We start from the raw sequence: 113,027 nt of genomic DNA on the forward strand, positions 1-113,027 counted from the left end.
CCCGGTCACGTTCGTACATGGAATCGAGTGGCCAGCAACGCTAACGAGGCTTTGGAAAGAGTGTGTGCACTCTGTGTGAGGCTCCTGCGGGAATTCTCCGGGGGCAGGCAGTGGAGACTCGTCGACCACCTGCCCCCGCGGACCGGTCCGGCAGAGCAGGTGCCTGGCCGGACAGCGCTCACTGGGGGCCGGACTCCGGCTGCACCTAACTCGACGCGCTGCTCGCGAACCACCCCCGCGCACTGGGCATCGCCGAGCCCTCAGCCTCGACCACTTCACCCCGGAGCCGGCGTCGGCCGTTCAGCCGGCGGGCGCGGTGCTCAGGTGGTCAGTTCGGCGAGGTCGGCGGCGTCGAGGCGCAGCCCGGCCGCGGCTGTGTTCTCGGCGAGGTGTGCGGGAGAGCCGGTGCCGGGGATGGGCAGTATGTTCGGTGAGGTGGCGAGCAGCCAGGCTAGGGCGACCTGCGCGGTCGTCGCGTCGTGCCTCTTGGCGACCTGCTCGAGGCGGGCATGCCCGATCGGTTCGAGGCCGCCGCCGAGCGGAAAGAACGGCACGTAGGCGATGCCGTGTTCCACACAGCGGGCGAGTACGGCGGCGTCATCGTTGCGGTGCACGTGGAACTGGTTCTGCACCGCGGCGACCGGCGCGATGCCCAGCGCCTCGTCGAGTTGCGCCACATCGACGTTGCTGACGCCGAGGTGACGGATCAGGCCCTCCTCGCGCAGTGCGGCCAGTGCCGCGAACCGATCGGCCAAGCTCTCGCTGCCCGGCCCGGTCATTCCGCCGACCCGCAGGTAGACGAGGTCGAGCCGGTCGAGTCCGAGGGCGCGCAGATCCTCGGTTACGAGCCCGCGCAGTTGCTCGGGGCCGGCCTGGTCACGGGGTATTCCGTCCGGCCCGCGCAGCGGGCCGACCTTGGTCGCGATCAGCAGCTCGTTCGGATAGGGCGCGAGGGCCGTGCGGATCAGGTCGTTGGCACGTACCTCACCGCGAGCGTAGAAGCCGGCCGTGTCGATGTGGTCGACACCCGCCGCGATTGCCTGCCGCAGCACCGCGATACCGGTCTCCGGATCGCGTGCCGGCCCGCCGAGAGTGCCTGTCGGCAGCCGCATCGCGCCGAAGCCGAGCCGGTTGACGCGGCGGTCGCCGCCGAGCATGAACTGGCCGCTCGCTGCGGCCGTGTTGTCTGTCGTCATGTCTTCATCCTCGGCCGCGAGCACCGGCCGGCCCGCCGAATGGCAACCTGTTGCCACGATCGTCAGGGACACTGCGAGGGTGACCAACGAGACTACGCTGACGGTGCACGGTGAGAGGGAGCTGGCCGCGCGGACCGCCCATCTGTTCGGTGAGACGACGCGGGAGTTCTTCTGCGCCGCCACCGACCTGAACACCTGGGACAGGCCCGAGGCCAGAAGTGCGATCGGGCGCCGCCTGCGGACCAGGCTCGACGGCGGGTTGGTCGTCCGCAAGCTCCTCACGCCGGCCGTATTGGCCGACGAGGAACAGCGGCTGCACCTGTTGGGCGTCGCGGACGCCGGCGGGCAGGTCCGCATCCGCGCCGCGACCCTGCCGCACGAGACGATCATCCTCGACCGCAGAGTGATGATCCTGGCCGGCCGCCGTGACGCGCGCGGCCGCGAGTTCACGATCACCACCGCACCGGCCCTCGTCGAGGGCGTCCACGCGCTGATGCGGGCCACGTGGGACGCCGGCGTCCCCCTCTCCGACTACCTGTGCCCCGAGACCGACGGTCTGGACGCCGACTCGCTCGCCGTGCTGCGAGCGCTCGCGAACGGACTCACCGACGCCGTCGGCGCACGCCGCGTCGGCATGTCCGTGCGGACCTACCGCAGGCGGGTGGCCGAGTTGATGTCCGCGCTGGAGGCCGACTCACGGTTCCAGGCCGGCGTCAACGCGAGTCGGCTCGGTCTCACCGGCAGCTCAGGCGACGTCTAGTAGGGCGCGCAGATTGGTTGGCGCCGCAGGTGCAGAAGCAATGGCAGGCACTGAGCCTCAAGATCACTCGGGTACTACTCCCTGTGATCGAAACGAGGATGTCCGTGCCCGCGCTGCCACGCTGCGTCTGGTGGGACGTCAGCGAACCGCACGGGGCTCGCCCCGGAGGCCGGAAACAGTAACCCCATCTCGGTGTCTGATGCCTGAATCGCGGGCCTTGGACCGGTGGGACACATGGACTCGGGATCCGCAATATCCCCCCAGAGGAGTTGGCCCATGGCGACTGCCGTCGACCGTGAGCCCGCCGACGGCGAGTGGGAGTCCGACCTCGCCCTTGGCGAGACCGGCACCCCGGTCGGCAAGCTGGCCGCGCAGGTCGCGCGGCGGATCGAGGCGAGGGTGATCCGCCAGGGCTGGCCCGTCGGTGAGTCGCTGGGCTCCGAGGCGGACCTGCGTGAGCGCCTGGGAGTGAGCCGTGCGGTGCTGCGCGAGGCGGTACGGCTGGTCGAGCATCACCAGGTCGCCAGGATGCGGCGTGGTCCGAACGGCGGTCTGATCGTCTGCGCGCCCGACGCGGGCCCGGCGACCCGGGCCATGGTGATCTATCTCGAATACGGGGGCACCAGCGTCACGGACCTGCTCCAGGCCCGCCTTCTGCTGGAGCCGATCGCCGCGGGACTGGCCGCGGAGCGGATCTCCGATGAGACCCCTGTCGTCGGCCTCAGTATCCGGAGAACACCTTCCACCTCATCCGCGGCGCATTTCCAGCACGACCTTGCCCCACGGGTGACCGGACTCGACTTCGCGCAGCGCGGCAGCGGCCTCCTCGAAGGGGAAGACTCCGCGGACGTGGGGATCCAGGCGGCCATCCTCGACGCGACGGGCCAGCTCGGTGAGCGTCTTCGTCGAGTTCTGCCGGGAGAGTGACCGGGCGCCGAACCGCGCCGCCGTCTCGGGGGCGGCCACCGTGAGCATGCGGCACTCGGGAGAGATCAGTGCCGAGACACCGTCCAGCGCGTCCGCGCCCACGAGGTCGAGAACCGCGTCGACTCCGGTCGGGAGGACCTTCTCGAGCTGTTCGTCGAAGTCGTCCCTGTCGTACGCGATCGCCGTCGCGCCCAGCGACTCGACGAACTCGCGCTTGGCCGCGCTGGCCGTGCCGATGACCGACACCCCGGCCTCGCGCGCGATCTGCGCCGCCGCGACCCCGACCCCGCCGCCGATGCCCAGGATCAGCAGGGTCTCGTCGGCGAGCAGGCCGAGTTGGCCCACGGCGTCGTACGCCGTCCCGACCGCCACCGGCAGCGCCGCCGCGTCGGTGAACGACAGCGCGGCGGGCTTCAACGCGGTCTGACGAGCCGTCAGGAGAGCGAAGCGCGCATAGCCACCGCAGCCTCTGGCGCTGCTGCCGAACACCGGGTCCCCGACCTCGAACTCCCCGACGCCCTCGCCCAGTTGCTCGACCACGCCCGCGACCTCCCGGCCGAGGACGGCCGGCAGGTCGAGGTGAAGGAAGGCGCGGTGCATACCGGCACGGACCTTCCAGTCCACCGGATTGACGCCCGCCGCGTACACCTCGACGAGCAGTTCACCCGGCCCTGGGACGGGCTTGGGCAGCGCGAGGAACCGCTGCGTCTCCGGTCCGCCGTATCCGGTGAATCCGTATGCTTCGGGCACCGTTCGTCTCCTGGTTTCCTAGGGCCTGTGTGGGGTTGTGATCTGGATCAGGGAGCGGGGCGCGGTGCGTGCGATCGCAAGGCGCCGGAAGGCCCTCGTAGGGGAGCTACCAGGGCGTTTCGGCAACGCGGCGAGCGTGCGTGCCACGCCCCGCGAGCCCAGATCACAACCCCGCACAGGCCCTGGTGCTCCCTGGCGCTTCTTATCGCGCCGCGAGGCTTCGTCGCTGCTCCCGGCGTTCTCGCTGGCGGTCCGGATCGGGGACGGGAGCCGCGAGCATGAGCCGTTGCGTGTAGAGGTTCCGCGGCCGCGCTGTCACGGCGGCGGCGTCACCGGACTCGACGATCTCGCCGCGGTACATCACCGCCACCCGGTGGCTGACGCACCGTACGACCGACAGGTCATGCGTGATGAACAGATACGCGACCCCCGTACGCTCCTGGATCTCGATGAACAGGTCCAGCACCCGGGACTGGGTGGACAGGTCCAGGGCGCTGACCGGCTCGTCGCAGACGATCAGCCTGGGATCGCGGCACAGCGCCCGCGCGATCGCGATCCGCTGGCGCTGCCCGCCGGAGAACTCGCGCGGCAGCCGGCCGGCGGCGTCGGCGGGCAGGTGGACCTGGTCCAGCAGAGCACGGATACGCGCGTCCGCCGCTTCCCGGGCCACACCGGCGACCAGCAAGGGCTCGGTGAGGATGTCGCCCACGGTCATCGCGGGATTCAGGGAGGTGTACGGGTCCTGGAAGACCACCTGGATCTCGTCGCTGAGCGCGCGCCGCTCCCGACCGCTCAGCGTCGAGATCACCCGGCCCGCGTAGTGGATCTCGCCCTGGGACACCGGGGCCAGGCCGAGCACGGCGCGTCCGAGTGTCGTCTTTCCGGACCCGGACTCGCCGACCAGGCCGACGGTTTCGCCTGCCCTGATGTCCAGGGAGACACCGTGCAGCGCCCGGAAGGGCGGCTTGCGCCAGCCCTTGGCCGCGTACTCCACGACCACACTGTCGACTTCCAGGATGTTCCCGCTCGGCTCCCTCGTCTTCGAGGCAGCGGGTGTCACGGTCGGGGTCATACCTTCTCCTGGAGGGGTGCGGGGGCCGGCGCGGCGTCCTGGAGGGGCGTGCGGGGCGCCGCGTCCTCCAGCGTCGACGCCAGGAGCATCCGGGTGTACGGGTGCCGCGGCTCGGCGAACAGCCGCCGCACCGTGGCCGATTCGACGACTCGGCCGGTCTGCATGACCACGACGCGGTCGCAGATGTCGGCGACCACACCGAAGTTGTGGGTCACGAGGACGAGGCCCATCTGCCGCTCCCGCTGCAACTCGCGCAACAGGTCGAGCACTTCCGCCTGGACGGTGACGTCCAGCGCGGTGGTCGGCTCGTCCGCGATGATCAGGTCGGGGTCGCAGGACACCGCACCGGCGATCAGCACCCGCTGTGCCATGCCGCCCGAGATCTGATGGGGATACGAGTCGTACACCCGCTCCGGCCGGTCGATGCCGACGCGCTCCAACAGGGCGATGGCCCGCTTGCGCGCCTCCTTGGCCGAGATCTTGAGGTGCAGGCGCATGGGGTCGGCGAGTTGGGTGCCGATCCGGAAGGACGGGTCGAGGTTCGACATGGGTTCCTGAGGCACGTACGCGATCCGACAGCCCCGCAGGGAGTTCATGCCCTTGCGGCCGAGGCGCTGGAGGTCCTGTCCGTCGAAGGTGATCCGGTCGGCCTCGCACCCGGCCTCCGGGGGAAGCAGGCCGAGGACGGAGAAGGCCGTCTGGCTCTTGCCCGAACCGGACTCGCCGACCAGACCGACGACCTCGCCGCGCCGCACGCTCAGCGACACGCCGTCGACGACGGTGGATTCGCCGTCGCGGGTCGGGTACGTGACCCGCAGGTTCCGCACGGTCAGAAGGTCGTCGTCGGTCACCTCGCCGGTGTCCTCGGGCACTTCACCGGTGTTCGCGCGCGCTGTCGCACTCGCACTCGCTGTCGCTGTCCGCCCGGCCCGTCGTCCGGACACCGGGGCCCCGGTGTCCAGCAGTGAGTCGCGCAGGGCGTTGGCGAGCAGGCCGAGCGCGGCCACGGTGATCACGATGGCCAAGCCCGGCGCCACCAGGAGCGTGGGCTTGGTGTAGAGGTTGGTGAACGCGTCGTTGAGCATCGCGCCCCAGCTGGCCTGGCCCGCCGAGCCCAGGCCGAGGAACTCGATGCCCGCCTGGATGACGACAGCGACACCGAACATCTGCGCCGACTGGATGATCGTGGGCGCCTGCACCACTGGCAGGATGTGGCGACGCATGATGCGCGGATCGCCGAGACCGGAGACCCGGGCGGCATCGACGTACAACTCCTCGCGCACCGACGTCACCGAGGCGCGGACGAGGCGGAAGACGCCCGGCGCGAGGATGACGCCGAGCACCGCCATCGTCGCGTTGGTGTTGGGGCCGATGGCAGCGATCGCGACCAGGAGCACCATGATCGCCGGAGCGGCCATGAGGAGGCTCGCGACCCAGCTGACGACGGCGTCCAGCCGGCCGCGGTAGTAGCCGGCGAGCAGACCGGCCGGGATGCCGATGAACAGTGCGACGGTGACCGCGATGAACCCGCCGAGCAGGCTGACGCGTCCGCCGTACAGGAGCCGGGCCAGGACATCCCGTCCGACGCTGTCGGCGCCGAGCGGATGGCTCCCGCCGATCGAGGCGAACGCGTCGTTCAGGGACGACCGGGTCGGGCTGTTCGACGTGAGCAGCGGGGCGAAGGCACTCGACAGGACGATGAGCGCCAGGACCACCAGACACACGACCGCCACGGGGTTGCGCAGCAGACGGCGGACGAGACGGCCGCGGCGGGGGACCGGAGCGGCACCGCCGGGATTGCCTTCCGCGGCGGAATCCTGGGCGGATGCTTGGGCGGAATCTGCGGGAGGAACAGTCATCGCACTCGCACCTTCGGGTTGAGCCAGCCGTAGGCGACGTCCACCAGGAGGTTGACCGCCACGACGATGAACACCAGATAGACGACGATCCCCATGACCAGCGGGGTGTCGCCGTTGACGGTCGCCTCCACCGCCGCCGAACCGACGCCGGGGAGCCCGAACACCTTCTCGATGACGACGGCACCGCCGACCAGGGCGATGAACTGCAGTGACAGCACGGTGAGGGCGGGCGGTGCCGCGTTGCGCAGCACATGCCGGAACAGCACGCGGCGCTCGCTCAGCCCTCGGCTGCGCAGCGTCCGTACGAAGTCCTGGCGCAGGACGTCGATCACCGAGCCGCGAACCTGCTGGGCCGTCGCCGCGATCGCACCGATGGCCAGCGAGATGGCCGGCAGGGTGATCGACCGGATCCAGCCGTCGGCGGAGGTCGTGAGCGGTACGTATCCGGTCGCGGGCAGCCAGTTCAGTTCCACCGCGAGGGTGGCCGAGAGCATCAGCGCCATCAGAAAGCTGGGCACCGCGTAGCCGGCGATCGCCGTCAGCTGGACCAGCCGGTCGAGCCAGCCACGCCGGACAGCGGCGGCGACGCCGAGTACGACGCTGAGGACGGTGGCCAGGAGCAACCCCGTGACCACGATCGACAGCGACACCGGCACCTTCACCTGCAGGCTCGATGCGACCGAGTCACCGCTGAACCAGGAGGTGCCGAAGTCACCGCGTACGGCATGGCTGAGCCAGTCTCCGTACTGCGACAGCCAGGAGCGGTCCAGGCCCAGCTCGTGGGTCTTGGCCGTCACCTGGTCCTGGGTGGCCATGGTGCCGGCGATGTTGCGCGCGGCATCGGTCCCGGTGAGGCTCATCATCGCGAACGCCGCCGTCGCGAGTACGTAAAGGAGCACCAGACCGGCCAGGACGCGGCGGACGAGAAATGTCAGCATCGCGGTTTCCCTTCTGCCTCACATGGCGATGAGGGCCTCAGGACGCGGGCGCCATGTTGTAGATCGGCACGGCCGACACATAGGGCTGTGTCGTCACCTTGATCTTCTTCGAATTGCCCTGTACGGCGTCCAGGACGTCCCAGGGGGCGTTGAACGCGTTCGTCTGCAGATACGCGTTGATCTCGCGGAACGCGGTGGTCTGCGCGCTGCCCTTCGCCTGCTGGGCCTCGCTGATCATCGAGTTGAGCTTCGGATCGAAGTCCTTGGCGGGGTTCCAGGCGGCGTCTTTGGTGAGTTCGCTCTGGATGAAGTCCCACGGCTGTCCTGAGGCGAGCTTGAACCAGGACATCGCATACTTCCCGGACTGCAGGGCGGAGAACAGCTCGGTGAACGGAATCTTGTCGACCTTGACCTTGATGCCGATGTCCTCCAACGACTGGGTCATGACGGCCTGTTGGCTGGGTGCGACCGAGGAGACGTCGGGCATGGTCACGGTGAAGCCGTTCGGATATCCCGCCTCGGCGAGCAACTGCTTCGCTTTCGCCGGGTCGTACGGGTAGTTCTTCTCGAGCGACTTGTCGTACCAGCGGCTGCCGGCCGTGGCCATCTGCGAAGTCGGGCTTGCGTAACCGAGGTTGACCTTCTTGACGATGGATTCCCGGTCGAACGCGTAGTTGAGCGCCTGGCGGACCTTCACCTCGCCGAGGGCCGGCACGATCTTTCCGGCGCGGTCCCAGATGTAGAGGCCCTCGACGCTGTCCGCGTGCGCCTTCACCTCAAGGTCCCTGCCCTTGACCTGACTTGCGGCCTGGGGGGTGACGCGCGCCCAGTCCACCTGCCCCGCCAGCAGTGCGTTGAGGCGCGCGCTGGGGTCGCTGATGTTCTTGATGACGATCTTGTCGAAGGGGAACGCCTTCTTGTTCCAGTAGTCGGCGTTGCGGGTGAAGGTGTAGCTGCTGCCGTTGGTCGTGGCGGACTTGTCCAGTACATACGGTCCGGAGCCGACCGGGCCGCCCTTCGCCGTCAGGTTCTTCGGGCTGGCGATCATCCCTGACGGGTCGCCGAGACTGGTGACCAGTTGGGGGTCGGGTGCCGAGAGGCGGATGGCGACCGTGGCGGCGTCCACGGCGTCGACCGAGGTGATCGCCCGCAGCTTGCCCGCGGCCTCGTTCGAACCCTCCTTGTTGTGCAGGAGGTTGGCCTTGACCGCTTCGGCGTCCAGGGCGGTGCCGTCGGTGAACCTGACGCCGCTGCGGAGCTTCATCGTCAACGTGGTGCGGGCGCTGTCGTACGACCACGAGGTGGCCAGGTTGGGTGTCGGGTTGCCCTTCTTGTCCAGGCGGACCAAGGAGTCGAAGACAGGTTCGTAGTACTGGATGTTGTCGCCCAGGACCGCTGTCGCCAGGTCCCAGGGGGTGGCCGCGTTGCCGATCGCCAGGGTGAGCGTGCCGGATCCGGTGGCGGGGGAACTGTCGGAGCCGCCACTGCACGCGGTCACGGACACAAGGGTCAGGGCAGCCCCTGTGAGTGCGATTCTTCGCATGTCGTACCTCTCGTACTTCTCAATGGGTTGCTGTTGTTCGTGTGCGGTCCGGAGCTCCGGCCGGAGGGGGCTCCCTGTGCTCCTCGCCGGTGCCGGACGGTCAGTGCGACTGCTGGGCCCACTCGCCGCAGAGCCGGATGCTTTCCTCGGGGGTCGCCTGTGCGCCCTTGTCCACCTCGATGACGAGCCAGCCGTCGAAGCTGTCGGGCAGCGCGGCCAGCGTTCCCGGGATGTCGACCGAGGCGTGGCCGGGCTCGGCCCACAGACCGGCGAGGACCGTCTGCTGGTAGCTCCACCCCTCGGCCTTGCCGCGCTCGGCCACCTCGGCGTGGAAGTCCTTGACGTGCATGGCGGCCACCCGGTCGCCGTAGTCGCGGATCAGGCCGATGACGTCGGCGCCGGCCCAGCCGAGGTGGCCGATGTCCGGGCCGAAGGAGAGGACGTCCGCCGGGACGGTGTCGAGGACGTACCGGGTCTCCTCCTCGGTCTCCGCCCACGTCCCGATGTGCGGGTGGAAAGCGGCGTCGACACCGTTGGCCCTCGTGGTCTCGCCCATCCGCGCGAACACGTCGCGCACCCGCTCCAGCCGTTCGGGGGTGGAGTCGGCGCCGACCGCCGGCCGGTGCACCCGCGGTGCTTCCTTGGACATGCCCGTGGCCACGAAGACGGTGGGCAGGCCCAGTTCGGCCATCTGCGAGCTGATCCGGTCCGTCTTGTCGAGCAGCTCTCGCAGGCTCGCGTCGTCCAGGGGAAGCGGGCCCGAGATGTACCCCGGGGCGGGCAACAGGCCGTGGTCGGAGAGGAGTTGTCCGTACGCGGCCGTGGTCATGTCGGCGGGGACCTCGGCGTGCACCGAGCGGATGCCCGATTCCTGGATGACCTTGAACCGCTGCGTGAGGGATGGTGCCAGCGCGGGGTCGATCCAGCCGTCCTCGGTGGCGATCCACTGCAGAGGGTTGATCGCGATCTTTTCGGCGCTGATGGTCATGTGAGTCCTTCCCATGATCTTCCGGAGAGGCAGGCAGGGGTTGAGTCGGAGGAGAAGGGGAGCGGGGATGGGGATGGGGATGGGGAGGGGTATGGGGGATAGGAGATCCGGCGGGTCAGGCGGAGAATCGGGGCTGAGGGCGGTCGCAGGTGCTGGCCAGCTCCACGACGTGGCCCTGCCGGGAGGCCTCGTCCACCGCGCACAGTGCTTCGAGTACGTGGAAGGCGAAGGAGGAGTTCGCGCGGTGCGGCCCGCCCTCGACCGCGTTCGCGAGGTCGCGCACGCCGAGGCCGCGGCGGGCCTGCTCGCGGGTGCCCACAGCACCGAACAGCTCGACGACCGGCTCCAGCACCGTCCACTCGGTGTCGCCGTGCCGCCTGAGCCGCACGTCGCCGTCGAAGTGGTTGGGGTTCGCCAGGGACAGCGTGCCCTCGGTGCCGTAGATCTCCATGAACGGCAGTGCCGTGTCCCACACGTCGAAGCTCATCTGCATGGTCCCGATGACGCCCGAGGCGAAGGTGAGCACCGCGGCCGCGTGGGTGGGGACGGTGACCTCGATGGCGTCGACGGCCCGGTTCGGCGCGGTCACCGTCCTGACCGGGGCGCCGATCCGGCTCGCTGCGGTGACGGTCTGGATCGGGCCGAGGCAGTTCACGAGGATCGCGAAGTAGTACGGACCCATGTCCATCACCGGGCCGCCGCCGGGCCGGAACAGGAAGCGCGGGTCCGGGTGCCAGGCCTCGGCCTTGCTGTGGCTGATGAAGGCCGAGACGCCGATCGGTGTGCCGATCAGGCCGGCGTCGATGGCCTTCCGGGCCGTCTGGCTCGCGCTGCCGAGGAACGTGTCCGGTGCCGAGCCGAGGACGCGCCCGCTCCTGGCGGCCGCATCAAGGACGTACCGGCCCTCCTCGACCGTTGTGGCCAGGGGCTTTTCGACGTAGACGTGCTTGCCGGCCTCCAGCGCGGTGGTGATCGTGCGGGCGTGGTGCACCGGCGGTGTGAGGTTGACGATGATGTCCACCGACTCGTCGGCGTACAACTCCGTGTCGTCGCCCCAGGCCGGAATGTTGTGATCGGTGGCGGCCTGCTTGGCCCGGGCCACGTCGATGTCGCCCACCCGCACGATCTCCAGCTCCGGACAGTGGGCGGCCAGGCCGGTGACGTACCGGCCGAAGATGTTGCCGCTGCCCAGGATGCCGATCCGGTGCGTCTGCTTGGCCATGGCCATGGTTCCTCTCCAGGTGGCGATGCGCGGTGCGGGTGTGGTCGCTGGACGAACGGGGTTCGTCAGGGCTTGGGCGATCGGCGGCCCACACGGTGTGCGGGACTGCGGGCTGCCGGTCGTCGAGGGAGGAGACCGGTCGGCCAGTTCCGAAGTCCGTGTCTCGTTCTCGCTCGGTTGCCGAGTATTTAAGGGTTGTGTCGAGGGGCGGGACGAGGAGTGCGGTCCGCTGAGCAGAACACTCGCTGCCCGGTTATCGAATCGTGATTATCTTGCCTGACGGTGTGTCAGTTCATCGGTTCGTGAGAATGGTGATTGATCCCGCGCGGGAGGCGCGCATGGTCTGTGAGCTGGGCGGTTACGAAGGCGATGACGGTCCTTGACGCCTCGTCAGGCGTATGGGAGCGGCGTGACTTCGGTGTCGATGCGGTCCCGATGTCAGGAGGCCATGCCTCCGGGAAGGATCGGTCGCCATTGACGTCAGATCATCACCGTTGATAAAATCCAGCCTTTTTCAGGCCGTGACCAGTCTGGTCCTCACCGCAACTGCCGGTAACGGGCCACTCATTGGTGCACCTCCGCCGTCATCCAACCGGCCACGGACCGAACGCCGCGTATCGCATCCATCACCCTCGTTTAGTTCGCGGCGGCAGGGCAAGATGCCATTTTTAATTTTTCCAGCGGACTAAAAGTGGTGGAACATTCGGTGTGCGGGATTCCGTCACTCAACGAGGAACCGGCTTCTGGGGGTGCGATGAGGGCATTGACGCGGCAAGGCGCCAAATTTAGGGTCGGCCAAGTGCATAAAGGCGATGGCTATCTTGCCGATCCGGCTCTGCTGCCCGCGGTCCCCGTAGGGCTGCGCAGAGTGCTGGACCTCGTGGTGTCGGGCGAGGCGACCAGCCGTGCCGAGATAGCGCGGCGCAGCGGACTGGCCCGTTCGACGGTCGGCCAGCAGGTCGACCACCTCGTGGGGCGCGGCATTCTGCAGGAGCTCGAGTCCAGCGAGTCGGTGCGGGGCCGGCCACCACGCGTGCTGACGCTCTCGCCGAGGGCAGGCACCATCGCCGTGGCGGACGTCGACCTGCTGGCGTCACAGGTCGCGATCGCCGACCTGACGGGGCGGGTACTCGCCCAAGAGCCCGTGGACGTCCGGATCGACGCCGGTCCCGAGGCCGTCCTGGAGGCGGTGACCGAGCGTCTGCTGAACCTGCTGGAGCGCTGCGGGCGCGACCCGGACCGGGTTCGCGAAGTGGTGATGGGCCTGCCCTGCCCGGTGGACTTCCAGCGTGGCAGCGCGGTGCGACCCACCGGGATGCCCGGTTGGGACGGCTATGCGGTGGCCGAGCAGCTGAGCAAGCGTTTCCGCGCCCCCGCCGTGGTGGACAACGACGCCAACCTCATGGCCCTCGGGGAGGCTCGCCAGGACCAGGTCGACACCCCGCTGCTGTGCATCAAGATCGCCACCGGGATCGGAGCCGGAATCATCACCGAGAGCGGCGAGGTGTACCGCGGCGCGGACGGAGCCGCCGGCGACGTCGGCCACATCCGGGCCGTCGGCGGCGGCGATGTCCTGTGCGCCTGCGGCAACGTCGGCTGCGTGGGAGCGCTCGCCTCCCATCGGGCCATTCTGCGCGGCCTCGGCATCCCCGAGTCGACCGACGAGGATCCGTTGTACGGCGCGCACGCGCTGGCGGAACGCATCGCCGACAACGACCCGCCCGCCGTACGTGCCCTGCGTCAGGCCGCCACCGAGATCGGCGAGGTGGTGGCCATGCTCGTCTACATGTTCAACCCGCGCACGCTGGTCCTCGGCGGCCCGCTGAGCGAGCTGCGGGACGACCTCCTCTCCGGGGTCCGCGCCGTGGTCTACCAACGGTCCCTGCCCCTGGCCACCCGCAAACTGACCATCACCACGACGCAGTTCGGTGAGAACTCCGCGATCCACGGCGGCATCGCCCTCGCTCTCCAGCACATCTTCAGTGAACAGGGCATCGCCCGGATGCTGGTCGACGAGGTGGGGGAAGGCTGACGCCCGGGTCGCCCAATGAGGGTCCCTCCCGGAGGCGTTCGTACTCGAGGAGTGCCGTCGTTGAGCGTACGGGCCCGGCGGCGGTCGCGGCCGCGAGCCGGTGCTGGACGAGTCACCCGTCGGCAGCCGCCCGTCGGCGCGTCCCGTTCAGCGCCGGAGAGCGCCCGCGGCTCAACGATCAAGGCATCAGGTGGCCGCTTGGCCGCTTGGCCGCTGTTCCGGAAGTCGACCGGACTCGGCTCCACGCTGCCACATCCCGCGAGCGGCGTGTGCGTCAACTCCCGGGTCGGACAGGGGGATACGCAGGGGGTACATCGGCGTGGCCGACCCCGCGACGCGCCGAAACGCAAGGGCAACTAGCCTCGTTCTGAAGCGACTTCACCACCTGGAGGTGCTCGCATGAAACGACGTACGTTCATCACCGCGGCCACCGTGTCGATGGCCGCCGCCCAACTCGCCGGGCGGGCGCTGGCCGCACCGGCGGATGCGGGACGAGGCAGAGGTTGCGAGATCGTCGCCCGGTTCTGGGGTGCGATGCCGACGGGTGTCACCGTCTCGCGCCGCGGCCGCGTCTTCGTCAACTTCCCCCGCTGGGGCGACGACGTCCCCTTCACCGTCGCCGAGCTCCGCGACGGAAAGCCAGTGGCCTACCCCGACGCCGAGGTGAACCGCGAGAACGCGTCCGACCTGGCCGGACACTTCCAGTCGGTGCAGAGCGTCGTCGTCGATCCCGCCGACCGGCTCTGGATCCTCGACACCGGAAGCCCGTTGTTCGCACCCAGTTCGTACGGCGGCCCCAAACTCGTGGCCGTCGACCTGCGCACCAACCGGATCGTCCAGAGAATCCTCTTTCCCCGGGAGGTCGCGCAGGCCCACAGCTACCTCAACGACGTGCGCTTCGACCTGCGACGCGGACCCAGGGGCATGGCGTTCATCACCGACTCGTCCGAACAGGGACCGAACGGCATCGTCGTCGTCGACCTCGCCACGGGCCGATCGTGGCGGCGGCTGGCCGGCCATCCCTCCGTACTCCCGGACGAGAACTTCCTCCCCGTCATCGAAGGCGAACCCTTCATGAACCGCCCCGCGAACGGCGAACCCTCCCACCAGCACGTCGGCTCCGACGGCATCGCCATCAGCGCGGACGGCAAGCGGCTCTTCTACTGCCCGCTGTCGAGCCGCCGCCTCCACAGCGTGGACGTCGACGCCCTCGCCGACCCCGCGATCCCCGACGACGAGGTGGCCCGGACAGTCGCGTACCTCGGGCCCAAGCCCATGGCCGACGGCCTGGAGAGCGACGACAAGGGGCGCGTGTACGGCGGGGACATCGAGCACAACGCCATCTGGCGGAGGAACCCGGACGGCACCATCAGCACCCTCACCCAGGGACCCGACCTGATCTGGGCCGACACCCTCTCCGTCGCGTCCGACCATCACCTGTACGCCATCGCCAACCAACTCAACCGCCAGGCCAACTACCACGAGGGCCAGGACCTGCGGCAAAAGCCCTACCTCCTGGTCCGCGTGCCCATCGACGCGGGCCCGGTACTGCTCCGGTAGTCACCGGCAGCGGCCGAGGGGAGGCGGCGGCCATGGCCTCGTCGGCGCCGGCGCGGAGTTCGACGCCCGCCGTCAGTCAGGGGTGCCGTCAGCCCTGCCACTCTCCGCTCGGGCGCCCTCCTCCTCCACGGGCGGCATGAACGCGCGCAGCCACCGCTCCGTCTGGGCGACGTGGGCCTCGGCCGCGCCGGCGGCGGCGCCCGGGTCGTGGTCGGCGATCGCGGTGGCCAGCACGCGGTGGTCCGCGTCGCTCTTGCGCCGTAGCTCCGGGCCCTCTGGGAGAGTGAACACCTGGTACTTGCGGGAGCGGGCGCGGAAGACCGCGAGCAGCGAGGCGAGGGCGGGGTTTCCGGCGGCCCGGGCGATCTCGGCGTGAAAGCGGTGGTCGAGCTCCGAGGCCTCGGTGGAGTCGTCGGTGGCCTCCATGGCCTCGATGAGTGAGAAGAGCGTCCGCACGGTCTCGGGGGTTCGGCGTGCGGCGGCCTGGGCCGCGACATGCGGCTCCAGCACCCGCCGGATCTCGTACACCTCCAACAGGCCGGACAGCGGCAGGAGTTCGAGGGTCAGCGAGAGGCTGCCGATGACGTCCTCCGGCCGGAGCTGGGAAACGTAGGTGCCCGAGCCGTGGCGTGGCTCGATCACTCCCAGGGCCGCGAGCATCCGCACGGCCTCGCGCAACGACCCACGCGAGACGCCGAGTTCCTCGCAGAGCTCGCCCTCGGGCGGGATGCGCTCGCCCGCGCCGAGACGCCCGGACGCGATCATGTGCCGTAGGCCGTGGAACGCCTTGTCGACTGCGGACATCCGACTCCTCCCCTGGCGGGCCGGAGACGTCACCGAGGCCCTCGGGCACTGTAGCGAGTCATCAGATGTCTTGTATGTATCGACCAAGATTCATCTGATGACTTCTCCTGCATGGCCCTTGCGGGCCCCAAAAAGACCGTGCCAGGATGCCGAGTCATCATACGTCTCTTGGCGACGGTCTGATGTCCTGAGGTCTCATGCGACCCAGGTCCGGCAGATGTGGAGTGATGTGAGCGAGACCGAGGTCACCACCGCCCCGCGCCCGCTGCTGCTGGCCGACGGTCGGCCCGCTGCCCGGGCATGGTCGCTGGACCCCGCCATGAGGCACCTGAACCACGGCTCGTTCGGGGCGGTTCCCACGGTGGCGCAGGAGCGGCAGAACCAGCTGCGCGCGGAGATGGACCGCTCCCCGGTGGTGTGGTTCCCGGCGCTGCCGCAGCGGGTCGCAGCCACCCGGGTCGACCTGGCCGCCTACCTGCGGGTCGACCCCGACGACCTCGCCCTGGTGCCGAACGCCAGCGCCGGCATCAGCGCCGTGTACGCCGGCCTTTCCCGCCGCCGAGGTGGCGAGATCGTCGTCACCGATCACGGCTACGGCGCCGTGACCATGGGCGCCGAACGGCTGGCCCGGCGCTGGGGCGGCCGGGTCCGTACCGCCCGGGTGCCGCTGGACGCGGACGAGGAGCAGGCGTACGAGGCCGTGGCCGCCGAGTTGAGCGAGGCCACCGACCTCATCGTCCTCGACCACATCACCTCGGCCACCGCCCGCCGGATGCCGGTGGAGCGGATCGGCGCGGAGGCCCGGCGGCGGGGCACCCCGCTGCTCGTTGACGGCGCGCACGCTCCCGGTCTGCTCGCCGCCCCCCTCGACGGCGTGACGTGCGACTTCTGGGTCGGCAACCTGCACAAGTGGGGCTGCGCACCGCGCGGTACCGCCGCGCTGATCGCCCGTGGCCCGCTCCGGGAGGACCTCTACCCGCTCATCGACTCGTGGGGAGCCGCCGATCCGTATCCCGACCGCTTCGACCAGCAGGGCACGGTGGACGTCACCGGCTATCTGGCGGCGCCGACGGCACTGGACTTCGTCGAGCGCACCTGGGGCTGGGGAACCGCCCGCCGGTACATGGACGACCTGGCCGGCTATGCCGAACGCGTCGTCGGCGCCGCCTTCACCGAGCTGACCGGCGAATCCAGCGCTGTCGACGTGGGCCTGCCGGTACCCGGCATGCGACTGGTGCGGCTGCCGACGGGCCTGGGCGCCAGCCGCGTCGAGGCCGACGCGCTGCGCGACCGAGCGGCCCGCGAGCTGGGCGTGGAGACGGCCTTCACCAGCTTCGGCGGCACCGGCTATCTGCGGCTGTCCGCACACGTCTACAACACCGCCGCCGACTACGAGTACTTCGCCGAGGCCTGCGTCCCCGTCCTCGGCGAGTGGGCCCGCGCGGCCCGCGAGCAGCACAGCGCCCCGTAACGGCGCCGCACCGCAAACCCCCGTCCCCGAAGCGCCGCCGGCGCGGCCGCAGGCAAGGAAGAGGTCGGCACGATGAGAAGAAGGACGGCAGCTCTCGCCCTCGGCACGGCCGCCATGATGGTTCTGACCGGCTGTTCCACCATGAGCGGCGGTGCCGACGGCACGGTCACCCTCAATATGGTCGAGAGCCTGACGAACCCCGCCCGCACGGTCCTGCTGAAGGACCTCATAGCGGACTTCCAGGACCAGAATCCCAAGATCAAGGTCAATCTGATCTCACCGCCCACCGAGCAGGCCGACCAGAAGATGCAGCAGATGCTCCAGTCCGGCAGCGGCGTGGACGTCCTCGAAGTACGCGACATCACCGTGGGCCCGTGGTCGAACAACGGCTGGCTCTACGACATGAAGAAGGACCTGACGGGCTGGAAGGGCTGGCAGGCCATGACGGGGAACGCCGTCAAGGCGTCCGAGAACGCCGACGGCGAGACCTACTTCGTCCCGTACGGCTTCTACGGGCTGAGCCTCTTCTACCGCACCGACCTGATCAAGGAGGCCGGCTTCAGCAAGCCGCCGGCCACCTGGGCGGAGCTGCTGAAGCAGGCCTCCGCCATCCACGACCCGGCGAAGCGTCGCTACGGGTACGCCTTCCGCGGCGGGGCCAACGCCAACGGCAACGCCACCGCCGTCATCGAGGCGTACGTCGCCGACGAGATCGACCCCGCCAACGGCTTCAAGCTGAAGGACGGCAGCACGATCTTCTCCGCGCCCGAGGCTCTCGACGCCATGGACACCTACCTCAAGCTCTTCAAGCAGGCGTCACCGAAGTCGTCCGTGTCCTGGGGCTACCCGGAGATGGTCGAGGGCTTCTCCAACGGCTCGACGGCCTTCCTGCTGCAGGACCCCGAAGTGATCGCCACCGTCTCGGAGTCCAAGGCGATCTCGAAGGACCAGTGGGACACCGCCCCGCTGGTGGCGGGACCCAGCGGCAAGACCGTCCAGCCGCTGGCCACCGCCGGGTGGGGCGTCGCGGACGGCAGCAAGAACAAGGCCGAAGCCGTCAAGCTGGTCGAGTTCCTCTCCGAGGGAGAGGCATCGACGACCTTCACCAAGAAGAACAGCCTGGTGCCGATCCTCAAGTCGGCGACCGAGGACGCGTTCTACAAGACCGGCCCCTGGTCCAGTTACGTCACCATGACGGAGAACCCGGAGAAGTACCTCAACGTCAGCCAGCCGCGTGGCGTCGCCTGGTGGACCGAGTGGCAGCAGAAGGCCGACGCCGACGTGCAGAAGCTGGTGCTCGGCAAGACGACGCCCAAGGAACTGCTGGCCGGCTGGGACGCGTACTGGACCGAGAAGTGGGAGCAGGAGAAGTAGGCATGCCGGCCGCGTCCGAAGCGACGAGCACGAGTACGGGTTCGACGGAAACGATGAAAACGGCGTCGCCGGGCCGCTCCCGGTCCTCCCGGAAGGGGGGCGCCCCGCCCGGCCACGGCGCCGAACGGGGGCGCCGCAAGCCGGAGTTCACCTCCCGGCGCGGCCTGCTCATCGCCGCCTTCATGGCCCCGGCCGCGATCTTCGTGGCGGTGTTCACGTACTACCCCATGATCGCCGGCAGCCAGATGGCCTTCCGCAACTGGAACCTGACGGACCTGAGCGACACCTCCTGGGTGGGCCTGAAGAACTTCCGCGACGTCTTCACCGACCCCACCTGGGGCACCGTCCTTGCCAACACCGCGCTCTGGGTGTTCGGATCGATCGTGCCCCAGCTGGTGATCGGCTTCGCCCTCGCCCTGTGGCTGCGCCGGAGGTTCCGCCTCCGAGGCCTCTACCAGGCGCTGATCTTCTTCCCCTGGGCGATCTCCGGGTTCCTCATCGGCATCCTGTTCCGCTGGCTGTTCAACAGCGAGTTCGGCGTCGTCAACGACCTGCTGCAGAAGGCGGGGCTGATCGACGAGCCGGTCGCCTGGCTGGCCGACCCGGACAAGGCGATGTTCGCCGTGCTGGTCGCCAACGTCTGGTACGGGGTCACCTTCTTCGCGATCATGATCCTGGCCGCGCTGCAGTCCGTCCCCGACGAGCTGTACGAGGCGGCGGCGCTCGACGGCGCCGGCAAGGTGCGCACACTGTTCCAGATCACCATTCCGTACATCCGGGTCACGCTCGCGCTGACCGTGCTGCTGAGGATCATCTGGATCTTCAACTTCCCCGACCTGATCTTCGGGATGACCGGCGGCGGACCGAACAACGAGACGCACATCGTGACCACCTGGATGATCAAGATCACGCAGCAGGGCGACTATGGCAGGGCCTCCGCGCTCGGCCTCGTGGTCGTCGCCATCCTGCTGGTGTTCGCGGTCTTCTTCCTCCTGGCCACGCGCGAGAAGCGGGACGACAAGCGAGAGGTGAAGTCTTGATCGGCAAGGAGTCCACGGCCGGCCGGGCCACCAAGTTCACCTTCCTGGGGCTGTGGCTGGTCTTCACCGTCTTCCCGCTCTACTGGATCACCATCACGTCACTCAAGGCGCCCGGCGACATCTTCGCCTTCCCCATCGCCTACTGGCCCGAGCACTTCTCGCTGGAGAACTACAGCGGGCTGTTCGGCAAGGCCGACTTCGGCGTCTACCTCACCAACAGCCTCATCGTCGCGGCCGTCGCGGGCGCGGTCGCCACGGCGATCTCGATGCTGTCGGCGTACGTACTGGCCCGCTTCGAGTTCCGTACCAAGTCCGCGCTGCTGATGGCCGCCCTGGTCACCCAGATGATCCCGACCTTCATCGCGCTGGGGCCGCTGTACCTGCTCATGACCGACCTCACCCTGGTCGACAACCGGCTCGGGCTGATCCTTGTCTACATCGCCGTCTGCATCCCGTTCTGCACGGTGATGCTCCGCGGCTTCTTCGAGAACATCCCGGACGCGCTTGAGGAGGCGGCCATGATCGACGGCCTGTCCCGGTTCGGGGCGCTGTTCCGGGTGCTGCTGCCAGTGATGCGTCCCGGGATCGTGGCCGCGTTCATCTTCAACTTCGTCAACTGCTGGAACGAGCTGTTCCTTTCCGTGACGCTGATGAACAGCGACGGCAACAAGACCGTCCCCACGGCCCTGAACGGGTTCATCTCCAGCTTCAACATCGACTGGGGCTCGATGTCCGCGGCGGCGGTCCTCACCATCCTGCCCACGATGGTGCTGTTCGCCTTCGCCAGCCGCCACATCGTGCAGGGGCTCACCTCCGGCGCGGTGAAGGGCTGAGGGAGGCGGCAAGCCGGGTCCGTGATCGACATTCCCTTCCGGGCGCCGTGCACGTGATCACCGGGGCGGACGGGGCCCGCGCCTCGCCGAGCCGACGGGGCCCTCCGGGCGCTGGTGGTGTAGAGCCACTGGACTGGCTCGACACCACCACTCCGCGTCGCCGTCGAGCGTGTCGCCGGCCCGGTGCCGGCGGGCCGGCGACAGCGACCTCGCGTACTCGTGATCGCAACCGCCCTTTCGTCGAGTCTGTGGCCTACGCGGCGCCGTGTTCGAGTACGTCCTTGAGTTTCTGCTCGTTTCTCGGCATCTCCTTGCGTGCCTGCGGGCGGACGACCAGCGGAACGAGGAGCTTGCCCCTCCCGTGGGACTCGAAGTCGAGATCGAGTGTCACCCGGGAGCGATCGCCGTCGCCGAGCGGCTCGATCGTGCCGTGGACATCGCCCCGGACGGGCCCGTCGATGCCGCGCATGTGCCAGCTGCGCGGAGGGTCGAGCTCGACCACCTCCATGGTCATCGGGAACACCCGGCGGCCCACGCGCCGCGTCACGACCATGCGCGATCCCACGCCCAGTGGGGTGTCGTCGAGCGGCACTACGGATACGGCGCTCTCCTGCCACTCGGGGAGGTGGGAGGGGTCGATCACGTAGGAGTAGACGTCCTCGGGGCGGCGCGAGATATCCACGCTCTCCTTGATGGCGGACATTTCATCTCCTTTGTCAGGTTCTTATGTAAATGATCCCACTCCAGAGGTGCTGCGGGGGCTGTACGACGCCGCGTGGCCAGGTGGCCATGGGCACGTTCCGTAATCCGCCGGCACGAGCACCCGGGCGCGTGCCGACTCAAGGTGTCCCACTTGCCTCAACCAAGCTCCACGCCGGCCAAGGCTGCGACTACGACCACTGTGGCGATGACCGCGCCCGACCTCGCCGGCATCGCCCGCACCTCATCCGTCAGCGCGGATTCGTCCAATGAGATGACACACCCGGTGCTGCTTCGCTTGGTGGGGCCTGGCATACCGGTCATGTGCGGAGCCGAGATCAATCGGGTGCCGAGACCCCATTGACAGGACAAACGAGCGACTCCCAGAATCATCGCCATGACCAGGCACTGGTTCGTCACGACGGGGCCGCTGCGTGTCCCGGATCGCACGGGGTGCGAGCGCTCCGGCCGATAGCTGGGCTTCCCCCGAGCCATGTGCTCGCTGCGCCGGAGCCCAGACAGTGCCTGTCTTCTTTCTGATGGTCCGGATGACTCCTGATGACCCGGACGACTCCCGGTACACGTCTGCTGTGCACCACTGAACTCCCTTTTCTCGGCGCCGAGGGCACACGTCTCAAAAGCCGACCGTCGTCTGCCATCGATGAACGCCAACCCAGGACCAGAAGAGGAATTCCATGACTGTCATGAACGCCGGGTCGCTGCCCACGCTGCGCGAGGCCCGGGTACCGGAGGGCGGGATGTACGAGGGCGTGCGTGTCCTGCGTCGTCTGCCCGAGGGATGGGAGGAGCGCCCGTACGAACGCCTCGAGGTCGTGCCGCAGGGGCGCACGATCGGGGCCGAGGTGCGCGGAGTCGATCTGTCGCGCCCGCTGGAGCCCGCGCTGCGCGAGGAGCTGAACCGCGCCCTGCTGGAGTGGAAAGCGCTCTTCTTCCGCAGTCAGCACCTGACCTCCGCCCAGCAGCGTGACTTCGCCCGCAACTGGGGGGAGTTGGAGACCAACCCGCTGCTCGCCACGGGATCCAGCGAGGACGTGGTCCGCTTCGACAAGGGCAGTGACGGCACGCCGACCTTCGAGAACATCTGGCACGCCGACGTCACCTTCCGGGAGCGGCCCGCGCTCGGCGCCGTGCTCCAACTGCGCGAGGTCCCGCCGTTCGGCGGGGACACCATGTGGGCGGACATGGCCGCCGCCTACGACAACCTCCCGCAGGACGTGAAGGACCGCATCGACGGCGCCACCGCCGTGCACGACTTCATCCCCGGCTTCGTCCGCTTCTATTCGCCCGAGCGGCTCGCCCCGCTCCAGGACGCCTTCCCGCCCGTGGAGCACCCGGTCGTGCGCATCCACCCGGAGACAGGGCGGCGGCTGCTCTTCGTCAACGCCTCCTTCACCACCCGGATCACCGGGATGGAACGCGCCGACAGCGACCGGCTACTGAGCTACCTGTGCCGACAGGCACATGTCCCGGAGTACCAGGTGCGCTTCCGCTGGCAGCCCGGCGATGTCGCGTTCTGGGACAACCGCGCCACCCAGCACTACGCGGTCAACGACTACGCCCCGCACCGCCGCATCGCGGAACGTGTGGCCGTCGCCGGTGACCGGCCGTACTGAGACCCCACACCCGCAGCAGTAGCCCGTAACCACGGCAGTAGCCCGTGCCCACGGCAGTCCTCCCGCACATTGGCGCCCGCACGCCGGCCTGTCCACGCACGCGACAATGAAAGAGGACTCTTGATGAGATTCGACAGACGAATACCCACCAGGTATCTGGCCGGCGCCTGGGTCATGGGAATGGTCACGCTCAGCTCTTGTGCGGCGGCCGACACCTCCAAGGCGAAGAGTGCGGACACGGTCACTCTGGCGATTCCGTCCTGGGTCGGCGCCGAAGCCAATGTGGCGGTCGCCGAATACCTGCTGGAGGAAGAGCTCGGCGTCAAGGTCACCACCCGGCAGATGGACCAGCCGGTCGCCTGGGACGCCATGGACGGCGGCGAGATCGACGCGGTGCTCGAGGACTGGCGCGGGTTCCCGGACAAGGAGAAGAAGTACATCAAGGAACGGAAGACCGTCGTCGCCGGCGGTGACCTCGGAGTCACGGGCCACATCGGCTGGTTCGTCCCGAAGTACTTCGCGGACGAGCACCCCGAGGTCACCAACTGGAAGACCCTCAACCAGTTCACGGACCAACTCCGGACCGCCGAGAGCGGGAACAAGGGGCAGCTGCTGGAGGGGTCGCCTTCCTACACCACGAACGACCCCGCGATCATCAAAAACCTCGGCATCGATCTGAAGCCGGTGTACGCCGGGAGCGAGGCCGCGCAGATCACCCAGATCAGGAGCAGCGTCGAGAAGAAGAAGCCGTTCATCAGCTATTGGTGGACCCCGCAGTGGCTGAACGCCGAGATCGATCTTGTCGAGGTCAGCCTTCCCCCGTACAAGGAGGGCTGTGCGGACGACCTCAAAAAGGTCACCTGCGCTTACCCCGACACTCCTCTCCAGAAGTACTTCAACGCCGACTTCGCCAAGAACGGCGGTGACACCGCGCAGTTCCTGAAGAACTTCAAGTGGACCACGGAGGACCAGAACGAGGTCGCCAGGATGATCACGGCGGACAAGCTCTCGCCCGAGACCGCCGCCAAGCGGTGGATCGACGGGAACAAGGACGTCTGGGAGCAGTGGATCCCGGGGGACTGACACAAGCCGGGGGCCGCCCCCTCGTCACGTGACCCGAGCGTGGTCGCCGTACCCAGCGGTGTTGGTGCCGACGGTACGGCGGCCACCGGGCGGCCAAGTGGTTACGACCGGGTCACCGCGAAGGTGGCCCGGCACCCTCGTACGACCTCACGGTCACGACCGCTTCAGCAGCACCACAACTCCGGCCGCCACCAGCCACACCGCCAGCAGCATCGGAGTCAGCCAGGCGCTGAACGGCCCCGCCAGGCACAGCACACCCACGACCAGAGCGGCCCAGGTCAGCCACGAGGGCAGCACCGCGACGACCTCGGTGCCACGGGTGGTGCGCCAAATGGCGAGAAGCAGCACGGCCGCGCCCACCATCGCTCCGATGAGTCCCCCGTACGCCACGTCCAGCAGCAGAATCGCGATCAGAGCCGTCTCGGGTACGACCTGGAAGGCGTCGGCGTGGTTCGCCGTGACTCCGTAGATGTTCCCGGAGATCGCCGAGACCATGAGGAGCACCACGAAAACGGTCCCGCCCGCGAGCGCGACGGTGGAGCGGCTGCCGGCGGCGCGTACCAGTACCGGCAGGAAGCACAGGAAGGCCAGCCCGGCCGCGAGCAGTACCAGGGCGCCGGTCTCGGACAGGGCCTGATTGCTGTCCTTGGAGTAGAAGGTCACGACCTCACGGATCGCGTCGTCGTCCTCGACGTCCGGCGTCCGCCAGGTCAGGATGTGGCCGAAGATCAGTAGTCCGCCGGCCAGGATCCCGGCGATCCCGGTCCACAAGGGACCGCTTCTCCCCGCCCGAGTACTGGTCTCTTCGCTCTGCGACGCCGTCATGGTGGCCTCCCGCCGGAGAGTCCCCCCAAGATTGTCGTCCTCATCCCATCCTGCGCCGGAAACGGACCTGGCGCCGCCCGGACGTGGCGCCGCTGACCTACCGCGGCGGCGGCTCGATCGGAGTTCCTGGGCAGTGCCAGAGGTGTTCCTGGATGGCAGTGCCTCGGGCACCACAGGACAGATGTCGGCGCCGCGCAGCCGGCTCGGCCCCGCGGTGATCGAAGTCGCGACGCCGCTCCACGGCCCGCTGCGCCACCTCACTGTTGCCGTGCACACGCAGCGGCACGGTGACGTACGGCAAACTCGACGGCCAGGAATCGAAGGCCAGGACCTCGACGACACGGCGGCGGGAGCGGCGCTGTACAGCCGTTCTGCTCACCCGATCTCTCTCGCAAGGCCGCGGTCACTGCTGACGCAGGTCCTTGACCCGGCGGAGTTTGCCCAGTGAGCGCTCCAGAGTCTCCGGGTCGACGACCGCCACGTCGACGGTTATGCCCACCCCGTCCTTGACGCTCTGCGCGATCGCCCGGGCGGCCGTCTCCCGCTGCTCGGTGCCGGTCCCGGGGCGTGCCTCGACGCGGACGGTCATGTGGTCCATCCGGCCGCGTCGGGTCAGCTGCACCTGGAAGTGCGGGGCGACGCCGGGCGTACGCAGCACGATCTCCTCGATCTGGCTGGGGAACACATTCACCCCGCGCAGGATGATCATGTCGTCGCAGCGGCCGGTGATCTTCTGGATGCGGCGGAAGGCGGGGCGGGCGGTGCCGGGCAGCAGGCGGGTCAGGTCGCGGGTGCGGTAGCGGATGACCGGCAGGGCCTCCTTGGTGAGCGAGGTGAAGACCACTTCGCCCTCCTCGCCCTCGGCCAGCACCTCGTCCGTGACCGGGTCGACCACCTCGGGATAGAAGTGGTCCTCCCAGACATGGAGCCCGTCCTTGGTCTCCACGCACTCCTGGGCCACACCCGGTCCGATCACCTCCGACAGGCCGTATATGTCGACCGCGTGAATGTCCATGCGTCCCTCGATCTCGTGGCGCATCTCCTCCGTCCACGGCTCGGCGCCGAAGATGCCCACCTTCAGGGAACTGGTCCGAGGGTCGATGCCCTGCTTCTCGAACTCGTCGAGCAGGGTGAGCATGTAGGACGGGGTGACCATGATGATCTCGGGCTTGAAGTCCTGGATGATCTGCACCTGGCGTGCCGTCATACCACCCGAGGCCGGGATCACGGTGCAGCCGGCCCGCTCGGCGCCGTAGTGGGCGCCGAGGCCGCCGGTGAACAGACCGTAGCCGTAGGAGATGTGCACCTTGTGGCCGCGACGGCCGCCGGCGGCGCGGATCGAGCGGGCGACCACGTCGGCCCACATGGAGATGTCGTTCTCCGTGTAGCCCACGACCGTGGGGCGGCCGGTGGTACCGCTGGACGCGTGGACGCGCCGGACCTCGGACATGGGGACGGCGAACATACCGTAGGGGTACGTGTCCCGCAGGTCGGCCTTCGTGGTGAAGGGGAACCGGGACAGGTCCTCCAGCGAACGGCAGTCGTCGGGCGCGACCCCGGCCTCGTCGAACTTCTTCCGGTACGGCTCCACGCTGTCGTACGCGTACCGCAACGTCGCCCGCAGACGGTCGAGCTGAAGTTCCCTCAGCTGCTCGCGGGTCAGGCGCTCGGCGTCGTCCAGCAGGTCGTGGGGGAGTGGCTCGCCCCGGCGGGGGCCCGTGCCAGCCACGGCCGTCGGTGCGCTGCTCATTGCGACTCCTTTGTCGTCGTGCCGCGAATGCGGGGGGGCGTGCGGAACTCCGCGATCGCCTCGGCACCGTGCAGAGTACTCACGTCGTAGCTGCCGCTGCGGCCGAAGCCGACGCGTTCCTCGGCGATCCCCGCGCCATGCTCCAGCAGATCGACACCGAGACTCCGTGCCCCCTCGGCCGCGGCGAACATCGCCTCCGTGGGCGTCGACTCGCTCGCTTGCGTCGGAGTCGCGTCCGTGGTCCGCGTCACCCCCCCCACCACCTTGCGACGTGCATGCGACTGTATTCCGTGAGTGCGCTTCACCGCTCGCTCGCACTGTGCCGGCAGGCACCGACCCAGGAGGGACCAGCATGATCATCTTTGGTACCAAGGGATATCAGTACCAGCTCGCGATACTGACCCTGGTGTGCGGCCTCTGCGGCAATCCTTCCGCGCACACGCTCAGGAAACGCGTCACGAAGTTCACACTGTTCTTCGTGCCGCTGTTCCCGGTCTCGACGAAGTACGCGACGCAGTGCACCTTCTGTGGTGCGGAGCAGAAAGTGACCAAGGAGCAGGCTGAGCAGCTGCAGGTGCAGGGTGCGAGCGGCCACGGCGGCCAGACGTATGGGCAACCGCAGCAGCGGTACCAGCCCTGAGGAGGTCCAGGTGCCCAGCTCAGCGGCGGACCGGCAGATCCTCGCCCACCGGCGGGGACCTGCCCGGCCTTCCGGAGTGCCCTGTCAGCTGTGAGGCATCGGGAGGGCGTACACCTTGTCGAAGTGCTGGGCGATCAGCGGCCCGTCGCTGTCGCAGGAGAGCTGCCAGTCGTTGATGCCGGTGTTCTGGCCATCGGTGAAGTTCCAGAGCAGCTCACCCTTTTGGGCGTCGATCGCGTAGAACCCGTCCTTGTTGTGCGCGGCCGTGACGAACACGGCGCTGCCGGCCGCGACGAGGGCGTTCCCCAGGTCCAGCCGAGGGGTCTCGCGGAACCAGCGCCGGGAGCCGTCGGCGGCGTCGAACGCCGCGACGCCATGCGGGTTCCTGGTGGTGCAGTACACCGTGCGGGCCGCGGCGGCGACGGAGGCGAATCCGCCCTTCTCCTCCTTCACCCGCCAGCGCAGCGAACCGGACTCCAGGTCCACGGCGATGAGCTCGCTGTCGGCGGCGAAGACGGTTCCGTCGAGCACCACCGGGGCCGACCGGGCGTCCGAGTCGGAGTCCATGGGCCGTCGCCACAGCACGCCCCCGCGCGTGGCCGTGTCACCACGGGCCGTGAGGCGGTGCAGCCCGTCCATGTAGATGAAGTGGCGGGTGTCGATGACCGGTTTCAGATCGAGGCCGATGTCCTCCGCGCTGATGGGGATGACATTGGCCCTGCGCGCCCGGAGATCCGTATCGAGGACGACGTTCGTGGAGGTGGCCGACCCCTGCGCCTCCTCCGGGTCCTGGCGGTTGAACCGCAGACCGGCGATGGTGACCCTGTTTTCGGCGGACCCGCCGAGCAGCGTGTCGAACCGGAAGTCCGCTCCGAAGTCCATCGAGAACCGCTCGGTGCCCGTGGCCGGGTCGACGCCGAGTACGGTCGCGCCGGTGCCCAGGGCGACGACGTCGCCCGAGACGAGGAGGGGTGCGGTGGGGGACTGGCTGATGCCCTGGTAGGTCCACCGGGGACGGGTGCCGTCGGCGAGGCCGAGGGAGAGTAGCGCGCCCGACTGCGTCTTCAGCAGGGCCGTACCGTTGTGGAAGGCCGCCGGTGCCTGGACGAGCGGGCCGCTCCGGTACGTCCACAGCGGCTCGGGCGCCGGACCGGCCGGCTTCGGGGCCGACCGCGGCTGCTCCTTCGACCTGCCGAGCAGCGCGGCGAGGCCGGAACCGACCGTGACGGTGCCGAGCGCTGCGGCCGTGAGGACCGTACGGCGGGAAGGGCCCGGCCGGGGCCGCCGCCGTGCTCGGCGGGTGATGACCGGCTCGGGCGACTGCTCGCGCGTAGGGATGGGCGTCGGCTCTTGGGGGAAGACCGCGTGGTCGGAGCTCGGGCGGTGGTCGGGGCTGGGGCGCTCCGTGACGAGCTGCTGAACGGCCAGGCGCGGGTCGGTACGGACGCCTCCGGCGGGTGCGAGGCCGATGGTGGCGGAGCGGGCGGCCTCCCGCTCGATGGCGTCCGCTTTCGTCTCGAGCCCGAGGTCCAGGTCCATGAGGGCGGCAGCCTGCCGGCTGACCGAGGAGGCGACGGCTTCCGGCAGCCAGCCGTCCCAGTTTAGAGTGTCGGCGCCGGCGGGCGCGCAGGCCGCCGATACCCAGTCCGGACTGGGCCGGTCTGTCGGGGACTTGTCGAGACAGCGCTCGATGATCGTGTCGAGTGGATCCGGGACGCCCGTCAGATCCGGCGTACCGTGCACCACTTGGTACAGCAGGGTGGCCGCCGACGAGCCGTCGAAGGGCGCGTTCCCAGTGGCGGCGAAGGCCAGGACCGAGCCGAGGCAGAACACGTCCCCCTCCGGGCCCATCGGGTCGCCCGTGGCGTGCTCGGGGCACATGTACCGCGGGGAGCCGAGCAGCACGCCGGAGAGAGTGAGCTCATAGCCGTCGGTGGCGCGGACGATGCCGAAGTCGATGACCCGCGGGCCCTCGGCGGAGAGCAGCACGTTGGACGGTTTGAGATCGCGGTGCACCAGCCCCGCGGAGTGCACGGCGATCAGAGCCTCGGCGAGCCCGGCGCCGAGGGCCAGCACCGCCTTAGGCGGCAGCGGCCCGTACTCCTCGACCGCGTCGGCCAGCGTCGGACCGAGTATGTGCGCGGTGGCCAGCCAGGGGACGGGGCCGTCCGGGTCGGCGTCCACGACGGTCGCCGTGTATCTGCCGCTCACCGCCCGCGCCGCGTCCACCTCGCGCCGGAAACGGATGCGGAAGTCCTTGCTCGCGGCCAGTTCCGGCCGTATGACCTTGACGGCCGCGGTCCGCTGCTGGTCGTCCCTGGCGAGAAAGACCTCTCCCATTCCTCCGGCGCCGAGCCGCGCGACAGGACGGTACGGCCCCAAGTGCTCCGGATCCGTGGGACGAAGTGGCTCCATTGCCCTCAGCTCGCCTGTTCCTCGTTCGGATGGACTTGTGGGGAGACTAGGTGCTGGAGGGACAGTTGGGGTACGCATCTGAGGAACCTATGGCCATTACTTGACGTTTCAGGTAGAGACCGTCCGGACGGTTTCTCGGGCCGTCGGGACAATCGGCGCGTCTCGTTTCGTTCCGCCGCCCGTCCCATTCGTGTGGCAGTTCGTATGGCAGGCACGGAAGACGTAGGGCACCTGCGTATCGCCGGCGTCGGGGTACGGGCGTCCTGGGCCGCCGGATCGGGGTGGACCCCCTTCACGCGACCATCGGGCGTACGGGTCCTCAGCCCGCGGACAGCCACTTTCGTGGATCACAGTCGGTGTCGGCGGCGTTCTGGGCCGGCAGACGCTGTTGCTGTTGCTGTTGAAGGCCCTCGCCGTGCGGCGGTGGCGCACTACCCGCCCTGGCTCGCTCCGCACGGCACGGACGACGTCGTAGGCCGGAGCGATTCACCCGATTGGCGGAGCCGGATGCCCGTGCTTGCGGTGGCAGTTCGCCGGGTGTGGCTGCGGCTGTTGGCGGTCGGCGTTGCCTTGCTCGCGGGGCGATCTTCGGGCTGCTCATTGAGGATGGTTCGGGGCCCGACCTCAAGAGGAGTCCGGTCGCGACGGCCCGCCTATAGCGAGGGAGTCTTTGATGACAGTGACGACGAATGCCCTCATTCCAGCGCTGGAGGACGCCCGTCAGGCCCACGCGGCGGTCATTGACCGTTTCCGGTCCGATGTGAATGTCACCCCGGCCGGCCCGCACCGGTCGGCACTGGAGGAGCACGTGTCGGCCACGCAGCACAACATCGACCGGATCGACGAACACATCCGCGCGCTGCGCCCCAGCCGCCCGCTGCAGGACACCGTCCAGTCCTTCCGGCTCCTCGCCGGCGACGCCGCCCGGCTGGTCCGGCTGCCCTGGGAGATCGGCGGGCTGATCGCCAGCGAGACCGTGCGCGGTCGGCGGTCGGCCGACGAGCGCCGCTTGCTACGGAACGCCGAGGACGAGTACGCGATCACCGCGCGGGCGGTGGCTGCCTCCAGGGCCGGTCAGAGCATTGCCGAAGAGGCCCACGACCAGGCAGCCGCCGATCTGTTCGACGCGCTGCTGCGCCAGGACGAGGAACTGCTGCGACAGTTGCAGGACAGCCTCGCCGAACACGCCGTGGCCGTCGCGGCGGAAGCCGACGGCGGTCAGCGTTCATCCGCCGAAGGCGGGCCTGGCGACGCGGCCATCCGCGTGGCGCGGCATCTCCAGGGAGCGGTCACCGGTGCCGAGAACCTGCCGATCTCAGGCTACGAGCAGCTCAGCATCACGGACATCACCGGACAGCTGCGCAGGCTGTCCCAGGCGGATCTGACGGTCATCGAGGACTACGAGCGAGCACATGCCGAACGGCCCGAGATCCTCAACGCCGTCGAGCGGCTGCGCGGCAGCGAGCCCTGGCCCGTCTATGACGACATGACGACCGAACAGATCAGAGCCCGGCTCCACAGCGCCGACCCCGCCGTGGCCGGGCAGGTGCTGGAGTACGAGCGCGGCCACCGTCGGCGTAGTGCGGTCATCACCGCCGCCGAGGGGCGCATCGCCCTGTGACGATCGGTGCTCTGTGACGCCTCAATGGCCGGCCTGTCGGGAAGCACGGTCGCGATCGCCTGGCGGCGGGACTCGGCCACCCGCTGGGCAGTGCGTTCATCTCGGCCGCCCAGTCCCTGAGCCAGTCGCGCCGGGTTCCTGCCTGACCCGTCCCGGCCCAGCAGCGATGCGGCGTTCGCCCTCGCGGAGCTCCTCAAGTCCCTCGGTGAGACAGAAGAAGCCGAGGTCTGGTGGCGCCGCGCCCTTGGGCGGTTAGAGGCGGAGCGGGTCACTGCCTTCGGCCCCGTACTGGTGATCCCGGTCGCGAACCCAACTTGGTCCAGGCGGGTCTCGTCGAACCCCCAGAACTCAAAGCAGCCGGAACAGGCCGCCGACCTGCGCCACGCGGCGTCGCCACCGGGTGCCTCGGTCCTACTCGGAATCCTCGCCTCGGACCTGGTAGGTCCTCGTCCAGTTGGCCCCGCAGCGGCAGGACGAGTGCTCCATGAGCTCACCGTTCTCGGTGACTCCGAGACCCCGACTGATGCGGACGTGCACATGCTCGGACATGGGCAGACTTCCTTCCCGCGGGCCCGCCGACCGGGCGACAGGCTGAGAACCACATCCTCTGCGCGCAGAGCAAAGCCTGCATAGGAGCCGCGTCACATTCGCAGAGCAGCGCCCGACAACACCGCAGCGGTACGAGGACGGCCGCAAGGCGGTGACCTCGCCGGGACCGGACTCCGTCGTCGAGCACATGCCGGTCGGTCCGTGCACCGTTCCGGCATCACCTGTGCCACGACGGCTCTGGACAGCCCACCGATCGTGCTCGCCTTCGGCTGCTGTCGCCCCGGCCGCTCGGCCACCCCGGCGAGCCTCAATCCGCCACGCTGCTGTCCCCGGCCCGTGACAGGCGTCCGAGGTGCGGCGGCCCGGCGCTTCCAGTGGCACAGTGGCGGTATGTGCGGTCGGTACGTCTCCACCCGCAGCCCGGAGGACCTGGTCCAGCTGTTCCGGGTCACCGACTGGCGCCCGGAAGAGACGCTGGCTCCGAACTGGAACGTCGCCCCGACCGACGATGTGTGGGCCGTCCTCGAACGCACGCCCCGCGACAAGAAGGACACCGCGTCGGTGCGGAGAGAGTTGCGGCCGCTGCGCTGGGGCCTCGTACCGTCCTGGGCGAAGGACACGAAGATCGGCTCCCGGATGATCAACGCGCGGGTCGAGACGGTGCACGACAAGCCCGCCTTCCGCCGTGCCTTCGTCAAACGTCGCTGTCTGCTGCCGGCCGACGGCTTCTACGAATGGCAGCAGGTCAAGGCCAAGGACACGGGCAAGGCCCGGAAACAGCCATACTTCATCCATCCCGCCGAGGAGCAGGTGATGGCACTGGCCGCGCTGTACGAGTACTGGCGCGACCCGGCGGTGAAGCAGGACGACGACCCCGCTGCCTGGCTGATTACCTGCACCATCCTCACCACCGAGGCCACCGACGCGGCCGGCCGCGTCCACCCCCGCATGCCACTCGTCCTCACCCCCGATCACTACGGTGCCTGGCTCGACCCCCACCGCCAGGACCCGGACGAACTGCGGGCACTGCTGACCCAACCCGCGAACGGTCACCTGCGGGCTCGGCTCGTCTCCACCGCCGTCAACAGCACCAGCAACAATGGCCCCCAGCTCCTGGACGAGATCACTGTGTAGCCATACGACAGCCGGCCGAGCCGGCGGCCGTCGGTTCCGCTCTCGTCCGCCACACGTCCCTGCTCCGAAGCGTCATGCCGCACGGTCGCCCACCTCCTTGTCCCCGTCGGGGCCCCCGAGTAGCCCGCGTAGCGCGACAAAACGACCGGCGCGGAGTCGGGATCCCCTCGGAGCCGCACAGGCCGGTCACTTACGAGGTGGAACAAGCAAGGTACGTACGTCTTGGCCGGTGAAGATCAGGCCGTCGGGATGACCGAGGTCGATGGCGAGCGCCAGCTCCTCGTCGGTGGGCCAGTTGGCTGCCAGCAGCCCGAGTTGCACCTGATGGCTGACGAGTATGTCGGGGAGCGCATGGAGCATCCGCTCCACTGACGTGAAGACGGGAACCTTACGGGGTTGCGGTGGACCCTCGATCACCGGAAGCGTCAGGCGGCCGTCCTCCGGGGCATTGTGGGCTACGAACTCCACCGGCTCCGGAACCAGAATGTCGCAGGCGACCAGTGTGTCCAGCGCCGCTTGGTCGTCGGGCGTGCGGTTGAGGTCGTGCAGTGCGTCCTGGGCGGCCGCCATCAGGAGTTCCTCGGGGATGCTGTCGTCGCGCATCGCTTCGTTCCCATCGTGCCCCCGACAGGACCGCCCGGTGCGGGATGCGCCAGGCGGGGCGTTCCTTCACGTCTCCGGTACCCGAGCCTGATCCGCCCATGCGGCGTCTTTGGGTGCAGCAACCGGCTCGTGTCGAGCGGTGGGCCGGATGCCGCGCGCGGGCGCCCCGGAAGCTGAATTGGCTGAGGTCGGAGTCCACTCGAGAGGCATCACTGACGTCTGTACGGGGAATCGGACAGACGTAACGAGAGTCGGCGAAGGAGGTGGCTTTCCGTGGCCACACAGCCGCAACGCATCGAAGAACATCCTGACCTGATGAGCCTGCGCGCCCGGTACGCGCAGGCGTCCGCCAGCCCGGTCGCCCAGGCGGTCGAGGGGTTGATCCTGCTGAGCGGGCTCTACCTCGCGATCTCCCCGTGGATCGTCGGATTCTCCGGCGCGTCCAGCATCACGGTGAACAACCTGATCCTGGGAATCGCCGTGGCCGTGCTGGCGCTGGGCTTCGGTTCCGTCTACGAGCGCACGTACGGCATGGGCTGGGTCGCGGCGGCGATCGGAGTGTGGACGATCGTCGCGCCCTGGGCCGTGACCGGCAACGTCGACACCACCAAAACCGTGACCAGCAACGTGATCGTCGGTGCGGCGGTGATGATCCTCGGGATCGCCACGTCGGCGCTGGGGCGGATGCGCCGCACCTGACGTGACGCCGTCATTCCGGGAGGCAAGGGGAACGGTGTATGGGCTGCGCCGGGTGACCGAACGTTCACCCGGCACGGTTGTGCGGCGCCGCGGCTGTGCTCCGCCACCGATACCGCATGGTGAGGGCTGGTAACCGTCGAGCGTCCGCGCCCGCTGCAGGTGAGGCCCGGGTGAACCGAGGACACCGCCGAGCCAGGGCCGCCGCCTGTTGACCGCGGCCCTGCCGGCCGGGACCTGAGAGCACTTCCTGCGTGCCGTGCCGGGCCCGCGAAACCGGCGGCACGCCGTGTCGGCGGCAGGTCGTCGGGTACCCGGTGAATGCGGCAGGACGCCGCCGACCGGCACCAGGCTCGGAGAGCACCCGGAGAGAACGAGGGCGTCCGGAAGGAGCTGGAGCGATGCCGACGCGACTGATGGACCGGCAGGACGTGTTCCGCCTCGTCGAGCAGGAGATGGCCCAGCTCGTCGAGGTGCTGCCACGCAAGCCCTACGAGCAGGTTCACTTGCCGGGCGCGTTGCACATCGGGCTGCGCGACCTGGACCAGCAGGCTCCCGAACGGCTGGACGCCGGCCGCCCCGTGATCGTCTACTGCGCCGACGAACTGTGCGACATGAGCCCGCGGGCCGCCGCCCGACTCGAACAGCTCGGCTTCCGGGAGGTGTACGACTACGTTCCCGGCAAGGCGGACTGGCTCGCGGCGGGGCTGCCGAGGGAGGGGCAGGCGGCGTCCACGCCGATGGCCGGGGACGTCGCGGACCCAAACGTGCCCACCTGCACCGTCGACCAGCAGATCGACGATGCCGTGGACATGCTCGACGAGACGGGGCGTCGGGTGGGCGTGGTGGTCGACGCCGAGCAGGTGGTCGTCGGTCTTCTCCATCACGAGGACGTGGCCGCCCGCCCCGAGGGCACCGTCGGGGATGCCATGCGGTCCGGCCCGGCGACGGTCCGCGCCGATGAGCCACCTGCGCCGCTGCTGGAGCGCATGAGGCGATCCGGGACGGGGGCCATACCGGTCACCGATCCGGAAGGGCGCCTCATCGGCCTTCTGGAACGCGAACACCTCGAACGCACCGTCACCCACGGGGACGTCACCGAAGGCCAAGGTGTGTGACACGCCGCCGCAGCACTGAGTTCTGGAGAGGAAGGAGCCCAGACCCACGCAGCTCCGAGGGCGCAGGCAGCCCGGGCAGGAACCGGCCGTGCCCCATGAATGCCGTGGATCCAACTCCGCGCAGACGCTCGGGGAGGCACAGTGATCGGCGGCGGCCACACCGGCCACGGCTCGCCTTGGGCCATGACGGGGACTCCCTGCGCTCGCTCGTGGATGACGACCGGCAGTTCGTACGGCTCGTCGACGCGCTGGTGCGGATCCGGCACGATGATGGCGGCTACCAGAAGGTGCGCGAACTGGCCGGCCAGCAGGGCTGAGTTCTACGCCTCGCAGGGGCATGGCGATCAGTAGCGCGACGCAGCGCCATCAGCACGCGGTGCTCGGCCGGCTCGGGGACGGCGCAGACGATGTTGTCGATGCGGGAGACGACCGACACGGCCACCGTCATCCCAACGAGCAGCGAGACGGCCACCATCAGGCGGCTTGCCGTCGGCGGTGTGGCGACGGCGCGGGCGAGGAGTGGGCATGCCGCGCCGGCCGGCCGGTACGACCATCGCCGCGTGGGACCCGGAGCATGTCGCGGCTGCGAACAGGAATGCGGCGATTTGTCGCCGGAGCGACCGACACCGCCGCAGCGACGATCGTGGCCGCAGCCACGGCGGCCATCATCATCCGCGCTGCCGTCACCTTTCGACCTACACAGGATCCAGGGGCAGCCCCAGCGGCATCCTCCAGGGCGCCGGTGAACGTTTGCCCACTGCCGTCACCTGACGCACCCTGGCGTCAGCCTGCCCTGTCTGCGCGCACCACACGCAGGTGTCTTCTCCACGGCCGGCAAGACGGGGGTCGGGACTCGGGGCCGGGCAGTTGCCGAGCGCTTCCATGCTCCCTCAACGACCCAACCCAGCCAGGCAGTCGATACATCACCCATTCGCAGCATTGCTCACGCACAGTGACGCATCATTCGAAGGCTGTCGCCCTCCTGGGCGATGAGGCCCACGCCTCGGCCGGGACCGAAACACGTCACCACACCGCGAATTCCCGGGTGCGCGACCCAGTCCGAGACACCGCTCGACGGCCGGTAGATGGAGATCAAGCTCAGTGCCAGGTTCTCTACCTCTTTGCCGCAGGTCAGAGCCCGGTGCGTATGCGTACTGGCACGAGCGGTCGTTCGGCGAAGCGTCCTCGGAACGCTTCGCCGAACGAGTCGGGTGACCAGAGGCTGAAGAAGGGCACTCAGCGCTGAAGTTGCGCAGGCAGTGCCACCCAGCGACGCGGTGCGCCGCGATCTGCCGCTTCCCGGCCGTCGCTGATCCGCAGGCCGGCCGCGGCGCAGGCATAGGCCAGAGTGTCGGCGCCGTAGGGGAACGTGTGCTTACGCTGCCAGAAACGGAAGCGCCAGTGGGCGGATGGCTCCGGCTCGTCTGGCGGGAGGCCGATCTCCTCGCTCTCGACGACCTCTCCGTCGCGGGCCAGGGTGCCGAACGTCCCGCCCTTGGGGTTGAAGTAGATTCCGTATGCGGTGGTGTCCGCAGTGATCGCCCGCAGCACGGCGCCGTCGCTCGGCATGTACCCGTCCTGTGTGATCACGCAGCCGCCCGGGTCGCCGGGCACGCTTGTCACGCCCACATAGCGGAGGGATTCGTCGTAGTCCGCCGGGTCGAAGGGCGCGTGCTCAGGGTCCGCTTTCGGGCACTGCGCGGGGTCGGCGCCCAGCCGTCGGATCAGCTCGTCCTCGCTCAGCTCTCGCACGAAGGCGATCCCGAGCCCATCGGTCCACAGTTCCCGCTCGCCGAAGGCCGCGATGAGCGCGTCCGCTGCCCGGAAGGAGGCGGCCTCCTCCGTGGGCAGCACCACGGCCTCCGGCAGGCCCGCGACGAGCGGCGCGAGCGACGTGGTCAGCAGGAGTCGGCCCGGCGACCAGGGCCCTGTCTGCGGCGTCCACACATCGGCCCCGGCGTCGATCAGCGCGCGGACGCTGCCCTCGTCCGCGCTGCAGGCGGCGTACCACAGCGGCGTGTGCTCGTCGTCGTCGCGTGGGTCGGTCTCCGCGTTGTGCGACAGGAGCATGACCACCGCCTCCGTCGCCCCTTGTTCCGCCGCCAGGTGCAGCGGGGTGGTGCCGTGCCATCCGACGCGGGCGTCGGGCTGCGCGCCCCCATCGAGCCGGGCCCTGATCAGCGCTGCGTCCCCCCAGTCCCGGTACCCAAGGTGCTGCCAGTCGGCCCGCGGCACGTAGCGCAGGCGCTCTTCCTCCTGACGGCGCAGCTCCTCGCGTTGGCGCCGGGACAGAGGCGGCGCCAGAAAGCCGGGCGGTCCGCTGACCTCCATGCGCGCGAAGGAACTCGGCTGCTCCGACGGATCCGGCGGCTCGATCCCCGGCCAGACCTCAAGTGCCCGCGCCGACGCGGCATGCAGTGCCGCCACGTCGATCGGGGTGTGCGTCTCGGATATGCCCTCGTCCGGCCATTCGACGACCAGCTCCGCCTCGCCGGGTGGTGGGAGTTCCGCCAGATACAGGTCGACGTCGGTCTTGAAGAGGGACCGGCGGGACTGGTGCAGCCCCGGATCCAGCGGAATCAGCCCGATGGCCTGCTGCGTCGCCGCCTCGGTCACCTGCCCCGAGGACGTCGTGAACCGCACCCCCCGCGTCACCGTGCCATCCAAAGAGGTCACCCGGCGGCCGTCGGAGAACAGCAGGCCGACGCGCAGCCCGGACTGCCGGCGTGAGTCCGCACTCTGCCAGCGGGTCTTACGGAAGACCGACAGATGCAAGGTGGCCGCACGCGGCCACAAGGACCATCCCGTCAGCAGCACCCGGGTGTCCGGACCGGCGCCGGCCACCACGAGCTGCGACAGCAGCACCGGCGCAAACCTGTCAACGGGCGGCGCGTACTGCCCGTCGTCCTCTCTCGGCGGTCCCAGCTGGACCAACGCGGTCCGCTCAGCGGCCGGCTCCTCCGGTAGTACTAGATCATCGAAGAATCCCATGCGCCGATCCTGGCAGAGCGGTCTGACACTGCCTCAGCCTCCGCAGCGGAGTTCACGGCAGAGCGTGCAGGCCTCTCGACCGCGTCGGGCGCGCTGCCGTTGTACGTCAGTCACATACCGCATCCCGTTGCAGGCACCGCTGGTCACCTACAGGCCGCGGCCCCGGCGTCCGATCGGCCAGGGTGCCGACAACGGCCGGTCAGCACCCACAACTGGTCTTCCACGATCCACGGCCGAGTCGTCGTACCCCATGGACGGCTGAGTCATCCCGCCGGTCACCGCCCACCAGGAAGGATTCGCAAGATCGTGTTGCGAGTTCTATCTATCTATCTATGGCTTGACCGCGATGCGGCCTTCATCCATGCGGAGGAGGAGGAGTCGGGCGCCCGTCTTCTCCAGGAACTCGTCCACCGCAGACCTCGACCCCTGCCACCAGCCATAGTCGTCGATGAGTAGGACGCCACCGCTGACCAGCCGCGGGTAAAGCTGCTCCAGTTCGTGGCGCGTTGAGGCGTACCAGTCGGTGTCCAGCCGCAGAATCGAAATCTGCTCGGGGGCCTCGGCGGGAATGGTGTCCTCCACCAGTCCCGGGACGAAATGGACGCGATCCGCGGGGTACGGAACCCGTTGAAAGCCATCTTTGACGTCGTCCAACGTCGCGACGGCCCAGATAGGGCGGCTCCTGTCCTGTCTGGCGAGCAGATCCGCGGCGGATTCGCCGTCCCGGCGAAGGTCCTTGTCGGTGGGCGCAGGCATGCCTTCGAACGTATCGAAGAGGTACAGGTGCCGCTCGGTGTCGTGCAGGCTGAGCAGGGTGCGGGCGGCCGCCTGCATACTGCCGCCTCGCCACACCCCGCATTCGACGATGTCACCGGCGATGTTGTGCCGACTGACGTAGCGGGTGGCCAGGATCAGGGCATTGAGTCGTTCGGGTGAGGTCATCGTGTAGGGAGACACAGCCCGAATGACTTCCGTGGCCGTGTCGTCGTAGTCAGCGGGGAATTTTGGGGCAGCAACCGGCTCCGACCGTTGTGGAGACCTCTGCGGGACCCTCTGCGGGGACACCGCGGGTTGCGAGCGACGGAGTTCGTGGCCGGTGAGCCGCCTCAAGGTCGCATTGACATTCTTACGCCATGCCATGGAAGCAACGTACCGAACCGGGAGCCGGCGAGCGCGGCAGCCGGGCCCGTCCGGGAAGCATGAGCGCTTTCAGCGTGGCCACTGATCGGCTGACGGCGATGGTGTCCTGCACTGACCAGCGGCCGCGCGGACCGTCCGGGAGGTGGGCGGGATCCCGAAACCGGTGACCCGCGATGCGGCTGAGCTTGCGTCCATCCACGGCGAACTCGACAAGCTGGGGGCGTCCCAGCACGGCGTGAGGTGTCGAGGCCGGGACAGGCCCGGGCCTCCATCAGAGCCGGAACGGCTCCCCAGCGGAGCCTCCTTGCTTCTAGGATCGGGCCATGAGCAGGACCGACCGCGCCAGCCGGGTGATCGCGGCACCACCGGCGACCGTCTACGGCGCCCTCCTCGACCGGGAGTCGCTCGAGGCCTGGCTGCCGCCGGACGGCATGCGCGGACGGGTCGAGCGGTGGGATCCCTGGCCTGGTGGCGGGTTCCGGATGGTGCTCACCTACCTCGACCCCACCGACAGCCCCGGCAAGACCTCAGATGCGACGGACGTCGTCGACGTCGGGTTCGCCGACCTGGTGCCACCGGAGCGCGTGGTGCAACGGGCGGTGTTCGAGGCCGACGACCAATCGTACGCGGGCACCATGACAATGACCTGGCACCTCGCAGCCGACGGTGACGGGACCGAGGTGACCGTCACCGCCACGGACGTGCCACCCGGCATCGACCAAGCCGTCCACGAGGCCGGAATCGCCTCCTCGCTGGCCAACCTGGCGTCGTACGTCGAGGCGGCAGGCTGACTCAAGTCGGCTGAGCCCGGGCCCGGCCACGATCACCCCGGCGAAGAGTATGGCCTCCAGGTCGTGCGCCGGCGCCGCGGCCTGGCGACCACAAAGCTCGCCACCGAACACGTCTACCTGATCACCAGCCTGAGCGTCTTCCGCCAGGACGGTGAGACCAACATCGCTGCCGCCCTCCGCCGCACCGGCCGTGACCACCCGCCGCCCGCGACTGGCCCTGGGCCGGGCATGACGAACCCGGACGCATCGCGGTCAGCGGTGCCCCCGGGGGGAACGACAGGCGGCAACAGCCGTTTGTCCTGGTCCGCGCTGATAGGCGCTCGCCGCGCGGAAGAACGCCTACCAAGAGCGACTTCGCCCCGGACTCACCGATCCGTCAGTGGACGGAATTCCCGGCCATGGCCGCATGAGAAGCCACTGGACCATGACGAGCCACTGGACTAGGACCGCGCCTCGGACTCCAGCGGCCGTGGCTCGGGCAGCGCGGGTGCGTCCGGGCCGTTGCCGGTGAGGCGCATCGCCGCGTAGGCGCCCAGGTACAGCGCGGCGACGATCAGCAGCAGTGTCTGATAACCGGTCAGCAGGGCGAGGTACTCCAGGGTGCCGCCGGTGAGGGCGCCGAGCAGGTTGGCGCCGAAGGCGGCCGTGGGGTCTGGGGCGGAGGCCAGCCGGTCGGAGAAGACCAGGTTGGCGCAGAAGATCGGCGCGAAGGCGAGGGCGATCGCCGCGGCGAGCCGTCCGGCGAAGGGCAGCGACAGGACGGACTCGGCGGGGACCAGCCAGGCGACGGCCAGGGTGGCGAGCAGGACGAGCGTCATCACTGGTTGGTTGAGCCGCCGCATCCGGCGGCGCACTTCGACGCCCGCCAGCACGGCGAGCAGTACGCCGATGAAGACGAGCGCGTTGACCAGCCAGGTGGTGCCGAAGTACAGAGCGAAGCCGATGACGCTCTTGGTCTCCAACAGCATGAACGCGGCGCCGAGCAGGAACATGTCGGCATAGCGGACGGTGCGTCGGACGCGGACTCCGGCGAGGCGCACGGACAGGACGGTGACCAGCAGGATGGCCCCGAGTGCGCCCAGGTAGAGGCTGGGGACGGTGCGGTGCAGCAGATAGGGGAAGGGGTGGTCGTCGGTCGCGGGCTCCGGGACGGGGCCGCTGGCGTGCCAGATCTTCCCGCAGGTCTGGTCGGCTGTGGTCCGGCCGGCCACGAAGACGGCTTTTCTGCCGCCGTATTCGGTCATGCAGGGGGCGTGTCCGAACACGGTGGTGAGATCACCGGCGAATCGGTCGATCAGCCAGTCCTGGCGATAGTAGTTGTACATCGTGAACGCGCCGTGCGGGGACAGGTGTTCGTGCGCAGCCTCGAATGCCTCCCGGGTGAACAGGTAGCTCTCCAGACGGAGATTGCTCGCGCCGGACACGAGCGTCAGTGAGTCCGGCAGCGCGAGGACGATTAGGTCGTAGCGGGCGTTGGTCCGTTCGAGGAATGCGCGGCCGTCATCGATATGGGTGTGCACCCTGGGGTCGTCGTACGGCTTTTCGGGATGCAGCCGCGCGCCGATCTCCCGCAGCTTCGGGTCGATTTCGACGGCGTCCACGTGCTTGGCCCCGTGGGCCAGCGCGACGGCCACGTCGTTGCCGTTGCCGGCGCCGATGATGAGGACCCTGCGGTAGGGATTTCCGGGGGTCTCGCGGTAGGGCTGTTCGTACGGCGAGCCGGCCTTCATCAGGACACTGAGCGGCGCGATGCTCTGGTGCGGGACGCCGTTGGCGGAGATCTTGTAGTCGCGGGTGCTGCTGCCGGCCGGGGGCCGCTTGACCTCGATCTTGTAGTACGGCGACCAGGAGACGCCCTGCGCCGCCGACTCGAAGGCCAGGACCGCCACCATCGCGGTGAGTGGTACGGCGTAGCGCACGCTGTTGCCCCGTCCGCCGAGCACGAGCATGGCCAGTCCGGCGATGACTCCCCAGGCGACCGAGGGGGCGCTCAGCCAGGACAGCAGGGCGAACGCCACGGACCCGGTGAGGGCACCAAGGAGGTCGTACTGGTACGCCTCCAGGGACGGCAGCTGCCGGAACAGGTCCGCGGTGATCTTGCCGATGGCTGCCATGACCACTGCGGCCAGCAGGAACACGACCGGGAGAGTGACCCATTCCGGAAGTCCCGTGGTTTTCACGGCGGTGAAGTAGATGACCTCATCGCTGGTCTGCTGCACCTGGACCGGGAATTCCCGTACAAGGACCACGAGGACGGCCAGCGGTACGGGCGCCCAGCGTTTCAGCCACTGCCCGCGGCGGGCCGGAATGAGGAATCCAAGACCGATACCGAGGAACGATCCGAGGAGAATGAAGTTCGAGAAGTAACTCAGATGGACGATGTTGGCGCCCGTCCAGCGGATAAGCGCCAATTCGACGAACAGCATGGTCGCGCTGGCCAACAGTAGTCTTCCGCGGATTTCCCAGGCACCAGTGCGACATTCCATGTCCCGAAAGGTGCCACTTTCGCCGCGACGAGTCGAGCACCCGCGCGTCCGGCCCGGTGGCCTTCCTCCATGCTGACCGGCCGGACGAACACACTCGGTCCACGCCCCAGGACCACCTCGAGATCAGTTCCTGGAGGCGGTCTGCCGACCACCAGTCGGCCCGTCGATGACCCGGCCACCGATGCGAGCCGCCCCACGGGCTCGCCTGGTGGCCGGACCTCAGGGCGCGAACCGGGCGTGTTACGCCACGGCATCGAGGATGCTGTGCGCGTTTTCTCCTGAGGCGACGCCCGGCAGCTTCAAGTCCGCCCGGTGTGGCAGTTGTTCGCACCCGCTTGCCGTGCGCTGCCGGGCGCCGTGGCGCATCACGGGCATGTCGAGGTCGATCAGAGGGGGCAGGACCGGGTTGATTGGGCGTGTCGGGGACGAGGGCCTCGCACAGCAGGACACGGCCGCCATCGTTCGTCGCGGCTGGGCAGCCGGCCGGGATCCCGACAGCCTGCTCGTCGCCCCAGCCACGAAAGTTGGCGAAGCCCTCCCCCAGCAGTACGCGGCACTGTTCGCCCTTGCGGTACGGGCCCCCGACCTCGGCCCCTTCCCACGGTCGTGGACATGGCGGCGGACAGGGCGCCTTGCTCACAGCACTCTGTCCGGGCATCCCACGGGCCGTGGAGTTCTCGTCCGGCAGAGCGTGACGGAACTGCTTGTTGCCGGCAACCCCGTCCGGTTCGAACCCGCGCACACGGCTCCGGAGCACCCTCGGTAGTCGCCTGCCGCCGGCCCCGCGGACGGGCACGCCGGGGAGGACTGCGCCTGAGTAGGCGTACTCAGGTTGATTGTGTCGCTCGGCTCTGTCGCGGTCGGTCCGCGTTCCCCACGATGGGATGGCTCCACCCCGTCGAAAGAAGGTGCTTATGGCCGGTGTCCTGCAGCTGCGCGCTGCCACTCCGGAGGATCTCGAGTGGATCCACGAATTACGTCACCGGGTGTACGCACAGGAGCTGGGCCAGCATGCGCCGGATCCGTCCGGGCGGCTTCGCGACGGGCTGGACGGCGACAACGTCTACCTGGTCGCGGCGCGAGGCGCGGCCCGAATCGGCTTCATCAGCCTGACTCCGCCCTGGTTGGGACGGTATGCGCTGGACAAGTATCTGACCCGCGATGAGCTGCCGCTGCTGACCGAGGACGATCCGTTCGAGGTACGCATCCTCACCGTTGAGCCGCGCTGGCGGGCCACCGCGGCGGCACCGCTGCTGATGTACGCGGCGCTGCGCTGGATCGCCGCCCGGGGCGGTCGTCGGGTGGTGGCGATGGGGCGCGCCGAGCTGCTCGACATGTATTTGGCCGCCGGACTGCGCCCGGTCGGCCGTACCGTCCACAGCGGTGCGCTGACGTTCGAGGTGCTGACCGGCAGCGTGACCGAACTGATGAAGGGCGCGATGGACCGTCACCGCTCCACGCTGGAGCGTCTGGGGTCCGAAGTGGACTGGCGACTGGACGTGGCGTTCGCACCCCGGCCGGACGGCTGCGAGCACGGCGGCGCCTCGTTCACCGCCATCGGTACGGACTTCCGCAGCCTGCACCGGCGCCATCAGGTGGTCGCGGCCGACGTGCTGGACGCCTGGTTCCCGCCGGCCCCCGGGGTGCGGGCGGCGCTCGCGGAGGATCCGGCCTGGGCCGCCCGGACCTCGCCGCCGGCCGGTGCCGAGGGCCTGCTGGCGGAAATCGCCAAGGCCCGGGCGCTTTCGGCGGAGACGCTCGCGGTCGGCGCCGGTTCATCCGATTTGATCTTCAGGGCGTTCGGCCGGTGGCTGACCCCGGAGAGCCGGGTGCTTCTCACAGACCCGGGCTACGGCGAGTATGCCCACGTCACGGAGAGGGGGATCGGATGCCGGGTCGACCGGTTCAGGTTGCGTCGCGAAGACGGCTGGCGGATCGATCCGGCCCGGCTGTCCGCTGCCGTTGGATCCGGTCGCTACGACCTCGTGGTGGTGGTCAACCCGAACAACCCCACCGGACGCCACGCGCCGGCCGCCGAGCTCCGCTCCGTAATCGCCGCCGCGCCGGCCCGAACCCGCTGGTGGATCGACGAGGCGTACCTGGGATATGTCGACCAGACCGAGTCGCTCGTCGGCCTCGCCGCGACGGACCCGCGGGTAGTGGTCTGCAGCTCACTGTCCAAGATGTACGCCCTGTCCGGTATGCGGGCCGCGTACCTGGTGGCCGAGCCGACCACCGCGGCGCGACTACGCCGATGGACGCCGCCCTGGCCGGTCAGCCTCCCGGCGCAGCTTGCCGCGGTGGCAGCCCTGCGCGACCCGGCCTACTACAGCGACTGCTGGCTTCGCACCCACGCGCTGCGCGGGCAGCTGGCCGCCGACCTGGCCGGGCTGGATGAGGCCCTGGTGGTTGAGGAGGCCGTGGCGAATTTCCTGACCGTGACCCTGCCATCCGGCGGGCCGAGTGCCGCACAACTGGTGAACGAGTGCCGTCGCCGCGACGTCTACCTGCGCGACCTGTCGCCATTGTCGTCGGAATACCAGGGGCGCGCCGTGCGCATCGCGGTCAAGGACAGTGCCGAGAATGCGCTCATTGTGGCCGCCTGTCAGGCCGCCCTGGACGTGCTGCGACCGGGTTCGGCCTCGCTCGTTTCGATGCCTGAGGGCGTTCCCGCCGCTGGATCCGCTCGGTGATGACCGTGGCTTCTCTGGCGCCCTACCTCGGTGGGGCGCTGGCGCTCGGCGGCATCGCGGTTGCGGTGTCCCGGCGCCGTGAGTTGCTGATCCGGTGGTGCGCCTGGGCGGTCGGAGTGCCACTGGTCACCGGTGCGTTCTGGCTGGGCCGCCCGGGTGCCGCGGCCATCGCCATCGTGGTCGGGGTGATTGCGGTGATGGAGTTCGGCGGGCTGATGCTGCTGGGCTGGGTGGACCGGGCCGTGCTGGCCGCGGCAGTGGCAGGCGTGGTGCTCGCTGCCTGGCTGGCGCCCGGACAGGAGCTTCGCGCGGTCGCGATCGGGGCGCTCGCGGTGGCCGCGGTGCCGCTCTTCGCCGGCGACGCCGACCACGGCCTGCGCCGGCTCGGCGCCGGCCTGCTCGGGCTGGCCTGGCTGAGTGTGCTGGCCGCGCTGGTCGTGCTCGGGGCGAACGCACTCGCGCTGTTCGTGGCGGTCTCGGTCGCCGACATCGTGGCGTACTTCGCCGGTCAACGGCTGGGCGGGCCGCGGCTGTCGCCACTGTCGCCGGCCAAGCGGTGGAGCGGGACCCTGGCCGGGGCCGCCGCAGGCCTCGGCGTGCTCGCCGTGCTGTCCGCGCTGAGCTGGCCGATGGCGGTTGCGGTGGCGGTCGGCGGCCCGGTCGGCGACCTTCTCGAATCCATGATCAAAAGAGGTGTGCAGACGAAAGACGCCGGCCGCTGGCTACCCGGCTCCGGCGGCCTGCTGGACCGGATCGACTCGCTGCTCATCGCGCTGGCTGTCCTGCTTGTCCTGCGCTGACCCTCATCCGTCCTCGGCCGGGCAGCGGACAGTGTGACGAAGGACCGAGGCCGATGCGTGAACCTCTCCAATGAAGGCGGCGCTCACACCCAGGTGGCGCATCCGTTCGCAGCAGCGGCTGATCAGCCGGGAGACGCGCATCTGGGAGATGCCGAGTTGTTCGGTGATGCGCCTTGGGGGCGTGTCGTCGTCGAAGAATCGCATGCGGAGGATGTTCCTTTCGCGTTCGGGCAGTTGGCGCAGGCGAGGGCCTGACGGCCTCGCGGCTGATGACCACGTCGAGCGCGGGGGCGGGGGAGTCGAGCGCGTCGCGCGGCGAGTATCCGTCTTCGCTGCACGGGAGTTCAGCGTCGAGCGAGAGCGCCGTGAAACTCTCCAGTGCCTTCAGCGACTTCAGTGCCTCCAGCCCGACCAGCACGTCGCGGGCTCACGTGGTCGTGCCCGGCGATCTCGTCAACTTCCCGTGCCTGAACGGAGTGGGCAGGCATCGGCGGCGGGCGTCTGAGGGCGGCGTAGGGCCTGCCTGGGGCGGGCAGGGGGACCGCACCGTGCGCGCAGCGTCCGGACGACGCGCGCACGGCATGGGTCGTCGCGCGCCGGGGCCGTACGACTTGACTGGGGATCCGCTGCTTCGGCACGGCGAGCGGCCGGTCTGTCCGCATTCGAAGCGGTTCTTCGTGGCACTTGCAGTGTTATGGCGCGAGGAAGGTGTGCGGTGGACGCGGTGCGCGGTGAGGTCCTGTCGGTGGGGCGAGCGGTGCGGCGTGCCTGGCTGCGGCCCGGACGTGAGCGGGACCTGGCGGTGCAGTCGCTCAAGGCGGCGCTGGCCGCCCTCGTGGCGTGGATGATCGCGGGTCGGTTGCTGCACGCGCCGCTTTCTTTCATCGCCCCCTGGGTGGCAGTCGTCCTGGTGCGCTCCACGGTCTATCAATCGGTTGCGCAGGGTCTGCAGCAGCTGGGCGCAATCGCCCTGGGGACGGTGCTGGCCACGGCCGGTGGAATGACGCTGGGCAACCCGACACTGGCGCTGGCTCTGGTGCTGCCCGCCATTCTGTTGTTGGGCAACTGGCCAAAGCTGGGTGATCAGGGCCTCAACGGTGCAACCGCGGTTCTGTTCACGCTCACCTTCGGCCATCCGAGTGTGGACACAGCGGTCGCGCGGCTGCTGGAGTCGCTGCTCGGAGCCGCGGTGGGAGTGGGGGTGAACATGTTGATCCTGCCCCCGGTGTTTCTGCGCAGCACCCACAAGGCCGTGGGTGCGGTGACCGACGAGGCGGCGCGGACGCTGACCGCCATCGCGGACGGCCTGTCCGACTCATGGGGTCACCCCCAGGCCCGTGACTGGGACGGGCGGGCCCGTCGGCTCTTCGGCCTCATCGGGCACGCGCGATCGGCTCTGGAACGCGGCAAGGAGAGCGTCCGGCTCAATCCGGACCGACGGCGCCGCGCGGAGCTGGGGCGTCTGCAGGACTCCTTCGAGCACACCATTCATGTGCTCGAGGAACTCGCCGATTACCTCAGTGACCTGACCCGCACGCTGAAAGAGGCGTCGGACCACCGCTCTGACAGGCCGCGCCCCGACGGAGGGGTAATTGCCCTGTACGCACAGTTCCTGCGCCACGTGGCCACCGCAGTGGACGCGTACGGCTGCGTTGTCACCGACGACAGCCGGGCGGCCCGGAGGCGTGTGCGCCGGGCCGTTGATGAGATCCGCGCCTGTCAGCAGGACCTGCGTGACGTCGTGTCCCGGAAGGGCCCCACCGATCTGGAGGGGATGGCCCTGTACGGGTCCCTCCTGGTCGACGCCGGCAGGGTCACCGATCACCTGCTCACACAACCTCCCCACCTGAACCATGACTCTGACCCGTCCCAGTGACCGTCTGCCGCCGAACCGATGACGGAACCAGGTCGGCCCCTCCCGCTCCCGCCAGCCCGACTTCAGCCGCTTCCCTGTTCCCAGCAGGACGGATGCGCCCGCCCGGCGGTCGCCCTTTGACCGGGTGGGCGGGGGTGGTCATCGCTGTCACTTCAGCCGGATCTCCCGGGGTTTGTGAAGGACGGTGGTGGGACTGGTCCCGGCGTCAGCTCTGAGACGGCGAGGTGCTGACTTCGTGCAGGATTTCGATGACCTCGTCGTCGCTGACCTGGTCGAAGTCGTCGTACCACTGGCCGACCGCCCAGAAGTCCGGTGGTTGGTGAAGGCAGACGAGGTCGTCGGCCTCAGAGCGCATCGCGGCGGCAGAGTCGGGAGCGCAGACGGGCACGGCGAGGATCAGGCGGGCGGGGCCCCGGCGGCGCAGGTACCGGAGAGCGGCGCGTGCGGTGGCCCCGGTGGCGAGCCCGTCGTCAATGACGATCACGGCCCGGTCCTTGACGTCGGGCGCGGGGCGGTCGCCCCGGTACAGCAGTTCTCGGCGGTGCAGTTCGTTCCGCTCGCGGGCCACGTCCGGGCTGAGGCGCTCCTCGGTCAGGTCGAGCATCTCCAAGGCGCGCCGGTCGAAGAGCGGAGGATCGTCACCGACGATCGCGCCGACTCCGGTCTCGGGGTGGCCAGGGACACCGATTTTCCGTGCGACCAGCACATCCAAGGGTGCCTTGAGGGCTCGGGCCACCTCGGCTGCCACCGGGGCGCCTCCTCGGGGCAGCGCCAGCACGACGGGGTTGACGAGATCTCCGTCGGCCGCCCACTCCATCAGCCGGACGGCGAGTTCCTGGCCGGCGTGGCGACGGTCGTGAAATCGCATGATGCCTGCCTTCCTCTTGCGAGGGGATGTGTGTGATCCGGTCGGTGAGCTGTGTATGCCGGATGTCCAGTGGTCACCGCGCCGCGGGGCCGGCTGAGAGGGTGCCGGATGCGGGGGACCGGGACGCGTCCACAAATGCCGCTAGGACTTGGTGTCGGGCTCGTTCCGGCGTGTCTCGTACTCCTTGTGGCCGTTGGGGCAGGAAGGGATTTTGTCGCCCTGCTTGACGTGGACCTTCTCGCTGCAACTGGCGCAGTAGAAGTCCCCCGTCTTCTGCGCCTTCTCACCGGCCTTCGCTGTCATCGCTCGCTCATCTCCAGGTTCGTCGCTTCTTCAGACCTGGCGCGACCGCCCCCTCGTCCGAGCCTCCGAGGACGACCTTTGTCCAGCCCGCTTCCCGCCGGTCGAAGCGGCGGTTCGCCTCGACCGGCTCGGGCACCTCTTCCAGGCGTACGTTCCCGACCCCGTGCCACACGACAGCCTTCATGCGGATGCTCCTTCATCGATTTCCGGCGAAGAGTCCCGTCCCGGCAGTCAGCCACCCAGTGCCACCGAGCCGCTCCTCGTCCGGGCTCAGGCCCGCGACGTCACCTGTCCCTGTTCGGGGTTTCCTGCCCGGCTGCACCCAAACTGGGACAGGCTGCGACAGTCTTCGGCGGCCATCCGGCAGGACGGCGACCACGGGTATCGCGTTTCCCGGTCAGTCCCGTCCCCGGTCGCCATGGTGGACGTACCCCGCGGAGAGGTGCCACACGGCCCGGGCGCGTTCTGCATCCGGACTCTCCCGTGGGCGCAGCCGGGTGCCCGAGACACCACCGGTGTACCGTCCGCCGCGCCCGCACTCAAGGGCAGATGCGAAGGGGAGAGGGCCGGTCGGACTGCTCCCGCCGGCACAAGGAATCCGCCACGCGACGACCAGGACATCCGACGACCGGGACACCCGACGACCAGGACACCTGAGGGTGCGGTATGAGGCTTTGGCGTCCGTCTTGGCGGCGCTCGGACGCCAAGCCTCACACCGCACTCTCAAGATGAGTCTCCATAGCGGGTGGCAATCGCGGCGGCGCGGTTGCGTAGGGAGGTGCGCAGCGACTGCGGGGTCAGGGCTTCCGCGTCCGTGCTGAGCTGCCACAGCGCCCATTCGGCGTGTCGGGAATCTTGGAAGGTCACCTTCAGCCTCAGCCAGCCGTCTGCGTCGGGTTCTTCTGCGCGGACTGCCAGCGCGGTGTCCAGCAAATCCTCCCGTCGCGCCGGGTTCACTCGTACCAACACGGTGATGTGGTCGCCGCCGGAGAGAAACTGTGCGGAGCGTTCCCGCCAGATCCGGTCCAGATCGACCCGGTTTTGCCGCTGTGCCGTTTCGGGGAGTTCCTCGGCGGCCAACACGCGCGACAGCCGGTAGGTGCGCTCCGCGCCAGATCTCGTGGCCAGCAAGTAGCCCCGGTCGCGTACGGTGACCAGGCCGATCGGGTCCACCGTGCGCCACTGTGGTGTCTGGCCTGTGGCCGCGTAGCGGATGCGCAGCTTGTGTCCGGCGAGCACCGCGCGCCTGACCTCGATCATTGTCGTGTCTGGTACCTCCTCAGTGACCAGCCGGCGTGAGAGCAGGTCGGTTTCCGGGTCGACGAGAAATCGCTGGGCCGCGTCGCTCGCGGTGGCCCGGTGGCTTTCGGGCAGCGCGTCGACCACCTTCCGCATGGCCGAGGCGAGCGCCGAGCCGAGGCTGAATACCTGCCCGCCGCGCCCCGATCCGGCGGTGAGCAAGGCGAGGGCCTCGTCGTGGTTCAGACCGGTGAGCTCGGTCCGGAAACCGGGCAGCAAGGTGAAACCGCCGTGCCGGCCGCGTTCGGCGTAGACCGGGACGCCGGCCGCGGACAGTGCCTCGATGTCGCGCAGCACGGTGCGGGTGGATACCTCCAGCTCCCGGGCCAGCGTGTCCGCAGTCAGCCGACCGCGCTGACGCAGCAGCAGCACCAGCGAGACCAACCGGTCAGCACGCATACGAGAACGCTAGCGGAATACATGACTGGGGGTGTCGTGATTTGTTGCGAGGCTCGTCAACACGGCGTCGAAGCCGGCGCAACCGAGCCGATGGACGTACGTACTCCCGATGAATCGAATGGAGCTGTGGCAGTGGAAAGAACGGCGGTCAACCCGGTGACGTGGTCGGCGGAGATGGGATTCAACCAGGGTGAGGTTGTATCGGGGCACACCCGGACCTTGTACATCTCGGGGCAGACCGCGATGAGCGGCGACGGCAAGCCCCTGCATGACGGTGACATGGCGGCGCAGTTGGCGCTGAGCATCGACAACCTGGAGGCTGTGCTAGCCAAGGCCGGCATGTCTCTCGTGAACCTCGTCCGGCTCAACGTCTACACGACCGACGTCGATCTGCTTTTCCCGCACTACGGCGTGCTGGCGGCGCGGTTGGGTGCCGCCGGGGTGGCGCCGACCACCACGATGCTCGGGGTGGCGCGACTGGCGATCCCCGGCCAGCTGGTCGAGCTCGAGGGGACCGCCGTCGCGTGATGCGACCTCGCCGCCCCTGCTGCGCGTGCCGGTTCAACCGGCACGCGCAGCAGGCAGATGGGTGATCGTCTGTGCCCACAGGGTGGTGTGAGGCCTCGTGTCCGTTACGGCGGCTGACCAGACGCTTGAGCTGAGGGCGGATGCCCTCGGTGTTCTTCGGTACGACGGGCCGCTCCGGGCCCGGAGCGGCCCGTCCTCGTTGGTGAAGACGGTCATGATCTGCTGGGAGCCGGCGTGTTCGGGCGCAGCTCGTATGTCAGGTCCTCCCGCAGATCGGGTGGAACCTCCTCGCGAAGTCGTGGATGGACGATCGTCTCCGCCTGGTCGTTGTGGCGGCGCACCTGATGATCAACCGCCGGAGCAGAGGGTCGAAATTCACCTTGTCGACCTTGGTGAATTCCAGGTCCTTCATGGTCTCCTCGGCGCGCACGAGATTCATGACCCCGGCGGGCAGTCGGCCGCTGCCTGGAACCAGCCCACGCGCGATCCCGTACAGGAGCCACACGGCCGTGGGATGACACACCAGACCGACGGCGGCCCTCTTCAGACCAACTCCGGCGCCGAGGATCTCCGGTGGGCCGAAGGCGCCCTGCGGCCCGGTCGGCCGACCGGTTGACGTCGCTTGTCGGTGGGGTACCCGGGCCAATGTGAAGCGGCAGCGGCGTGGGCATCTTCGTCGCCGACGGAGTGCTGTACGTGCCGTATATGCCGTACGTGTCGTACGAACCCGGACGCGATGTCCCGACATCCGCGGCGGCAAGCCGAACTACCGAACCTTGGCAACACGATGAAGCTCTCGTTTCTCGACCCCCTCTTCACCGAACCCGGTCCCTGGGCCAGCGTGTACCTCGACACATCCCGGGACATCGACGATCCCGACAGGGCGATCGACCTGCGCTGGCGGCATCAGCGCGATGCCCTGCTCGCCCAGGGAGCGGACCGTGCAACCGTCTCCGCACTTGCCGAGGCCGTGGGCACGGACCGTTCGTTGCCTGGACCGCACGGACAGGCACTGTTCGCGGCGCACGGACACCTGGCCCTGGTGGAGGAACTGCCCGAGCCGCCGGTGCGTGACAGGGGCCGGCTGGACGTACTGCCCGACGCCGCGCCGCTGGCCGTGCAGCGCGCGCCGGACATCCCGTACCTGGCCGTCGCCCTCACACGCGGCGGCCAGTGGCCGGCGGACGAGGGAGCGGCGGACGAGGGGGTGGACGAGGGGATCGACGACCGTGGCCCGGGCGACCACGTAAGGGTCGTCTCGGCGACTGGGCGGTGGCCCACCGGCAGGGTCAGTCCGGGGCGGCGGCTGAGCCACCAGGTGCCGATCGACGCATGGCAGCGCACGGCCCCGCAGGTCGCCCGGGAACTCGCGGACCTTGCCGAACGCGACCGCGCCGAATCAATAGTGCTGTGCCGGGACCCGGACGATGTCTGGGTGCCGGGCGTCCTGGTGAACCAGTTGCCCACCCGGCTGCGGAGCCGGGTGACGGTGGTGGACGACGGCTGCGTAACCGGTCCCGGGGGAGCCGCCGGTCCGGGTGTGCTGGAGGAGCACGTGGGCCGGGTGCTGGACGGGTGCCTGAGCGCGGCGGACGAGCGGCTGGCGGAGGACTTCCTGGCGCAGCGTGCCCGGCACCGCCGGAGGTCGGAGGGCATCGACGCGGCGGTCGCCGCCCTGCAACGGGGACAGGCCCGAGCCCTCCTGCTCACCCGCGGGGCCCGGCTGCCCGAGTGCCTGTGGCTGGGCATCCAGCCACCGCAGATCGCAATGTCCGCTGCGGACCTGGAGGCTTTCGGCGTGACGTCCTTCCGGGAGGAACCGGCCGACGCGGCTCTGCTGCACGCCGTTGTCCGCACCGGAGCCGAACTGATCGTGCTGCCACCGGACCGCATCCCCCTGACCGACGGCGTGGGCGTCCTGTTGCGTTACCGGTACGCGCCGGCCCAGTCCGCACAGTAGGTGATTCAAGGCCGCCCGACGGTGCCCCGTGCCATGTGCTCGGCACCGCGGGTTCTCGCAGCGAGGGTGGGTACGCGGTGGGGAACATCCGGTTCGTATCGATCCGAAAGGCCGGCAGGAACGAAGAAGCCGGAAGAAGCCGGAGCAACCGAATAACTGAAAATACCGGAAGTATCCGAAGTATCCGAAGTGCCGAAAGTACCGGAAGAAGTTGATGTCGATGATCTCCGAGATGGTTCTGGTGCCCACCGACGACGCCACGCTCTCGGGCGACTTCGTCGTCCCGGCAGCGGCGCGTGCCGTGGTGCTGTTCGCGCACGGCAGTGGCAGTTCCCGGCACAGCCCACGCAACCGGATGGTCGCCGCCGAGTTGCGCACGGCCGGGTTCGGCACGCTGCTGATGGACCTGCTCAGCGAACGCGAGGAGCGGCACGACGCGATCACCGCCGAGCACCGCTTCGACGTTCCGCTCCTGGGGCGGCGGCTCGTGGCCGCGATCGACTGGCTGGAGGTGCAGCCTGACACCCGGGGGCTCCCGGTTGTCCTGTTCGGCGCCAGTACAGGCGCCGCGGCGGCTCTGGTGGCCGCGGCCGAGCGGCCGGACCGGGTGCTGACCGTGGTGTCGCGGGGTGGGCGGCCCGATCTCGCCGACGGCGCTTTGGAACACGTGAGGGCCCCGGTCCTGCTCATCGTCGGCGGTCAGGACAACGAGGTGCTCAAGCTCAACCAGGAGGCGGCTCGGCGGCTGCGCGCGCCGCACTCCCTGCGCATCGTGGAGGGAGCCACGCACCTGTTCGAAGAGCCCGGTGCTCTGGAACAGGTCGCCGAGACGGCCAGGCAGTGGTGCGACGACCGACTGCGCGCTGTTCGGGAGACGGCCGCGGAAGAGGAGTGACCGGGCCCATCGTTCGCAGGGGCCGACTCATCGAGACCCACCACGCTCATCGAGATCGACCAACCGGAAGGGGCAGTCCCCGGTGGTGCGAAGGCGGTCAGCGGGCAGCACTGGACCGTCCTGCCTCATCGGCATGATCATCGGTGTGATCACGGCGTGCGGTCCGTGTCGGCGGAGACGGGGGCGCGATGACCGGCGGCGATGGAACTGTCCTGGTCGGGATCGACGACACGTCCCACTCCTGGCTCGCCGCGGACCGGGCGGCACCCAAGCGGAGCTGCGCGGCGGTGCGTCGAGGCTCGTCCATGCCGTCGGCCCCTGATCCGAGATGGGATACGACGAGACCGGGACGGGTGTCACCGGCAGGTCTTCGAGGCCGCTACCGGCATGTTGGACGACGGCCGCGCCCGGATCGGGACTGCCCATCCGGGCCTGCGGATTGACGCCGTCCTCGCCCACGACCACCCGGCCGAGGCCATCCTGGACTCGGCCGAGGACGCCGACCTGATCGTGGTCGGAACCCGCGGGGAGGGAGGCTTTCGTTGTTGCAGGTCGCCGAGGAGTAGTCGCTGGGCCCGCGTCCGTCACATGGAGCCGTAGTGGGGCCACCCGAAGCGGTTCTCTGACCGACACCAGTCCGCCTCCTCCCGGGTGCCCCTCCGAGGCTTCGGGTTCGGACCGCCGCGCTCAGGATTCGGGGCCGCTTCAAAGGGAACTCGCGCGCGAAACGGCTCGCGAAGCCCCATACGGCGCACGGCCTGGTGACCGACCGGGACCTGACCATGCGGATCCTCGCGGAGGGCGGCGACCTCGGCACCATGCCGCACGCAAACGCTGGCTCAGGAAGCGGTTCTGATACCTGGGATGGCTGGGATTCCTGGGATGCCTGGAGGGAGCGTCCATGGACAACGCGCGACGCGAGGAAGCGTACCTACGACAGAGCGGACGCAAGACGGTCACCGGTCGACAGAGGCGACGTCTGAAGAAGAAGGCTGGGCAGGGCAAGGGATGACACGCCCAAGGTAACCAAGGTAAGGCGTGTCGGCCGTTGCTACGGCGCTGGCACAGGTCTCCGGCCTTGTGTGGAAGCCGGACGCGGAGTATCGGTGCGGTGCGACCGTGGGAGGCGGTGCTGTGGACGATGACGATGGCAGTGGCACGCTGAGGACGCTCATGTTCGGGGAACTGTGAACCAGCTGAGTCGGCGTGCCCTGTCTGACGATCTTCGGGCAGCCGATGCGCGCGAGAACGCCACGGTTGCGCAGCCCCAGGGGACACATGAGGGGTGAGGGTCTGGGGACTCGAGTTGATCACAAGCGGGGCAGTCAGTCGCGGAGGCTCGGGGCGACCGGCAACTGGGTCATCTGGGCTCGCCTGCGTGGCCGCGGGAGGCACCTTCACAGGGGCGAAGTTCGCGCCGTTGTGCACAATCGCGCGGTGGGCGATGCCGCTGCCGAGGTGGTTAGGCGCAGCTCGGGGGGTCGTCCTCGGTCGGTATGAATGGGTGTCTGCGCGAATACAGGTGACCCCAGCCGTGAGCGTGGAGTCGAGGGCAACTCGCTTGGTGCTCCCGTGTCTTCGAGCGCGAATCGGCCCCGCGGCCTGGCAACCCCGGGTCGGGACGTACTGGTTAAGGCTTGCCTGGTTTTGCCCAGGTTTGCTCTCAGTAGAAGACTGGTCATGTCGGAAGTTTCGGATGTGCGAGTGGCTACTGGGAGGCGTCATGTTCGTACGCACTGTTTATGCGACCGGCGATCCGGCAAACATCGACACGGCTATCGAGGGACTCAGCACTGAAGGCCGGGAATTGCTCGAGCAGCAGCCAGGCTTCCGCGGCTTCGGGATCTTCGCGGACCGGGAGCTCGGAAAGCTGCTGGGGGTGACCTGGTGGGAGTCGGAGGAGGCCCGGCGGAACAGCGACGAGGCATTGCGCGAGCGGCGGACGGCGCTCCTGGAGCGCTTCGCGGCAACAACGGCGACCGACAATTTCGAAGCGGTGGTCTTTCACTCCGTCCGGCAGCCGGAGGCGGGAGCGGGGCTGCGGGTCACCAGGGTGGAATTCGACCCCTCGGACGCGGATCTGTTCGCCGAGACGTTTCGGGCGACGGTGGTCCCGAAGCTCGAAACGCTCCCGGGACTGGCCAGGACGTCCCTGCTCATCGACCGGGACCGGGGGCGCGGACTGGTCGGCGCCCTCTTCGCCGACCGCGAGTCCTTTGCCGCGTCCCGCTCCGGCCAGGCGGCGGCCAGGCACGAGGGTGCCGCCAAGGCGCATGTCACCGTGACCGGGCTGGAGGAGTTCGAGGTCGTCTACGCCGACGTGCGAAGCGACTGAGGTGACGGGGGTTCCGAGCGGGGACGGTCGCAGCGGCCAAGCGCAGCGCCGCGCTCGGTGCACACCAGTCCTGGCAACCGTCCCGGCCGCCGTCCTGATCACGACATGACTCTGGCCACGGCCATGCATGCCTGCGTGCCTGACCGTCACGTGGTTTCCGCTTTGCCCGCGTCCAGCTCTGGGGCGTTTGAAGTGCCCGGTTGTTGGTTTGCTGCGGCTCCGCTCGGCGTCGCCCGTGACGCACGGGAGCGCAGGCTGATGCGCGTACGAGTAAACGGCTGAGAGGGTATCCGCGAGGTGTTTCGCCTGCAGCCGGGGGCCGCCGTCGACCCGATGCGTTCCACCGGTGCCATCAGTCATCGCGCGAGCGCCTTGGCGCCCCTGGGGTGCCGTTCCTCGAACTGCTGCGGGGGGAGACGGCGGTCTGGGAGGAAGTGGACGAACTCCGTGCGGTCATAGCGCGCTTGACCGAGCGCCTTGCCCGGCCGAGGAGCGCCTGCCGCGCCTGGTGAGCACCGGGAAACGGCGGCCGAGATTCTGGATGGCCCCGACGCCCACGCGGAGTCGTCACCGCCGACGCGGAGCCGTCGCCGGCGTGATCGGGCGGCCGCCGGCATCGCGCAGTCCGTCGCGGGTGTCGGCACGTCCGTAGTCCTTGGGAAGGGCCTGCGTCGCTCTCGGCGAGCGATGCGTTCGACGTGTCGATGCGGTACGGGCTGCCGGCCGCCGTGTGCCGGGATCGGGCCGACCGCCGACAGTGGTCCCGGTGGCGCGCGGGCGTGGACGGTCGTGCCGTCGCCCCCCTCGCGTACCCCGGGGCCGTCGCGGCGCGGCACGCGCGTTCCTCACAGCACGAGCCATCCGTCCTTTCAAGGGAGTACTGAGGTCCTGGATCTCCTGCGGCCCTGGAGCCGGGTCGGGTCTTGCCCAGGCCGGGGAAACACGTCACACTGGCACCGAACGAATGGTCGGTAGGGAAGCTGGTATCGATGACGACGACACACTCCGCCGCAGCAGGCGCGGGCGCCGGTGGTGCCGAGCCGGTGGCTGAGGGATCGCTCCAGGAGCACTTCGAGGCGACGATCGCGCGGGACCAGCGGATCGAGCCGCGTGACTGGATGCCGGAGGGCTATCGCAAGACGCTGATCCGGCAGATCGCCCAGCACGCGCACTCGGAGATCATCGGTATGCAGCCCGAGGGTGAGTGGATCACCCGGGCTCCGTCGTTGCGGCGCAAGGCCATCCTGTTCGCGAAGGTCCAGGACGAGGCCGGGCACGGGCTGTACCTCTACTCGGCGGCGGAGACCCTGGGTGCCGATCGCGCGGACCTGACCGAGCGGCTGATCGAGTGCCGGCAGAAGTACTCGTCGATCTTCAACTACCCGACGCCGACCTTCGCCGACGTCGGCGTGATCGGCTGGTTCGTGGACGGGGCCGCTATCTGCAACCAGGTGCCCCTGTGCCGGAGTTCGTACGGGCCGTACGCGCGCGCGATGGTACGGATCTGCAAGGAGGAGTCGTTCCATCAGCGGCAGGGCTACGAGCTGCTGTTGACGATGATGCGCGGCACCGAGGCGCAGCGGCAGATGGTCCAGGACGCGGTGGACCGCTGGTGGTGGCCGTCGCTGATGATGTTCGGCCCGCCCGACGGCGACTCGCCGAACTCGGCGGCCTCGATGGCCTGGAAGATCAAGCGGCACAGCAACGATGAGCTGCGCCAGCGCTTCGTCGACATGACCGTGCCCCAGGCCGCCAAGCTCGGCGTCACGCTGCCCGACCCGGAGCTGCGCTGGAACGAGGAGCGCGGACGCCACGACTACGGCACCCCCGACTGGTCCGAGCTCAAGCGAGTGATCAGCGGCGACGGGCCGTGCAACGCCGAGCGGGTCGAGCGGCGCCGGTCCGCCCACCAGGAAGGCACCTGGGTACGCGAGGCGGCCACCGCCCACGCGGCCAAGCAGAGCGAGCGAGCCCGGAAGGAAACAGCGGCATGAGTGACACCGAGGGCAGGAAGGGCGACTGGCCGCTGTACGAGGTGTTCGTGCGCGGCAAGCGCGGGCTGAACCACGTGCACGTGGGCTCGCTGCACGCGGCCGACGACACCATGGCGCTCACACACGCGCGCGACCTGTACACGCGGCGCAACGAGGGCGTGAGCATCTGGGTGGTGCGCTCGGAGCACATCGCCGCGTCCACACGCGACGAGAAGGACCCGTTCTTCGCACCCAGCGCCGACAAGGTCTACCGCCACCCGACGTTCTACGACATCCCCGACGATGTCCCGCACATCTGAGGAGCAGGGCATGAGTGACGACCACGTCTACATGTCCCTGGCCGAGGGGCACGACGACGGCGACGCCCGCTGGGCGTTCGGCACCGGCTTCGAGGACCCGCTGCACGGCGTGGACACCGCCGTACCCGAGGGGACCGATGCCGGGGAACTGACAGCGTCCTGCCTCGCACTGGCCGACGACGCGCTGGTCTCCGCGCAGCGGCTGGCCGAGTGGTGCACCAGGGCGCCCGAGCTGGAGGAGGAGGTGGCACTGGCCAACATCGGGCTCGACCTGCTCGGCCAGGCCCGCCTGCTGTACGCGCGCGCCGGTCAGGTCGACGGCACGGGACGCGGCGAGGACGCGTACGCCTACTTCCGGGACGCCGGCGACTTCCGCAACGTACGCCTGGCCGAACTCCCCATCGGCGACTTCGCGTTCTCGATCGTGCGCCTGCTGGTGCTGTCCAGCTGGCGCCTCGCACACTTCGAGCACCTCACGTCTCACCCGGACCCCGTCCTGGCGGCGATCGCCGAGAAGGGCGTCAAGGAGCTGACGTACCACCGGCAGTACGCGGCCGAGTGGGTGGTGCGCCTGGGTGACGGCACCGAGGAGTCGTACCGCCGGATGCGTACGGCCCTGGAGCAGGTCGCCCCGTACCTCGGCGAGCTGTTCACGGCGTACGACGTACGGGACGAGGTCGTCGCCGTCCTGCGTCAGGTCACCGAGGCGGCGGGGCTGCCCATGCCCGCCTACCGGCCGCTGCCCGGCGCCGGACGCGACGGCGAACACACCGGGCATCTCGTGCCGCTGCTGGCCGAGTTGCAGAGCGTGGCGCGCGCCCACCCGGAGGCGACATGGTGACGGTACTGACGGACGTCCGGCGGGCCCGGCGCATCGCCGAGCACGTGCCGGATCCCGAGCTGCCCATGCTGACCCTGGCCGACCTCGGAGTCCTGCGCGAGGTCGACGTGACCGAGGACGGCACCGTGGTCGCCAGCCTGACGCCGACCTACTCGGGCTGCCCGGCGATGGCCGAGATGCGCGCCGACGTGGCCCGGCGGCTGCGAGACGCGGGTTTCGCCCGCGTGGAGATCCGTACGGTCCTGAACCCGCCGTGGACGACGGACTGGATCACCCCTGCCGGTCGCCGCAAGCTCGCCGAACACGGCATCGCCCCACCCGGCGCCGCACCGCGTCGCGCCGCCGGTCCGGTGCCCCTGGTGCTGACCACCACGCGGCGCGCCGCCGTGCCCTGCCCGCGCTGCGGCTCGGTGGACACCGAGGAGACCTCCCGTTTCGCCGCCACGTCCTGCAAGGCGCTGTGGCGCTGCCGGGCTTGCCGGGAGCCGTTCGAGTACGTCAAGGAGATCTGATGGAAGACGTGATGGGCCCGGCCGCCCATGCCCCCGCCCCCGACCTGGCGGTACGGCCGCGTACCCGCCGCCGTCCGGTCTTCCGCACCCTGCGGGTCGCCGCCGTTCAACCGCTGTGCGAGGACGCGGCCGCGGTCAGCTTCGACATCCCGGAGGAGCTGGCCGAGGAGTTCGCCTTCGCGCCCGGCCAGTCGCTCACCCTGCGCCGCCAGATCGACGGCCGTGACGAGCGCCGCTCGTACTCCATCTGTTCTCCTGCCGGATCGGTTCCGCGCGTCGGCGTACGAGTGGTGCCGGGCGGACTGTTCTCGTCCTGGCTGGTGCGTGACGTGCGCCCGGGCGACACCGTCGAGGTGATGGCACCCACCGGCGCCTTCACCCCCGACCTCGCCGCCCCCGGCCATCACGTGCTGATCGCGGCGGGCTCCGGCATCACGCCCATGCTGTCCATCGCCGAGTCCGTGCTGGCCGCGGACCCTCGCTCGACCGTCGCCCTCTTCTACGGCAACCGGCGCACCGGGACCGTGATGTTCGCCGACGAACTGGCCGACCTGAAGGACCTGTACCCGACCCGGTTCCAGCTCGCCCATGTGCTGTCCCGCGAGCCCCGGGAGGCCGAGGTGCTCTCCGGCCGTCTCGACGCCGACCGGCTGTCCGCCCTCATCGACTCGCTCGTCGACGTGAAGACCGCGGACCACTGGTGGCTGTGCGGCCCGCACGGCATGGTCCGCGACGCCCAGCGGGTCCTGGCCGGCCTCGGGGTACCCGATGACCGAGTTCACCAGGAGCTGTTCTACGCCGACGACGAGCCCGTACGGGAACTGCGCCACGAGGACGCCGCCGCCGAGGGCCCGGTCAGCCAGGTCACCGTCACCCTGGACGGCCGCTCCACGACTTCCGCCCTGTCCCGCGAACGCCCCATCCTCGACGGCGCCCAGAAGACCCGGCCCGACCTGCCCTTCGCCTGCAAGGGCGGCGTCTGCGGCACGTGCCGCGCCCTGGTCACCGACGGCAAGGCGGACATGCGCCGCAACTTCGCCCTCGAACCCGCCGAGGTCGACGCCGGCTACGTCCTCACCTGCCAGTCGTTCCCGGTCTCCGAAACGCTGACCGTCGACTACGACAGCTGAGGTTCACCAGGCGCCGCGGTGTGCCAGACCCAGCGCCAGCACGGCGACGGACAGTGAGAGGAAGGCGGCCGCGGAGCCGAGTCGGCGGTCGCCCACCCGCAGGTGTGCGCCTATCGCGCCGAGGAAGTACAGGACGAGACATGCCGCGGCCGCCGTTCCGATCAAAGGCACGACAAAGCCGATCAGTAGCCCGACGGCACCCGCACCGAGGAGGGTGCCCAACGGGACCATCCACGACCGGGGGACACTCAGCCGGTCGGCGATCGTGGCGATCGACTCGTGTCCGACCAGGTCCAGATAGGCGCCGTAGCCGAGAGCGGTCGCGGTCAGCAGGTTGACCGCGACGTACGCGGCGAACATGGATCCTCCACGGGCTGGGAGCAAGGCGATGTGTTCCGCCCTTCTCGTTCTCTTCGGTCCTGTCCTCTTCTTTCCTGCCCTCCACCCTCTTCGAGCCCGGCGTTGCGGGTCCAGTACCCGCCTCCATAACCTGAGGGCATGGATGTCGACACGCGACTGCTGCGGTACTTCGCCGCGGTCGCGCGGGAGGGAAACCTCACCCGCGCCGCGGAACAGCTGTTCGTGTCGCAGCCGGCGATGACCAAGCAGATCAGGCAGCTGGAGGCCCAGCTGGGCGTGGAGCTGTTCACGCGCTCCCGGGTCGGCATGGCCCTGACCGAACCGGGCCGTGCACTGGCAGCCGGGGTGCCCGGACTGCAGGCGGCCTCCGAGTGCCGGATGTCATTGATCGAGCGCAGCTCGTAGAGCAGTAGGCCGGTGCCGTTGCTGTATGAGTCCACCTCGGCGACGGCGCGAGCGCCGACGCGCAGCACGACGGTGGTGTCGAAGGCGGCGCTGTATCAGAAGGCCGGCACGGCGGCCGCGGCGACGAAAGCGGTCAGGCTACGCCGCAACCCCCGCGACCACCAGCGCGCAGCCACACCGCAGCCAGGCATCAAGATCAGGCGGCTCGCCCCTCGCCGCCCGGTGCGGACCTTCGCCCGGGACAAACCCCAGCTCTGAGTCGCCCATCACACCGACCGGCCGGCGCCCGGCACTGGCGTGGAAGCCGGTGCTGGTGGTGGGGTGGCTGCCGGTCGCGCTGTTGTTGTCGGTGGAGTTGTTGGCGCATCGGCCGGCTGCACGGGTGGATGTGGAGCATCGCATGGCAGAAGGTGCCAAGGCTGACGGAGGCGTTGATCGAGCCTCTGAGGATCCGTTGTTGGGGCGTGCCTGGCAGGTCGATGCCCGGCATCGGGATCTGCATCAGCGCCCGGTCTCGGCTGAGTCTCTGGGCAAAGAGCTAGGGATCGGGGCGGACCGGTCGAGACAGTTGGTGGCACTGGTGCGGGCGAACCGTACGGCAACCTCCGAGGTTGAGCACCGGCATATAACCCACTCGTCTGGCTTGGGAGCTCTCATGGGGCCTGCGGGGTGAATCGGGAGACTCGGTTCCGCGCCGCCGGTGGGTGAGCACTCTTGGGCTCGGAGGCGTCCGATTTGTGAGGTCGGACCGTGCCCTGCAGTCGGTTGGAAGGCCAGACCGCTGATGGGGCGGCGTGCCCGCCTGCTGGGCGTGAGCACTGGATCCATCAGAGCGTGTGCCGTGTCTTCCGCGGGCTGCACCCTCGGTGAAGAATCGGACGGGCAGGGCAGGGTGCTGCTGATCGGTGACGACTGGGCCGAGGGCCATCACGGTCCTGATCAAGCAGATCCGCGACTACATCGACTCCTGGAACGAGAGGGCGAAACCCTTCACCTGGACCGCCGCTGCCGACGAGATCCTCGCCAAGGTGCGACTCGTTCAGATCAGGGTGAAGAAACTCGTCAATAACAACTCGAGATAACACAATCAGGTCAGGAGACACTAGACGTCGATCTCGTAAAGCAGGATGTCGTGGACGAGCGTGCCAAGGCCTTCCGAACCTGTCTTGGCCTTGATCCTCGCACGGTGGACGTCGACGGTCTTGGCACTGGCGCCGAGCCTGCGGGCTATGACCTGGCTGGGTAGTCCGTCGATGACGTGCCGGAGCACCTCGCGTTCCCGTTGGGTCAGTGTTTCGAGACGTCGGAGGACCTGTCTGCGGCGGGCGTGCTCGGCAAACCGCCGACGTGCCTCCAGCATCTGGTCCTGCACGAGTTCAAGCATTCGCTGGGGCTGGTAGGGCTTCTGCAGGAAGTCGACGGCCCCGTGCCGCAGCGCTCGCACCGACATCGGGATGTCGCCGTGTGCGGAGCAGAAGATGACAGGTGCCGGGTAGTTGAGTTCGAGCAGCCGCTCCTGCAGCTGAAAGCCGCTCAGCCCGGGCATCCGGACGTCGACGATGACGACCGCCGGTTCGTCCGGGTCGAACTCGGCGAGGAACGAGGTCGCGTCTGCGTAGGTGAGCGCCTGGATGCCCACGCTCTGGAAGAGAAAGACGAGCGACCTGCGGAGATCCTCGCTGTCGTCGACGATGTGGACGATGGGGTTGTGCCGAGGCCGTTCCAGCAATGTCATGCAGCCTGCCTTCCGGGTTGGTTCCCGGACGAGGAACGCGGTCACGACCCATGCGCACAGAGGCCGCGGTGTGTCGCCGGGCCGTCTCACCGCGGCGGCGCGCTGAACCGGCCTGCGTCTCAGGGGTCTCTGCTCCCAACGCGGTGCGCTTCGTCCCGGACGCCGAACTCCGGCCAGGAGGTGTCGCTGCCGCGCCTCAATCGCCGACTGCGGCCAGGAACGAAAGGACCGCGTCTGCCACTTCGGTCGGCTTCTGCTCCATCAGGGGAATCATGCCGCCGTCGATTTCGCGGACCTTCACGGTGTCGGCGTTGGTGTAGACCTTGGACAGCTTCTCGGAGTGCGGGTAGGACGCCGGGTCCGCCGTGGCCGCGATTAGCAGCACGGGCGCGGTGACCAGACCGACACGGTCCTCCATGACGTAGCGGGTGCAGGCCAGGTGGCCTTCTCGGGGATCCACCCCCGGAGCGAGGGCATCCCGGATGAAACGGTCGAGGAGATCGGGACATTCGGCCGGGTAGAGCGGAGCACGCTTCGCCCACAGCGTCGTGAGGTGACTGCCGTCGTCCCGCTTCTCAGCGGTGTCGACATCCGAGTCGGCCGCGGGCCCGCGGAAGTGCGCGTCGGCAAACGCACCGGCGGACAGGACCGCGGCGGTCACCCGGTCGGGAGCGGCCGCGGCGACTTCGGACGCCACGAACATGCCCGTGTGGTGTCCGAGGACGGCGAATGTGGTCAGGCCCAGTGCGTCGGCGAGAGCGAACACGCCGGAGGCGTACTGCTCGATGGTCTGTGGCGCAGGCGGCTTCGCGGACAGGCCGAAGCCGTACATGTCCATCGCGATCACTCGACGCTCGGCGGCGAGCAACGGCTGCACCTCCGTGAACTCGTCGAGCGAGCGCGGCGTCTGGTGCAGCAGGATGATCGGCTCGCCGGCTCCGGCCTCGGCGTAGTGCAGCTGCCCGAGCGGCGTATCGACGTAGCCGTAGCGGACGGTGATGTCGGACATGAGCCTCCTTCGAAGCAGAACGGAACGCGGGAGTGCCAAGTGGCGTCAGTGTCGGGCTCCGGGACCGGTCGAGGCCATGGGCTGGTCCGTTCAGCGAACCGAGCCACCGCGCGCTGAGCAGGCCACGTCCGGGTCGGCGCCGTACTGCGCACCCTCTGCCGCGAAGGGACCGCTCACCGAACCACGGCCATCCATGGACCTGAGCGGACGCCTAGCCTCGGGATCGGCCGAACGGCCGTGTGACCGGCAGTCACCACCGGCAGGCTGCTGCCGCGGAAGGGAAGAATGATGACGCAAGACGCCACCATCGCGGAGTTGACCAAGCGGATCGGGGCGCTGGAAGCCGAGGCGGAGATCCGCCGGGTTCAGGCACGCTACATGTTCCTCTGTGACACACCATGCCCGGAGTTCGGTGTCCCCGACGACGCCCATCGCATTGATCTGATCATGGAGCTCTACACCGAGGACGCCGTCTGGGAGGGTGTGGGGGAGTACTACGACGGCCAGTTCGGCCGGGCCGAGGGCCATGCCGCGATCCGCGCGCACTTCGAGACCTTCTGGGGTGAGAAGCAGGACCCGGCGCTGCTCCTCAACGCGCACTATCTGACGTCGGAACAGATTCATGTCGAGGGCGACAAGGCTACCGGCCAGTGGATCCACATGCAGCCCTGGCTGTTCTCCGACGGTCAGGCCCTGCTGCGATCGAGTCGGCTCAACAATGCCTTCCGCAGGATCGACGGCGCCTGGAAGATCACCCGGACTCGTACCGAGAACGTCTTCGTCGCTCCGCTGCCGGCGAATTTCGCCGGGAGTTATCCGTCGGCGTCAGTGCTGATGCGGCCGTAACCGTGTCCAGCGCATGCTCGCTGATACGGAGGGGAGAGCAGTGACGCGGCGGGAGTCACCGGTCGTCCACATCGTCGACGACGACGAGGACCTGCGCCAGTCACTGGTCTTCCTCCTGAAGAGCGTCGGGATCGTCGCGCTCACCTATCCGGACGCGGCCAGCTTTCTGGCGGAGTTCGACCCCGGCGAACCGGGTGTGGTCATCGTCGACGTCCGGATGCCAGGGCTCAGCGGCTTCCAACTCCAGGAGCGGTTGATCCGCCGCGAATACCCGGCCCCGGTCATCTTCTGCTCGGCGCACGGCGACATCTCGCTGTCGGTGCGGGCGATGCGGGCGGGAGCGGTGGACTTCCTGGAAAAACCCTATGAGGCGCAGCGGATGCTGGAGATCGTGCAAGCCCAGCTCGCCGAGGCCGAACGCGCCTTCGCCGCACAGGCGAATCGCAGACGCGTGGAGGAACGGCTGCGGAGCCTGACGCCACGGGAGCGGGATGTGCTGCGGCTGGTGATCGACGGGTTGTCGAGGCAGCTGATCGCGCGCCGGCTGGGCGCGAGCGTCAAGACGGTCGACGTGCACCGGGCCGGGATCAAGGCCAAGACCGGTGCCGAGACCCTCGGTGCCCTGGTGCGGGACATCCTGTCGTTTCGGATCAGCGTCTGAATCGGGAGCCGGGGACGGTCGGCCTGACTTGCGCACGCTCGCTGTCAGGCCCTCGCCGGTGCCAGCACGATGTCGAAGCGCACCTTCGACCAGGTGCCGTCGATCGGCCGCCGTCAGGCGTGGGCGTCCCGGCCGGATGCTGCGCCGGTGGTCTTGCGATCAGCCTCGGTCATTCCCCATACGTTGGTGGCCTCCGAGCCGGCGTACGTCGTGGGCACCGCGATGATCGGCAGCCCCGTGGTCAGCGCGACCGCCTTCGCCAGCCCCGTGCTGGAGCCCCCACCCACCGCCACCAGCGCGTCCACGTCATGCGCCGCCGCCTCCCGCGCCCGGAACGCGACGTCCACCGGCACATGCATCGCGACCTCGTGGTGCCACACCACCACCGGCAGCCCCGCGGCGACCCGCTCGGACGACTCCTTCGCCGCCTCGGACGCGATCACCATCACCCGGGACGCCCCGAGTTCCCCGACCTCCTCGGCCAGTTGCCCAGCCGCCTCGCGCGAAGCGAACCGCACCCGCTGGGGCAGGGTGTCATGGACGAACTTCACCTGATTCTTGCGAGGATGCCCCGGCGTTCACGCCGGGGAGGAATCGCATCTCGAACCGGTGACGCGGAGCGTCACCGCGTCCGATGGTCGGGCACGGAGTGCCGACATGGCTGTCCGGTAAGTCGAAGACTTCGCACGCACGTGCGGACGGTCGCGAAGGTGGGTGAATGCGTGCGAAGTCCGCCCAGGCGTGCGATGCGCTGCCTAGGTTTGGGGTCGTGAAGCTGGTGGTGCAGGTGAAGCTGTTGCCGTCGCCGCAGCAGGCGGCGGTGTTGGAGGCGACCCTGCGCGCCTGCAACCGGGCCGCCGACCACGTCTCCCAGATTGCCTTCGAGACGGGTGTGAAGGACCGCAACGGCCTGCAGAAACTGGTCTATGCGGACATCAAGGCCGCGTTCGGGCTGTCGGCACAGCCCGCAGTGCGGGTGGTGAAGAAGGTCGCGGACGCCTATGGCGCGCTCGCGGCGAATCTGAAGGCGGGACGGCTGGGACGCCCGTCATCGACGCGGTACCGCAGGGCGGTCGGCTCGCCGGTCGGCTTCCGGCCGGAGGCGGCGCAGCCGTTCGACGACCGGTGCCTGTCCTGGCAGATGGACGCGCGCACGGTGTCGATCTGGACGGTGGACGGGCGGCTGCGCGGCATCCGCTACACCGGCTCGCCGGACCAGCTCAAGACACTGGCCGAGCACCGCAAGGGCGAATCCGACCTGGTCCAGCGGGACGGAAAGTGGTTCCTCGTCGCCACCTGCGACATCCCTGACCCGGAGGTCTATGAGCCGGTCGATTGGATCGGCGTGGATCGCGGCATCGTCAACCTCGCCACCACGTCCGACGGCACCAACTACCAGGGCCGCCGCCTGAGCCGCTACCGGCGCTGGCAGGCCCGCAAACGCGCCGAACTCCAGGCCAAACGCACCCGCTCGGCCACCCGCCGTTTGACCCGTCGTGCGAAGAAGGAGCAGCGTCATGCCACCCACCTGAACCACCGGATCAGCAAGGAGATCGTGTCCGTCGCGCAACGCACCGAACGCGGGATCGCCGTCGAGCAGCTCGACGGGATCCGCGAGCGGGTACGGCTTCGCCGCGACCAGCGGGCCACGCTCTCCTCCTGGCCGTTCCACCAGCTCGGACAGCACCTCGCCTACAAGGCCCGCCGGGCCGGGGTGCCATTCCTGGAAGTGGATCCGGCCTACACCTCGCAGCGCTGCCCGCGCTGCGGACACACCGAGTGGGCCAACCGGTCCACTCGGGACCACTTTTCCTGTCGTCGGTGCGGCCTCGCTGGGCCCGCCGACGTCGTCGCCGGGGTCAACGTGCGCAACCGCGCCCGCTCGGCGTGGGTGTTCGTCACCGCACCCGTCCCCGCACCGGCCCGAACGGGCCGGAACGTGGGGAGATGCGACCCGTGACCGTCCTGTCGTAGGGGACAGTCGGGAGCGCGACAAGGTGTGAACGACCGAGTACACATGCTCGGCCGTTCACGGCCGAGAAGGTGACCGGAAGAACCTCATGTCTCGTCCCAGGCCGCGTCGGCCTGCCAGTAGTCCATGCCGCTGGCGCTGACGCCGTGCCGCCACTGCGAGGTCCGCCGGAGCCGGGGTTCGACCTCGGCGGTGACCTCGTCCGCGGCGTCGGGGCCGTCTGCGGGCACCGCCCAGTGGACCCAGTTGAGCTCGCGGCCGTCGGCGTCGTAGGTGAACAGATCCACGTGGCGCCAGCCATGGCCGAAGGTGTCGTTGTAACAGGTCAGCGTCATCCGGCGGCTCTCGTCAGTCATGCACGACGATCGCGCATCCGCTTCCACGGGCATCGGCATCATCTCTTTCTGCCGGTCCTTCTGCCGGTCCTTCTGCGGCGACGAACCCGGGTGGTTCCCGGCCGCTTTCGAAGGTAGGACGGACGCCGTAGGTGTGGATATCGAGAATTCCTCGCCCGCCCTGGGGAATTCCCTTACGTAGTGATGCTCAGCGGAAGCGCGAAGCCGAACGTCGAGCCACCGCCGTCACGGTGCTCGCTCCAGATCCCCCCATGCTGGCGCGTGATGATCCGATGGCTCAGCGCCAGGCCGATCCCACTGCCACCGGGTTTCTCGGTGAAGGACTCGGTGAAGGGGTCCCGGCGCAGTCCGCGGCCACGATCGGCGACCGTGAACACACCCTCCCCACCACGGCTGCCGGTCCTGAGCTCGATCTGCCGGGACGATGCCTCGCACTCCGCCATTTCCTCGATCGCGTTGAAACAGAGGTTGAGGACGACCTGCCCGGTGAGAACACGCTCGCAGCGGACCGGGACCGGATGGTCGGCAAGGTCGAGCTTGACCCGGACTCCGGCGGGCTCGGCCCGCAACCGGATGAAGGGGAGGCATTCAGTGATCACATCGTTGAGCTCGACAACCTGCTCGACGTGCTCGAGATGCCCGACGAAGGCCCGCAGCGTGTTGACGATCGTCGCGGCTCGCTCGATCTGACGGCTCACGCTCTCCAGGCCGTACTCCAGTGGCCCGCCGTCCTCGGCGGCCAGCCGGCCGTTCGCCGCCAGGACCTCGGTGTGCGCCTGGATCCCGGCGATGAAGTTGCCGGCCGCGGCGAGCGGCTGGCCCAGCTCGTGGGCGATGGCCATGGCCATGTCCCCCATCACGTTGTAGCGCGCCAGATAGTTCTCGCGATGCTGCTCCAGTTCTCGCAGCGCATCCCCGCGCACCCGGTCGGAGACATCGTGCATGATCATCAGATAGGAGGCATCGGCCTGCTGCTCCGGCAGCCGTTCGACGCTGCCTTCCAGCCACACGGGGTGACTGTCCGGCTGCTTGATCTCGAGCCCGACCGGAACGATGGGGTCCGTTCCGGCCACGACGTCGGCCCAAGGCGCGGACTCCCCACGGACACGCAGGTCGGCGTACGACGCGAGCGGCCGGCCGGGGAGGCCGGAGTTGCCGGTGAGTCCGAGGTATCCGAGCGCGGTGTCGGTCGCCGAACGGATCACACCGGTCGCGTCGAGCATGAAGGCGACGGTCGAGGTGTGGCGCGTCAGCGTCTCGACGTACGACTCGGCCAGTCGCTGGTCCGCTTCGGACTGCCGCTCACGCTCGATGTCGCGATATTGCACCATGACCGCGGGTCCCTCGGCGAGCTCCACCCGGACCGCGACCGCGTCCGTCGGAATGAGACGCCCCGACTTGGACCGAAGGCGCCACTCCAGCCGGCTGGTTCCCTTGTCGATCGCCTCCTGGAGCCAGGCGCGCGCAACGATCCGGTCGTACTGCTGTGCCGCGCTGCTGATGTGGTTGGCGCGCAGCGGGAGGATCTCGTCAAGACTGAACTCGAGCATTGCGCACGCTGCCGGGTTCGCCCAGAGAATCCGCTTGGTCTTCGCGTCGTGGACGATCGTGCAGACGTCCGAGGCATTCATCAACGCGACCAGGTCGGAGTCCACCAGCATGCCGTCAGCGTATGTGGCGCAGGCGCGACGCCGCCATGCGGAGCAGCCTGTCCGGACTGAAGGAATTCCCTAAGTCCGGCGAGGCATTCCCGATTGGCGCGAAACTCCTCGTTCCTTAGCGTCGATGGCACCGATCCAGACGAGGAGTAAACCTGTCATGTCGCAGACCCCCGAGGCGGCGCCCTCCGCGACCTGGGACTCGGTGCTGGCCGAGCTGGCCGAGCGTCGCGAGGAGTTCCACGCCCAGGGCTACGTACCGCGCGACTTCATCGAGAAGCTCAAGCCGCTGGGCGTGTACAGGGCCGCGGCACCGAAGCGGTTCGGTGGCGAGCCGCTCCCGCCCGCGGAGTTTATTGGGATCGTCGAGCGGATCGCCAAGGTCGACGGCTCGGCGGGCTGGGTGGTGGCCTTCGCCTCCGCCCTGACGTACCTGGGAGGTCTGCCGATCGATACCCAGGCCGAGATCTACCGGGGCGGCCCCGACATGGTGTTCGCCGGTGGTCTCTTTCCGATGCAGCCGGCCGCCGAGACCGCGAAGGGGTTCCTGGTGGACGGCCGGTGGAAGTTCGCCAGCGGCTGCATGGGCGCCGATCTGATCGGCGTCGGTCTCCTTGACGAGGCGTCCGAGGGCAAGCCCCGTGTGGCGCTGTTCCACAGGTCGCAGGTGGAGATCGTCCAGGACTGGGACGTCACGGGCATGCGTGCCTCCGGGTCGTTCGACGTCGTCGTGCGCGATGTCGAAGTACCCCGCGAGTGGACCTTTGTCCGCGGCGGCCCGTCCACCATCGACGAGCCACTCTTCCGCTACCCGCTCATCGGATTCCAGGCCCAGGTCCACGCGGCCGTCGGCCTCGGCGTCGCCCAGGCCGCGCTCGAGTTCGTACAGCAGGCCGGCGCCCGGACCGGGGTCACCGGAGCCCCGCCGATGGCGGACAGGGCCTACTACCGCACCAATTTCGCCAAGGCCTACGCCGCGCTCCACTCGGCCCGTGCCTTCTACTACGACGTAGCCCACGAGGTCTGGCAGACGGTCCTCACCGGAGATGACGTGAGCCCGCGACAGCTCGCCCGGATCCGGCTGTCATCGGCCAACATCGCCGACGTCTCCGCGCAGGTCGTCCACGATCTTTGCGGGATCTCCGGCGCGGGGATCATCAACAACAGTCACCCGCTGCAGCGGCTGCGCCAGGACGCTCATGTCCCGCAGCTCCACGCCACCCTCGGCCAGGCGGTCTACGACGGCGCCGGTGCCCTCCTGATGGGCCGGCCGTCCACCATCCCGGGCTTCCCGTAAATCGTCCCGTCCACCCGGAACTGGAGGTAACCCGGTGACTGCCGAGTTCACCGCAGAGAACGTCCACGACCTCGCGCCGGCCGACCTGGTCCTCAGCGACCGCGTCGCAGGGCGGATGTACACCGATCCAGAGATCTTCGAGCAGGAGATGACGAAGATCTTCGAGGGCACCTGGGTCTGGGTGGCTCATGACAGCGAGCTGCCGAAGGCGGGCAGTTTCAAGTCGACCTACGTCGGCCGGCAGCCCGTCATCGTGACCAGGGACCGCAAGGGGAACATAAACACGCTGCTCAACCGGTGCCGCCATCGTGGCGCCAGTATCTGCGAACGGAAGCAGGGCAATGCCAACGGCTTCACCTGTCCCTACCACGCCTGGTCGTACGGCCTGGACGGCAGGCTGCGCGGCATCCCCTACCCCGACGGCTACGAGGGCGTCATGGAGAAGGAGGGCATGGGGCTGAAGAAGCTCCGCACCGAGTCCTACGGGGGGATGATCTTCGCCACGTTCAACGACGAGGCAGAGCCGCTCGGGGAGTTCCTCGGCGACGTCAGGTTCTGGATCGACCGGTTCATGAAGCAGGGCGGCGGCTACCCGGTCAAGGTGCTGGGCACCCACAGATTCACGTTCCGCGGCAACTGGAAGATCCAGCTCGAAAACACCACTGACGGCTACCACTTCCCGATCGTGCACCGCTCGTGGATGGCCTCGGTCGACTCCGAGACCGCCGACATGATGTCCTTCATGACCGACCCCGCGGCGATCACCCACGACCTCGGCAACGGTCACAGCGTCATGCAGATGGTGCCCGAGCACTCCGATCTCGACGCCGACGACGGCACCGAGCCTCTGCAGCCCCGCTTCGACGGCCTGGTAGCCGAGCTGCGGGCCACCGGACTCGACGACGCCGCGATCCGCAGGCTGGTGCGCGCCGTTCACGGCACCGGCTTCAATCTCAATCTTTTCCCGAACGTGTCGATGTCGATCGCGTTCTTCCGGGTGCTGCGCCCGATATCGGTCGACGAGACCTGGATCGAGCACGTCGCGCTCGGAGCCGACGGCCCACCGGAGATCGTCGGACCGGTCAACCGCGAGCGGTTGCGGGCCCACGAGCACTTCCAGGGACCATTCGGCTTCGGCACCCCCGACGACGCCGAGGGCTGGGACCGGGTCCAGCGGGGCGCGCAAGCTGCTCCGGAGATGCCGATCATGGTCAACCGGGGCCTGTCCCGCGAGACGAAGAGCCCGGAAGGCTGGCCGACGTCCCACGTCACCGACGAGACCGGCATGCGCTCGGCATACAGCATGTGGAAGCGGATGATGAGCGATGACTGACACGTTGCCAGGGAAGAGCACCCGCCTGCCGTTGCTGGCCGACCCGCGTGTGGCGCGCGCGATCGAGCTGGTCTGGAACGAGGCCGATCTGCTCGACCGCAAGGAGTACGACGCGTGGCAGGCCCTCTACACCGAGGACGGCCACTACGTCATCCCGATCGATCCGGAGACCGATGACTTCGCGAACACCCTCAACATGGTCTACGACGACGCGCGGATGCGGCGGATGCGCGTCACCCGGATGACCGAGGGCCACGCCATCGCCGCGGTGGATGCCGCGCGCACCATCCGGACGGTCTCGCGGTTCGTGCCGACCGAGGTCTTCGACCATGAGGTCACGCTCCGGTCGGCGCAGGTCGTCGTCGCGTACAAGCGGGGCCGGCATGACCTGTGGGCGGCCGAGGTCACTCACCGGATCCGGCTCTCGGAGTACGGCGACCGGATCGCGCTGAAAGCGGTCCGTCTCGTCGACTGCGAGGACACCGTGCCGGCAGCGGGATTCCTGCTGTGAGCGTCGTCGTCCGGATCGCCGAGGTGGCGCGGGAAACCCCGGAGATCCGGACCCTGCGACTGGTTCGCGAGGACGGTGAGCCGTTCACGCCTTACCTGGCGGGCGCGCACATCGACGTGACCGGTCCCACCGGCGTGCTGCGGCAGTACTCCCTGTGCGGTCCTCCGGGCGAACCGTCGTCCTTGCTCATCGCGGTCAAGCGGGAGCCACGGTCGCGGGGCGGCTCGGTCGCCCTGCACAAGGTCGCCACGGGCGACCGCCTCACGATCAGCGAACCGCGCAGCCTGATCACGTCGGCCGAGGGTGCCGACCGGCACGTTCTGGTCGCGGGCGGGATCGGAGTCACCCCGCTGCTGAGCATGGCCTATGAACTGCACGCCAGAGGCGCGGAGTTCGAGTTGCACTACTTCGCGCGCTCACGGGGGGAAGCCGCCTTCGTCGACCTGCTGGAGAATCGCGTCGAGTTCGGTGACCGGGTGTGTCTGCACTTCGGCGTGGAGCGAGGGGACCAGCCTGCGGTCCTCGCCGAGGCTGCCCCCGGTCTGACGTCGGCCGGCCACGTCTACGTCTGCGGCCCACACGGCTTCATGGACCAGGTGGTCTCGGTCTTCGCGCCGGTGGTCGGCGCCGACCACGTTCACGTCGAGCACTTCGTCGCCACGGAGAGCGACACGAGAGCAGACCAGCCGTTCATGGTCGAGCTCGACACCGGCGAGGTCTTCGAGATCCCCGCCGACACGTCGATCCTGCGGGTGCTGACCGAGAACGGCATCGAGGTCTCCAAGTCCTGCGAGGAAGGCGTCTGCGGCTCGTGCGTGTCCGGGGTTCTGGAAGGTGTCCCGGACCACCGCGACAACTGCCTCTCCGCTGCTGACAAAGCATCGGGCACACAGATGGCCCTGTGCGTCTCCCGGGCCCTGTCCGAAAGGCTCGTCATCGAGCTCTATTGAGGCTTTGCCGACGGACCAGTCGGGCGAGTAACGGGCACGTTAAAGTTCGGTCACCGAAACCGGGTCTGGCCAGGAGTTTTCCTGTCTTTGGCTCCCTGGACACAGGGCGTGGGGGCACTCACAATCTGTTTTATCCGTAGGGTCGACGCAAGGGGCTCAGATGTCCGCGAGTACGCGACAAATTCCCGGAGGTGCCGGGCCGGAGTCTCTGGGCTCCGTGGGCTTCGAAACGCCGAGCGATGAACCCCACACTCCATCGGTGCTGGGCAAGGCCCATCTCCTGCTGGGAGCCTTCGCATCCGATGCCCCATCACTGGGCCTGACCGAGCTCAGCCGCCGTTCGGGCGTCCGCAAGGCCACGGTGCACCGGCTGGCGACGGAGTTGGTGCAGCTCGGGTACCTGACACGGACAGCCGGCGGTTACCAGCTCGGCTGGCGCATCTTCGAGCTGGGACAACTCGTGCCGGGGCCGGCCGGCCTTCGCAGCGTCGCGCGACCGGCGCTGATCGACCTGCGCACCGCTACCAAGTCGGTGATCCACCTTGCGGTGCCGCATGGAGTCGACTGCGTCTACCTCGAACGGCTCGGCGGCCGTCGGGAGGCGCGGGTCCTGACGGCCGTAGGCACGACAGTGCCGAGCTGGCTCACCGCCTCGGGAAGGATCTTCCTGGCGCACCGCGAGGACCGGAACGATATTCTCGCGGCGCTCGACGAGGCCGCCCTGGCGCCGCTGGCGCCGCACGGTATCGGGGACGTCTCGCAATTCATCGCGCACTTGGAAATGATTCGCAAGCGCCGCTGGGCCGACGAACAGCAGCAGTGCGTCCAGGGCTTCAAGACTTTCGCGGTCCCGATCATGTACGGCGCGAGCGACCGCGTCATCTCCGCGGTCTCGGCGACGATGCCGGTCGAGCGCTGCGACGATCAGCGGATCGTCCATGCCCTGTGGGCTGCCGCGGCCGACATCAGCCGCAGCCTTCATGGGCCCGTTGCAGCCCTGCATGACGACTCGCCCTATTGGACCAAGCTCGTCGGTTGAGCGCGGGGATGGCCGTGCGGCGGCTGACCAGCTTCTTCATCGTCCCTGCGAGCAGCACCACGCCAACCGCAGCAAGGCTAAGGAATTTTCCTAGGCGGCCGGGCAAAGCTCCGATTGTCGGCCGATCGTGGCACTCGTAGCGTGAGAGCACCGCCGAACTGTACGCCGGCTACCGGACGTTCTCCTTCGCCGCCGACCTGCTGTCGGTGCGCATCCTCGGCGTGCGCATCAGCGCGCGAGCAGCAGGGAGTCCGGCCCTTGACCGCCTTATCGCGCCCGGACACACGGAGTTCCGGCCGAATCAACGCCTGCCTCGCGGTCGAAATCTCCGCGTTCGGTGGCCGAACTGTGTGACCACACCGCAAAGGAGCAATCCGTGACCGTCGTAGAAACCGATCAGCCCCCCTCCCAGGACGAATTCCGGGAGGGAATGGCGCACTTGGCCGCAGCCGTCAACATCATGACGACCGACGGTCCCAGCGGTCGCTGCGGCATCACCGTCAGCGCGGTCTGCTCGGTGACCGACGACCCACCGACCGTGCTGGTCTGCCTCAACCGCGAGAGCGCCATGCACGATGTGTTCAAGGCCAACAGCCGCGTCTGCGTCAACGTTCTGGGTGGCGGCCAGCAGGAGCTGGCGATGCACTTCGCCGGGGCGACGAAGGTCCCCATGGCCGAACGGTTCACCTGGGACATCTGGGATCTCGACCAGAAAGTGCCGGTCCTGAGGGACGCGCTGGTGACCGTGATCGGGGTGGTGAAGGACTGCAAGCGACTGGGGTCGCACAGCGTGCTGTTCGTGGAGATCGAACGGGTGCGCACCCGCAGGGGCGGCCAGAGCCTGGTCTACTTCAATCGCAGCTTCCACCGCCTGGGCTCCGGCTCGCCCGCGGCCCGCTGATGGACGCGATCACGGAAGCGATCGAGGTCGCGCTGCGGCGCGTCGAGGCGACCGAGGCGACGATACTGGCCTGGACACTGGTGGACGCACCGGGGGCGCGCGCGGCGGCCGAACGGGCCCCGGACGGGCCGCTGCGGGGCCTGCCGTTCGGCGTCAAGGACATCATTGACGTCGCCGGGCTGCCCACCGAGTGCGGGTCGCCGCTGCGGCGCGGGCGGATCGCCACCGACGACGCCTGGCTGGTGGAGGCCCTGCGCCGGGCCGGAGCCGTACCGCTCGGCAAGACGGTCACCACCGAGTTCGCATACTTCCAACCTGGTCCGACCCGCAATCCCCACGACGTGACCCGGACTCCGGGAGGATCCTCCAGCGGCTCGGCGGCCGCGGTCGCGGCGGGCATGGTGCCGCTGGCGCTCGGCTCGCAGACGGCCGGCTCGCTGACCCGGCCCGCGTCGTACTGCGGCGTCGCCGGATATGTCGCCCCCGTCGGAACCTGGTCCACCCGGGGGATCACCGGGCTCAGCCCGAGTCTGGACGCGCCGGGGCTGATGACCCCCACGGTCGCTGACCTCGCGGCGGCGATCGCGGCCGTCGACGGCACGACGATCGACGCCACCGATCGGCCACGGGTGCTGCTCTGGCGCGGCACCGAACTCGCCGACATCGCCCCCTCCATGCGCGACGCCCTGGACCACACTCGCCGTGTGCTGCTCGAAACCGGAGCGGAGATCGGCGACTTGGACATCCGCACGCCCGAACTGGCCGAGGCACACGCCGTTGTCATGGCCTACGAAGCCGCCCGCTCGCTGGCCGCCGAGTCCGAGCAGCCCTCCGCGTTGAGCGAGCCCCTGCGAGAGCTGCTGGAACAGGGGCGGCGGACGCCCCACGCCGCCTACCGGACGGCCCTGAAGACCGCCATCACGGCCCGCACCCGGGTTCTGGACATGCTCACGGATGTCGACGCCATCCTCGGGGCGGCCGCCCCTGGCCCCGCGCCCCGCGGTCTCCAGGCCACCGGTTCGCCCGTTCTCAGCCGCCCTTGGCAGCTGCTCGGGCTGCCCGCCGTGACCGTCCCCGGCCATCGCGACGCGTCCGGCATGCCGCTCGGCCTGCAACTCCTCGGCCACCCCGACCGCGTGGGCCGACTACTCCACGTCGCCCGCTGCGTCGAGGCACTCGCCGGACTCCGCCGCGGTACATGACGGCAGATTTTGTGACGGTCCGGTCACCGGACCCGGCCCTGCGGCCCGCCGGACCGCGACCCTACGGTTCGACGAACTCCCGCACCGCACCGCGCCGCAGCCATCAGCCCCGGGCCCCAGCCCCAGTCCTATCGAGGTCCTCATGAGAACACCGCTCATCGCCTGGCGTGCCGTCGTGGCCGCCATCGCACTCACCATGACCATGTCCGCCTGTAGTTCCGCCTCGACCGACTCCGTCGGTACCGGGGCGAACGCGGCCAGTCCCGAGGTACGGATCGGGGTCGGCATCGACGCCTCGTACGCCCCCCTCTTCCTGGCCGACGAGAAAGGCCTGTTCGAGAAAGCGGGCGTCAACGTCAAGCTCGTGCAGTTCGGCAGCGGCGGTGAGGCCGCCGACGCGTTCGCCGGTGGCCAGGTCCAGTTCGCCGGCCTCTCGGACGTGACGACGATCGGCCGGCTCCCGCAGAACCCGGATATGCGCGCCCTGCTGCTCTACCAGGTGGACGACAAGTACCTGAAGGTCGTGGAGAGAAAGGGCGTGAGCGATGCGAAGCAGATCAAGAAGATGGCCATCGTGCCCGGCGTCTCGCAGCTCGCCGCGATTCGGTTTCTGGAGTCCAAGAACATCGACCCGAAGTCGGTGAAGTTCGTGACCGCGGCTCCGCCGGAGATCCCGGCCCTGCTGCAGAAGGGCGACGTCGACGCATTCGTCCTGTGGGAGCCGTGGCCCACTAAGGCCGTCGAGCTCGGCGGGAAGATCGCCGAGACCACCGGTGACTTCGGCGTGCTGCCCGTTCACTGGCTCGTCACGGGTGCCAAGTGGCTGAAGGGCAACCAGGACACCGCCGCCAAGGTCGCCAAAGCCATCGAGGAGGCCGCGACGATGACCGAGCAGGACCCGCAGGCGGCGGCGCAGGCCACGCAGAAGGCCACGAAGATCCCTGCCGCACAGACCCTGACCGCGATCAAGGAAATCCAGTTCGGGGCCCGCGGCTTCACGGCGGCGGACCTCAAGGGCTACGAGTCCACCGCACAGTTCTACGTGGACACCGACACGGCGAAGTCGGTGGCGGACGTGGAGACCGCCGTTCTCCAGAACTGGTTCACCGAGCATGTCGGCAAGTGAGGAACCCATGACCATCGAGATGGAACGGCAGGCCGCACGCGGCGCTCCCACGAGCATCGACGGTGTGGGCATCCGCTTCGGCTCCTACCAGGCCGTCGACGGCATATCCCTCGACATCGCCGCGGGCGAGTTCCTGTGCCTGCTCGGACCGAGCGGCTGCGGCAAGTCGACGCTGCTGTCGGCGCTGGCCGGCTTCATCCCTGCAACGTCCGGCACCATCACCGTCGACGGGGCGCCGGTCGACGGGCCGTCGCCCGACCGGGGCATGGTCTTTCAGAACAGCGACGCGCTCTTCGATTGGCTGACGGTGCGGCAGAACGTCGCGTTCGGCCCCCGCGTGCGCGGCCTGTCGCGCAAGGAACAGGCATCGCTGGCTGACGAATACATCGGCCTGGTCGGCCTGCGCAAGTTCGCCGACCGGCTCCCCGCCCAGCTCTCCGGCGGCATGCGGCAGCGCGTGCAGATCGCGCGGGTCCTGGCGAACAAGCCGCCGATCGTGCTGATGGACGAGCCGTTCGGCGCGCTCGACGCGCAGACCCGACACGTCATGCAGGCCGAGATGGACCGCATCTGGCGGGAGTCCGGCTGCACCGTGGTGTTCGTCACCCACGACATCGACGAGGCCGTCATCCTCGCCGACCGGATCGCGGTCATGACCGCGGGACCGGCGGCCTCGATCAAGAGCGTCTACCGCGTGGACCTGCCCCGGCCGCGCGACGAGACCTCTCCGGAGGCGATCGCGCTGCACCAGAAACTGCGACGCGACATCAGACAGGAGGTCCGTACCGCCATGCGCCAGCAGGGATTCGACCAGGACCCGGAGAGCGGGGAGGAGAAGGGATGACGAGCAAGACAACCCCGGCCGATGCCGCCCAGGCGACCGAGCGCCGGAGGGAACGGCGATCGCGCACGGCGTCCGGCCTGCCCCGGACGGTGGGCCTGTACCTGGTCTCCGTCGCCATCGGCGTGGTGGTCTGGCAGCTCCTCGCGATGCGCTACGGCGCGGCACTGGTCGCCTCGCCGAAGGCGACATTGATCGCCGCCAAGGACCTCACCGCGGACGGCACCCTGCCGAACTCCGTCATCGCGTCGGGGCGCCGCATCCTGATCGGATGGGGGCTCGGGGTGGTCGTCGGTGTACCGGTGGGTCTGCTCATGGGGCTCCTGCCGGTGGTCCGGCAACTCCTGGACCCCTACATCGAGTTCTTCCGCTTCATCCCGCCGGTCGCTTTCGTGACGCTGGCGGTCGTGTGGCTGGGCATCGGGGAGGCGTCGAAGGTCGTGCTGATCTTCTACACGTCCGTCTTCATCGTCACGCTGAACACCATCGCCGGCGTTCTCTCGGTCGGCGAGTCGAAGCTCCGCGCCGCGGGCAGCCTGGGCGCGAGCCGGTGGCAGGTGATGCGCCTGGTCGTGCTGCCGGCCACGGTGCCGCACATCGTCACCGGCGCCCGCCTGGCCATGGGCAACAGCTTCCTGACCATCGTCTCGGCCGAGATCGTGGCGGCTCAGGTCGGCCTCGGGGCGCTGATCTGGACCTCACGCAACTACGGCCGCATCGACTGGGTGTTCGTCGGCATCATCACGCTCGGCGTCCTCGGGTTCGTGTTCGACCGGGTGCTGCGCATCGTGGCCTCGCGGGGGCTGCGGCGGTACGGGGTCAAGCTGTGACCACGGGGACCTCCCGCGCTCTGGTCCTGGACCGCTTCGGGTCGCCGCCGCGGACGCTGAGACGGCCCCTGCCGACCCGGGCGGCGCGCGAGACACTGCTCCGTGTGCTCGCCGCCCAGGTGGGCCACCTGGACCTGAACGTCCTGGACGGCCACTTCGGCATCCTGCCCTCGCTCCCGTTCGTCCCGGGTACGGAGGCCTGCGGCACGGTCGTGGCATCGGACGTCCACCCGGAGGGGACGCTCGTCCGGGTGCGCGGGGCGGGACTGGGGCTCAGCCGTGACGGCGGCTGGGCCGAGCACGCCGTCGCTGCGGACCGGGCCGTCGTCCCGGTGCCGCCGGGCACGGATCCCGCGTTGGCCTGCTGCTTCTTCTCGGCGGCGGGGTCGGCGTGGGCGGCCGTGCACGATGTGGCCGCGATCTGTGAGGGGGAGCGCGTCCTGGTGACGGGCGCGGCCGGAGCCGTCGGTTGCCTGGTGGTCCAGCTGGCCCTGCGGGCGGGCGCCGAGGTGATCGGCGTCGTCGGGCGGCAGGCCAAGCTCGCGCATGTCCCCGCCGGGGCGAAGGCGGTCCTGGCCGGCGACCTGTCGGCGGATGCGGTGGGCGGGCCCGCCGACGCGCTTGTCGACACTGTCGGCGGATCAGTGCTGCCCGCCGCGCTGAAACTCGTCAGGCCGGGCGGAAGGGCCGCCCTGATCGGCTACTCGGCGGGGCGGGAGCTCACGGTGGACCTGGCCGACTTCCTGCTCGCCGACGTCCCGCTGCTGCCGGTCAGCATGATGTCGCGCGCCGTGGACCTCACTCCGGTCGGCGACCGCCTCCTGGCCGAGATCGCGTCGGGGGAGCTGAACCTGCCCATCGAGCGATACGCCCTCGATCACCTGGAGACGGCCGTCGAACGGCTTCGAACAGGATCGGTGATCGGCAAGGTCGCGCTGACGATGGAGTGATCTCTTCGCCGGAGGGTGTCTGAGAGGGCATTTGATCTAGACGTATTGCCCTGTATGCCCTAGTGGGTTCCTCGCCAGGTTGGCGTGGTCTCGCCTGTTATGCGCTTGGCGAGGTTGTCGATCGACGCGATGTGGATCATGGCCACGGAGCTGGCGGGCAGGTCTCGTAGCGGGTGAGACGGCGATGCATCGTGATCCATCCGATACTCCGCTCCACTACCCAGCCGGCGGGCCCGCAAGGCCGCGGGTGATGAACGACGCGCCACACCGGACTCCGAAGAGCGAGGCTCTTGCCGTCCGCTGCGAAGTCGCTGTCGCAGACGGTGCGGATGCCGCAGCGCCGCAAAAGCGGCAGCTCCAGGCGATGGTGAGGGTGCTGGCCTGGCTGGCGGACCGAGGGAGCGGCGGGGCATAGGTGCGGTCACTACGAGAGGCCGCCACGCACGAAGCCGTCATGGAGGCGTGTGCTCCCTGAACAGCTCGTATGGCAGAGCTGACGGAAGTGCTTGCTGCCGGCATCTCCGTACCGTTCGGACCTGTGCACGTCGCCATGCGGGTCCCTAAACCGCTGCGGCACGCCCCTCACCTGCGGCAATGTCACGTCCGGGCCTGTTGTGGATGAGGGGTGATCTTCCTCGGCGGCTGACTTGCTGCACTAGAGGTAGTCCCGCAGGCGGGGCCAATGTCGGCCCTGACCTGCGAAAACCCGGAATGTGATCTGGTGCCCCCGGCAGGGCTCGTCGTTCCAGACTCCTATGCCGATGGCCGCCGGCCGTGAGCGCCTCTACGGCCGCGACGTCATCCCGCTCGCTTTCCTCCGGGCAGCGCTACGGCGACCGCGCTGCGGGCCGCGCGTGCCGGTGTCGCGGAAGCCTCTTCAGGGCGTCGCCCTGCGGGCCCTCTGCGGTGACCGTCCGTCCGGGCCCGGACACGTGGTGGTTCGCTCTCGGGGCGACCCCGCGCGAGCTGGGGATTCCTTGGCGGGGCAGTGAAGGTCGGCGGCCTTGCGGATATTCGCGCTCGCGCCTCCATATCGGCAGGATGGGGGCATGAGCGAGATCCGCACCCCCCGTCTTCTGCTGCGCCGCTGGCAGGATGACGACCTTGTGGCCCTGTCCGAGATCCATGCCGACGCGGAGGTGATGCGATGGATCGGGGACGGTGAGCCGCGCTCCCTGGAGCAGACCGCCGAGGATATCGAGGCGTGGGAGGAGGAGTGGGACGAGGAGGGTTTCGGGCTCTTCGCCGTCGAGCTCCTCGGATCCGGGGAGTTGGCCGGCGCGGTGGGTCTGTACGTTCCGGACTCCCCGCCCGAGGTCGCGGGTGAGGTGGCGATCGACTGGCGGCTCGGGCGGGCGTTCTGGGGTCAGGGGTATGCGTCGGAGGCAGCTCACGCCGCGCTGGAATTCGCTTTGCAGGACCGCGGTCTCGACCGGGTCGTCGCCGTGTGCAGGGCGGGCGACAACGCATCCGTGAACGTGCTGGGCAAGCTCGGCATGCATGAGGAGATCGCGGCGCAGGATCCGGTTCATGGGCATGACCTGCGGATCTACGGGATCGACCTCACGGAGTTCCAGGGCTGACAACCACGTCGGTGGTGGGCGGTGGCGCGTCGAAGGCCTGCCGCGGGTCTCGGCCCGGTGGTCACCTTCTCTGATCGCTGATGAAGGTTGATGAAGATCGATGGTGAAGGCAGCGGCCTGCCGCCGGGGAGGAGGCCGCGCGCGGTTTTCCATGGCGACGATCAGGCCGATGGGCGGCGTCGACCTGCTGGCCGGCGCCGCGGACAGGCCGCGCAACGACAGCATCCGTCACTACGGGCTTCCGGAGCTGGGGCCCCTGAAGAAATGAACGCCTGTCGTCGTTGCCGACACGGTGCCGTGTGGCGTTTCGGGGAACTGAAACCCCCCACCGCAGGCACCAACTAGGTACCATGACGGGTATGCCATCCCTGAACGTGTCCTTCACCGACGAGGAGCTCGAAGGCGTGCGTGCGGCAGCCGCGGCCGAGGGCAAGAGCCTCAAGCAGTATCTGCACGACCTGGGCGTCCGTGAGATGCACCGGCAGCGGTTCGTGGCCGGAGCGAGTGTGTGGGCCGACAGGCTGCGCGGCGAGTTCGACGACGCCTTCCCGGACGAGTTGCCGGCCGCCGAGCGCGACGGGGCCGCGGCCGCCTGATGCCCAATCTCTACATCGACGTCTCCTGGCTCCTGGACGTCCAGGAGGCCGCACTCGACCGGGAGGACATGTCGGTCGCGGACTACTCGGCGCTCGTGGCTGCCATCGCGCGGCACAGGACCAAACTGCCGACCCTCGAAGCCGCCGACCCGGACACGGCATGGCGTGCGGCGGCGCTGATGCACACCATCGTGCGCCTTGAGCCGCTCCCGTACCGCAACAGCCTGTACGCCGCGTTCGTCGCCGCCCAGTACATGGACCAGTCCGGCGAGGGCATCGATCCGCCCTACGGCGCCCTGTCCGATCTCGTACGCAAAGTCCGCGACACTCGACTCGGTGTCCTTGCCGTGGCGGAGCAGCTCCGCTCCTGGAAGGTGTGACGGGGCGACCGGGCAAAGCGGCCAGAGGTCGATCGAGCTCCTGCTCGCAGGGCGGGAACCAGGCCGGACGTCCCGTGCGTTGAGCAGTACACGAGGGCAGCTAGGGGGTTCACATGGCGTATGGACCGCACTATGGGCCTGGATCTCAGTACGGACCGGGGGGCGTGACCCGTCCCGCACCGGCGTCGCGCCGAGAGCGGGCAAAGAGCGCGGCCGTCCTGATGGCGGGCTGGGTCGCCCTGCTGTGGATGCTCGAGGCCATCGACGCGGCGAGCGGCCACGCCCTGGACACCTTCGGCATCACCCCGCGCGAGGTCGGCGAGCTGCGTGACGTCGTGCCCGCCGCCTTCGTGCACTTCGGCTTCGACCATCTCGCGGCGAACAGCGTGCCGCTGCTCGTCCTCGGTTTTATCGCCGCGCTGTCCGGCATGCGCCGCTTCCTCGCTGTGGCCACCGTGATCATCCTCGCCAGTGGCCTGGGCGTCTGGCTCACGGCACCGGAACACTCCACGACCGCGGGCGCGTCGGGCGTCGTCTTCGGCCTTTTCGGCTATCTGCTGATACGCGGCTTCGTGGACCGCCGCGTCGGCGACGTGATCATAGGCCTTCTCGTCGGCGCGGTTTACGGCTCCCTGCTCTGGGGCGTACTGCCGACGACGGACGGGGTCAGTTGGCAGGGACACCTCTTCGGACTTCTCGGCGGGGTGGCCGCGGCCTTCGCATTCCGACGTCCTCGCGCCACCTGACGAGCTCCCCGGCCGGCGCACAGGCGGCCCGGGGTACGGTGGTCTGACGGTCCGGAATGCAAACAGGTGATCCAGCGGCGGCGGGGTACACACCAATCTTGGTGCTACGGCGGCAAGCTGGTGTTAAGTCAAGACATGGAATGGGAAATCCCGCGGCCGGCTCATACCGGTCGCGGGATTCGGTGTTCCTGCCTTCGTGTTTTGTGCCTGCCTGAGCAGTCACGCAATCAGGTGACCACCGCTGGAAAGGCCACCGGCGGAGTTGGGGCCCGGCGCCGGGCTTGTGGCCCGGGTGCCGAGCCCCATTCCGGCGAGCTATGTGATGCGATTCCCTGTTGCTCAGTGACCGTGGCCGTGTTTGCAGCCCATTTCGGAACCGACGTGGTTGTACTGCGCTCCCGGGTCACCCTCACCGTTCAGCAGGTTGCCGGCCAGGCCGTTGGCGATGCCGACCTGACCGAGGATGTCGATGTTCAGGTCGTGGGACTTGCACCAGCCGCCATGCATGCCGTCCGCGCCCTGGGCCGTGGCGGTGCCGGTGCCTATGAAGCTGATGCTACCGAGGATGGCGGCCGCAACAGCGGCCTTGTGGAGCTTGCGCATGTCTCCTCCTTGGGGTGAGTAGAGCGCATCATCAAAAGATCCACTTAGCGCTCAATTCGGAGGCTAATCCGATACATCCCACGGCGCTCATCGGAGCGGCCATCCGGGGGCCCTGAGGCTCAACCCATCACGGAGGCTCTTCCGTGGCCGGCACAAGTCAGGGAAAGCGGTCACCGTGTGACAAGGCATCAGCCCTGCCCTGGACATCGCCACCGGCCAGGTCACCGGGGCGTACACACGCCGGCCATCAGCACCCGCGCCTATCCAGAAGGCGGCTGGGCGACGACCCGCGAGGCGTTCCGTACTCCGCACCGACCCGTGCGTCCTGGATGAACCTGGTTGAGGTCTGGTTGTCCCTGACCGAGCGTCAGGCCATCCGCCGCGGCACCTTCCGGTCCGTCCACGACCTCGAACAAGAACACTTCAAGCGCGGGCTCCGACGAGCTCGCGACGCCGCGGGACTTCCTGACGAACTACCGCAGGACCCTGCGGATGAAGTGCGAGGGCCTGGATGCGGAGCAACTGGCTCGTTGGTCCGTTCCGCCGTTGACGATGTCGCTGCTCGGCCTGCTTGGGCACCTCGTCGAGGTGGAACGGGACTGGGGCAACTGGATCAGCGACGGCGGTCCGCTGGCCGAAGGTGTACGGCGACATGGCGGGGCAGACAGCGCCGGCCGACAACAGGGCGAACGCCACTGATGCGGCACCAGGTACGCGAGCCGACCGTCCGCGTACACGAGCCGGCCGTCGAAACAGGCTTGTCCGCCGTTTCCGGGAGGCACTACCTTGCCGAAGTGGATCTCTTCTCGCGCTCTTGGGCGGCGTTGCGCACGGCGGTCGACGAACTCTCCGACCAGGACTGGGAACGGCCGTCCGGCTGTACCGGCTGGCTCGTACGGGACCTGGTGTGCCACCTGATCATCGACGCCCAGGACGTCCTGATCACGCTGGTCACGCCCGCCGAGACCGAACCGACCGTGGACTCCGTCACCTACTGGGAACTCGTCGAGCCTCCGACCGGCGAGGACCCGCTCGACGCACTGATCCCCCGACTGGCCGCCGCGTACGGCGAGCCGAGGTGGCTCAAGTTCCATTTCGACGACGTCGGCTCCGCCGCCGGGCGTGCCGCCGAACTCGCCGACCCGGGCGTCCGCGTCAGCACCCGCGACGAAGTGCTGACCGTCGGCGACTACCTGTCCGCCTATGTCATGGAATGGACGTTGCACCACCTCGACCTGATCGCGCACCTGCCCTCGCCCGCCGAACCGCCCGCCGAGACCCTCTCGGCTGCCCGCGCGTCGCTGGAACAGATCGCCGGGGCACCGATTCCGGCGTCGTTCTCCGACAAGGACGCGCTGCTGGTAGGGACCGGACGTCGCGCTCCGACGGACGCTGAGAAAGCCGCACTGGGTGAGCTGGCCGCCAAGATCCCGCTCGTGCTCGGCTGAACGAGCCACGGCCGTGACCGTCTGGTTGAACGGAGCCTTCGGCGCGGGAAAGATGTCGACGACGAACGAACACGCGGCGGGAGGCCACGCCACTCGGCCACAACATCGCCCTCAGCCCGACAGCAGCCTGACCAGCCCACTCCGCCAGCCATGGCCGCACAACGCGACAGCCCTGTCCCGGATTCTGGGAAGCGATCGGTTCAGAAGCCGACGTCGGCGGTTCGGTATGTCGGCGGTCGGCGAGCCCGGCTGGCCTGCTCGTAGGCGTAGGCCAGGCGGAGCAGGGTGGGCTCGCTCCACGCCGTACCCATGAACGTCAGGCCGACCGGCAAGCCGAAAGCGAAGCCTAGCGGGACGCTGATCGCGGGGTACCCGGCGAGTGCGGCGGGTGTCGAGGCGCCGCCGTTGTGACTGTCCCCACGGATTGGGTCGATCTTGGCCGGCGGGCCATTGGTCGGCATCACGAGCGCTTCCAGGCGGAACCGGCGCAGTACCGCGTCGATGCCTTCGGCGCGCGACAGCCGGTGGTTGGTGGCCAGAGCCTCGCGGTACTCGCGCTCGGTGAAGTCCAGGTCGCGCACCGCCTCCAGTCCGTCCTGATGGCGGTTCCACCACGGCGGCTCCAACCGGCCGCAGCGCAGTGCGCGGTGGGCAACGACATCACTATCCGTTCGGCCGGGCGCTGGTGCACTGGACGTCGTTGCGGAGTGTCGATGGCAGTGGATCCTCGAGAAGCAAGGCATGCACGCCGTGGAGCGCGAACCGTTCGTGCGGCACTTCGTCACCGCCGTGACTTGGTGGGGTGTCCGAGGAGGCCGGGCGGCGCTGCCTGGGCTGCGGCGCCTCGTGTGTGAGGCCGAGCGGGGAGAACCGCTCCGCAGCCGTGATCCAACTTGCGATGGGAGATCGCCCCTGGGTCGCTCTCGTGCCCGCAATGCGTAGGGCCCGCAATGCGTAGGGCCGCAATGCGGAGGACGCCCGCCGTTGGTTCGGGGCGCTGGAACCCGCCCGCGATAGTTGGCCGGAAGCGATGAGTTTGGCGAATGGGCACGGTCTACACCTACAAACCGCAGGCTGTGAACTTCGGAGGAACTCATGACCGCCAAGGCACTACCGCCCGTCGTCGACGCCAAGACCTGGCAGAGCCAACTCGACGACCTGCGCGTTCGGGAGAAGGCCGCGACCCGGGAACTTGATGCGATCGCCGCCCAGCGCCGCCGGATGCCGATGGTCGAGATGCCCGACTACACCCTCGAAGGCGAGGAGGGATCGGTCCGGCTGGCCGACATCTTCGGCGACAAGTCTCAGCTGATCGTCTACAACCACATGTGGTTCCCCGGCGAGAAGTGGCAGTGCCCGGGTTGCACGGGGTTCACGTCGCAGTTCACCCGGTTGGAGTTCCTGGAGGCCTACGACGCCAGGTTCGTCATCGTCACCCAGGGCCCGATCGACGAGGCCCTCACGTACAAACGGCGGGTCGGCAACAAGATGACCTGGTACTCCAGCGCGAACAGCCCGTTCGGTACCGACGTGGGCGCACCGCCCGGCGGTGGATTCGCGGTCAACGTCTTTCTGCGTGACGGCGACACCGTCTATCGCACCTGGCACACCAACGGTCGGGGCACCGAGCAGCTCAGTCACACCTTCGCGCTGATCGACGTGTTGCCGCACGGGCGGCAGGAGGAGTGGCAGGACTCGCCCGACGGCTGGCCTCAGTCACCCACCTACAGTCGGTGGGCCGGCTCCGAGGACATCGCCGCGCTCTACGGCCCGGATGCGTGAGGTGCTGAGTTCGGGGCGCACCCTGCAGCCGCTCGACGGGGTTTCCACATCGAGCAAGGCCCTGCCGTAGGCGTAATCGCCCGGCCGTTTTGCCCCAGACCCTCCTCGACCGCAGTCGCGGAGAGGGTTCCGAGACCGGGCGCTTCGGTCTGGCGCCGGTGGCAACAAGGAGGTTCAGCAGGTCGGCGGCGACGTTCCGGTCGCTCAGCAGCAACATCCCGGCGCGCAGATGTCGCAGATGTCAAAGTGAGGCCCCGGCGCACTGGACGAGTTGCTGCCCGGTGATCGCTCCGCCGTCCGGGCCGAGGAGGAACGCGGTCAGGCCGGCGACCTCGTCGGGAGAGACGAACCGACCGAGGGGCGGGTGTGCCGGGGGTGTGCGGGCGCGGCCGGGGTCGGACAGCATCGGAGTGTCGGTCGGGCCGGGGGCGATCACGTTGACGGTGATGCCACGGGCGGCCAGTTCCGCGGCCCAGGAGCGCGCGAGCGCGGGCAGGGCGGCCTTGGTCGCGGCGTACTGGCTCTTGCCGGGTACGCCGGTGGCGGTGCGGCTGCCGACGAGGACCACGCGGGCCCCGTCGGGCAGCCGGTCGGCGAGCTTGTCGACGAGGATCGTGGCGGCATGGACGTGCACCCGCCACATCAACTCGCCGTCGTCGGCGGACAGTTCGCCCAGCGGTGCCGAGCGCTGGAGCCCGGCGGCGTGCACGACGGCGTCGGGGGCGGGTACGCCGTCGAGGACCCGGACCAGCGCGGTGGGATCGGCCAGATCCGCCGGGAGCCAGGTCAGCCCCGGCGCGGGTACCGGACGGCGGCGGCTGATCCCGGTGACCTGCCATCCCTCCCGCAGCAGGCGACCACTGATCGCCTCGCCGATTCCCGAGCTGACGCCGGTGACCAGGGCGTGCCGTGTCTCAGGCATGGCACACCCGCCCGGCCCGCCTGCCGGCGTGCTCGACGCTGTCCGTCGAGGTCATGAGGGCGACGTCCGGTGCTCCGGCTCGGTGGACGGCACCTCGGTCAGTACGACCTCGACGCCGCGCCCGCGCAACTCGGCCACGATCGACGGGTCCGCGCCGTCGTCGGTGACGAGGGTCCAGTCGGCCGGCAGCTTCGCCCAGGCGTGGAAGGGGCGGCGGCCGAGCTTCGCCGCGTGCGCGAGGACGTACACATGGTCGGCGCGGCGGGCCATCAGTTCCTTCAGCCGCGTCTGGCGCAGGTCGGCCTCGCAGATGCCGTGCTCGGGCGAGATGCCGTCGGTGCCGAGGAAGACCCGGTCGAAGGTCATCCGTTCCAGTGCGGCCTCGGTCAGCGGACCGACGAAGCCCTGGCTCAGCGGCCGCAGAGTGCCGCCGAGACACTCGACGTGCACCGTCTCGACGTCGGAGAGTTCCTGAAGGGCCGTCAGCCCCGTGGTCGCGACCGTCAGTTCCTTCGCGGAGCGCAGTTCGTGGGCGAGGGCGCCCACGGTCGATCCGGCGTCCAGCAGCACCGTCTCACCGGCGCGCACCTCGATGGCGGCGCGGCGCGCGATGGCCCGCTTCTCCTCGAAGGCCTCGCCCGTACGCTGCCGGAGCGACGCCTCGGGATGGGCGGTCAGCGCCATGGCGCCGCCGTAGGTGCGAGCCAGCCGGCCGTCGGCGGTCAGCTTGGCGAGGTCGCGGCGGATCGTGGAGGGGGTGACACCGAAGCGTCTCGACAGCTCCTCGACGCTGGTGAGGCCGGTCGTGGTGGCCACGTACAGGATCCGTTCGCGCCGGGCCTTGGATCCGAGGGGAGACATCTGTCGTGGAGTCCTTCTCTGCGCGGACTGCGGACTGCGGACTGCGGACTGCGGGCGGCGGTCTCAGCGGACCGCTACGGACGACATCTCGGCTGCCTGGCGCACGGCCTCGACCATGCTACCGGCCTCGGCCACGCCCTTGCCCGCGATGTCGAAGGCCGTTCCGTGGTCCACCGAGGTGCGGATGACGGGCAGTCCCACGGTCAGGTTGACGCCCGCCTCGATGCCCAGCACCTTCACCGGGCCGTGCCCCTGGTCGTGGTACATCGCGACGATCAGGTCGTAGTCGCCGCGCCCGGCGAGGAAGAAGGCCGTGTCGGCCGGGAGGGGGCCGCGGGCGTCGATGCCGTCCGTGCGCAGCACGTCGAGAGCGGGGACGATCTTCTCCTCCTCCTCGCCGTAGCCGAACAGTCCGTTCTCGCCCGCATGCGGGTTGATGCCGCAGACGCCGATCACCGGCTTCGCGACACCGGCTCGCACCATCGCGTTGTGACCGCGGCGCACCGTGCGCTCGACCAGGCCCGGCTCGATGCGCTGTACGGCGTCGATCAGGCCGATGTGGGTCGTGACGTGAATGACCTTCACCCGGGGTGTCGACAGCATCATCGACACCTCGTCCACGCCGGTGAGGTGGGCCAGCAACTCGGTGTGGCCCGGATAGAGATGCCCGGCGGAGTGCAGGGCCTCCTTGTTGAGCGGCGCGGTGCAGATGCCGTGCACGGCGCCCTTCAACGCGAGGTCCGCGGCCACCCGTACGTACTGGTAGGCGGCCTCGCCGGCGACGGCGGAGAGTTCGCCCCAGGGCAGGTCGGCGGGGAGCAGGTCCAGGTCCACCACGTTGACGCGGCCCGGTGGGAACTCGGCCTCGCCCGGGGCGGTCACGGCGACGATGTCGCAGGCGACACCCAGGATCGCGGCGGCCTGCCGCAGCCGGCCGGCATCACCGATGACGACGGGACGGCAGCGGGCGAGGGTGTCCGGGTGCAGCAGTGCCGGGACGATCACCTCGGGACCGATGCCCGCGCCGTCTCCCATGGTCACCGCGATGAGCGGCAGCGAACGGTGGTGGTCGGCGGTCGGGATCGCGTTCACCGGGAGGTCTCCTTGCGGTGGGAGGTGGGGGAGGACCGGCCGGAGCGCCGTGGCGATCCGCAGCAGGGAATCGGTGTCGCCGAAGCTGCCGGGCCGGGTGACGACATGGCGTCCGTCGGGTGTGAGTGCGTGGACGGCGCCGTGGTGGATCTGGCCGAGTGGCGCCAGGTGCGGTACGCCGAGCGCGTCGAGGACGCGGCGGGCGGTCTCGCCACCCGTCAGGACGAGGTCGGCATCGCCCGCGCGGTCGGCGGCGAGGCGAGCGAGTGCGGACACCAGACGGCGTGCCGAACCGGGCCGGATGCCCGGGCCGCTGTCGATGCTGAGGACGGTGACGCCGCCTGACATCGTGTCAAACGAGTGCGGCCCGCCCGGGGGCGGCAGGACGCCGGAGTTCATGGCGCCGGAGTCCACGACGTCGGGATTCACGGATACATGGCGGGCGCCGCGCTCCGTGAGTTGCGCGATCTGCGCAGGCGCGGAGGGATCGGCGGTGCCGACGACGACCAGGAGGGGCCGTTGCCGGCGCCCCCCGGCCGCAGCCGGAGCCGCTTGCCCCGCAGCGGTCGCGGCCGACGCCCCGTCCGTACGCCTCAGCAGGCGGCCGACCGCCGCGGCGAGGCCGCCCGTGCCCGTCAGGCGGACGCCGGGCCCGCATGCGAGCGCCGCCTCGGCGATCAGGTCCAGGTCCGAGTCCGTCTCGGTGTCGCACACCGGAAGGTGCCCGGCGCTGACCGCCGCGCGCAGCACGGAGGGCAGCGCGCCGCCCCGTACCGCCTCCAGCGGGACGAGCGTCGTACGGGCGTTCCCGAGCGCGGCGGAGACCGACGGCGGGGGCGCGGTGCTCTCCGCCCGCCAGGCGTCCGTGGTGTGCAGGGGGACGCCGTCGAGATGGACGACACCGCCGCGGACCGTGCGACCAAGGGCGGGCAGGGCGGTGGCGACGACGACGCCCTCGGCGCCTTCGGCGCAGGCGGCCGTCTCGGCGGCGAGGTTGCCCCGCAGCAGCGAGTCGGCCTTCTTCAGCACCAGAACGTCCGAGGGCAGGGCTCGCAGTGCCTCGCGTACGCGCCGGGCTGCGTCGGCCGCGGGCAGGGACCGGCAGTCGAGGTCGACCACGACGGCCTCGCCGTTCGCGTGCGGGTCCAAGGACGCCGGGCCGAGCACGATCCGGCCCGGCACGCCGAGCGCCACCGCGGTCTCCGCCGCCCCGGACAGGTCGTCGGCGAGCGCGAGGACACGTCGCGCGACCCGCTCGTCTCGGCGGGGGGCGGGGGAGGGGAAGGGCACATCATCCTCCTGGGCCGGTGGTCGAAGAGAGACACGCGGGGCGGCCTCGGCGCTCGATGATGGCACATCCTGCGCGATGTGCGCGAGACCTCTTGCGTGATCCGCGCAACCGTGGAACGGTTTCCGGCGCGACAGAAGTCGACGGCAACCGACGGCGTCCTGCGGGACCGGAGGCCGTCCCGAGCCGGTCGCCGCACAAAGAAACCCCGAGAGGTCGACGATGACCCGAACTCCTCCGAGTGAGACGCCCAGCCGTCGCACCCTGCTGCGCTGGGGCGCCGCGGGCGGCGCCGGTCTCGCTCTCTCCCCGCTGGCCGCCTGTGCCGGACCCACCGGCGCCCCCGGCCCCGGCACCCTCACCCTCGGGCTGAACCGCTCGCTGGTCAGCCTGGACAACAAGCTCAACCAGTTCGACGCCGCGGTGACCGTGCAGCGGGCCGTGCGTCAGGCCCTCACGGCCATCGGTCCGGACATGCGACTCACCCGGGTCCTCGCCGACCGGTTCGAGATGACCGCGCCGACCACCTGGAGCGTCCGCCTGCGCGACGGGATCCGCTACTCCGACGGCCGGCCCGTGACCGTCGACGACGTGGCCACCGCGGTGCGGCTGTACGGAGAGGTCGCCGGCTCGTTCATCCTCGGCCTGTTCCCCGAACTCCCCGAGGTCGAGGCGACGGGCGAACGCACCTTCCTGCTCCACACCCGCAAGCCGGTGCCCATCCTGGACCGGCTGATGGCCAACATCCTCATCACCCCGGCGAAGGACAACCGGCCCGAGGAACTCCGCTCCGGCGTCGGCACCGGCCCCTACCGGGTGACCGGCGCCAACAGCGGCGCGGGCGAGTACACCCTGGCCCGCGTTCCGGACTACTGGGGCGGGCGGCCGCCCGTCGAACAGGTCCGGGTCCGCTTCGTACCGGAGGAGTCGAGCCGGGTCGTCGCCCTGCGCAGCGGCGAACTGGACGTCATCGACACCATCACCCCCGACTCCGCCGAGCAGCTCACCGGGCTGCCCGGCGTGCACCTGGAGCAGACCTCCGGGGTGCGGATCTGCCAGCTCTTCTACAACTTCCGCAAGCCGAAGAAACATCCGCTGGCCGACGCCCGGGTGCGCCGGGCGCTGACGTACGCCATCGACGGCGAGTCCCTCGTCCGGGACGTGCTCACCGACTCGGCCGAGCAGGCCCGGGGAGTCGTCCCGCTCAGTCTCCAGGGCGCCGAACGCACCGGCCGATACGACCACGACCCGTCACGGGCACGGCAGTTGCTCAGGTCCCTGGGCGCCGACGGGCTGCGGATCAAAATCATCTGGGAGTCGGGCGAGTTCGCCGCGGACGCCTCCGTGATGGAGGCCGTCGCGGAGATGCTGAAGGAGGTTGGTGTACGCGCCGCCCTGCAGCAGTTCGAGCCCGGCGGCGACATCCTCAAGTGGCGCCAGGGCAAGGGAGGCGACTGGGACGTCATCGGCAACGGCTTCCCCGGCACCACCGGCCAGGCCACCACCATGCTGCAGGCGATGTACGCGGGCACGGCCGAGGACGAGCGCACCGGTGACGCCTTCATGGGCTACGTCATCCCCCGCATCGCCCGACAGCTGACCGACGCGGCCACCGAGACGGACCCCGCCACCCGTGACCGCAAGCTGACCGCCGCCCAGCACGCCGTCTGGGACACCTGGCCGGCCATGTGGGCCTTCGTGCCGAAGACCGTGCTCGCCCGCCGCGCCCGCGTCGACGGCGTCCGGCTGCTGCCGATCAACTCCTACGACCTGACCGCCGTACGGCTGGAGGGCTGAGCCGTGACCAAGTACCTCGCCCGCCGTCTCGGCCAGAGCCTGCTGACCGTCTTCCTGACCATCTCCACGGTCTTCGTGCTGGTCCGGCTCGCCCCCGGAGACCCCGCCGCCGCATACGCGCCGCCGAGCGCCACCACCGCCGACCTGGAGCGCATCCGAGCCCAGTTCGGCCTCGACAAGCCCTTGGTCACCCAGTACGGGATCTTCCTGCGCGACCTGCTGAACGGCGATCTCGGCACCAGCTTCTCCTTCCACGACTCCGCCCTCAGCGTGGTCCTGGACCGCATGCCGTACACGATCACGCTCTCCGTCGCGGCGATCGCCGTCACCGTGGCCGTCGCGGTCCCGCTCGGGGTGTGGATGGCCCGCCACGCCGACACCCCGCGCGAACTCGGCGCCAACGTCCTGACCATCACCGGACAGTCCATGCCGGACTTCTGGACCGGCGTGATGCTGCTGACCGTCTTCGCCGTGCTGCTGCCGGTGCTGCCCGCCTCCGGCTTCACCTCCTGGAGCGGCCTCGTCCTGCCGACCGTCACCATCGCGATCCTCCAACTCGCCCTCGTCTCACGGCTCGTACGCCGCGAGATGACCACGGCCCTCGCCTCGCCGTACATCACCGTGGCCCGCTCGCGCGGTGTCTCCGAACGGGCCCTCACCTGGCGGTACGCCCTCGCCAACTCGTCCGTCCCGCTGGTCACCGCGGTCGGCACCCGCTTCGCGGCACTGCTCAACGGCGTGGTGCTGGTCGAGGTCGTCTTCGGCTGGCCCGGCGTCGGTTCCCTCGTCGTCCGCGCCCTGGAGACCCGCGACTACCCGCTCATCCAGGCAACCGTCCTGGTCACGGCGACCCTCGCCATCCTCGTCCAGCTCCTCGTCGACCTCGCCTACCCGCTCCTCGACCCGCGGGTCCGACTCGGAAAGGCGGCCTGACCATGTCCGCCACGTTCACACCGTCCGCCGACAGCGCCCGGTCCAGTGCCGTCACCGCCCGGCACCTGGCCCGCGCCACCGCCATCAGGCAGCGGCGCAGCGCCCGCTTCAAGCTGTGGGCGGGAGCCGTGTGCACCGCGCTGGTCGCCCTGCCGGTGGCCCTCGCCAGCCTGCTTCCGCTGCCGGACCCGGACGCCCAGAACCTCGCCGGGCGCCGGGTGCCGCCGCTCACCGGCGGGCACCTGTTCGGCACCGACCAGCTCGGACGCGATCTGCTCTCCCGCGTCCTGCACGGCGGCCAGGTGTCGCTGACCGTGGGTGTCCTCGCCGTCGTCGTCTCCGGGCTCATCGGGATCGCCGCGGGCTCGGCGGCCGGCTACTTCGGGGGCTGGATCGACACGGTCGTCAGCCGGCTCCTCGAAGCCCAGATGGCGCTGCCCCTGCTGATGATGCTGCTGCTCGTCGTCGCCCTCTTCGGCCCGTCGGTCACCGTCATCACCTGCGTGATCGCGATCGCCCAGTGGCCGGAAGTGGCCCGGCTGACCCGCTCCCTGGTCCTCGTCGAACGCGAGAAACCCTATGTGGCGGCCGCCCGTCTGCTCGGTATGCGCAGCTGGTCGGTCCTGGGGCGGCACATCATCCCCAACGTCCTGCGTCCCGCGAGCCTGGTGGTCCTGCTGCTGCTCGCCCAGGCCGTGCTCCTGGAGAGCGCCCTCAGCTTCCTGGGCGCCGGACCACAGCGGCCGTTCGCCACCTGGGGCCGCATCATCTCCGACGGCCAGGACTACATCACCACCTCCTGGTGGCTGGTCACGCTCCCCGGCCTGGTCATCGCCCTCCTCGTGGTCGGCGTCAACCTCATGGGCGACGGCCTGCGCGACCGCATCCGTACGACCAAGACAACCAAGCCGGCGAAGGGAGCCTGAGCCATGACCGCCGACACCGCCCCCGCCTCCGGCTCCCTGCTGGAGGTCGAGGACCTGCAGATCGAACTGGTCACCCATCGAGGCGTGGTCCGCGCCGTCGACGGCGTGAGTTTCACCGTCCAACGCGGCGAGACCGTCACGCTCATCGGAGAGTCCGGCTCCGGCAAGTCCACCACGGCGATGGGCCTGCTGCGGCTGCTGCCCGAAGGACTCGCCGTGCTGTCCGGCACCGCCCGCATCGGCGGCGAGGACGTCGTCACCGACCCCGGGGCGGCCCGGCGGGCGCGCGGCCGTACCGTGTCCCTCATCCCCCAGGACCCGATGACCGCGCTCAGCCCCGTCCACACCGTCGGACGGCAGCTCGGCGAGGCCCTGCGGCTGCGTCATCCCGGCCTCTCCCGGGCCGAGGCCCGCGAGCGCGGCACCCACCTGATGGACCAGGTACGGATCAGCAGGCCCGAAACACGCTGGAAGGCGTACCCGCACCAGTTTTCCGGCGGCATGCTCCAGCGCATCCTCATCGCCGTCGCGCTGGCCGCCGAACCGCGGCTGCTGGTCGCCGACGAACCCACCTCCGCCCTGGACGCCACCGTCCAGGCGAGCGTCCTCGACCTGCTGATGGACCTTCAAGAACGCACCGGTATAGGCATGTTGATGATCACGCACGACCTCGGTGTCGCCCGGCTGGTGTCCGACCGCATCCACGTCATGAAGGAGGGCCGGTTCGTCGAGTCGGGTCCGGCCCAGCAGATCGTCGAGCGGCCCGCACACCCGTACACCAGGAAACTGCTCGCGGCCGTCCCGAGCCTCGGGCCCTGGGACGAGGACGGGCTCGACGAGCACACCGCCCAGCCCGAGCAGGAAGGCAGGGCCGCCCGATGAGCCAGGCAGCAGTGACACCCAACGCGGCCGACGCCGCCGACGCGTCGGCGTTTCTCGCCGTCGAGGACCTCGTCGTCGACTACCCCACGCCGGCCGGCCCGGTGCGCGCCGTCGACCACGTCAGCTTCAGCGTGCCCCGTGGCGGCTCACTCGCCGTCGTCGGCGAGTCGGGCAGCGGCAAGTCGACCATCGCCTGCGCGATTGTACGGCTGCTCAGGCCGGACTCCGGGCGGATCGTGCTGGACGGCACCGACCTCGCCGCGCTGCCCGAGCGGCGCCTGAGGCCGCTCAGGCGCCGCGTCCAGATGGTCTTCCAGGATCCCTACGGATCCCTCGCCCCGCACCTGACCGCCCTGGAGATCGTGGCCGAACCGCTGCGCGTCGCGGGCGTGAAGGACAAGACCGAACGGCGCCGCCGCGCCACCGGACTGCTCGACCGCGTCGGACTGCCGGCCACGGCACTCGAACGACGGCCGGGCGAGTTCTCCGGCGGACAGCGCCAGCGCATCGGCATCGCCCGCGCCCTGGCCTCCGAGCCCGACCTGCTGGTGTGCGACGAGGCCACCTCGGCCCTCGACGTGTCCGTGCAGGCCCAGGTCCTCGATCTGCTGCGCGAACTGCGGGAGGAGACCGGCATCACGTACATCGTCATCGCCCACCACCTCGGCGTGGTGCGCGAGATCAGCACCGACGTCGTCGTCCTGAAGGCGGGCCGGGTCGTCGAGCGCGGCCGAACCGCCGACGTCCTCGCCGCTCCCGCCGAGCCCTACACCCGCGCGCTGCGCCGCGCCGCCCTCGACCCCACGGCGATACGGGGACTCAAACCCCGCACCCTGGCGGCCTCGACACCGGCCTCGGCCACCGTCGCACCGGAGCCGCACACGCCCCGGACTCCCCACACCCCCCTGACCGCCTCACCGGAAGGAACCGGCAAGTGACCACCGGCATCGCACTGCCGAACGTACCCGTGCCCCTGTCCCCGCTCGTCCTCGGCACCATGACGTTCGGCGACACCGTCGACCGGGCGGGCGCCGCGGACATGCTCGCGACGGCGCTGGAGGCCGGCGTCACCGGCGTGGACACCGCGAACGGCTACGCCGGCGGCGACAGCGAACGCATCCTCGCCGAGCTGCTCCCCGCCCACCGCGACCGGATCGTGCTCGCCACCAAGGCCGGCATCCCGCACCCCGACCAGGCGGAGCACGCCCCGCTGTCCGCCCCCGGCCTGCGGGCCGCCCTGGAAGGCAGCCTCAAACGCCTCGGCACCGACCGCGTGGACCTCTTCTATCTGCACCAGCCCGACCGGGCCACACCCCTCGCCGAGACCCTCACCACCGTCGCCGAGTTCGTCGCCGAGGGAAAGGTCCTCTCACTCGGCGTCTCCAACTACGCCGCCTGGCAGATCGCCGAACTGGTGCGCGTCGCCGACGAAGTGGGCGCCCCGCGCCCGGTCGTCGCCCAGCAGCTGCACAATCTGCTCGCCCGCCGGATCGAGGAGGAGTATGTCGAGTACGCAGCCGTCACAGGTCTGCGCACCATGGTCTACAACCCGCTCGGGGGCGGCCTCCTCACCGGACGGCACCGCTACGAGAAAGCCCCCGAGTCCGGACGGTTCGCCGACTCCCGGGTCGCGGACATGTACCGGCAGCGCTACTGGGATCCGCGCCTGTTCGCCGCGGTCGCCGAACTGACCCGTATCGCCGAGGGCGCGGGCATCCCGCTCGCCGAACTGGCCCTGCGCTGGCTCCTCGACCGGGACTCGACCGACGCCCTGCTGCTCGGCGGTTCCCGCACCGGGCACCTGCGCGCCAACCTCGCCGCCGCGCAGGCCGGACCACTGCCCGCCGACGTGACCGCCGCCTGCGACGAGGTCGGCGTCGGCCTGCGCGGCCCCATGCCCGCCTACAACCGCTGAGCCCGTACGCGACCTACAACCGCTGAGCCCCGTAAGCGACTTCGACGCCCCCGTCCCCGCCCCCCCTGCGAAGGAACACCTGCCCATGACCACCCCTGCGGAGTTCACCGCCGCCCTGCGCGCCCGCGAGCAACTGCTCGGCTACTGGTGCCTGATGGACGCGCCCGTGGCCACCGAACGCATCGCCCGCCTCGGTTACGACTACGTCGCCCTGGACGCCCAGCACGGCCTGTTCGGCTACTCCGGCATGCTGGGCAACCTCCTCGCGATCGACAGCCGGGGCTCCACGGCCGTCGGCCTGGTCCGGGTGGAGGCCAACGACCCCGCCCCGATCGGCCGCGCCCTCGACGCGGGCGCGACCGGAGTGATCGTGCCGCTGGTCGACACCGCCGCGCAGGCCGCCGAGGCCGTGGCCGCGGTCCGCTACCCGCCCCTGGGCCGGCGTTCCTACGGTCCGATGCGCTCGGCGCTGAGGATCGGCCCCGACCCGGCCGACACACACGACAGCACGGTCGTCCTCGCCATGATCGAGACGGCCGAAGGACTCGCCGACGTCGAGGCGATCTGCGCGACGCCGGGCCTCGACGGCGTCTACGTCGGCCCCTCCGACCTGCGGATCGCCCTCGGCGGCGCCTCGTCCACGGACCCGGCCCTGGCCGACGCCTTCGAGGCCGCGCTCGGCACCGTACGCGAGGCAGCGGCGGCCGCCGGAATCGCCGCGGGCATCCACAACCCGGACGGGGCGAGCGCCGCCAAGCGCCTCGCCGAGGGCTTCACCTTCGCGACCGTCGCCTGCGACCTGGTGCACCTGGAACAGACCGCCCGCCAACACCTGGCCGCGGCCCGGACCCCTGGAGAGGCACTGTGACGAACCGACTCCTCGACGGCTTCGAGCGCACCGACACCACGCTCCCCGCACCGACCGTGCAGAGCCACGCCGCCAACCTCACCGTGCTGCCCGGCGGGGACCTCGGCTGCGTCTGGTTCGGCGGCACACAGGAGGGCATGGCGGACATCAGCGTCTGGTTCTCGCGCCTCGCCCCCGGCACCACGACCTGGACGGAGCCCGTCCACCTCTCGGACGACCCGGCACGCTCCGAGCAGAACCCCGTGCTCTTCCCCATGCCCTCGGGCGCCCTGTGGCTGCTGCACACCGCCCAGCGAGGCGGAGACCAGGACACCGCCGAGGTACGGCTGCGCGTCAGCCACGACAACGGCACGACCTGGGAGGCGACCCGCACCCTGTTCCCCGCGACCCCGGGCATCGGCGGCGTCTTCGTCCGCCAGCCCCCAGTCGTCCTGCCCACCGGCCGCCTGCTGCTACCCGTCTTCCGCTGCCGGACCGCCCCCGGCGAGAAGTGGTCGGGCGACCTCGACACCAGCGCCGTCATGATCAGCGACGACGACGGCGGAACCTGGTCCGAGCAGCCCGTGCCCGGCTCCACGGGCCTGGTCCACATGAACGTCCACCGGCTGCCGGACGGCTCCCTGCTCGCCCTCTACCGCAGCCGGCGCGCCGACGCCGTGCACCGGTCCGTGTCGCTGGACGACGGCGACACCTGGAGCGAGCCGCAGCCGCTGGACCTGCCGAACAACAACTCCTCCATCCAGTACATCCCGTTGGCCGACGGCCGCCTGGCGCTCGTCTACAACCACAGCAGTGCCGCCGACGCGACCGCCCGCCGCGTCTCCCTCTACGACGAGATCGACGACACGGGCGGCCTCACCGACTGCAAGGCCCCGGACGGCTCGGTGACGACGGCGGTACGGCAGACCCCCTCGACGGCGTTCTGGGGTGCCCCGCGGGCGCCGCTCAGCCTCGCCCTCTCGTCCGACGGCGGCCTCAGCTGGCCGCTGCGCGCCGACCTCGTGACCGGCGACGGCCACTGCCTCACCAACAACTCCCGCGACGGCCTCAACCGCGAATTGTCCTACCCCTCGATAGCGCAGACACCGGACGGCGCCCTCCACATCGCCTACACACACCACCGAAAGGTCATCCGCCACATCAGGCTCACCTCCAGCGCGCGAGGTGAGTGACCGCTCGGGCCGGTCGAGCCTCGATGGCCGAGTGAGGCGCTGAACGGCAACCTTTACGGGAGCGGTGGCAACTGGCAGGCGAGGAGCTCCACGAACTGCCGAACGAAGGTCACCACGTGAGTCCAAGAGCAGCGCTGCACCGCCGGGCACGGCGCAGGAGAACGAATCGCCGCACGGTTCTGATCGGCGTGGTGGCCACCGTTCTGGTCGGGGGCGCGATCACCGGCGGAATCCTGATGACGGCATCGGCCTCCGGACCGAGCGCGGGCACCTACCGGCTCGTGAACGCCGCCGACGGCCTGTGCCTCGCCGTATCGTCCGCCGACACGGCGAGCGGCGTACAGCTGAACCAGGCGACATGCGGCAACGCCGCCGACCGGACTTGGCAACTGGCCTCCTCCGACAACGGGTTCCTCGTGAAGGCCGCGCACAGCGGACTGTGTGCCGGAGTCGAGGACGCGTCGACGGCGGCGGGCACGGCAGTACAGCAGCAGACCTGCGACGACGGAACCTCGCAGGCGTGGAAGCTGACGCAGGTGGGGGACGCGTACCACCTGGTCAACGCCGAGAGCGGCAAGTGCCTGAACATCAAGGCCGGTAAGGCGCAGCAGAACTCCTGCGACAAGGCGCGCACCAAGAGCTGGACGCTGAAAGCGGTCAGGGACTGGTCCTCGCCGTCCGCTTCGGCGTCGCCCACACCCTCGCGCTCGACTTCGTCTCGGTCCCCGTCCCCGTCCGCATCGGCATCGGCGAGCAAGAGCGCAACCGCCTCCGCCTCCAAGTCCCCGAAGGTCACCGCCGCGCCCCCGCGCCCCGGCTCCGCCCTCGGGTCCTGGCCCGGCGCCACCGCGGGGAAGCCGGTGGCCTCCACCATCAACATCTCCGGCAGCTACGACGGCGGCCTGAAGCGCTTCTACGGCTCGGGCGCCCTCGGTGGCGACGGCCAGGACGAGGACCAGGACCCGGTCTTCGAGCTCGCCGACGGAGCCACGCTGAAGAACGTCATCCTCGGCGCCCCTGCCGCCGACGGCGTGCACTGCATGGGCAGCTGCACACTGCAGAACGTGTGGTGGGAGGACGTCGGCGAGGACGCGGCCACCTTCAAGGGCACCTCGTCCTCGGCCACGTACGTCGTCGTCGGCGGGGGCGCGAAGAAGGCGGACGACAAGGTGTTCCAGCACAACGGTGCCGGAACGCTGACCATCAAGAACTTCCAGGTCGCCGAGTTCGGCAAGCTCTACCGCTCGTGCGGCAACTGCGACACGCAGTACAAGCGCCACGTGGTGGTCAGCAACGTCAGGGCGACCAGCCCCGGCGAGGTACTCGTCGGCGTCAACGCCAACTACGGGGACACCGCCACCATCTCTGGCGTGACGATCGTCGGCGACAGCGGCAGGGAGATCACCATTTGCGAGCGCTTCCAGGGCAACAACACGGGTGCGGAGCCAGACAAACTCGGCAGCGGCCCGGACGGCACGTACTGCCGCTACAGCGCATCGGGCATCGCCTACAGATAACCCCACGACATCGTGAAGCGGCGTCCTCGCTCGGACGTGGCGCCGGGCCCGGCGGCCTGAAGACACCGAGCGGGCCTCCTTCCTGCCTGTTGAAGGAAACGGCGGTCTGTCGGCGGCGGCCGCGCCGGTTTGGAAGGCCCGGGCCACGGACTGGGGGAGCCGGTCAGGGTTTGACGGCCACTGCGCCGAACTGCGGGAGCGTGGCGGGGGAGTCGGACTCAGCGCGCCACCGCGCGCACGAGACGAGGCCCGGGGCGAGGAGGTCGAGGCCGTCGAAGAAGGCGGCGATCTCCGGGCGGCTGCGGGCGGTGATCGGCGGGGTGGCGTTCTCGTTCCAGAACTTCATGGCCGCGATCTGGCCCTCGCCGCCGAGGTCGGCGTCGGAAGTGGGGTGAGTCAGGACGAGACAGCTGCCGGAGGGAACCGCGGCCATGAGCTGGCGCACGATGTCGTGGGCCTGGCCGGTGTCGAGGACGAAGTTGAGGATGCCCAGCATCATGACCGCGACGGGCTGGTGGAGGTCGAGGGTCGCCGCGGAGCCCTGGATGATGGCGTCCGGGTGGTGGGCGTCGGCGTCGATGTAGGCGGTGGCTCCCTCGGGCGTGCTGGTCAGCAGGGAGGGGGCGTGGGCGAGCACGGTGGGGTCGTTGTCGACGTACACGATCCTCGACTCGGGCGCGATCCGCTGAGCGATCACGTGGGTGTTGTCCAGGGTCGGCAGTCCGGTGCCGATGTCCAGGAACTGCCGCACTCCGCGGTCGGCGGCCAGGAACTGGACCGCGCGGACCAAGAAGTCGCGGTCCGCGCGGGCCACCTCCCGGATCACCGGGAACATCGCGGCGACCTGGTCACCGACCTGCTGGTCGACCCGGTAGTTGTCCACCCCGCCTATCCAGTAGTTCCAGACCCGGGCATTGTGCGCCACCGCGGTATTGAGCCGCCCCGATTCGCCTGTCGGCTGCTGGGTCTCACTCACGTCTTCCCTGCCTTCCCCGCGCGCCCATCTGAGAGGTGTTCGGGCGCGCATGCGGCCGCCGCGGCGGCATGGATCGTCGCTGTCATTGTGCCGACCGTTGATCACGGTGTCCGGGGGTTCGACTGACCAGAGCCGGAATCCGAACCACCGCCCGCGTAAAGGCTGATGGGAGTGCAGGGCTCTCAGACGGGGAGTCCTGGGAGTCTGACGGCTGGACACGTGCCGGCAGGCGGGAAGACAACAGACGGAAGGCGGTGGCGCGCTCGTCGGGCGTCCGCGTGGGCCGCCGGCTGTGGACGCCACCGCGCAGGCGCACGTCACCTCGACGCGGGGCAGACCACCAACAGTTCGCCATCGCGGTCCTTGGCGCCGCCTGCCCAGCCTTCGTGGACGCCGGCCGCCATGTCCTCGGCCAGGCCGGGAGCCCAGGGGCACCGGCATGGCGGTGCAGTGAACGCCACCGGGACTTCGTCGCCTGCCATGGGCGCGCCGTGGTGAGGCGGGCGCATGGGCGGACGGACGGATGGGTGGACGGGCGGGGCACGGATCGGCGGTGAGGTGTCAGCGAGCGCTGTGACTCATGGACACCTGGCATTCGTGACGGCGACGGGCCAGGAGCCACCCCTCCCCAGCCGGTCCTCGTTTCCGGGCCGACGCTCGGCCTCAGCGATGGAGATCAAGGACGGGAGGCCCCTACGCTCTCGTGAGGAGGCTCTCATGAACTCACCGAGCAACAGTTCGCGCGCCGTCCCGGTCCTGCGCCGTACCCCCGAACCCGCCGACAGCGTCATCTGGGAGCCCAGTGAGCGCTGGGTGCGCGGCACGAAGGGCGAGGTCACCGTCGTCGACAGCCGCCGGCCGGTCCTGGTGTGGGAACCGGGCCGTCCAGTGCCGCTCTACGCGTTCCCGCACGAGGACGTCCGTACGGACCTGCTGCGGAAGACCGAGCGGCCCGCCACCCGGCGTCACGCCGGTGCGACACTCTTCTACGACCTCGAAGCCGGCGGTGAGACCATCCCCGGCGCGGCATGGACATACCCCGGCGAGAAGTTGGCCGCGTACATCTCCTTCGAGTGGTTCGGGCAGGACGTACTCGACCACTGGTACGAAGAGGAAGAGGAGATCTTCGTGCATCCGCGTGACCCCCACAAGCGGGTCGACGCGCTGTTGAGTTCCCGGCATGTCCAGGTCCAGATCGATGGCACCGTCGTCGCGGACACCCACACGCCGGTGCTCCTCTTCGAGACCCACCTACCCGTCCGGTACTACATCCCGCGCGAAGACGTCCGCCTCGACCTGTTGACCCCCGCAGATCACCAGACCCGCTGCCCCTACAAGGGCTTGGCAACCGGATACTGGTCGTGGGAGGGCAGCAATCCCCTGGCGAACATCGCGTGGAGCTATCCCGACCCGCTGCCGGCCGTGAGTGGCATCAAGGACCGGGTGGCCTTCTACAACGAAGCCGTCGACCTCATCGTCGACGAAGAACACCTGGAACGCCCAGTCACCGAATTCAGCAAGCCCCCGGCGAAATAAGCGCCGCCCCTGCCTGGCCCTGATGGTCGCCCTCGTCCGACCGGACCGCGTCGACGGCAGCCGAAGCGACGCTGCGTCAGGCCTGCGCTGCGGCGATCCCGGCGGCGAAGAAGAGATCAAGGTGACCTGACCAAGAAGAGATCAAAGGGCCAGGAACAGGTTCATATAGGCTGCACGCGCTGCCATTTGTAGCCCCGCACCTCCAGGAGAGTCTCTCAGTGACTGTAGCGATCGCTCAGCCCGAACCGGCCGTCCCGCCCTCCAATGAGACATCCGGAGAAGGAATGCCTCACGAGGCACCCGGAGAGGGAGCGTCGGCGGACGAGGCATTCTGGGACGAGCCCGGAGCATCCGGTGACGAGGTTCCGGCGGGCGCCGTGCATGACCTGGTGGCGCGCGACGCCCGCGACTTCGGGGTGTACGCGCGGACCGGTGGCTGGGCGTTCGCACTGAAGGTGGCGCGCAGTGTGCGGCCCGGCGGAGAGGCGGCGGGGGAGACGCCGAAGGTCTCCGCGAAAGCCTTCGCTGAGCTGGCCGGGTGCTCGGCGGAGCGGGTCATGCGCTACTACAAGGCGTGGGACAAGGCGGCCGACGACGGTCTCGTACCGCATTTCGAGGTGCTGGTCCCGGGTGAGGACATTGAGCTGCCGGACTCCGACGCGTGGCTGTCGTACTACACCTCCCGTTCCGGCGCCTCCTCCGAACGCGGCACCGCGATCGCGGCGGCGGCCGAGGCCGAGGGCATCCGGCCGACCAAGGCCCTGGAGGTCGCGGAGAACCCCACCGCGCTGCGGGCCGCGATCCTGGCCGACGCCTCCACCGCCAACGCGGCTCGGGCCGCGCTCCTCGACCGGCTCCAGGAGGATCCGGCCCTGCAGACCGAGCTGGCCCGCGACATCGCCCGCACCGACGACCTGAAGAAGGCGGTCGCCACTGAGGCCCAGGCCGCCAGCCGTATCGGGTACGTCCGCCAGATCGTTGAGAACGGCCAGGTCAAGACCCCGGCCGGGCAGACGATCGACGCCCCCGCCGAACTCCGCGCGGAGGCCGAGCGCCACCTGTCCCTCATCGACGAGCTGGACGACAGCGAGGACACCGGCGAGTGGGCCACCGACGCCTACGACACCGTGAAGGACCTTGTCGCCCAGACCATCCAGGCCAACCCGGAACTGCGCCTCCAGGAGCGCCGTACGAAGTTCTACAGCAGCCTGCAGAAGGCGACGAAGGTCTTCGAGGAGCTGACCTTCGACGACGCCGACGACCTCGACACCATCTACGAGGACGACATGCTCCAGCGTCTGGAGGAACTCCAGCAGGCCATCGCCACGTGCATCACAACCCTCCGGAAGGTAGCCCCGGGGCAGTGAGCCTGGGCGCGCAGCCCGCAAGGCCACAGCATCCGCGCGTTCACTCGGGTGAGGGGCACCTGGCTCCCTCGGTGCCGGACCACACTCGTGCCGGGGACAGCCAGTGGCCCGCACCGGGCCGCGGGTGGTGCTCGACGTGCTGCTGCGCAAGCTCCCCTCACTCGACCTTGCCTTGCGGCCGAGGACCTCGGCCGGGTGGAAGGGCTCGTGGGTGGTGGACTGACCGAGCTTTCGATGTGCTGGTTGACCCGGCCGACGGGGCCGCCCGGACCGCGCGGCGCCGCCGCCGCGGCCGGGCCGGCCGCGGCGACAACGGCTTGGGCGGTGCTCGCTCCGCGGGGGCGGCGCCGGCGGTGTGCGCCGGCGCCTTCTCCGTCAGGCCGTGACCGGTTCTTTCTGCTCCGGAGAGGTGTCGGCCGGAGCAGCCCCGGACGTCGTGTAGAAGACGGAGCTGCCCTGCTTGGTGCGAAGGACGCGGCCCTTGGCGACGAGTCCTTCCACTGTGGTGCGTACGACCTTGGGCTTGATGTCGCGCTCGGGGTGGGCCTGAGTCAGCCCGGTGCTGATTTCCGCTGCCGAACGTGGCTCGGGCTGCTGGCCGAGATAGCTGTGGATGAGCTCGACAAGGGTGGGCGTCGCCGCAGTCGTGGATGTCTTGGTGCCACCACTCTTGGCTGCCGTCTTCTTGGCCGTGGTCTTCTTGGCCTTCGTGGCAGGGGCCTTCTCCTGCCTGGCCGGCGTGGGCTCCGCCGAAGCCTGCTGCGGTACCGACGGAGCGGGCGTGACAGCCTCTTCCGAGTCCGGACCGGCTTCTGCGGGGCTCTTGTCGCTCAGTGTCTGCTGCAGGTTCACCAACAGGGCATGGTCACGCTGCAGTGCGTGCAACTGCTCCTGGAGTACGGTTACTTCGGCGCCGATACGTTCCTGTTCCTTGGCGTTGCGCTCAAGGTCCGCAGCCACCTGAGCGGCGTACTGCGTTTTGAGTTCCGTGGTCGCTGACTCGACTTCGGACATGGCAGTTACCTCTCCTCGTGCGTTGTGCGGTGCTGACGGCGGATCGTACTCGCATCATCCAGGCCATGATCTGCAATGTGCCAGGCTCCTCGCGGAGATCGGCGGCCTGGAACGCGACTGCTATGCGCGGTCTACGTACAGGGATGGCTGCGGGCAATGGTGTCAGCTGTCTGCGTCGCGCGGTGTCTCGATTTCAACCTTCAGGGTGAGTGTGAAGGCAGCCTGTCAGTTTGTGTCGAGGTAGGCAACCGACTGGTCACAGGCACACCTTCCTGGCGCGGCGCCCCGCGCCCCGCGTGCCGTATCGGGCAGTGGCCGGGAGTGGACCAACTGCTCGAGGAGATCCACCGACTGGTGCGGCGAATGGACACACATGCGGGACCTGTTTACGATCCTGCGAATCCTCGCCGTCGGCGGTGTGGCCTGTTCTGGGACGCGCTCGTCACGGGCGCCGTACGTACTCTTTGGGCAGGTGGTGGACGAGGGGCGGATGCCATGGCCATGACGGGACAGTCGTGCGCGGGATGCGTTGGGACCATGCGGGCACTTCGGGCGCGGTTACAACAGGTCTCGGAGAACCACTCCTTGGAGGGGATTTCCTCGTTGCGTGTGGACGGGGAGAAGGCCGCTGAAGGATCCTCCGGGAATGACCTGGTGGCTTTCTTCGAACAACAGGTCGCCGAGCGTGAACGCGACCTCGGACCCGACCACCCTGATGCTCTGCGCTCCCGCAACAACCTCGGGGGCGCCTGTCAGCAGGGCGGACTCGTCGATCGGGCCGTGTCGCTGTTCGAGCGGAACCTGGCTGACAGCGAACGCGTTCTGGGCCCCGACCATCCCGACACCCTCACCTGCCGAAACAACCTCGCGGGCGCATACGAAGCGGCAGGCGACCCGGCCCGCGCCATCCCGCTCTACAACCGCGCCCTGGCCGGCCGCGAGCGCTTCCTCGGCTCTGCCGACCTGCGCACCATGCTGTGCCGGGACAATCTCGCCCGCGCCCACGAACTGACGGGAGACCCGGCCCGTGCCGTCCCGCTCCATGAGCGGACCCTCACCGATCGCGAGCGCACCCTGGGCTCCGACCATCCCGACACCCTGCTGTCCCGCGGCAATCTCGCCTACGCGCAGCACGGGGCGCAGAGCCCGGAGCGGAGCGCGGAGCTGTTCGCGCATGCCCTGGTCGAAAGCGAACGTTGCCTTGGACCCGACCACTCCGCGACAAGGCTTGTCCGGGAACTGCTGACACATGTGCGGGGCGGCTGACCCGCCGAGAGCGGGACACGGATGAGGGCATAGACGGAGACAACCGCGTCGAAGAAGGCTCACGCCGGTCACACGGTGACCGGGTGTTTCGGCGGCCCACGTCTGGCCAGAGCGCACGGAGCGCCTCGTACCAGGCCGGACCAGGTCCCATGGAGGCCGGCTTGGTGACCAGTGCGGCGGCGTCGGTGACCGCGCGGCGCCACGCGGGGTGACACATGAGAGAACGCCTTTCGTCGATGTCGGCGTGCCCGTGTGTCACCCGGTTCACAGTGATGCTGTCTCCGATGCGGTCGCCCACGCGAACCCGTCCGGGTCGGTGAATGGCCCGGCATCGCCGGCGATCGTGAGGCGGTGCGATCCGCTGCCGTCGGGAGAGACGCCGACGACCTTGGCCAGGCCACGGCGCTTGTACAGCGCCAGCTTGACGGGACCCGACCCGGTGGCGAACTCGACGTACTTGCTGCCGTAGCTCTTCGCCACGGCGAGGCCGCGGTCGACGTAGAACCGTTTGCTCTCGGCCATGTCCGCGACTCCCAGCAGGAGCACGATCTCGTCGATCTGCCGGGTGGCCGGGCCGGTGTCCTTCTTCGACGACGATGCGACCTGCCAGATCGTCCCGTCAGGGGCCTGTACGACGCCCCCGTAGCCCCAAAGCGATTTGGTGGCGGGCTTCAGCGTGGCGGCGCCGGCGTCCACGGCGGCGTCGATGAGGGCGTTGACGTTGGCCGGCTGGGACACCACGAGTGACAGCGTGAACCCGCGGAAGCCGGTTGTCGGTGCCTCCGAGGCCCGCAGGCGTATCTGACTGCCCAGGCCGAAGGCGGTGGTGTAGAAGCGGTTGGCGACGGTGGGGTCGGCCACCTCAAGGGTGACGGATTCGATGGAAGTCATGAAGATGACGCTAGTCGCGGCTCCGAGACCCGCGCTTCTCGATTCCTGACCAGAAGGAAGACCAGCAGAGCGCCGCCCGGCACCCGAAGACGCTCGCCGTACGGCTGCCCGACCGACGAAGTCCTCGACAACTGCGGGAAGTTCACCGACAAGCAGTTCGCCGGCAAGCAGTTCGCCGAGACGAGACGGCAGGGGCCTTGCCGGAACACTCCGGCAAGGCCCCTGCCCGTACCCCGGTAGCGGTCTTCAGACGCCCGCGGGCGAACGCTCCGGCTCCTCCTCCGGTGCCTCGGCGAGCCCGACCCGCGCGTGAATCCTGCGCAGCCCGGCCGGGGCGTACCAAGCGGACCGGCCCAGCACGCGCATCGCCGCGGGCACCAGCACGCCGCGCACGGCGACCGCGTCGATGACGATGGCGAGGCCGCTGCCGAGCCCGAACATCATCAGGAAGCTGATGTCGCTGGTGCCGAAGGCGAAGAACGAGACCGCGAGGAGTCCGGCCGCCATGGTGACCAGCCGTCCCGTCCGGGCCAGACCCTGGGTCACCGCGGTGTGCCGGTCGGCGCCCGCGTCGTGCAGCTCCTTCATCCGGCTGGTCACGAAGACCTCGTAGTCCATAGAGAGGCCGAAGGCGACACAGAACATCAGCACGGTCATCGAGGTGTCCATCGGTTGTGGGGTGAAGCCGAGGAAGGAGGCCAGATGACCGTCCTGGAAGATCCACACCATCGTGCCGATCGCCGCGGCCATGGACACGGCGTTGAGCAGCAGGGCGCGCAGCGGCTGGACGACGCTGCCGGTGAACAGGAAGAGCAGCACGAAGGTGGTGACGACGATCAGCCCGATGGCGATGGGGAGCCGTACCCCGATGGAGTGCTTGGAGTCGACGAGCCGTGCGTCCTCACCGCCGACCAGCGTCTCGGTGCCGGCCGGGGGATCCACGGCGCGGACGGAGCGCACCAGTTCCTGGGCCGCGTCCGACTTGGGTGCGAGGTCGCTGACGACCACGAGCCGCTGGGCGTCGGGCCGTCCGAGCGTCGGGTTGGCGGGGCCCGCCGCGGTGCCCGAGCGGTAACTGCCCTCGCTGGAGTCGACCCGGGTCACCCCGTCGAGGGCCGAGAGGTCACTGGCGTACGAGGAGAGCGGGGCGGCGGCCACGGCTCCGGTGGTGACCACCTGGATCGCGCCGTTGTCGTTTCCGGGGAACTCCTGCTGCATCTGTGTGGCGACCTGGCGGCTGCCGGCGTCCTCGGGCAGCACCCGCTCGTCCGGAGTGCCGAAGGTGACGCCGAGCAGCGGGCTCGCGGCGAGCAGCAGTACCGCGAGGACCGGGAGCGCGGTGAGCGCCGGCCGTCGCATGACCAGGCCCGCGAGCCGGCCCCAGAAGGGGGCGTCGGCCCGGCGTACGGCCGCTGCCCCGGGCAGCCGGCCCTTGTTGACCCGGTGCCCGAGGACCGCGAGCAGCGGGGGTATGACGAAGAGGGCGGCCAGCACGGCGACCACGACGACGCCGATGCCCGCGTAGGCGAACGAGCGCAGGAAGAACGGCGGGAAGATCAGCAGTGTGGCCAGCGCCGCTGCCACGGTGGCGGCGGCGAAGACGATGGTGCGGCCCGCTGTCCGCACGGTGGTGCGCAGTGCGTCGGGCACCTCGGCGCCGCTCGCGAGCTGCTCACGGAAGCGGCTCACCAGCAGCAGTGCGTAGTCGATGCCGAGGCCGAGCCCCAGCGCGGTGGTGAGGTTGATGGAGAAGACCGAGACATCGGTGACGCTGCCCAGGACGTACAGCTCGGCGAAGGTCCCGACGATGGCGATCAGCCCGATGATCAGCGGAAGCAGCGCGGCGACGACGCTGCCGAAGACGAGCACCAGCAGCACCAGGGTGACCGGCACGGCGATCGCCTCCGCCACCGCGAGGTCCGCGGCGACCTGTGAGGAGACGTCGTTGCCGACGGCCGCCGAACCGCCGGCCTGCACGCTCACTCCGTCCCGCTCCCCGGCGTACTCGTCGATCAGACCCTCGGCGAGCTTGTCGCGCTCGCTCTCGGGGCCGTCGACATGCGCGAGGACGAGCGCCTTGTCGCCGGCCCTGGAGGTGAGGGCGGAGCTTCCGGTGCCCCAGTAGGAGACGACATTGGTGACATCGGGATCGTTCTTGAGGCCGTCCGTGAGCGTCCTGCCCCGCTCCTCGACGGCGGGGGAGTCCAGGGCGCCTCCGTCGGTGGGTTTCACCAGCAGGACCAGGTCGGTTGCTCCGCCGAACCGGTCGTCGATGACGGACTGCGCGCGGCTGGACGGGGCGTCCGGATCGTCGAAGCCACCGCCCTGCAGCTTGCCGAACGCGCCGAAACCGACGACTGCCATGGCCACCACGGCCACGGCCGCGAGTACGAGCATGAGCCTGGCCCTGCGCAGGGCCAGCTCCGCTATCCATGTCAGCATGGTCGTCACCCCTTCGATGTTTACACCGTTGACATCGACTCTGGCAGGTGGTGTTAACGCTGTCAACATCGGGCAGGATGAAGGTATGGCAACGACCTCGGGGACCAAGGCTGGCTACCACCACGGCGATCTGCGCAACGCTCTCGTCGCCGCGGCTGTCGACCTGGCGAGCGAGGGTGGCCCCGAGCGGGTCGTCCTGCGCGAGGCCGCCCGCCGGGTGGGCGTCTCGCCCACCGCCGCATACCGTCACTTCGACGGCCAGGGCGACCTGCTGCACGCCGTGAAGGTCCGTGGCCAGACGGCGCTCGCCGACTTCATGGCGGCGTTCGTGGCCAAGGTGCCCGATGTCGGCGATCCGGGCGAGGCCGCCGTGTTGCGCCTCAGTGCGCTGGGCCGGGGCTATATCCGTTTCGCGCTCGAACGCCCCGGACTCTTCCGCGCCGCCTTCTGCCGCATCCCCGACGAACCCGGCGAGCCCACGGCCTGGGCCGGGGTCTCCCCAGCCGGCCCCGAACCGCAGTACAGCGCGTTCAACCTGCTCACCGCGACGCTCGACGAAGTGGTCGCGACCGGCCGGATGCCCGCTGAAAACCGGCCGGGCGCCGAGGGTACGGCCTGGGCCACGGTGCACGGTCTCGCCCTGCTGATGCTCGACGGTCCGCTGGCCCGGCTCTCCGTCGAACAGCGGGACGCCATGGTGGAGCGGTCCCTCGCGACCCTCACAGCCGGCCTCACCGCTGGGGGCGACCTTCACGGGCTTCACGGGCGGCCGGGCGAGTAGATCTCGTGAGACCGCCGACTCGGGCCCGCCTCGGGTGGGTTGGCGTGGACCGACGTGTCCTTGTGGTGCGGGGAGCACGCCGGCCGCGGCGGGCACTGCCGGGTGACTGGCAACGGTGGCTCGGTCTTGGTCTGTCGGCCGCTGATGAGTGTTCGTGCTGCCGTCGGAGCGGTGGGCGTATTCCG

General features: G+C 69.4%; 103 protein-coding genes and 5 pseudogenes. 67 read left to right on the forward strand and 41 right to left on the reverse strand.

What is annotated here, in order from left to right; all coding sequences use genetic code 11:
• Positions 1-320 precede the first annotated feature (320 nt).
• Positions 321-1,196, reverse strand: a complete 876-nt coding sequence (locus ACTWQR_RS06355; protein WP_443225912.1) for an oxidoreductase — start codon at positions 1,194-1,196, stop codon at positions 321-323.
• A 79-nt stretch (positions 1,197-1,275) separates the two neighbouring features.
• Between ACTWQR_RS06355 and ACTWQR_RS06360 the strand changes: the two genes are divergently transcribed.
• On the forward strand, positions 1,276-1,956 hold the full coding sequence (locus tag ACTWQR_RS06360; RefSeq protein WP_443225913.1) for a DNA-binding response regulator: 681 nt from the start codon (positions 1,276-1,278) through the stop codon (positions 1,954-1,956).
• Between the two features lie 276 nt (positions 1,957-2,232).
• Positions 2,233-2,436 (forward strand): annotated as a pseudogene (locus ACTWQR_RS06365) (hypothetical protein); the annotation flags it as partial.
• A gap of 267 nt (positions 2,437-2,703) precedes the next feature.
• On the opposite strand, the gene ACTWQR_RS06370 reads toward ACTWQR_RS06365, so the two are convergent.
• The 7 genes from ACTWQR_RS06370 to ACTWQR_RS06400 form a co-directional block, all read right to left on the reverse strand.
• Positions 2,704-3,633 (reverse strand): NADP-dependent oxidoreductase, encoded by a 930-nt coding sequence (locus ACTWQR_RS06370; RefSeq protein WP_443225914.1) that lies wholly within the window; start codon positions 3,631-3,633, stop codon positions 2,704-2,706.
• Positions 3,634-3,835: 202 nt separating this feature from the next.
• Positions 3,836-4,705 carry an ABC transporter ATP-binding protein gene (locus tag ACTWQR_RS06375; RefSeq protein ID WP_443225915.1) on the reverse strand — a complete coding sequence of 290 codons (870 nt, stop codon included), beginning with the start codon at positions 4,703-4,705 and terminating at the stop codon, positions 3,836-3,838.
• The gene (locus ACTWQR_RS06380; RefSeq protein ID WP_443225916.1) at positions 4,702-6,564 is read right to left on the reverse strand and encodes a dipeptide/oligopeptide/nickel ABC transporter permease/ATP-binding protein; all 1,863 of its coding nucleotides are present in this window, start codon (positions 6,562-6,564) and stop codon (positions 4,702-4,704) included. The genes ACTWQR_RS06375 and ACTWQR_RS06380 overlap by 4 nt, the downstream gene beginning before the upstream one ends.
• Entirely contained in the window at positions 6,561-7,502 is a 942-nt protein-coding gene (locus ACTWQR_RS06385) for an ABC transporter permease (protein ID WP_443225917.1), read from the reverse strand. Before ACTWQR_RS06385 ends, ACTWQR_RS06380 begins: the two co-directional genes overlap by 4 nt.
• Positions 7,503-7,539: 37 nt before the next feature.
• Positions 7,540-9,000, reverse strand: coding sequence for an ABC transporter substrate-binding protein (locus ACTWQR_RS06390; RefSeq protein ID WP_443225918.1), 1,461 nt, complete (start codon positions 8,998-9,000; stop codon positions 7,540-7,542).
• A gap of 145 nt (positions 9,001-9,145) precedes the next feature.
• On the reverse strand, positions 9,146-10,033 hold the full coding sequence (locus ACTWQR_RS06395) for a sugar phosphate isomerase/epimerase family protein (RefSeq protein WP_443225919.1): 888 nt from the start codon (positions 10,031-10,033) through the stop codon (positions 9,146-9,148).
• Positions 10,034-10,148: 115 nt separating this feature from the next.
• Complete coding sequence (locus ACTWQR_RS06400; RefSeq protein WP_443225920.1) at positions 10,149-11,255, reverse strand: Gfo/Idh/MocA family protein; 1,107 nt, start codon at positions 11,253-11,255, stop codon at positions 10,149-10,151.
• A 799-nt stretch (positions 11,256-12,054) separates the two neighbouring features.
• On the opposite strand from ACTWQR_RS06400, the gene ACTWQR_RS06405 reads away from it, so the two are divergent.
• Positions 12,055-13,287, forward strand: a complete 1,233-nt coding sequence (locus tag ACTWQR_RS06405; protein WP_443225921.1) for an ROK family protein — start codon at positions 12,055-12,057, stop codon at positions 13,285-13,287.
• A gap of 399 nt (positions 13,288-13,686) precedes the next feature.
• On the forward strand, positions 13,687-14,847 hold the full coding sequence (locus ACTWQR_RS06410; protein WP_443225922.1) for an L-dopachrome tautomerase-related protein: 1,161 nt from the start codon (positions 13,687-13,689) through the stop codon (positions 14,845-14,847).
• 72 nt (positions 14,848-14,919) lie between these two features.
• On the opposite strand, the gene ACTWQR_RS06415 is transcribed toward ACTWQR_RS06410, so the two are convergent.
• A complete protein-coding gene (locus ACTWQR_RS06415; protein ID WP_443225923.1) occupies positions 14,920-15,651 on the reverse strand; it encodes a FadR/GntR family transcriptional regulator in 732 nt (243 codons plus the stop codon).
• A 229-nt stretch (positions 15,652-15,880) separates the two neighbouring features.
• Between ACTWQR_RS06415 and ACTWQR_RS06420 the strand changes: the two genes are divergently transcribed.
• From ACTWQR_RS06420 to ACTWQR_RS06435, 4 genes are all read left to right on the forward strand, one after another.
• On the forward strand, positions 15,881-17,122 hold the full coding sequence (locus ACTWQR_RS06420; RefSeq protein WP_443225924.1) for an aminotransferase class V-fold PLP-dependent enzyme: 1,242 nt from the start codon (positions 15,881-15,883) through the stop codon (positions 17,120-17,122).
• A gap of 72 nt (positions 17,123-17,194) precedes the next feature.
• The gene (locus ACTWQR_RS06425) at positions 17,195-18,496 is read left to right on the forward strand and encodes an ABC transporter substrate-binding protein (RefSeq protein ID WP_443225925.1); all 1,302 of its coding nucleotides are present in this window, start codon (positions 17,195-17,197) and stop codon (positions 18,494-18,496) included.
• 53 nt (positions 18,497-18,549) lie between these two features.
• Positions 18,550-19,536, forward strand: a complete 987-nt coding sequence (locus ACTWQR_RS06430; protein WP_443226094.1) for a carbohydrate ABC transporter permease — start codon at positions 18,550-18,552, stop codon at positions 19,534-19,536.
• Positions 19,533-20,369, forward strand: a complete 837-nt coding sequence (locus ACTWQR_RS06435; RefSeq protein WP_443225926.1) for a carbohydrate ABC transporter permease — start codon at positions 19,533-19,535, stop codon at positions 20,367-20,369. Before ACTWQR_RS06430 ends, ACTWQR_RS06435 begins: the two co-directional genes overlap by 4 nt.
• Positions 20,370-20,622: 253 nt before the next feature.
• Here ACTWQR_RS06435 and ACTWQR_RS06440 read toward each other — a convergent pair whose 3' ends face one another.
• Positions 20,623-21,072: an SRPBCC family protein gene (locus ACTWQR_RS06440; protein ID WP_443225927.1), complete on the reverse strand. Its 450-nt coding sequence runs from the start codon at positions 21,070-21,072 to the stop codon at positions 20,623-20,625.
• Positions 21,073-21,763: 691 nt separating this feature from the next.
• Between ACTWQR_RS06440 and ACTWQR_RS06445 the strand changes: the two genes are divergently transcribed.
• Together ACTWQR_RS06445 and ACTWQR_RS06450 are read left to right on the forward strand one after the other, a co-directional pair.
• Positions 21,764-22,702 carry a TauD/TfdA dioxygenase family protein gene (locus ACTWQR_RS06445; RefSeq protein ID WP_443225928.1) on the forward strand — a complete coding sequence of 313 codons (939 nt, stop codon included), beginning with the start codon at positions 21,764-21,766 and terminating at the stop codon, positions 22,700-22,702.
• A 123-nt stretch (positions 22,703-22,825) separates the two neighbouring features.
• On the forward strand, positions 22,826-23,785 hold the full coding sequence (locus ACTWQR_RS06450; protein ID WP_443225929.1) for an ABC transporter substrate-binding protein: 960 nt from the start codon (positions 22,826-22,828) through the stop codon (positions 23,783-23,785).
• A 153-nt stretch (positions 23,786-23,938) separates the two neighbouring features.
• On the opposite strand, the gene ACTWQR_RS06455 is transcribed toward ACTWQR_RS06450, so the two are convergent.
• The 4 genes from ACTWQR_RS06455 to ACTWQR_RS06470 all read right to left on the reverse strand — a co-directional run bounded on the left by ACTWQR_RS06455 (position 23,939) and on the right by ACTWQR_RS06470 (position 26,611).
• Positions 23,939-24,610, reverse strand: coding sequence for a hypothetical protein (locus ACTWQR_RS06455; RefSeq protein WP_443225930.1), 672 nt, complete (start codon positions 24,608-24,610; stop codon positions 23,939-23,941).
• A gap of 97 nt (positions 24,611-24,707) precedes the next feature.
• A complete protein-coding gene (locus tag ACTWQR_RS06460; RefSeq protein WP_443225931.1) occupies positions 24,708-24,989 on the reverse strand; it encodes a hypothetical protein in 282 nt (93 codons plus the stop codon).
• 24 nt (positions 24,990-25,013) lie between these two features.
• Positions 25,014-26,360 (reverse strand): phenylacetate--CoA ligase PaaK, encoded by a 1,347-nt coding sequence (gene paaK, locus ACTWQR_RS06465; RefSeq protein ID WP_443225932.1) that lies wholly within the window; start codon positions 26,358-26,360, stop codon positions 25,014-25,016.
• Positions 26,357-26,611: a hypothetical protein gene (locus ACTWQR_RS06470; RefSeq protein WP_443225933.1), complete on the reverse strand. Its 255-nt coding sequence runs from the start codon at positions 26,609-26,611 to the stop codon at positions 26,357-26,359. Before ACTWQR_RS06470 ends, paaK begins: the two co-directional genes overlap by 4 nt.
• A gap of 101 nt (positions 26,612-26,712) precedes the next feature.
• Between ACTWQR_RS06470 and ACTWQR_RS06475 the strand changes: the two genes are divergently transcribed.
• Positions 26,713-27,000, forward strand: a complete 288-nt coding sequence (locus tag ACTWQR_RS06475) for a zinc-ribbon domain-containing protein (protein WP_443225934.1) — start codon at positions 26,713-26,715, stop codon at positions 26,998-27,000.
• 84 nt (positions 27,001-27,084) lie between these two features.
• Here ACTWQR_RS06475 and ACTWQR_RS06480 read toward each other — a convergent pair whose 3' ends face one another.
• Positions 27,085-29,340, reverse strand: coding sequence for a protein kinase domain-containing protein (locus ACTWQR_RS06480; RefSeq protein WP_443225935.1), 2,256 nt, complete (start codon positions 29,338-29,340; stop codon positions 27,085-27,087).
• Positions 29,341-30,088: 748 nt separating this feature from the next.
• On the opposite strand from ACTWQR_RS06480, the gene ACTWQR_RS06485 reads away from it, so the two are divergent.
• Positions 30,089-31,036 (forward strand): hypothetical protein, encoded by a 948-nt coding sequence (locus ACTWQR_RS06485; RefSeq protein WP_443225936.1) that lies wholly within the window; start codon positions 30,089-30,091, stop codon positions 31,034-31,036.
• A 411-nt stretch (positions 31,037-31,447) separates the two neighbouring features.
• Here the strand turns inward: ACTWQR_RS06485 and ACTWQR_RS06490 are convergent, their stop codons facing one another.
• The gene (locus tag ACTWQR_RS06490; protein WP_443225937.1) at positions 31,448-31,585 is read right to left on the reverse strand and encodes a hypothetical protein; all 138 of its coding nucleotides are present in this window, start codon (positions 31,583-31,585) and stop codon (positions 31,448-31,450) included.
• Positions 31,586-31,975: 390 nt separating this feature from the next.
• Between ACTWQR_RS06490 and ACTWQR_RS06495 the strand changes: the two genes are divergently transcribed.
• The gene (locus tag ACTWQR_RS06495) at positions 31,976-32,719 is read left to right on the forward strand and encodes an SOS response-associated peptidase (RefSeq protein WP_443225938.1); all 744 of its coding nucleotides are present in this window, start codon (positions 31,976-31,978) and stop codon (positions 32,717-32,719) included.
• A 186-nt stretch (positions 32,720-32,905) separates the two neighbouring features.
• Here the strand turns inward: ACTWQR_RS06495 and ACTWQR_RS06500 are convergent, their stop codons facing one another.
• Entirely contained in the window at positions 32,906-33,322 is a 417-nt protein-coding gene (locus ACTWQR_RS06500; protein ID WP_443225939.1) for an SseB family protein, read from the reverse strand.
• Positions 33,323-33,595: 273 nt separating this feature from the next.
• Here ACTWQR_RS06500 and ACTWQR_RS06505 point away from each other — a divergent pair, with 273 nt between their 5' ends.
• From ACTWQR_RS06505 to ACTWQR_RS06515, 3 genes are all read left to right on the forward strand, one after another.
• The gene (locus ACTWQR_RS06505) at positions 33,596-34,021 is read left to right on the forward strand and encodes an SPW repeat protein (RefSeq protein WP_443225940.1); all 426 of its coding nucleotides are present in this window, start codon (positions 33,596-33,598) and stop codon (positions 34,019-34,021) included.
• 398 nt (positions 34,022-34,419) lie between these two features.
• Positions 34,420-35,136, forward strand: coding sequence for a CBS domain-containing protein (locus ACTWQR_RS06510; RefSeq protein ID WP_443225941.1), 717 nt, complete (start codon positions 34,420-34,422; stop codon positions 35,134-35,136).
• 176 nt (positions 35,137-35,312) lie between these two features.
• Positions 35,313-35,453 carry a hypothetical protein gene (locus ACTWQR_RS06515; protein ID WP_443225942.1) on the forward strand — a complete coding sequence of 47 codons (141 nt, stop codon included), beginning with the start codon at positions 35,313-35,315 and terminating at the stop codon, positions 35,451-35,453.
• Between the two features lie 919 nt (positions 35,454-36,372).
• On the opposite strand, the gene ACTWQR_RS06520 is transcribed toward ACTWQR_RS06515, so the two are convergent.
• Both ACTWQR_RS06520 and ACTWQR_RS06525 read right to left on the reverse strand, forming a co-directional pair.
• A complete protein-coding gene (locus ACTWQR_RS06520; protein ID WP_443225943.1) occupies positions 36,373-38,127 on the reverse strand; it encodes an ankyrin repeat domain-containing protein in 1,755 nt (584 codons plus the stop codon).
• A 330-nt stretch (positions 38,128-38,457) separates the two neighbouring features.
• The gene (locus ACTWQR_RS06525) at positions 38,458-39,267 is read right to left on the reverse strand and encodes a TylF/MycF/NovP-related O-methyltransferase (RefSeq protein ID WP_443225944.1); all 810 of its coding nucleotides are present in this window, start codon (positions 39,265-39,267) and stop codon (positions 38,458-38,460) included.
• Positions 39,268-39,590: 323 nt separating this feature from the next.
• On the opposite strand from ACTWQR_RS06525, the gene ACTWQR_RS06530 reads away from it, so the two are divergent.
• Entirely contained in the window at positions 39,591-40,058 is a 468-nt protein-coding gene (locus ACTWQR_RS06530) for an SRPBCC family protein (protein WP_443225945.1), read from the forward strand.
• A gap of 440 nt (positions 40,059-40,498) precedes the next feature.
• Here the strand turns inward: ACTWQR_RS06530 and ACTWQR_RS06535 are convergent, their stop codons facing one another.
• Positions 40,499-42,499, reverse strand: coding sequence for a spermidine synthase (locus ACTWQR_RS06535; protein WP_443225946.1), 2,001 nt, complete (start codon positions 42,497-42,499; stop codon positions 40,499-40,501).
• Between the two features lie 959 nt (positions 42,500-43,458).
• Here ACTWQR_RS06535 and ACTWQR_RS06540 point away from each other — a divergent pair.
• The gene (locus ACTWQR_RS06540; RefSeq protein WP_443225947.1) at positions 43,459-45,237 is read left to right on the forward strand and encodes an aminotransferase class I/II-fold pyridoxal phosphate-dependent enzyme; all 1,779 of its coding nucleotides are present in this window, start codon (positions 43,459-43,461) and stop codon (positions 45,235-45,237) included.
• Complete coding sequence (locus tag ACTWQR_RS06545) at positions 45,237-46,037, forward strand: phosphatidate cytidylyltransferase (RefSeq protein WP_443225948.1); 801 nt, start codon at positions 45,237-45,239, stop codon at positions 46,035-46,037. Before ACTWQR_RS06540 ends, ACTWQR_RS06545 begins: the two co-directional genes overlap by 1 nt.
• A gap of 3 nt (positions 46,038-46,040) precedes the next feature.
• Here ACTWQR_RS06545 and ACTWQR_RS06550 read toward each other — a convergent pair.
• Positions 46,041-46,458: pseudogene (locus tag ACTWQR_RS06550) on the reverse strand (sigma-70 family RNA polymerase sigma factor); the annotation flags it as partial.
• A 294-nt stretch (positions 46,459-46,752) separates the two neighbouring features.
• Here ACTWQR_RS06550 and ACTWQR_RS06555 point away from each other — a divergent pair.
• Positions 46,753-47,913 (forward strand): FUSC family protein, encoded by a 1,161-nt coding sequence (locus tag ACTWQR_RS06555; protein ID WP_443225949.1) that lies wholly within the window; start codon positions 46,753-46,755, stop codon positions 47,911-47,913.
• A 205-nt stretch (positions 47,914-48,118) separates the two neighbouring features.
• Here the strand turns inward: ACTWQR_RS06555 and ACTWQR_RS06560 are convergent, their stop codons facing one another.
• From ACTWQR_RS06560 to ACTWQR_RS06575, 4 genes are all read right to left on the reverse strand, one after another.
• On the reverse strand, positions 48,119-48,781 hold the full coding sequence (locus ACTWQR_RS06560; protein WP_443225950.1) for a phosphoribosyltransferase: 663 nt from the start codon (positions 48,779-48,781) through the stop codon (positions 48,119-48,121).
• Positions 48,782-48,922: 141 nt separating this feature from the next.
• Complete coding sequence (locus ACTWQR_RS06565) at positions 48,923-49,084, reverse strand: competence protein CoiA family protein (protein WP_443225951.1); 162 nt, start codon at positions 49,082-49,084, stop codon at positions 48,923-48,925.
• 7 nt (positions 49,085-49,091) lie between these two features.
• Complete coding sequence (locus ACTWQR_RS06570) at positions 49,092-49,268, reverse strand: hypothetical protein (protein WP_443225952.1); 177 nt, start codon at positions 49,266-49,268, stop codon at positions 49,092-49,094.
• A 539-nt stretch (positions 49,269-49,807) separates the two neighbouring features.
• The gene (locus ACTWQR_RS06575) at positions 49,808-50,782 is read right to left on the reverse strand and encodes a helix-turn-helix transcriptional regulator (RefSeq protein WP_443225953.1); all 975 of its coding nucleotides are present in this window, start codon (positions 50,780-50,782) and stop codon (positions 49,808-49,810) included.
• A 132-nt stretch (positions 50,783-50,914) separates the two neighbouring features.
• Here ACTWQR_RS06575 and ACTWQR_RS06580 point away from each other — a divergent pair, with 132 nt between their 5' ends.
• The 9 genes from ACTWQR_RS06580 (at position 50,915) to paaE (ending at position 61,276) form a co-directional block, all read left to right on the forward strand.
• Complete coding sequence (locus tag ACTWQR_RS06580; protein ID WP_443226095.1) at positions 50,915-51,310, forward strand: RidA family protein; 396 nt, start codon at positions 50,915-50,917, stop codon at positions 51,308-51,310.
• A gap of 787 nt (positions 51,311-52,097) precedes the next feature.
• The gene (locus ACTWQR_RS06585) at positions 52,098-53,270 is read left to right on the forward strand and encodes a baeRF2 domain-containing protein (protein ID WP_443225954.1); all 1,173 of its coding nucleotides are present in this window, start codon (positions 52,098-52,100) and stop codon (positions 53,268-53,270) included.
• A 220-nt stretch (positions 53,271-53,490) separates the two neighbouring features.
• Positions 53,491-54,165, forward strand: a complete 675-nt coding sequence (locus ACTWQR_RS06590) for a dienelactone hydrolase family protein (protein WP_443225955.1) — start codon at positions 53,491-53,493, stop codon at positions 54,163-54,165.
• Between the two features lie 1,723 nt (positions 54,166-55,888).
• Positions 55,889-56,500 carry a hypothetical protein gene (locus ACTWQR_RS06595; RefSeq protein ID WP_443225956.1) on the forward strand — a complete coding sequence of 204 codons (612 nt, stop codon included), beginning with the start codon at positions 55,889-55,891 and terminating at the stop codon, positions 56,498-56,500.
• A 989-nt stretch (positions 56,501-57,489) separates the two neighbouring features.
• Positions 57,490-58,494, forward strand: a complete 1,005-nt coding sequence (gene paaA / locus ACTWQR_RS06600) for a 1,2-phenylacetyl-CoA epoxidase subunit PaaA (RefSeq protein ID WP_443225957.1) — start codon at positions 57,490-57,492, stop codon at positions 58,492-58,494.
• Positions 58,491-58,793 (forward strand): 1,2-phenylacetyl-CoA epoxidase subunit PaaB, encoded by a 303-nt coding sequence (paaB, locus tag ACTWQR_RS06605; RefSeq protein ID WP_443225958.1) that lies wholly within the window; start codon positions 58,491-58,493, stop codon positions 58,791-58,793. Before paaA ends, paaB begins: the two co-directional genes overlap by 4 nt.
• 10 nt (positions 58,794-58,803) lie before the next feature.
• Positions 58,804-59,634 carry a 1,2-phenylacetyl-CoA epoxidase subunit PaaC gene (paaC, locus tag ACTWQR_RS06610; protein ID WP_443225959.1) on the forward strand — a complete coding sequence of 277 codons (831 nt, stop codon included), beginning with the start codon at positions 58,804-58,806 and terminating at the stop codon, positions 59,632-59,634.
• Positions 59,628-60,146, forward strand: coding sequence for a 1,2-phenylacetyl-CoA epoxidase subunit PaaD (gene paaD / locus ACTWQR_RS06615; RefSeq protein WP_443225960.1), 519 nt, complete (start codon positions 59,628-59,630; stop codon positions 60,144-60,146). The genes paaC and paaD overlap by 7 nt, the downstream gene beginning before the upstream one ends.
• Before the next feature lie 11 nt (positions 60,147-60,157).
• On the forward strand, positions 60,158-61,276 hold the full coding sequence (gene paaE, locus ACTWQR_RS06620) for a 1,2-phenylacetyl-CoA epoxidase subunit PaaE (RefSeq protein WP_443226096.1): 1,119 nt from the start codon (positions 60,158-60,160) through the stop codon (positions 61,274-61,276).
• A gap of 3 nt (positions 61,277-61,279) precedes the next feature.
• Here paaE and ACTWQR_RS06625 read toward each other — a convergent pair whose 3' ends face one another.
• Complete coding sequence (locus ACTWQR_RS06625; RefSeq protein WP_443225961.1) at positions 61,280-61,636, reverse strand: DoxX family protein; 357 nt, start codon at positions 61,634-61,636, stop codon at positions 61,280-61,282.
• Between the two features lie 138 nt (positions 61,637-61,774).
• Here ACTWQR_RS06625 and ACTWQR_RS06630 point away from each other — a divergent pair.
• From ACTWQR_RS06630 to ACTWQR_RS06640, 3 genes and pseudogenes are all read left to right on the forward strand, one after another.
• A pseudogene (locus tag ACTWQR_RS06630) lies at positions 61,775-61,999 on the forward strand (LysR family transcriptional regulator); the annotation flags it as partial.
• A 54-nt stretch (positions 62,000-62,053) separates the two neighbouring features.
• A complete protein-coding gene (locus ACTWQR_RS06635) occupies positions 62,054-62,299 on the forward strand; it encodes a hypothetical protein (protein ID WP_443225962.1) in 246 nt (81 codons plus the stop codon).
• A 647-nt stretch (positions 62,300-62,946) separates the two neighbouring features.
• Complete coding sequence (locus tag ACTWQR_RS06640; protein ID WP_443225963.1) at positions 62,947-63,123, forward strand: hypothetical protein; 177 nt, start codon at positions 62,947-62,949, stop codon at positions 63,121-63,123.
• Between the two features lie 20 nt (positions 63,124-63,143).
• On the opposite strand, the gene ACTWQR_RS06645 is transcribed toward ACTWQR_RS06640, so the two are convergent.
• Together ACTWQR_RS06645 and ACTWQR_RS06650 are read right to left on the reverse strand one after the other, a co-directional pair.
• Positions 63,144-63,776: a response regulator transcription factor gene (locus ACTWQR_RS06645; protein ID WP_443225964.1), complete on the reverse strand. Its 633-nt coding sequence runs from the start codon at positions 63,774-63,776 to the stop codon at positions 63,144-63,146.
• 196 nt (positions 63,777-63,972) lie between these two features.
• Positions 63,973-64,785, reverse strand: coding sequence for an alpha/beta fold hydrolase (locus tag ACTWQR_RS06650; RefSeq protein ID WP_443225965.1), 813 nt, complete (start codon positions 64,783-64,785; stop codon positions 63,973-63,975).
• A 285-nt stretch (positions 64,786-65,070) separates the two neighbouring features.
• On the opposite strand from ACTWQR_RS06650, the gene ACTWQR_RS06655 reads away from it, so the two are divergent.
• Together ACTWQR_RS06655 and ACTWQR_RS06660 are read left to right on the forward strand one after the other, a co-directional pair.
• Complete coding sequence (locus ACTWQR_RS06655) at positions 65,071-65,631, forward strand: nuclear transport factor 2 family protein (protein ID WP_443225966.1); 561 nt, start codon at positions 65,071-65,073, stop codon at positions 65,629-65,631.
• Positions 65,632-65,671: 40 nt separating this feature from the next.
• The gene (locus tag ACTWQR_RS06660; RefSeq protein WP_443225967.1) at positions 65,672-66,292 is read left to right on the forward strand and encodes a response regulator transcription factor; all 621 of its coding nucleotides are present in this window, start codon (positions 65,672-65,674) and stop codon (positions 66,290-66,292) included.
• A gap of 113 nt (positions 66,293-66,405) precedes the next feature.
• Here the strand turns inward: ACTWQR_RS06660 and ACTWQR_RS06665 are convergent, their stop codons facing one another.
• A complete protein-coding gene (locus ACTWQR_RS06665) occupies positions 66,406-66,843 on the reverse strand; it encodes an iron-containing alcohol dehydrogenase (protein ID WP_443225968.1) in 438 nt (145 codons plus the stop codon).
• Positions 66,844-67,061: 218 nt separating this feature from the next.
• On the opposite strand from ACTWQR_RS06665, the gene ACTWQR_RS06670 reads away from it, so the two are divergent.
• Positions 67,062-68,252, forward strand: a complete 1,191-nt coding sequence (locus ACTWQR_RS06670; protein ID WP_443225969.1) for an RNA-guided endonuclease InsQ/TnpB family protein — start codon at positions 67,062-67,064, stop codon at positions 68,250-68,252.
• A 98-nt stretch (positions 68,253-68,350) separates the two neighbouring features.
• Here ACTWQR_RS06670 and ACTWQR_RS06675 read toward each other — a convergent pair whose 3' ends face one another.
• The gene (locus ACTWQR_RS06675) at positions 68,351-68,620 is read right to left on the reverse strand and encodes a hypothetical protein (protein ID WP_443225970.1); all 270 of its coding nucleotides are present in this window, start codon (positions 68,618-68,620) and stop codon (positions 68,351-68,353) included.
• A 173-nt stretch (positions 68,621-68,793) separates the two neighbouring features.
• On the reverse strand, positions 68,794-70,281 hold the full coding sequence (locus ACTWQR_RS06680; RefSeq protein WP_443225971.1) for a PAS domain-containing sensor histidine kinase: 1,488 nt from the start codon (positions 70,279-70,281) through the stop codon (positions 68,794-68,796).
• A 157-nt stretch (positions 70,282-70,438) separates the two neighbouring features.
• Between ACTWQR_RS06680 and ACTWQR_RS06685 the strand changes: the two genes are divergently transcribed.
• The 11 genes from ACTWQR_RS06685 to ACTWQR_RS06735 all read left to right on the forward strand — a co-directional run bounded on the left by ACTWQR_RS06685 (position 70,439) and on the right by ACTWQR_RS06735 (position 81,258).
• Positions 70,439-71,575 (forward strand): acyl-CoA dehydrogenase family protein, encoded by a 1,137-nt coding sequence (locus tag ACTWQR_RS06685; RefSeq protein WP_443225972.1) that lies wholly within the window; start codon positions 70,439-70,441, stop codon positions 71,573-71,575.
• A gap of 34 nt (positions 71,576-71,609) precedes the next feature.
• A complete protein-coding gene (locus ACTWQR_RS06690) occupies positions 71,610-72,908 on the forward strand; it encodes an aromatic ring-hydroxylating oxygenase subunit alpha (protein ID WP_443225973.1) in 1,299 nt (432 codons plus the stop codon).
• On the forward strand, positions 72,901-73,419 hold the full coding sequence (locus ACTWQR_RS06695; RefSeq protein ID WP_443225974.1) for an aromatic-ring-hydroxylating dioxygenase subunit beta: 519 nt from the start codon (positions 72,901-72,903) through the stop codon (positions 73,417-73,419). The genes ACTWQR_RS06690 and ACTWQR_RS06695 overlap by 8 nt, the downstream gene beginning before the upstream one ends.
• Positions 73,416-74,369: a PDR/VanB family oxidoreductase gene (locus ACTWQR_RS06700; RefSeq protein WP_443225975.1), complete on the forward strand. Its 954-nt coding sequence runs from the start codon at positions 73,416-73,418 to the stop codon at positions 74,367-74,369. The genes ACTWQR_RS06695 and ACTWQR_RS06700 overlap by 4 nt, the downstream gene beginning before the upstream one ends.
• A gap of 259 nt (positions 74,370-74,628) precedes the next feature.
• Positions 74,629-75,408: an IclR family transcriptional regulator gene (locus ACTWQR_RS06705; protein WP_443225976.1), complete on the forward strand. Its 780-nt coding sequence runs from the start codon at positions 74,629-74,631 to the stop codon at positions 75,406-75,408.
• Positions 75,409-75,784: 376 nt separating this feature from the next.
• Complete coding sequence (locus ACTWQR_RS06710; RefSeq protein ID WP_443225977.1) at positions 75,785-76,309, forward strand: flavin reductase; 525 nt, start codon at positions 75,785-75,787, stop codon at positions 76,307-76,309.
• A complete protein-coding gene (locus ACTWQR_RS06715; RefSeq protein WP_443225978.1) occupies positions 76,309-77,511 on the forward strand; it encodes an amidase in 1,203 nt (400 codons plus the stop codon). Before ACTWQR_RS06710 ends, ACTWQR_RS06715 begins: the two co-directional genes overlap by 1 nt.
• 142 nt (positions 77,512-77,653) lie before the next feature.
• The gene (locus ACTWQR_RS06720; RefSeq protein WP_443225979.1) at positions 77,654-78,637 is read left to right on the forward strand and encodes an ABC transporter substrate-binding protein; all 984 of its coding nucleotides are present in this window, start codon (positions 77,654-77,656) and stop codon (positions 78,635-78,637) included.
• A 7-nt stretch (positions 78,638-78,644) separates the two neighbouring features.
• Positions 78,645-79,481, forward strand: a complete 837-nt coding sequence (locus ACTWQR_RS06725) for an ABC transporter ATP-binding protein (protein WP_443225980.1) — start codon at positions 78,645-78,647, stop codon at positions 79,479-79,481.
• The gene (locus ACTWQR_RS06730) at positions 79,478-80,308 is read left to right on the forward strand and encodes an ABC transporter permease (protein WP_443225981.1); all 831 of its coding nucleotides are present in this window, start codon (positions 79,478-79,480) and stop codon (positions 80,306-80,308) included. Before ACTWQR_RS06725 ends, ACTWQR_RS06730 begins: the two co-directional genes overlap by 4 nt.
• Positions 80,305-81,258 (forward strand): quinone oxidoreductase family protein, encoded by a 954-nt coding sequence (locus ACTWQR_RS06735; protein WP_443225982.1) that lies wholly within the window; start codon positions 80,305-80,307, stop codon positions 81,256-81,258. The genes ACTWQR_RS06730 and ACTWQR_RS06735 overlap by 4 nt, the downstream gene beginning before the upstream one ends.
• A gap of 59 nt (positions 81,259-81,317) precedes the next feature.
• On the opposite strand, the pseudogene ACTWQR_RS06740 reads toward ACTWQR_RS06735, so the two are convergent.
• Positions 81,318-81,481 (reverse strand): annotated as a pseudogene (locus ACTWQR_RS06740) (IS5/IS1182 family transposase); the annotation flags it as partial.
• Positions 81,482-82,307: 826 nt separating this feature from the next.
• Here ACTWQR_RS06740 and ACTWQR_RS06745 point away from each other — a divergent pair.
• From ACTWQR_RS06745 to ACTWQR_RS06760, 4 genes are all read left to right on the forward strand, one after another.
• Positions 82,308-82,841 (forward strand): GNAT family N-acetyltransferase, encoded by a 534-nt coding sequence (locus ACTWQR_RS06745; RefSeq protein WP_443225983.1) that lies wholly within the window; start codon positions 82,308-82,310, stop codon positions 82,839-82,841.
• 359 nt (positions 82,842-83,200) lie between these two features.
• Positions 83,201-83,437 carry a hypothetical protein gene (locus ACTWQR_RS06750; protein WP_443225984.1) on the forward strand — a complete coding sequence of 79 codons (237 nt, stop codon included), beginning with the start codon at positions 83,201-83,203 and terminating at the stop codon, positions 83,435-83,437.
• Complete coding sequence (locus tag ACTWQR_RS06755) at positions 83,437-83,817, forward strand: toxin Doc (RefSeq protein WP_443225985.1); 381 nt, start codon at positions 83,437-83,439, stop codon at positions 83,815-83,817. Before ACTWQR_RS06750 ends, ACTWQR_RS06755 begins: the two co-directional genes overlap by 1 nt.
• 221 nt (positions 83,818-84,038) lie before the next feature.
• A complete protein-coding gene (locus ACTWQR_RS06760; RefSeq protein WP_443226097.1) occupies positions 84,039-84,563 on the forward strand; it encodes a rhomboid family intramembrane serine protease in 525 nt (174 codons plus the stop codon).
• A gap of 339 nt (positions 84,564-84,902) precedes the next feature.
• On the opposite strand, the gene ACTWQR_RS06765 is transcribed toward ACTWQR_RS06760, so the two are convergent.
• Positions 84,903-85,166: a hypothetical protein gene (locus tag ACTWQR_RS06765; protein WP_443225986.1), complete on the reverse strand. Its 264-nt coding sequence runs from the start codon at positions 85,164-85,166 to the stop codon at positions 84,903-84,905.
• A gap of 492 nt (positions 85,167-85,658) precedes the next feature.
• Here ACTWQR_RS06765 and ACTWQR_RS06770 point away from each other — a divergent pair, with 492 nt between their 5' ends.
• Positions 85,659-85,865 (forward strand): mycothiol transferase, encoded by a 207-nt coding sequence (locus tag ACTWQR_RS06770; protein WP_443225987.1) that lies wholly within the window; start codon positions 85,659-85,661, stop codon positions 85,863-85,865.
• 95 nt (positions 85,866-85,960) lie between these two features.
• Positions 85,961-86,614 (forward strand): maleylpyruvate isomerase N-terminal domain-containing protein, encoded by a 654-nt coding sequence (locus tag ACTWQR_RS06775; RefSeq protein ID WP_443225988.1) that lies wholly within the window; start codon positions 85,961-85,963, stop codon positions 86,612-86,614.
• 200 nt (positions 86,615-86,814) lie between these two features.
• Here the strand turns inward: ACTWQR_RS06775 and ACTWQR_RS06780 are convergent, their stop codons facing one another.
• Positions 86,815-87,195: an amidase family protein gene (locus ACTWQR_RS06780; RefSeq protein ID WP_443225989.1), complete on the reverse strand. Its 381-nt coding sequence runs from the start codon at positions 87,193-87,195 to the stop codon at positions 86,815-86,817.
• A gap of 514 nt (positions 87,196-87,709) precedes the next feature.
• On the opposite strand from ACTWQR_RS06780, the gene ACTWQR_RS06785 reads away from it, so the two are divergent.
• Entirely contained in the window at positions 87,710-88,396 is a 687-nt protein-coding gene (locus ACTWQR_RS06785) for a DUF899 domain-containing protein (RefSeq protein WP_443225990.1), read from the forward strand.
• 241 nt (positions 88,397-88,637) lie between these two features.
• Here the strand turns inward: ACTWQR_RS06785 and ACTWQR_RS06790 are convergent, their stop codons facing one another.
• From ACTWQR_RS06790 to pdxA, 3 genes are all read right to left on the reverse strand, one after another.
• Positions 88,638-89,318 carry an SDR family NAD(P)-dependent oxidoreductase gene (locus ACTWQR_RS06790; RefSeq protein WP_443225991.1) on the reverse strand — a complete coding sequence of 227 codons (681 nt, stop codon included), beginning with the start codon at positions 89,316-89,318 and terminating at the stop codon, positions 88,638-88,640.
• A gap of 51 nt (positions 89,319-89,369) precedes the next feature.
• Positions 89,370-90,179 (reverse strand): DeoR/GlpR family DNA-binding transcription regulator, encoded by an 810-nt coding sequence (locus ACTWQR_RS06795; protein WP_443225992.1) that lies wholly within the window; start codon positions 90,177-90,179, stop codon positions 89,370-89,372.
• Between the two features lie 63 nt (positions 90,180-90,242).
• Complete coding sequence (pdxA, locus tag ACTWQR_RS06800) at positions 90,243-92,561, reverse strand: 4-hydroxythreonine-4-phosphate dehydrogenase PdxA (protein ID WP_443225993.1); 2,319 nt, start codon at positions 92,559-92,561, stop codon at positions 90,243-90,245.
• A 220-nt stretch (positions 92,562-92,781) separates the two neighbouring features.
• Between pdxA and ACTWQR_RS06805 the strand changes: the two genes are divergently transcribed.
• The 10 genes and pseudogenes from ACTWQR_RS06805 (at position 92,782) to ACTWQR_RS06850 (ending at position 102,569) form a co-directional block, all read left to right on the forward strand.
• Positions 92,782-94,356, forward strand: a complete 1,575-nt coding sequence (locus ACTWQR_RS06805) for an ABC transporter substrate-binding protein (protein ID WP_443225994.1) — start codon at positions 92,782-92,784, stop codon at positions 94,354-94,356.
• Positions 94,357-94,359: 3 nt separating this feature from the next.
• Positions 94,360-95,289 carry an ABC transporter permease gene (locus ACTWQR_RS06810; RefSeq protein WP_443225995.1) on the forward strand — a complete coding sequence of 310 codons (930 nt, stop codon included), beginning with the start codon at positions 94,360-94,362 and terminating at the stop codon, positions 95,287-95,289.
• A 2-nt stretch (positions 95,290-95,291) separates the two neighbouring features.
• Positions 95,292-96,215 (forward strand): ABC transporter permease, encoded by a 924-nt coding sequence (locus tag ACTWQR_RS06815; protein WP_443225996.1) that lies wholly within the window; start codon positions 95,292-95,294, stop codon positions 96,213-96,215.
• Positions 96,216-96,218: 3 nt separating this feature from the next.
• Entirely contained in the window at positions 96,219-97,097 is an 879-nt protein-coding gene (locus ACTWQR_RS06820; protein ID WP_443225997.1) for an ABC transporter ATP-binding protein, read from the forward strand.
• The gene (locus tag ACTWQR_RS06825; RefSeq protein ID WP_443225998.1) at positions 97,094-98,035 is read left to right on the forward strand and encodes an ABC transporter ATP-binding protein; all 942 of its coding nucleotides are present in this window, start codon (positions 97,094-97,096) and stop codon (positions 98,033-98,035) included. Before ACTWQR_RS06820 ends, ACTWQR_RS06825 begins: the two co-directional genes overlap by 4 nt.
• On the forward strand, positions 98,032-99,012 hold the full coding sequence (locus ACTWQR_RS06830; protein ID WP_443225999.1) for an aldo/keto reductase: 981 nt from the start codon (positions 98,032-98,034) through the stop codon (positions 99,010-99,012). Before ACTWQR_RS06825 ends, ACTWQR_RS06830 begins: the two co-directional genes overlap by 4 nt.
• 85 nt (positions 99,013-99,097) lie before the next feature.
• A complete protein-coding gene (locus ACTWQR_RS06835) occupies positions 99,098-99,880 on the forward strand; it encodes an HpcH/HpaI aldolase family protein (protein WP_443226000.1) in 783 nt (260 codons plus the stop codon).
• A complete protein-coding gene (locus ACTWQR_RS06840) occupies positions 99,877-101,052 on the forward strand; it encodes a sialidase family protein (protein ID WP_443226001.1) in 1,176 nt (391 codons plus the stop codon). The genes ACTWQR_RS06835 and ACTWQR_RS06840 overlap by 4 nt, the downstream gene beginning before the upstream one ends.
• A gap of 236 nt (positions 101,053-101,288) precedes the next feature.
• A pseudogene (locus tag ACTWQR_RS06845) lies at positions 101,289-101,669 on the forward strand (RICIN domain-containing protein); the annotation flags it as partial.
• Positions 101,670-101,699: 30 nt separating this feature from the next.
• A complete protein-coding gene (locus tag ACTWQR_RS06850; RefSeq protein WP_443226098.1) occupies positions 101,700-102,569 on the forward strand; it encodes a pectate lyase in 870 nt (289 codons plus the stop codon).
• A 163-nt stretch (positions 102,570-102,732) separates the two neighbouring features.
• Here ACTWQR_RS06850 and ACTWQR_RS06855 read toward each other — a convergent pair whose 3' ends face one another.
• Positions 102,733-103,545 carry an SAM-dependent methyltransferase gene (locus ACTWQR_RS06855; RefSeq protein WP_443226002.1) on the reverse strand — a complete coding sequence of 271 codons (813 nt, stop codon included), beginning with the start codon at positions 103,543-103,545 and terminating at the stop codon, positions 102,733-102,735.
• Between the two features lie 717 nt (positions 103,546-104,262).
• Between ACTWQR_RS06855 and ACTWQR_RS06860 the strand changes: the two genes are divergently transcribed.
• Both ACTWQR_RS06860 and ACTWQR_RS06865 read left to right on the forward strand, forming a co-directional pair.
• On the forward strand, positions 104,263-105,081 hold the full coding sequence (locus tag ACTWQR_RS06860) for a DUF427 domain-containing protein (protein ID WP_443226003.1): 819 nt from the start codon (positions 104,263-104,265) through the stop codon (positions 105,079-105,081).
• 218 nt (positions 105,082-105,299) lie between these two features.
• Positions 105,300-106,448 carry a hypothetical protein gene (locus tag ACTWQR_RS06865; RefSeq protein WP_443226004.1) on the forward strand — a complete coding sequence of 383 codons (1,149 nt, stop codon included), beginning with the start codon at positions 105,300-105,302 and terminating at the stop codon, positions 106,446-106,448.
• Positions 106,449-106,823: 375 nt separating this feature from the next.
• Here the strand turns inward: ACTWQR_RS06865 and ACTWQR_RS06870 are convergent, their stop codons facing one another.
• Positions 106,824-107,462: a hypothetical protein gene (locus ACTWQR_RS06870; protein ID WP_443226005.1), complete on the reverse strand. Its 639-nt coding sequence runs from the start codon at positions 107,460-107,462 to the stop codon at positions 106,824-106,826.
• 654 nt (positions 107,463-108,116) lie between these two features.
• Between ACTWQR_RS06870 and ACTWQR_RS06875 the strand changes: the two genes are divergently transcribed.
• The gene (locus tag ACTWQR_RS06875; protein ID WP_443226006.1) at positions 108,117-108,728 is read left to right on the forward strand and encodes a tetratricopeptide repeat protein; all 612 of its coding nucleotides are present in this window, start codon (positions 108,117-108,119) and stop codon (positions 108,726-108,728) included.
• A gap of 264 nt (positions 108,729-108,992) precedes the next feature.
• Here ACTWQR_RS06875 and ACTWQR_RS06880 read toward each other — a convergent pair whose 3' ends face one another.
• Together ACTWQR_RS06880 and ACTWQR_RS06885 are read right to left on the reverse strand one after the other, a co-directional pair.
• The gene (locus tag ACTWQR_RS06880) at positions 108,993-109,619 is read right to left on the reverse strand and encodes a glyoxalase (protein ID WP_443226007.1); all 627 of its coding nucleotides are present in this window, start codon (positions 109,617-109,619) and stop codon (positions 108,993-108,995) included.
• Between the two features lie 246 nt (positions 109,620-109,865).
• Positions 109,866-112,061: an MMPL family transporter gene (locus ACTWQR_RS06885; protein WP_443226008.1), complete on the reverse strand. Its 2,196-nt coding sequence runs from the start codon at positions 112,059-112,061 to the stop codon at positions 109,866-109,868.
• Positions 112,062-112,146: 85 nt separating this feature from the next.
• Here ACTWQR_RS06885 and ACTWQR_RS06890 point away from each other — a divergent pair, with 85 nt between their 5' ends.
• On the forward strand, positions 112,147-112,842 hold the full coding sequence (locus tag ACTWQR_RS06890) for a TetR/AcrR family transcriptional regulator (RefSeq protein WP_443226009.1): 696 nt from the start codon (positions 112,147-112,149) through the stop codon (positions 112,840-112,842).
• Positions 112,843-113,027: the final 185 nt, after the last annotated feature.

It is taken from the genome of Streptomyces sp. 2A115 (genome assembly GCF_052245575.1).
Classification (GTDB): domain Bacteria; phylum Actinomycetota; class Actinomycetes; order Streptomycetales; family Streptomycetaceae; genus Streptomyces.

Bases quoted from the DNA above. Each gene is read 5' to 3' on its own strand.
- ACTWQR_RS06355 (WP_443225912.1), bottom strand. From the start codon at position 1,196: ATGACGACAGACAACACGGCCGCAGCGAGCGGCCAGTTCATGCTCGGC.
- ACTWQR_RS06375 (WP_443225915.1), bottom strand. From the start codon at position 4,705: ATGACCCCGACCGTGACACCCGCTGCCTCGAAGACGAGGGAGCCGAGC.
- ACTWQR_RS06380 (WP_443225916.1), bottom strand. From the start codon at position 6,564: ATGACTGTTCCTCCCGCAGATTCCGCCCAAGCATCCGCCCAGGATTCC.
- ACTWQR_RS06385 (WP_443225917.1), bottom strand. From the start codon at position 7,502: ATGCTGACATTTCTCGTCCGCCGCGTCCTGGCCGGTCTGGTGCTCCTT.
- ACTWQR_RS06395 (WP_443225919.1), bottom strand. From the start codon at position 10,033: ATGACCATCAGCGCCGAAAAGATCGCGATCAACCCTCTGCAGTGGATC.
- ACTWQR_RS06400 (WP_443225920.1), bottom strand. From the start codon at position 11,255: ATGGCCAAGCAGACGCACCGGATCGGCATCCTGGGCAGCGGCAACATC.
- ACTWQR_RS06410 (WP_443225922.1), top strand. From the start codon at position 13,687: ATGAAACGACGTACGTTCATCACCGCGGCCACCGTGTCGATGGCCGCC.
- ACTWQR_RS06415 (WP_443225923.1), bottom strand. From the start codon at position 15,651: ATGTCCGCAGTCGACAAGGCGTTCCACGGCCTACGGCACATGATCGCG.
- ACTWQR_RS06425 (WP_443225925.1), top strand. From the start codon at position 17,195: ATGAGAAGAAGGACGGCAGCTCTCGCCCTCGGCACGGCCGCCATGATG.
- ACTWQR_RS06430 (WP_443226094.1), top strand. From the start codon at position 18,550: ATGAAAACGGCGTCGCCGGGCCGCTCCCGGTCCTCCCGGAAGGGGGGC.
- ACTWQR_RS06440 (WP_443225927.1), bottom strand. From the start codon at position 21,072: ATGTCCGCCATCAAGGAGAGCGTGGATATCTCGCGCCGCCCCGAGGAC.
- ACTWQR_RS06445 (WP_443225928.1), top strand. From the start codon at position 21,764: ATGACTGTCATGAACGCCGGGTCGCTGCCCACGCTGCGCGAGGCCCGG.
- ACTWQR_RS06450 (WP_443225929.1), top strand. From the start codon at position 22,826: ATGAGATTCGACAGACGAATACCCACCAGGTATCTGGCCGGCGCCTGG.
- ACTWQR_RS06455 (WP_443225930.1), bottom strand. From the start codon at position 24,610: ATGACGGCGTCGCAGAGCGAAGAGACCAGTACTCGGGCGGGGAGAAGC.
- paaK (WP_443225932.1), bottom strand. From the start codon at position 26,360: ATGAGCAGCGCACCGACGGCCGTGGCTGGCACGGGCCCCCGCCGGGGC.
- ACTWQR_RS06475 (WP_443225934.1), top strand. From the start codon at position 26,713: ATGATCATCTTTGGTACCAAGGGATATCAGTACCAGCTCGCGATACTG.
- ACTWQR_RS06480 (WP_443225935.1), bottom strand. From the start codon at position 29,340: ATGGGAGAGGTCTTTCTCGCCAGGGACGACCAGCAGCGGACCGCGGCC.
- ACTWQR_RS06485 (WP_443225936.1), top strand. From the start codon at position 30,089: ATGACAGTGACGACGAATGCCCTCATTCCAGCGCTGGAGGACGCCCGT.
- ACTWQR_RS06490 (WP_443225937.1), bottom strand. From the start codon at position 31,585: ATGTCCGAGCATGTGCACGTCCGCATCAGTCGGGGTCTCGGAGTCACC.
- ACTWQR_RS06495 (WP_443225938.1), top strand. From the start codon at position 31,976: ATGTGCGGTCGGTACGTCTCCACCCGCAGCCCGGAGGACCTGGTCCAG.
- ACTWQR_RS06500 (WP_443225939.1), bottom strand. From the start codon at position 33,322: ATGCGCGACGACAGCATCCCCGAGGAACTCCTGATGGCGGCCGCCCAG.
- ACTWQR_RS06510 (WP_443225941.1), top strand. From the start codon at position 34,420: ATGCCGACGCGACTGATGGACCGGCAGGACGTGTTCCGCCTCGTCGAG.
- ACTWQR_RS06520 (WP_443225943.1), bottom strand. From the start codon at position 38,127: ATGGGATTCTTCGATGATCTAGTACTACCGGAGGAGCCGGCCGCTGAG.
- ACTWQR_RS06525 (WP_443225944.1), bottom strand. From the start codon at position 39,267: ATGGCATGGCGTAAGAATGTCAATGCGACCTTGAGGCGGCTCACCGGC.
- ACTWQR_RS06530 (WP_443225945.1), top strand. From the start codon at position 39,591: ATGAGCAGGACCGACCGCGCCAGCCGGGTGATCGCGGCACCACCGGCG.
- ACTWQR_RS06540 (WP_443225947.1), top strand. From the start codon at position 43,459: ATGGCCGGTGTCCTGCAGCTGCGCGCTGCCACTCCGGAGGATCTCGAG.
- ACTWQR_RS06545 (WP_443225948.1), top strand. From the start codon at position 45,237: ATGACCGTGGCTTCTCTGGCGCCCTACCTCGGTGGGGCGCTGGCGCTC.
- ACTWQR_RS06560 (WP_443225950.1), bottom strand. From the start codon at position 48,781: ATGCGATTTCACGACCGTCGCCACGCCGGCCAGGAACTCGCCGTCCGG.
- ACTWQR_RS06565 (WP_443225951.1), bottom strand. From the start codon at position 49,084: ATGACAGCGAAGGCCGGTGAGAAGGCGCAGAAGACGGGGGACTTCTAC.
- ACTWQR_RS06570 (WP_443225952.1), bottom strand. From the start codon at position 49,268: ATGAAGGCTGTCGTGTGGCACGGGGTCGGGAACGTACGCCTGGAAGAG.
- ACTWQR_RS06575 (WP_443225953.1), bottom strand. From the start codon at position 50,782: ATGCGTGCTGACCGGTTGGTCTCGCTGGTGCTGCTGCTGCGTCAGCGC.
- ACTWQR_RS06585 (WP_443225954.1), top strand. From the start codon at position 52,098: ATGAAGCTCTCGTTTCTCGACCCCCTCTTCACCGAACCCGGTCCCTGG.
- ACTWQR_RS06590 (WP_443225955.1), top strand. From the start codon at position 53,491: ATGATCTCCGAGATGGTTCTGGTGCCCACCGACGACGCCACGCTCTCG.
- ACTWQR_RS06595 (WP_443225956.1), top strand. From the start codon at position 55,889: ATGTTCGTACGCACTGTTTATGCGACCGGCGATCCGGCAAACATCGAC.
- paaA (WP_443225957.1), top strand. From the start codon at position 57,490: ATGACGACGACACACTCCGCCGCAGCAGGCGCGGGCGCCGGTGGTGCC.
- paaB (WP_443225958.1), top strand. From the start codon at position 58,491: ATGAGTGACACCGAGGGCAGGAAGGGCGACTGGCCGCTGTACGAGGTG.
- paaC (WP_443225959.1), top strand. From the start codon at position 58,804: ATGAGTGACGACCACGTCTACATGTCCCTGGCCGAGGGGCACGACGAC.
- paaD (WP_443225960.1), top strand. From the start codon at position 59,628: ATGGTGACGGTACTGACGGACGTCCGGCGGGCCCGGCGCATCGCCGAG.
- paaE (WP_443226096.1), top strand. From the start codon at position 60,158: ATGGGCCCGGCCGCCCATGCCCCCGCCCCCGACCTGGCGGTACGGCCG.
- ACTWQR_RS06625 (WP_443225961.1), bottom strand. From the start codon at position 61,636: ATGTTCGCCGCGTACGTCGCGGTCAACCTGCTGACCGCGACCGCTCTC.
- ACTWQR_RS06645 (WP_443225964.1), bottom strand. From the start codon at position 63,776: ATGACATTGCTGGAACGGCCTCGGCACAACCCCATCGTCCACATCGTC.
- ACTWQR_RS06650 (WP_443225965.1), bottom strand. From the start codon at position 64,785: ATGTCCGACATCACCGTCCGCTACGGCTACGTCGATACGCCGCTCGGG.
- ACTWQR_RS06655 (WP_443225966.1), top strand. From the start codon at position 65,071: ATGATGACGCAAGACGCCACCATCGCGGAGTTGACCAAGCGGATCGGG.
- ACTWQR_RS06675 (WP_443225970.1), bottom strand. From the start codon at position 68,620: ATGACTGACGAGAGCCGCCGGATGACGCTGACCTGTTACAACGACACC.
- ACTWQR_RS06680 (WP_443225971.1), bottom strand. From the start codon at position 70,281: ATGCTGGTGGACTCCGACCTGGTCGCGTTGATGAATGCCTCGGACGTC.
- ACTWQR_RS06685 (WP_443225972.1), top strand. From the start codon at position 70,439: ATGTCGCAGACCCCCGAGGCGGCGCCCTCCGCGACCTGGGACTCGGTG.
- ACTWQR_RS06695 (WP_443225974.1), top strand. From the start codon at position 72,901: ATGACTGACACGTTGCCAGGGAAGAGCACCCGCCTGCCGTTGCTGGCC.
- ACTWQR_RS06715 (WP_443225978.1), top strand. From the start codon at position 76,309: ATGGACGCGATCACGGAAGCGATCGAGGTCGCGCTGCGGCGCGTCGAG.
- ACTWQR_RS06720 (WP_443225979.1), top strand. From the start codon at position 77,654: ATGAGAACACCGCTCATCGCCTGGCGTGCCGTCGTGGCCGCCATCGCA.
- ACTWQR_RS06725 (WP_443225980.1), top strand. From the start codon at position 78,645: ATGACCATCGAGATGGAACGGCAGGCCGCACGCGGCGCTCCCACGAGC.
- ACTWQR_RS06730 (WP_443225981.1), top strand. From the start codon at position 79,478: ATGACGAGCAAGACAACCCCGGCCGATGCCGCCCAGGCGACCGAGCGC.
- ACTWQR_RS06745 (WP_443225983.1), top strand. From the start codon at position 82,308: ATGAGCGAGATCCGCACCCCCCGTCTTCTGCTGCGCCGCTGGCAGGAT.
- ACTWQR_RS06750 (WP_443225984.1), top strand. From the start codon at position 83,201: ATGCCATCCCTGAACGTGTCCTTCACCGACGAGGAGCTCGAAGGCGTG.
- ACTWQR_RS06755 (WP_443225985.1), top strand. From the start codon at position 83,437: ATGCCCAATCTCTACATCGACGTCTCCTGGCTCCTGGACGTCCAGGAG.
- ACTWQR_RS06760 (WP_443226097.1), top strand. From the start codon at position 84,039: ATGGCGGGCTGGGTCGCCCTGCTGTGGATGCTCGAGGCCATCGACGCG.
- ACTWQR_RS06765 (WP_443225986.1), bottom strand. From the start codon at position 85,166: ATGCGCAAGCTCCACAAGGCCGCTGTTGCGGCCGCCATCCTCGGTAGC.
- ACTWQR_RS06770 (WP_443225987.1), top strand. From the start codon at position 85,659: ATGAAGTGCGAGGGCCTGGATGCGGAGCAACTGGCTCGTTGGTCCGTT.
- ACTWQR_RS06785 (WP_443225990.1), top strand. From the start codon at position 87,710: ATGACCGCCAAGGCACTACCGCCCGTCGTCGACGCCAAGACCTGGCAG.
- ACTWQR_RS06790 (WP_443225991.1), bottom strand. From the start codon at position 89,318: ATGCCTGAGACACGGCACGCCCTGGTCACCGGCGTCAGCTCGGGAATC.
- ACTWQR_RS06795 (WP_443225992.1), bottom strand. From the start codon at position 90,179: ATGTCTCCCCTCGGATCCAAGGCCCGGCGCGAACGGATCCTGTACGTG.
- ACTWQR_RS06805 (WP_443225994.1), top strand. From the start codon at position 92,782: ATGACCCGAACTCCTCCGAGTGAGACGCCCAGCCGTCGCACCCTGCTG.
- ACTWQR_RS06815 (WP_443225996.1), top strand. From the start codon at position 95,292: ATGTCCGCCACGTTCACACCGTCCGCCGACAGCGCCCGGTCCAGTGCC.
- ACTWQR_RS06820 (WP_443225997.1), top strand. From the start codon at position 96,219: ATGACCGCCGACACCGCCCCCGCCTCCGGCTCCCTGCTGGAGGTCGAG.
- ACTWQR_RS06825 (WP_443225998.1), top strand. From the start codon at position 97,094: ATGAGCCAGGCAGCAGTGACACCCAACGCGGCCGACGCCGCCGACGCG.
- ACTWQR_RS06835 (WP_443226000.1), top strand. From the start codon at position 99,098: ATGACCACCCCTGCGGAGTTCACCGCCGCCCTGCGCGCCCGCGAGCAA.
- ACTWQR_RS06860 (WP_443226003.1), top strand. From the start codon at position 104,263: ATGAACTCACCGAGCAACAGTTCGCGCGCCGTCCCGGTCCTGCGCCGT.
- ACTWQR_RS06870 (WP_443226005.1), bottom strand. From the start codon at position 107,462: ATGTCCGAAGTCGAGTCAGCGACCACGGAACTCAAAACGCAGTACGCC.
- ACTWQR_RS06880 (WP_443226007.1), bottom strand. From the start codon at position 109,619: ATGACTTCCATCGAATCCGTCACCCTTGAGGTGGCCGACCCCACCGTC.
- ACTWQR_RS06885 (WP_443226008.1), bottom strand. From the start codon at position 112,061: ATGCTGACATGGATAGCGGAGCTGGCCCTGCGCAGGGCCAGGCTCATG.
- ACTWQR_RS06890 (WP_443226009.1), top strand. From the start codon at position 112,147: ATGGCAACGACCTCGGGGACCAAGGCTGGCTACCACCACGGCGATCTG.